A 115343-nucleotide genomic window follows, 5' to 3' on the forward strand; every position below is an offset into this window, starting at 1 on the left:
GGCCAGGCCTCAGCATTTTATTATGGTGATCCCCTGGGCGAAATGCGCCTGGTAAGCAGAGTTTTTGAAATGTAAGGCCTTTGAATAAGACAAAAGGCTGCCTCATCGCTAACTTTGCAACAGTGCCCGCTCAGATCGACACCACGACTGCGTCCGGTCGCATGGTGTTCGGAATCTTCGCCACCTTGGCCGAGTTCGAGCGGGATCTGATCCGAGAGCGCACCATGGCGGGTCTCGCCTCCGCGAGAGCGCGCGGTCGCAAGGGCGGACGAAAATTCGCGCTCACCAAAGCTCAGGTGCGTCTCGCGCAAGCCGCCATGGCCCAGCGCGATACTTCAGTTTCCGATCTCTGCAAGGAACTCGGCATCGAGCGCGTCACTCTCTACCGATATGTCGGTCCCAAAGGCGAGCTCAGAGACCATGGAAAGCATGTTCTCGGACTTACGTAGCAACTCGTTTCTTTTCGCAGGTTGAGCCACCTCCGCGCTTCATCAGAAAACTGAAGGAACCTCCATTGAATCGAACTAATATTTTTTTTGGTGAATCGCATTCTGACTGGTTGCCTGTCAGAGGCGGAGAATCTGGTGATTTTGTTTTTCGACGTGGTGACGGGCATGCCTTCGCGAAAATCGCACCTGCTTCCCGCCGCGGTGAGCTCGCTGGAGAGCGTGACCGCCTCATTTGGCTCAAAGGTCGAGGTGTGGCTTGCCCCGAGGTGATCAACTGGCAGGAGGAACAGGAGGGTGCATGCTTGGTGATAACGGCAATTCCGGGAGTACCGGCGGCTGATCTGTCTGGAGCGGATTTGCTCAAAGCGTGGCCGTCAATGGGGCAGCAACTTGGCGCTGTTCACAGCCTATCGGTTGATCAATGTCCGTTTGAGCGCAGGCTGTCGCGAATGTTCGGACGCGCCGTTGATGTGGTGTCCCGCAATGCCGTCAATCCCGACTTCTTACCGGACGAGGACAAGAGTACGCCGCAGCTCGATCTTTTGGCTCGTGTCGAACGAGAGCTACCGGTGCGGCTCGACCAAGAGCGCACCGATATGGTTGTTTGCCATGGTGATCCCTGCATGCCGAACTTCATGGTGGACCCTAAAACTCTTCAATGCACGGGTCTGATCGACCTTGGGCGGCTCGGAACAGCAGATCGCTATGCCGATTTGGCACTCATGATTGCTAACGCCGAAGAGAACTGGGCAGCGCCAGATGAAGCAGAGCGCGCCTTCGCTGTCCTATTCAATGTATTGGGGATCGAAGCCCCCGACCGCGAACGCCTTGCCTTCTATCTGCGATTGGACCCTCTGACTTGGGGTTGATGTTCATGCCGCCTGTTTTTCCTGCTCATTGGCACGTTTCGCAACCTGTTCTCATTGCGGACACCTTTTCCAGCCTCGTTTGGAAAGTTTCATTGCCAGACGGGACTCCTGCAATCGTCAAGGGATTGAAACCTATAGAAGACATTGCTGATGAACTGCGCGGGGCCGACTATCTGGTATGGCGCAATGGGAGGGGAGCAGTCCGGTTGCTCGGTCGTGAGAACAATCTGATGTTGCTCGAATATGCCGGGGAGCGAATGCTCTCTCACATCGTTGCCGAGCACGGCGACTACCAGGCGACCGAAATTGCAGCGGAACTAATGCGACATGATCCAACTGATAAAAGAGTTTGATGCTCAGGGTGTAGCGGTTCGGTTTATTGACGACGGGATCAGTACCGACGGTGATATGGGGCAAATGGTGGTCACCATCCTGTCGGCTGTGGCACAGGCTGAACGCCGGAGGATCCTAGAGCGCACGAATGAGGGCCGACAGGAAGCAAAGCTGAAAGGAATCAAATTTGGCCGCAGGCGTACCGTGGACAGGAACGTCGTGCTGACGCTTCATCAGAAGGGCACTGGTGCAACGGAAATTGCTCATCAGCTCAGTATTGCCCGCTCCACGGTTTATAAAATTCTTGAAGACGAAAGGGCCTCGTGATACGCCTATTTTTATAGGTTAATGTCATGATAATAATGGTTTCTTAGACGTCAGGTGGCACTTTTCGGGGAAATGTGCGCGGAACCCCTATTTGTTTATTTTTCTAAATACATTCAAATATGTATCCGCTCATGAGACAATAACCCTGATAAATGCTTCAATAATATTGAAAAAGGAAGAGTATGAGTATTCAACATTTCCGTGTCGCCCTTATTCCCTTTTTTGCGGCATTTTGCCTTCCTGTTTTTGCTCACCCAGAAACGCTGGTGAAAGTAAAAGATGCTGAAGATCAGTTGGGTGCACGAGTGGGTTACATCGAACTGGATCTCAACAGCGGTAAGATCCTTGAGAGTTTTCGCCCCGAAGAACGTTTTCCAATGATGAGCACTTTTAAAGTTCTGCTATGTGGCGCGGTATTATCCCGTGTTGACGCCGGGCAAGAGCAACTCGGTCGCCGCATACACTATTCTCAGAATGACTTGGTTGAGTACTCACCAGTCACAGAAAAGCATCTTACGGATGGCATGACAGTAAGAGAATTATGCAGTGCTGCCATAACCATGAGTGATAACACTGCGGCCAACTTACTTCTGACAACGATCGGAGGACCGAAGGAGCTAACCGCTTTTTTGCACAACATGGGGGATCATGTAACTCGCCTTGATCGTTGGGAACCGGAGCTGAATGAAGCCATACCAAACGACGAGCGTGACACCACGATGCCTGCAGCAATGGCAACAACGTTGCGCAAACTATTAACTGGCGAACTACTTACTCTAGCTTCCCGGCAACAATTAATAGACTGGATGGAGGCGGATAAAGTTGCAGGACCACTTCTGCGCTCGGCCCTTCCGGCTGGCTGGTTTATTGCTGATAAATCTGGAGCCGGTGAGCGTGGGTCTCGCGGTATCATTGCAGCACTGGGGCCAGATGGTAAGCCCTCCCGTATCGTAGTTATCTACACGACGGGGAGTCAGGCAACTATGGATGAACGAAATAGACAGATCGCTGAGATAGGTGCCTCACTGATTAAGCATTGGTAACTGTCAGACCAAGTTTACTCATATATACTTTAGATTGATTTAAAACTTCATTTTTAATTTAAAAGGATCTAGGTGAAGATCCTTTTTGATAATCTCATGACCAAAATCCCTTAACGTGAGTTTTCGTTCCACTGAGCGTCAGACCCCTGCTCCAGCCGCCCGCATTGGAGAAATTCTTCAAATTCCCGTTGCACATAGCCCGGCAATTCCTTTCCCTGCTCTGCCATAAGCGCAGCGAATGCCGGGTAATACTCGTCAACGATCTGATAGAGAAGGGTTTGCTCGGGTCGGTGGCTCTGGTAACGACCAGTATCCCGATCCCGGCTGGCCGTCCTGGCCGCCACATGAGGCATGTTCCGCGTCCTTGCAATACTGTGTTTACATACAGTCTATCGCTTAGCGGAAAGTTCTTTTACCCTCAGCCGAAATGCCTGCCGTTGCTAGACATTGCCAGCCAGTGCCCGTCACTCCCGTACTAACTGTCACGAACCCCTGCAATAACTGTCACGCCCCCCTGCAATAACTGTCACGAACCCCTGCAATAACTGTCACGCCCCCAAACCTGCAAACCCAGCAGGGGCGGGGGCTGGCGGGGTGTTGGAAAAATCCATCCATGATTATCTAAGAATAATCCACTAGGCGCGGTTATCAGCGCCCTTGTGGGGCGCTGCTGCCCTTGCCCAATATGCCCGGCCAGAGGCCGGATAGCTGGTCTATTCGCTGCGCTAGGCTACACACCGCCCCACCGCTGCGCGGCAGGGGGAAAGGCGGGCAAAGCCCGCTAAACCCCACACCAAACCCCGCAGAAATACGCTGGAGCGCTTTTAGCCGCTTTAGCGGCCTTTCCCCCTACCCGAAGGGTGGGGGCGCGTGTGCAGCCCCGCAGGGCCTGTCTCGGTCGATCATTCAGCCCGGCTCATCCTTCTGGCGTGGCGGCAGACCGAACAAGGCGCGGTCGTGGTCGCGTTCAAGGTACGCATCCATTGCCGCCATGAGCCGATCCTCCGGCCACTCGCTGCTGTTCACCTTGGCCAAAATCATGGCCCCCACCAGCACCTTGCGCCTTGTTTCGTTCTTGCGCTCTTGCTGCTGTTCCCTTGCCCGCACCCGCTGAATTTCGGCATTGATTCGCGCTCGTTGTTCTTCGAGCTTGGCCAGCCGATCCGCCGCCTTGTTGCTCCCCTTAACCATCTTGACACCCCATTGTTAATGTGCTGTCTCGTAGGCTATCATGGAGGCACAGCGGCGGCAATCCCGACCCTACTTTGTAGGGGGAGGGCGCACTTACCGGTTTCTCTTCGAGAAACTGGCCTAACGGCCACCCTTCGGGCGGTGCGCTCTCCGAGGGCCATTGCATGGAGCCGAAAAGCAAAAGCAACAGCGAGGCAGCATGGCGATTTATCACCTTACGGCGAAAACCGGCAGCAGGTCGGGCGGCCAATCGGCCAGGGCCAAGGCCGACTACATCCAGCGCGAAGGCAAGTATGCCCGCGACATGGATGAAGTCTTGCCCGCCGAAGACCCGCCCACCGCCATTCATCACCGCCTGCACGCCCTTGGGGCGCACCTCAGCGCCGAGGAACGGCAAGCCGTGGCTGACGGCCTGCTGATCCAGCCGCTGATCGGCAGCCTGCCCAACATCATGGCCCCGGAGTGGTTCGACGGCCTCAAGCGCGCCGCCGAGGGCCGCCGCCTGATGGTGCTGGACACGCTGCGCCGGTTCCACATCGAGGAAGAAAACGCCAGCGGCCCCATGGCCCAGGTTATCGGTCGCATGGAGGCCATCGCCGCCGATACCGGGTGCTCTATCGTGTTCCTGCACCATGCCAGCAAGGGCGCGGCCATGATGGGCGCAGGCGACCAGCAGCAGGCCAGCCGGGGCAGCTCGGTACTGGTCGATAACATCCGCTGGCAGTCCTACCTGTCGAGCATGACCAGCGCCGAGGCCGAGGAATGGGGTGTGGACGACGACCAGCGCCGGTTCTTCGTCCGCTTCGGTGTGAGCAAGGCCAACTATGGCGCACCGTTCGCTGATCGGTGGTTCAGGCGGCATGACGGCGGGGTGCTCAAGCCCGCCGTGCTGGAGAGGCAGCGCAAGAGCAAGGGGGTGCCCCGTGGTGAAGCCTAAGAACAAGCACAGCCTCAGCCACGTCCGGCACGACCCGGCGCACTGTCTGGCCCCCGGCCTGTTCCGTGCCCTCAAGCGGGGCGAGCGCAAGCGCAGCAAGCTGGACGTGACGTATGACTACGGCGACGGCAAGCGGATCGAGTTCAGCGGCCCGGAGCCGCTGGGCGCTGATGATCTGCGCATCCTGCAAGGGCTGGTGGCCATGGCTGGGCCTAATGGCCTAGTGCTTGGCCCGGAACCCAAGACCGAAGGCGGACGGCAGCTCCGGCTGTTCCTGGAACCCAAGTGGGAGGCCGTCACCGCTGATGCCATGGTGGTCAAAGGTAGCTATCGGGCGCTGGCAAAGGAAATCGGGGCAGAGGTCGATAGTGGTGGGGCGCTCAAGCACATACAGGACTGCATCGAGCGCCTTTGGAAGGTATCCATCATCGCCCAGAATGGCCGCAAGCGGCAGGGGTTTCGGCTGCTGTCGGAGTACGCCAGCGACGAGGCGGACGGGCGCCTGTACGTGGCCCTGAACCCCTTGATCGCGCAGGCCGTCATGGGTGGCGGCCAGCATGTGCGCATCAGCATGGACGAGGTGCGGGCGCTGGACAGCGAAACCGCCCGCCTGCTGCACCAGCGGCTGTGTGGCTGGATCGACCCCGGCAAAACCGGCAAGGCTTCCATAGATACCTTGTGCGGCTATGTCTGGCCGTCAGAGGCCAGTGGTTCGACCATGCGCAAGCGCCGCCAGCGGGTGCGCGAGGCGTTGCCGGAGCTGGTCGCGCTGGGCTGGACGGTAACCGAGTTCGCGGCGGGCAAGTACGACATCACCCGGCCCAAGGCGGCAGGCTGACCCCCCCACTCTATTGTAAACAAGACATTTTTATCTTTTATATTCAATGGCTTATTTTCCTGCTAATTGGTAATACCATGAAAAATACCATGCTCAGAAAAGGCTTAACAATATTTTGAAAAATTGCCTACTGAGCGCTGCCGCACAGCTCCATAGGCCGCTTTCCTGGCTTTGCTTCCAGATGTATGCTCTTCTGCTCCTGCAGCTAATGGATCACCGCAAACAGGTTACTCGCCTGGGGATTCCCTTTCGACCCGAGCATCCGTATGATACTCATGCTCGATTATTATTATTATAGAAGCCCCCATGAATAAATCGCTCATCATTTTCGGCATCGTCAACATAACCTCGGACAGTTTCTCCGATGGAGGCCGGTATCTGGCGCCAGACGCAGCCATTGCGCAGGCGCGTAAGCTGATGGCCGAGGGGGCAGATGTGATCGACCTCGGTCCGGCATCCAGCAATCCCGACGCCGCGCCTGTTTCGTCCGACACAGAAATCGCGCGTATCGCGCCGGTGCTGGACGCGCTCAAGGCAGATGGCATTCCCGTCTCGCTCGACAGTTATCAACCCGCGACGCAAGCCTATGCCTTGTCGCGTGGTGTGGCCTATCTCAATGATATTCGCGGTTTTCCAGACGCTGCGTTCTATCCGCAATTGGCGAAATCATCTGCCAAACTCGTCGTTATGCATTCGGTGCAAGACGGGCAGGCAGATCGGCGCGAGGCACCCGCTGGCGACATCATGGATCACATTGCGGCGTTCTTTGACGCGCGCATCGCGGCGCTGACGGGTGCCGGTATCAAACGCAACCGCCTTGTCCTTGATCCCGGCATGGGGTTTTTTCTGGGGGCTGCTCCCGAAACCTCGCTCTCGGTGCTGGCGCGGTTCGATGAATTGCGGCTGCGCTTCGATTTGCCGGTGCTTCTGTCTGTTTCGCGCAAATCCTTTCTGCGCGCGCTCACAGGCCGTGGTCCGGGGGATGTCGGGGCCGCGACACTCGCTGCAGAGCTTGCCGCCGCCGCAGGTGGAGCTGACTTCATCCGCACACACGAGCCGCGCCCCTTGCGCGACGGGCTGGCGGTATTGGCGGCGCTGAAAGAAACCGCAAGAATTCGTTAACTGCACATTCGGGATATTTCTCTATATTCGCGCTTCATCAGAAAACTGAAGGAACCTCCATTGAATCGAACTAATATTTTTTTTGGTGAATCGCATTCTGACTGGTTGCCTGTCAGAGGCGGAGAATCTGGTGATTTTGTTTTTCGACGTGGTGACGGGCATGCCTTCGCGAAAATCGCACCTGCTTCCCGCCGCGGTGAGCTCGCTGGAGAGCGTGACCGCCTCATTTGGCTCAAAGGTCGAGGTGTGGCTTGCCCCGAGGTGATCAACTGGCAGGAGGAACAGGAGGGTGCATGCTTGGTGATAACGGCAATTCCGGGAGTACCGGCGGCTGATCTGTCTGGAGCGGATTTGCTCAAAGCGTGGCCGTCAATGGGGCAGCAACTTGGCGCTGTTCACAGCCTATCGGTTGATCAATGTCCGTTTGAGCGCAGGCTGTCGCGAATGTTCGGACGCGCCGTTGATGTGGTGTCCCGCAATGCCGTCAATCCCGACTTCTTACCGGACGAGGACAAGAGTACGCCGCAGCTCGATCTTTTGGCTCGTGTCGAACGAGAGCTACCGGTGCGGCTCGACCAAGAGCGCACCGATATGGTTGTTTGCCATGGTGATCCCTGCATGCCGAACTTCATGGTGGACCCTAAAACTCTTCAATGCACGGGTCTGATCGACCTTGGGCGGCTCGGAACAGCAGATCGCTATGCCGATTTGGCACTCATGATTGCTAACGCCGAAGAGAACTGGGCAGCGCCAGATGAAGCAGAGCGCGCCTTCGCTGTCCTATTCAATGTATTGGGGATCGAAGCCCCCGACCGCGAACGCCTTGCCTTCTATCTGCGATTGGACCCTCTGACTTGGGGTTGATGTTCATGCCGCCTGTTTTTCCTGCTCATTGGCACGTTTCGCAACCTGTTCTCATTGCGGACACCTTTTCCAGCCTCGTTTGGAAAGTTTCATTGCCAGACGGGACTCCTGCAATCGTCAAGGGATTGAAACCTATAGAAGACATTGCTGATGAACTGCGCGGGGCCGACTATCTGGTATGGCGCAATGGGAGGGGAGCAGTCCGGTTGCTCGGTCGTGAGAACAATCTGATGTTGCTCGAATATGCCGGGGAGCGAATGCTCTCTCACATCGTTGCCGAGCACGGCGACTACCAGGCGACCGAAATTGCAGCGGAACTAATGGCGAAGCTGTATGCCGCATCTGAGGAACCCCTGCCTTCTGCCCTTCTCCCGATCCGGGATCGCTTTGCAGCTTTGTTTCAGCGGGCGCGCGATGATCAAAACGCAGGTTGTCAAACTGACTACGTCCACGCGGCGATTATAGCCGATCAAATGATGAGCAATGCCTCGGAACTGCGTGGGCTACATGGCGATCTGCATCATGAAAACATCATGTTCTCCAGTCGCGGCTGGCTGGTGATAGATCCCGTCGGTCTGGTCGGTGAAGTGGGCTTTGGCGCCGCCAATATGTTCTACGATCCGGCTGACAGAGACGACCTTTGTCTCGATCCTAGACGCATTGCACAGATGGCGGACGCATTCTCTCGTGCGCTGGACGTCGATCCGCGTCGCCTGCTCGACCAGGCGTACGCTTATGGGTGCCTTTCCGCAGCTTGGAACGCGGATGGAGAAGAGGAGCAACGCGATCTAGCTATCGCGGCCGCGATCAAGCAGGTGCGACAGACGTCATACTAGATATCAAGCGACTTCTCCTATCCCCTGGGAACACATCAATCTTACCGGAGAATATCGTTGGCCAAAGCCTTAGCGTAGGATTTCGCCCTCTCCCGCAAACGACCCCTGAAAGGGTAGGGATGGCAATCTGCTGTGAATGCGAAAAAGCAGCCTGAAAACCATAGTAGGGGTTTTCAGGCTGCTTTTTGCTTGGGAAATATAACTGGGCATCCGCCGGCCGGACAGTTCGGCAAACGCTATGGCAGGCAGCCTGAAAACGGCTGCCGTCGGTCAGGCAGACAGCACAAACGCCGCATCTGCTTGCGTGCAGATGCGGCATTTGTCGGAGAAACAAGCTATCAGCCGACGATTTCTACCGGGCCGTGGTCGTCGCAATGGTCGCCGTGCTGGTGGTGCAGGCGGCCGTTGACGATGTAGTCCACATGGTCGCCGTGCGGCACGGCTTCGTGGCCGCAGCCTTCGCCATGGGCGTGGCCGGCGCAGGTATCGACCGGATGGCAGCCGTCGGGATTGGTGGCGTTTACTTCCAGGCTGTGCTCGTCGTAATGGCCTTCGTGGGCGTGGTGCAGGTGGCCGTCGTGCAGGTAGTCGATATGGTCGCCGTGTTTGATGGCGGTGTGGCCGCAGCCTGCGCCGTGAACATGGGGATGGTTGGCATGGGTATGGTGGCTCATGGTGTTTTCCTTTTGTCGGTTGCTGGGAGTCGCAATCATAGCGGTTCGAGAGCGAAAGTGCAAGTAATTTGTTGATTTTAAATTATTTTGTTTTGATATAGTGTAAGCGTTTGCGCTATAGAGTAACGGCGGCGGATGCCTGCCCGCCGCCGTACCGTCCGGCGTCAGCCTTTGGCTTCGGACTTGGCGACGCGGCGCCAGTGGTGCAGCAGCGGTTCGGTGTAGCCGTTGGTTTGCTCGCCGCCTTTGAAAATCAGGTCGCAGGCAGCCTGAAAGGCGGGGGAAAGCTCGAAACGGCCGACCATCGGCACATAGGCGGGATCGTGTTGGTTTTGGCTGTCCACCACCGCGGCCATGCGCTCGAGGCTGGCGCGCACTTCGTCGCGGCTGACGATGCCGTGCAGCAGCCAGTTGGCGATGTGCTGGCTGGAAATGCGCAGGGTGGCGCGGTCTTCCATCAGGCCAATGTTGTGGATGTCCGGCACTTTCGAGCAGCCGATGCCCTGTTCGACCCAGCGCACCACATAGCCGAGGATGCCCTGGCAGTTGTTGTCCAACTCCTGGCGCTTGTCTTCGGCGCTCCAAGCGGTGTCGGCGGCCAGCGGAATGGTGAGCAGATCGGCTTTCAGGCTGCCTGCATCGTGGCGGGGCAGCTTTTGCTGTACGTCAAACACATTGGTCTGGTGGTAGTGGATGGCGTGCAGGGTGGCGGCGGTGGGCGAGGGCACCCAGGCGGTGGTGGCACCGGCTTTGGGGTGGCCGCTTTTTTCCGCCAGCATTTTCGCCATCAAATCGGGCATCGCCCACATGCCTTTGCCGATTTGCGCTTTGTGCGCCAAACCGCAGGCTAGGCCGGTTTGCACGTTGCTGGCTTCGTAGGCTTTGATCCAAGCGCTGTTTTTCATATCGTTTTTGCGGATCATCGCGCCGGCATGCATCGAAGTGTGGATTTCGTCGCCGGTGCGGTCGAGAAAACCGGTGTTGATGAACACCACGCGCCGTTTGGCGGCGGCGATGCAGGCGGCCAGATTGAGCGAGGTGCGGCGCTCTTCGTCCATAATCCCCATTTTCAGAGTGTCGGCCGGCAGGCTGGTGAGTTTTTCGACGGCGGCAAACAGGCAGTCGGCAAAGGCGACTTCTTCGGCGCCGTGCATTTTCGGTTTGACGATATAAACCGAACCGCTGCGGCTGTTTTTGTTGCTGTTGCGGGCGAAATCGAAAGGGGCGATCAGTGCGGTCATCACGCAGTCGAGAATGCCTTCGGGGATTTCCTTGCCGTCGGCATCGAGCACCGCCGGCGTGGTCATCAGGTGGCCGACGTTGCGGATAAACAGCAGCGAGCGGCCGGGCAGGCTGAAACGGCTGCCGTCGGGCGCGGTGTATTCGCGGTCGGGATTCAGGCGGCGGGTAAAGGTTTTGCCGTTTTTCTCGACTTCTTCGCTGAGCGTGCCGCGCATCAGGCCGAGCCAGTTGCGGTACACCAGCGCTTTGTCTTCGCCGTCCACCGCGGCCACCGAGTCTTCGCAGTCCATAATCGTTGAGAGCGCGGCTTCGAGCACGATGTCTTTGATGCCGGCCGCATCCTGGCCGCCGATGGGGGAAGTGGGATCGATCAGAATATCGATGTGCAGGCCGTTGTGCAGAAACAGCAGCGAAGAGGGCGCATCGGCGCTGCCGTTGTAGCCGACAAAATTTTCAGGCTGCTTGAGCGTGGTTTCGCTGCCGTCGGCCAAACTCACTTTCAGGCTGCCTGAATCCAAATGGTAGCGCACGGCATCGCGGTGGCTGCCGGCCGCAAGCGGCAGGCTTTCGTCGAGAAAACGGCGGGCAAAGGTGATAACCGCGCGGCCGCGGTCGGGATTGTAAGCGCCGCCGGCTGCCGGCACGCCGGGCTGGTTGATGGCGTCGGTGCCGTAGAGCGCGTCGTACAGGCTGCCCCAGCGCGCATTGGCGGCGTTTAAGGCGTAGCGGGCATTGTTGATCGGCACCACCAGCTGCGGCCCGGCCTGCTCGGCCAGCTCGCGATCGACATTGGCGGTTTCGATTTTAAAGGGCGCAGGCTCATCGGCCAGATAGCCGATTTCGCGCAGAAAAGCCTGATAGGCGGCGGCATCGAAATTGGGATGGCTGCGGTGCCAGCCGTCGATGGCAGCCTGAAGACGGTCGCGCTCGGCCAACAGGGCGCGGTTTTGCGGCGTAAACTCTGCCAAAAGCGCGGCAAAACCCGGCCAAAAGGCGGCAGAGTCAAGTTTCGGATGCGCGGGCAAGATGTCGTCTTCAATCAGGCGGTAGAGATGCTTGTCGATCTGCAGACCGGCGGCGGCGATGTATTGGTAAGGCATAGGGGTTTCTCCAAGTTTGTTTTTCTGATGTGCCGATTACAGGCGGTTACAACCTTATCATTTGTGTAAATTCTGTTCAAGGGATTTGAAATAGAGTAAGGGAAAAACGGCAAAAGTAGGCCGGCTTCCGGATAGCAGGCAGCGCTATGGAGGGTTTCAGGCAGCCTGAAAAAACACGCGCCGGATTTTCCGGCGCGTGTTTGTTTGGAAGATGCGGATTCAGCGCAAACGGCCGCCCACGGCCGCCGCCGCGTCCACCAGCTTGGCCATTACCGGCTCGACGGCTTCGTCGGTGAGCGTGTTTTCCATGTCCTGCAACACTACTTTCACCGCCATGCTCTTCATGCCTTCGGGCAGGCCGGTGCCGCGGTAGACGTCAAACAGCGCGATTTCCTGCACCAGCGGGCTGGAAACGGTTTTCAGGCTGCTTTCTAGTTCGGCGTAGGACACATTTTCCGGCAGCACAAAGGCCAAATCGCGGCGCACGGCCTGGAATTTGGATACCGGCTGGTAACGGGTTTTCTCGCGCAGCAAAACCGCGTCCATATCGATTTCAAACACCAGCGGCGCTTGCGGCAGGTCGTATTTTTGCAACCATTTTGGGTGCAGCTCGCCGACAAAACCAATCACGCGGCCGTCTGAAACGATTTCGGCGGCGCGGCCGGGGTGCAGCGCGGGATGAGCGGTTTTGGCAAACTCGATTTTGCTGTTTTTCAACAGGTTTTCGACATCGGCTTTGATGTCGTAAAAATCGGCGTTGCGCGTTTTTTCGCCCCATTGCTCGGGCATGGCGGCGCCGTACCACAGGCCGCCGATGCGTTCGTTTTGCGCGAAACTGCCGTCGGCATTTTTGGCAAACACGCGGGCGATTTCAAAAATGCGTACGCGGTTTTGCTTGCGGTTTAAGTTGTTTTGCAGGATTTCGACCAAGCCGCCCACCAGCGTCGAGCGCATCACGGCGTATTGCGCCGCCAGCGGGTTTTGCAGGCGGATTGGGTTGGCGTTGGCGGCAAAATCGGTTTCCCACGCTTCATCGACAAAGGCGTAGCTGACCACTTCGCGGTAGCCGCGGGCGGCCATTTCGTTGTACACGGCAAAGCGTGGGCGGCGGGTTTCGGGCAGCGGCAGCATTTTCAGGCTGCCTGAAGTGGCGTCGTCGGGGATGTTTTCGTAGCCGTACACGCGGCCGATTTCTTCGATTAAATCGGCTTCAATTTCGATGTCGAAACGGAAGCTCGGTGAGGCCGTCTGAAAGCCGTCGGCGGTTTTTTCAGGCTGCAAACCGAGTTTGTGCAAAATGGTTTCGACCTGTTCGGCGGCGATGTCCACGCCCAACACTTTGGCCACGCGGCTCAAGCGCACGCCTACGCGTTTTTCAGACGGCAAATCGCCCACGGCTTCCACCATTTCACCCACCTGGCCGCCGCAGATTTGCAATACCAATTCGGTGGCGCGTTCAATCGCATCGGCCTGCAAACGGTAGTCCACGCCGCGCTCGAAGCGGAACGAAGAATCCGAGCCGAAGCCGTATTGGCGCGATTTGCCCGCAATCACGGCCGGCGCAAACCATGCCGCTTCCAGCACGATATTGCGCGTGCCGTCTGAAACCGCGCTGGCCGCGCCGCCCATCAGGCCTGCCAAACTCAACGCGCTTTTTTCATCGGCTACCACCAATGTGTTTTCAGACAAAGAGACGGTTTTCTCATTCAGGCATTCCAGCGTTTCACCTTCACGCGCGCGGCGGATGTGCAGGCTGCCTGAAAGTTTGTCGGCATCGAAAACATGCATCGGCTGACCAATTTCAAGCATCACATAATTGCCAATATCCACCAGCGCGGAAATACTGCGGATACCGCTGCGCTCCAAACGCTGCTTCATCCAATCCGGCGTAGTGGCGCGCGCATTCACGTTTTCAATCACGCGACTGATAAAGCGACCGCAATCGGCAGGCGCATCAATCTGCACGGGCTGTTTGCGGCTGCCCGTGATGGGCGCGGCATGGATTGCAGGCTGCTTGAACGTGCAACCTGTCAGCGCGGACACTTCACGCGCAATGCCTTTGATGCTCAGGCAGTCGGCACGGTTCGGTGTGATTTTCAGCGTGAATACCGTGTCGTCCAAATCCAAATATTCGCGGATGTTTGCGCCGACAGGAGCGTCTTGCGGCAGAACGTGCAAGCCGTTCACGCCGTCGTCGGGCAGACCGAGCTCGTCGGTAGAACACAACATCCCGTTCGACACCACGCCGCGCATCTTGGCCGGCTTGATTTTGAAATTGCCCGGCAACACCGCGCCCGGCAGCGAACACGGCACTTTGATGCCCGCTTTCACATTCGGCGCACCGCACACAATCTGCACCAACTCACCCGTACCCGCATCAACTTGAGTAACGTTCAAACGATCGGCATCAGGATGTTTTTCAACGGATTTCACTTCGGCAATCACCACACCTGCAAACGCAGGCGCGGCAGTCTCGGCTTCTTCCACTTCCAAGCCGGACATGGTTAACAGATGTTCCAGCTTATCGGCAGAAAGTTCGGTATCGGCTTGGGTTTTCAGCCATGAGTAGGAGAATTGCATGTTATGTTCTCAATCAACTAATTAACTTTTTATCAGATTTTGTTTTCAGACGACCTGGTTTATGTTGGTGTGCAATCTGCTTTTTAACTTTGTTGGTGCTGTTGCTTTCAGATAGTCTTTTCAAACCTTAAGCAATCAAATCAATAATATTGTTACGAACCACGCCAGCAAGGTATAGCCTAAGGTGACACTCACTGTAAACGCTACACGCTCCCAGCTTTTAAACCGCGGCATCAACCAACTACCGATCGCGGTGGCAAAACAGGATACGATAAACGAGGCAGATCCATAATTCGACCACCTTATTGCACCTTCCACATCGTCGCCGGTCAGGGTTTTCAAATCGGCCAACGACAAAGAGCGGTTTTCGCAATAGATGGACAGCAACCACAGCGCAACAGCAAGTGCATAGCAGGCAGATGGAGCGATATAGCGTTTCATGACTCGGCTTTCGGGTAAGCAAATTTGATTTTTACTTCGCTGAAGCTGCCGTTTTCAAGTAACCTTTATCGTGCTATTTCAGCGTAATTTCTGCAAAAACGGATTAAAGGCAATTTCCCATAAAAAGCCATCGGGGTCGGCGATATAGCCGCTGTATCCGCCCCAAAATACTTTCTGCGGGGCTTTGACGATATTCACATTTTTTGAGGCGAGCTCAGAAAATAATGCATCCACTTCAGCTTCGCTGCCGACATTATGCGCCAACGTAAAACATGGAAAACCGCTACCCTGCACTAATACCTGAGCGTCTTGCGCTAAGGCTTCCTTACCAAACAGAGCAAACCGCAGCGCGCTTCCTGTTTCAAAAAACGCAATGTTTTCATTACTGTCCACCGTTTCCTGCCAACCGAATATGTCTTGGTAAAAACGGCGGGAAATAGCAAGGTCGCCTACGCCGAGCGTGATGTAGTTAATATGCTGTTCCATAACGTTTTCTATATTGGTTTAGTAAGCCCAGTATTGCTAGGCTACTTGTAATCCGCGTAGATATAACTAGCCAGTTTGAGCAACTAGGCCGTAAAACTACCGAATACAGCATCAATTTCTGCACAGGCGCGTTGAACCGCTACATCCCAGTTGCCCGCCGTGCCTTCGGCATAGATAGTGTCCACTGAAGCAAAACCTAAAAAGCCGCCAAGCAGCGTTTTCAGATAGCTCGAGGCAAAATCCATTTGCGCCATCGGTCCATCAGTATAAACACTACCACTAGCCTGCAACAGTAGTACTTTATGCGCACTCATCAGCCCTCGCGGTGTACCATCCGCTCCGTAGCGGAACGTTTCGCCAGGCACAACTAAATTATCTAACCAGTCTTTCAAACGGGCGGGAATGCCGAAGTTGTACATCGGATAGGCAATGACGAGTCGGCGGGCGGATTTGACTTGATTTACTACCGACATCAGTCGTGCCAGCAAAGCGGTCTGTTCCGCATTCGGCTGCTGCCCTTGGAACACAGTTGCGACAAACATTTCCAGAACCGCCTTGTCCAGCGGCTGTATGTCAGTCTCTGCCAAATTAACAGTTTGTGCACTACCTACGGGCAGTTTGGATAACAGGTGTGCAACCATGCGATTGGTGGCGGAAGCAGAGGAATACGGGTCAGGGTGTGCGTTGATAATCAGAGTATCCATAATTTCGGCATCCTTGTCTTTACAATAGGAAAATAAACAATTGCTGGAAAATCAGGTTTAGGCTTGTAGCCTAGATTAACAAATCCGACATTTTCAAGCTATTTGAAAGGCAAGTAAGGCTACTTTTTAGGTTCAAACCGCCTGAAATAGCAGATGCAATGAAGTTAAAATCGCTTAGCCAAACTGCTTCAAAAAGTTCAAATCGTTATCAAAAAACAGTCGCAAATCATTCACGTTGTAACGCAACATAGCGAAACGGTCGAGGCCGATGCCGAAGGCGAAGCCGGTGTATTTTTCGGGGTCGATGTTGACGTTTTTCAATACGTTGGGATGCACCATGCCGCAACCGCCAACTTCCAGCCATTTGCCGTTTTCGCCCATAATGTCGATTTCGGCGGACGGTTCGGTGAACGGGAAGAAAGACGGACGGAAACGTACTTGCAAATCATCGCGTTCGAAAAAGCGGCGGATGAAATCGGTGAACACGGCTTTCAAATCGGCGAAAGTTACGCCTTCTTCTACCCACAGACCTTCAGCTTGGTGGAACATGGGCGAGTGCGTAGCATCGCTGTCCACGCGATAGACACGGCCGGGGGCGATGATGCGGATGGGCGGCTCTTTTTTGTCGAGCATGTAGCGGATTTGGATGGGCGAGGTGTGGGTGCGCAAAACGTCGCCGTTTTCGACGTAGAACGTGTCCTGCATGGCGCGTGCAGGATGGTCTTGAGGGATGTTGAGCGCTTGGAAGTTGTGGAAATCGTCTTCGATTTCGGGGCCGTCGGCCACGTCGAAGCCGAGTCCGTGGAAGAGTTCGACCACGCGCTGCAGGGTCAGGGTAACGGGATGCAGGCCGCCTTGCTCTTGGCTGCGGCCGGGCAGGGTGATGTCGAGTGCTTCGGCGGCGAGGCGCTGTTGCAGCTTGGCTTCGTTCAGCGCGTCGCGTTTGGCGGTGTAGGCCGTCTGAAAGCGGTTTTTGCATTCGTTGATGTGCGCGCCGACGGTTTTGCGCTCTTCGGGCGACATTTGGCCGAGCTGCTTGAGCAGGGCGTTGAGTTCGCCGGTTTTGCCGAGGTATTGGGCTTTGACAAGTTCAAGCGTCTGCTGGTCGGCAGCCGCTTCAATGGCGGCGATGCCGGCGGCGGTGATTTGGTCGGGTTGGGACATGATGGAAACTTTGGCGGACGACGGTTGGAAAAAAGCGCGCATTTTAACCGAATTTAACGGCGCGTTGTTTTTTCAGGCTGCCGCGGCTTCTCAGGCAGCCTGAAAAGCGAGCGGGCGGTAAAAACCCTTTCAGCCGGTGCTTTCAGGCTGCAGCCAGATAGCGCTGAGCATGCGCCCGGTTTGGCCGTCGCGGCGGTAGGAAAAGAAGTGTTCGCGCTCCAGCACCGTGCAGTGTTTGCCGCCGTAAATGCGGCTGACGCCGGTGCGGCGCAGCACCAGTTTGGCCAGCGCATAGATGTCGGCCAGATATTTGCCGCCGCCGATGGCGTGAAAGGCCGCTTCGGCGGCGCTTAAATTGCGGCAGAAGGCTTCGCGCACGTCTTCGCCCACTTCAAAGGCTTCGGGGCCGATGGCGGGGCCGAGCCAGGCTATGATTTCCAGCGGCGGCACGCCCATGGCGTCGATGGTGTTTTCCAGCACGCCGCCGGTCAGCCCGCGCCAGCCGGCATGGGCGGCGGCAACTACCGTGCCGGCGTGGTCGCAAAACAGCACCGGCAGGCAGTCGGCGGTCATTACTGCGCAGGCGGCTTGGCTGCTGTTGTCGAACGAAGCATCGGCATCGGCCGGCGTTTTCAGGCTGCTTGCGGCGGCAACTGCCGTATTGCCGTGAACTTGGTTGAGATAGGCCACCGGCAGCGCAATTTGAGCCTGCACCAGCGCGCGGTTGGCGGCAACGGCAGCGGGATCGTCGCCAACGTGGGCGCCGACATTCAGGCTGCCATACGCGCCTTTGCTGTGGCCGCCGCGGCGGGTGGTGATCAGGGTGCGGACATTGGCGGGCGCCGGCCAGTCGGCGGCAAAGAAACTGCCGTCCAGCGCGGGCAGCGACAGGGCTTGGTCGAAATTGCGGGTGGGCGGAATCATGGCGGGAGATTGGGGCGGATGTTTTCAGGCTGCTTTGTTGATTTCATGGGATTTAGCAAAGGTTTTTGCCACTGGATTTACAGGACTGTCAATTCATGTTTTCTACTGAAAAAGAGGCTAGCAGCCTCCTTTTTCTTATTCACTAAATCTTAAAAAATAACCATCTGGATCTAAAATCGCAAATTCATGAGGGTAAATAAAGCTATCTCCTACTCGAAATTCTCTTTTTGTCAGGGGACGATGGATAGGATAGTCAGCTTCCAGCAGTTTTTGGTGGAGCTGAGGAACATCCGCAATGCCAAAGGAAATATTGACACCGCGCCCGAAAGGATAGGTCAGCTGAGCTAATTCTTCTGCGCTGCCTTCTTCTAGCATAAGTTGGCAGTCTTCAAGCGAGAGGAAGAGAAATTTCTCCTCTGGACGCTCGTATTCGACAGAGAATCCTAGCAGGTCGCAGTAGAAGTGGCGTGATTTTTTGATGTCAGATACGACAAATTCAGGAATGACAGCTTGATAGTCCATCGGTTTAAGCGGAAAAAGTATGTTCGGCGGCGGGGAAACTGCCGTCTTTTACCGCGCGCACATAAGCTTCGACGGCAGCCTGAACGCTGCTTTGGCCGTCCATAAAATTTTTGACGAAGCGGGCGGTTTTGCCCGGGTAGATGCCGAGCATATCGTGCATTACCAGCACCTGGCCGTCGCAGCCGGCGCCGGCGCCGATGCCGATGGTGGGCGCGGCGACGGTTTGGGTTACGCGGCTGCCGAGTTCGGCGGGCACGGCTTCCATCAGAATCATGGCGGCGCCGGCCGCGTCGTGGGCGCGGGCGTCGGCCAGCAGGCGTTCGGCGGCACCGTCGCCCTTGCCCTGCACTTTGTAGCCGCCCAGTGCGTGTACCGACTGCGGGGTCAGGCCGATGTGGGCGCAGACGGGGATGCCGCGCTGCTGTAAAAAGGCGGTGGTGTCGGCCATAAAGGCGCCGCCTTCGAGTTTGACGACGTGGGCGCCGGAGCGCATCAGCTCGGCGGCGGCGGCAAAGGCCTGCTCGCGGCTTTGCTGGTAGGCGCCGAAAGGCAGGTCGGCCACAATCATCGCGTTGCTGTTGCCGCGGGCGACGGCGGCGGTGTGGTAGCACATCTCGGCCAGGGTAACGGGCAGGGTGGAATCACGCCCCTGTACGGTCATACCCAGCGAGTCGCCCACCAGCAGGGCATCGACGCCGGCGCGGTTCATCAGCGCGGCGAAACTGGCTTCGTAGCAGGTGAGCATGGCGATTTTTTCGCCGGCGGCTTTCATTTTTTGCAGGGTGGGGACGGTAATCATGGGGCGGATTCCTTCATTATTTGTGGCGGAGCGTTTCAGGCTGCCTGAAAACGCAGTTTTTTGTCGTTGTGCGGGTTGGCGGCTTTGATGTCGGCGAGCATGCGGGGGAAATCAAGGCGGTATTGCTCCTGCAGCTTGGCGGCGCGGCGCTTGAGGGTGTCGAGCGCGGTTTCCGCTTCACCCTTGAAGGCCAGCACCGCCACATTGCCGTGGCTCTCGGCAGGCACGGCAATCAGGCGGCCGCCGAAGCTGCGCGCGAGTCGTTCTTTGAACAGTTCGTAGCGCTTATCGCCGCTCCACCAGTTGGCGGCGAACACGCCGTTGGCGGAGAGGGCGCGGCAGCAGTCTTGGAAAAAGTCTTCGCCGACCAAGTCGTCGATAATCTGCTCGCCGTCAAAGCCGTCCACCAGCAGCACGTCGGTGCCGCCGTTGAGGGTTTTGACGTATTCGGCGCCGTCGGCTTCGAGAATCTCGAATTTTTCGCCTTCAAACGGCAGCTCGAACAGCATGCGGGCAATTTGGATCACCTGCGGATTGATTTCGACGGCGGTTTGCGCGGTATCGGGCAAAAAGGCGTCGATCCAGCGGGCGAACGAGCCGCCGCCCAGCCCGATGTGGGTAATGTGGCGCGGCGTCGGCACAAACATCAGCCAGGCCATCATCGCGCGGCTGTAGGAAAGCACCAGCTCGCTGGGATCGTCGAGATTCATCGAGCTTTGCACGGTGGGTGAATCCAGATGCAGCGAGCGGATATTGCCGCTTTCGGAAATGCCGGCTTCAGGCAGCACGCGGCGGATGCGGCGGCGTTGGTGGGGATGGGTCATGGCTATCTTTGCTGGGGTTTTCAGGCTGCTTGGGCGTTTATGCTTTCAGGCAGCCTGAAAGGTTTGGGTGTTTGGTGCGCGGTGCGCACCCTATAGGGGAGGCAGCCTGAAAAAACGGGGGCGGTGGTTTCAGGCTGCTTGGATGCTTGTACTTTTCAGGCAGCCTGAAAAGGTTTGGAGCGTTTCGGTGCCCCCACTTGCGGCGGTTCAGGCAGCCTGAAAACGGTTTGGGCATTCAAACGACCTTTCAGGCTGCCTTATTCTTCCGCCCACGGATCGGCTTTGCGGCGGCGTTTGAGCAGGATGCGCACGGCGCCGTCGTTGCCCGGGCGCGGTTCGGCGTAGGCCAGCACTTCGGGGTGGCGCATCAGCCAGGTGCGCACCAGCGTTTTGAGCACCGGCACATAGCCGCGCGAGCCGAGCCCGCTGCCGTGGATGACTTCGCCGCACACGCCGCGCGCCTGCACAAAGGCGATAAATTCGCTGAGCACCTGCTGCGCTTCGTCCTGGGTGTAGCCGTGCAGATCAACGTCGGCCACCACCGGCCAATGGCCGGACTGCAGGCGCTCGATGTCGCGGCTGCCCTGGCCGTTTTTGCTGAACACCGGCGGCACGTCTTCATTCAGGCTGCTGCCGACGTAAAATACGTCGCTTTCTTCCAGCTCCGGCCGCTCGCGGCGCGGTTTGATGGCTTTGGGCGGCGCGGTTTGGACGCGGCGGCCGCTGCTTTTAAGCGGGGTTACGCCGGCCATCTCGCTGGCAAAATCAACTTCTTCGGCACGGCGGCGCGCAGCTTCGCGTTCGCGCTCCTGGCGCGCTTGCGCTTCCTGCTGCGCCTGCCGGTGCAGATTTTTCAGGCTGTCGTGGAAACTCATGGCTGCTCCGGTTGCGGCAAAGGTTTTCAGGCTGCTTTTTTCACCAGCAGCACGCCGCTTTCGATGTGCGGGGTAAACGGAAACTGGTCGAAAAGGGCGGCGGCGGCAATGTTGTGGCTGGCGCTCAGACGCTCGAGATTGGCGCGCAGGGTTTCGGGATTGCAGGAAACATAAATCACGCGCTCAAACTGCGCCGCCAGCGCCAGCGTGGCTTCGTCCAAGCCGGCGCGCGGCGGATCGACAAACAGGGTGGAAAAGCGGTAGTCGGCCAAATCAATGCCTTTTTCCGCCAGCCGACGGAACCGGCGGCTGCCGGCAAAGGCTTCGGCAAACTCTTCGGCCGACAGGCGGGCAACGGCGATGTTGTTGGCGCCGTTGGCTTCGATATTCCATTGCGCCGCCGCCACCGAGGTTTTCGACAGCTCGGTGGCCAGCGCGCGGCGGAAATAGCGCGCCAGCGGCAGGGTGAAATTGCCGTTGCCGCAGTATAGTTCGAGCAGATCGCCATCCGCGCCCTGTGCTTGGCTGCAGGCCCAGGCGAGCATTTTTTCGCACACGCGGGCGTTGGGCTGGGTAAACGTGCCTTCGTATTGGCGGTAGCGGAACTCGCTGCCCATCACGTCCAGTTTTTCGGTAACAAAGTCTTGCGACAGCACGATTTTCTGCCCGCGGCTGCGCCCGATGAGAAATACGCCCAGTTCGCGCTGCAAATCTTCGGCGGCGCGGCGCCATTCATCGTCGAGCTTTTTGTGGTAAATCAGCGTGAGCAGCACTTCGCCGGTGGAGGCGGACAGAAATTCGCACTGATAAAGGCGGTTTTTCAGCACCGGTACGGCAGAAACCGCCGCCAGCAGCCGCGGCATCAGCGCGTTGATCGCCAGCGAAGCGGCTTCAAACTGCTCGATCAGCAGCAGCGACTCGCGCCCGCCCTTGCCGCCGGGGCGGAACATAGCATAATGCAGCTTTTCGCCTTCGTGCCAGATGCGAAATTCCGCCCGCATCCGGTAATGGGCGGCGGGCGAGGCGAACACTTCAAGCGGTGGCGCACCCAAAGACGAGAGCAGCGCGGTCAGGCGCGCGGTTTTTTCGGCAAGCTGGGCGGCGTAATCGGGAGCGGACATGGCGGGCAGACTGGGGGAAAAGACGCGCATTATATAGGAAGCGGCCGGCGGCGGGGCAGCGGCAAAGGCAGCCTGAAAAGGCGGTTGGCTATGCGGCTGTGTTGTTGGACTTGGCAAATATCGCGTTGTTGCCGGTGTTGGTTTGCCGCGCAGCCTGTCTGCGGCGGCAGGCGCTTAAGCGTTTTGCCGCGCGCAAAAAAGGCTGCCCGCAGGCAGCCTGAAAAAACCCGTGGCGTTTACATGCGCTCGATCATCGCTTTGCCGAAGGCCGAGCAGGAGATTTCGTTGGCGCCGTCCATCAGGCGGGCGAAATCGTAGGTGACCTGTTTGTCGCCGATGGCTTTTTCCATCGCGCTGATCACGAGGTCGGCGGCTTCTTTCCAGCCCAGGTGGCGCAGCATCATTTCGGCGGACAGAATCAGCGAACCGGGGTTTACTTTATCCTGGCCGGCGTATTTGGGTGCGGTGCCGTGGGTGGCTTCGAAGATGGCGTATTGGTCGGAAATGTTGGCGCCGGGGGCGATGCCGATGCCGCCGACTTGCGCGGCCAGTGCGTCGGAGATGTAGTCGCCGTTGAGGTTCAAAGTTGCGATGACGCTGTATTCGGCGGGGCGCAGCAGGATTTGCTGCAGGAAGGCGTCGGCAATCGCGTCTTTGATGATGATTTCTTTGCCGGTTTTCGGGTTTTTAAACGAGCACCACGGGCCGCCGTCGATGGGCTGCGCGCCGAATTCTTTTTGTGCCAGCTCATAGCCCCAGTCGCGGAAACCGCCCTCGGTGAACTTCATGATGTTGCCTTTGTGCACGAGGGTGACGCTGGGTTTGTCGTTGTCGATGGCGTATTGGATGGCGGCGCGCACCAGACGCTGTGTGCCTTGTTTGGAAACGGGTTTGATGCCGATGCCGGAGGTTTCGGGGAAACGGATTTTGTTCACGCCCATTTCGTTTTGCAGGAAGGAAACGACTTTTTTACAGTTCTCGCTTTCGGCTTCCCATTCGATGCCGGCGTAGATGTCTTCGGTGTTTTCACGGAAGATGACCATGTCGGTTTTGCTCGGGTCTTTCAGCGGCGAGGGCACGCCGTTGAAATAGCGCACCGGGCGCACGCATTGGTAGAGGTCGAGCTCTTGGCGCAGGGCGACGTTGAGCGAGCGGATGCCGCCGCCGACGGGGGTGGTCATCGGGCCTTTGATGGATACGGCGTATTCTTTCAGGGCTTCGAGGGTTTCTTCGGGCAGCCAGACGTTGTCGCCGTAGATTTTGGTGGCTTTCTCGCCGGCGTAGACTTCCATCCAGTGGATTTTTCTCTCGCCGCCGTAGGCTTTGGCCACCGCCGCGTCGATCACGTCTTTCATTACCGGCGTGATGTCCGCACCGATGCCGTCGCCCTCGATAAAGGGAATAATTGGATTGTTCGGCACGGCCTGGCCGGCAACGATTTTGGCACCTGCAGCGGGGATTTTGATATGGGTCATTTACGGGTCTCCTAAACAAACAATATTTTTCTGATGTTCGCCGGCGGCGTTTCAGGCTGCCTGAACAACGTGTGTGAACGGGTTGAAGCGGCCGGTGGCGCGTTTCAGCGACGCGCGATTATGCTTGAATCCGCGCTTTTTTTCCAGCCCCAAGCGCGCCAGATGCCGTGAGATTTTCCGATCGGTATGCCGCCGCCCGGATAAAAACGGCGGCGCCTTTTTGCCCGAAAGCAGCCTGAAAACCGCCTATTCGGTTTTCAGGCTGCCTGCAAAGGACAAAATATTGCGCGTGCCGCAACGGATTGCGCCGATTTTGTGGCATGAGTCGCAATTTCATTGGGGGCGGCGGCAAAATTGGGTATGATGCCCGCGTGCTGTCTTTTTCAGGCAGCCTGAAACGGCATCGTTTTTTTACCCGGACTCACTCAAAGGAGCGTTCAATATGTCTGTTATCGATGTGATTAAAAAATTGTTGGGCTTGGCCGGCGTGGACGAGGCCACGACAACGGCGATTGGCGGTGCGGCGCAAATGGCGGCGGGCATGGCGCAGTCTTCTGCCAATGGCGATGCGATGGATACGATGTTCGCACAGGGCTATGTTTACGGCATTGCGCGGCAGGTTAGTGATTTGAATACCGAAGACTTTACCGACGCGCTCAAACGCCGCAGCTTCGACGAAGCCAAGATGCGGCTGGAAGGGCTGGAAGAAGACGTGCGGGACTTTGTGGCGGAGATGCGCGAGGAAGAGCCCAACGATTCGGTAAAAGACGATATGGCGCTGGTACAGGCGGCAACGGCGCATGCCCAGGCGTTTGGAAAGCTCTTGCCTGATTTGGGAAAAATCTTGGAAATGTGCCGCAACCAGCCCGACGAAAACAGCAATACGCCGGAATTGGATGCGGCGTTTAAAGCGTTTAACGACCAACATCTGGCGCTGACCGACGAATGGAACAATGCGCTCAATGCGTTTATGGAAAAACACAAAATTCCGGCGCAGATGGAAGAATAGGCGCAGCAGCCATACATAAAAAGCAGCCTGAAAACGGAAAAACCGCTTTCAGGCTGCTTTGGTTTTGCTTCGGGCAGCCTGAAAACCGACCGCCAGTTTTCAGGCTGCTTTTTATTCCATCCCCTAGCGCGCGTTTTTCATCAGCCGCTGTTTTTCGCGCTTCCAATCGGCTTCTTTGGCCGATTCGCGCTTGTCGTGCTGTTTCTTACCTTTGGCCAGGCCGATTTCGGCTTTGATGAAACCGCGTTGGTAGTGCAGGTTTAGGGGGACGATGGTGTAACCGGCGCGCTCGGTTTTGCCGATGAGTTTGTTCATTTCGCGCCGGTTCAGCAGCAGCTTGCGCTGGCGCACCGGATCGGGCTTCACATGGGTGGATGCTTCGGGCAGCGCGGTAATGTGGCAGCCGACCAGATAAAAGGCGTCGCGCTTCCAATGGATGTAGCTTTCTTTAAGCTGCACGCGGCCGGCGCGGATGGCTTTGACTTCCCAGCCTTCCAGCACCAGGCCGGCTTCGATTTGCTCTTCGATAAAGTAGTCGTGAAAGGCTTTGCGGTTGTTGGCAATGCTCATGGTGGTTCTCGCGGTAATAAAGTGGCGTTTGGCGGCGATTGTATCAGAGCGCTGTACTTTCAGGCTGCCTCGGGCGAATAGGCTTCGAGTATCAGCTCGGGGCGGTTGGCCGAGAGCAGGCTGCTGTCGGACAGCATCCGCCGCCAGCGGCGGGCATTGGGCAGACCGTGCATCAGTCCTAAATAGTGCTTGGCCATGTGGCGCACGGCGGTGCCGCGGCCGGCGGCAATCTGCTCGGCCATATAGCGGTAGAGTTTTTCAACCAGCGCGCCCAATTCGGTTTCAGGCTGCTTGGAGCCGTAAAACAGCCGATCCCACGCCGCCATTATCATCGGATTGTGATAGGCCTCGCGGCCGACCATCACGCCGTCCACGTATTCCAGATGCGCGGCGGCTTCGCCGTTGGTTTTGATGCCGCCGTTGATGATGATTTCCAGCGCGGGAAACTCGCGTTTTAGGCGGTAAACGTATTCGTATTTCAAAGGCGGCACTTCGCGGTTTTCCTTGGGCGACAGGCCGTCGAGCCAGGCATTGCGTGCGTGGACGATAAAGGTTTTGCAGGCGGTTTTTTCCGCCAGCGTGCCGACAAAATCGGCTACGGTCTGATATTCGGTCTGCCTATCCACGCCGATGCGGTGCTTGACGGTAACTTCGCATTCGGGCGCGGCATCCTGCATTGCGTTCAGGCAATCGGCCACCAAATCTACTTCGTTCATCAGGCAGGCGCCGAACGCGCCTTTTTGCACGCGCGGGCTAGGGCAGCCGCAGTTGAGGTTGATTTCGTCGTAACCCCAAGCCGCCACCCGCTTGGATGCCGCCGCCAACAGCGCCGGTTCGCAGCCGCCCAGCTGCAGCGCCACCGGATTTTCGCAGTCGTTTTTGCGCAAAAAACGCGCTTCATCGCCATGCACAATCGCACCGGCATGCACCATCTCGCTGTACAGCCAGGCATGGCGGCTGATCTGGCGGGCAAGATAGCGGAAATGGCGGTCTGTCCAGTCGAGCATCGGCGCAACGGACATTCTGCGGGCGCGGACGGGGGCGGATAAGCTGTTTTCAGGCTGCATCGGATTTTCCTGAGGGATGGCGGATAGCGGGCGGGCGGCGATTGTAGCCGAACGGCTGTGGCAAGTAAAAGTAAGCGCGGCGGGTGGTCAGGCAGCCTGAAAACACCTGACAATAATGAAAGCGATTCTTGACTACAAAAGCGCTTTTGCCGACAATCGCCGCGGTCTGCCGCGCAGGCGGCGGGTACCGACCAACATCAGGAGAGACTTATGATTGCAAGCAAATCTTTTGCCGCGCTGGCTCTGGCCGCGGTATTTTCCGTAGCTGCCGCCGATTCCGGCACCTTGAGCCGCGCCGATGCCAGCGGCAAGATTTTTTCCGGCGGCAATTATCTGGTGGTGAACAAAACGCTCGCCAAAGGCAAGGAAATCGGCCGCCACAACCATCCGGGCTACGAAGTGCTGTTTGTGGCGACCAAAGGCAGCTTCGACGTGGTTTTGGACGACGGTGAAAAACATCTGGTGCGTGACGGCGACACGCTGAAATTCGGCGGCAATGTCTATATCAGCGGCACCGCCCGCGAAAATGCCGCCGCCACGATTATTCTGATTAAGGAAGCGGAACAGCCCAAGCCGGCGGAGCAGCAATAGCCGTTTTGTCCAATTTTTCAGGCTGCTTTGGGTATATCTGCCCGAAGCAGCCTTTTGTTTTCGCCTTCAGGCAGCCTGAAAAACCGATAGACAGGGCGTTGTCAAGATTCTGTCCAATTCATCAACAAATCTTAAGCCAATCATAAAAAACGATAAAAATATTTGCCATATTGTCCAATAAAATTTACAATCCGCGCCATTCACAACAACGATTGGACAAGGAATACCATGCAACTGGACATCGACCGCTTAATCGCCTATTTCGGCGGTGTTACCGCCCTTTCCGAAGCGCTCAAGGCGCAAGACCCCGAGCAGGGCGCCAGCCCCGCCGCCATCTACAAATGGCGCACCCGAGGCTCGCTGCCGCTGGCGCAGCTGCAAAAGCTGACCACGCTGGCCGAATCGCAGGGGCGGCCGCTGGATTTGAACGCCTTTATGCAGCAGCAGGACAATCTGGAAAAGGAAAGCGTGGCCAATCCCAACCGCCGCGTGGTGATTTTCGACACCACCCTGCGCGACGGCGAACAGTCGCCTGGCGCGGCGATGACCAAAGAAGAAAAAATCCGCGTCGCCCGCCAGCTGGAAAAACTGGGCGTCGATGTGATTGAAGCCGGTTTTGCCGCCGCCAGCCCGGGCGATTTTGAGGCCATCAACGAAATCGCCCGCACCATCACAGAATCCACCGTCTGCTCGCTGGCGCGTGCGGTGGAAAACGATGTGCGCAAAGCCGGCGAAGCGGTTGCCCCCGCGCCGAAAAAACGCATCCACACCTTTATCGCCACCAGCCCCATCCACATGGAATACAAGCTGAAAATGAAGCCGCAGCAAGTGATTGACGCGGCGGTGAAGGCGGTGAAAATTGCCAAAGAATACACGGACGACGTGGAATTTTCCGCCGAAGACGCAGTGCGCTCCGATTTGGACTTTTTGGCCAAAATCTTCACGGCGGTGATTGAAGCCGGTGCAACCACCATCAACATTCCCGACACCGTGGGCTATTCCGTTCCCTCCGTGTGGTACGAGCGTATCCGCGCCATTATCGGCAGCGTGCCCAACGGCGATAAAGTGGTTTGGTCCACCCACTGCCACAACGATTTGGGCATGGCGGTGGCCAACTCGCTGGCCGCCGTTCAGGCAGGCGTGCGCCAAGTGGAATGCACCATCAACGGCTTGGGCGAACGCGCGGGCAATGCCAGCTTGGAAGAAATCGTGATGGCGTTGAAAGTGCGGCACGATTTGTTCGGCTTGGAAACCGGCATTGACACCACGCAAATCGTACCCGTGTCCAAGCTGGTGTCCGCCATCACCGGCTATCCCGTGCAGCCGAATAAAGCCGTGGTGGGCGCAAACGCTTTCGCGCACGAAAGCGGCATCCATCAGGACGGCGTGCTGAAACACCCGCAAACCTATGAAATCATGTCCGCCGAATCCGTCGGCTGGTCGGCCAACCGCCTGAGCCTGGGCAAACTCTCCGGCCGCAACGCCTTCAAAACCAAGCTCGCCGAGCTGGGCATCGAGCTGGGCAGCGAAGAAGCGCTCAATGCCGCCTTTGCCCGCTTTAAAGAGCTGGCCGACAAAAAACGCGAAATTTTCGACGAAGACCTGCACGCGCTGGTTTCGGACGAAATGTCCAATCTGTCGTCCGACAGCTACAAATTCATCTCGCAGCGCATCAGCACCGAAACCGGCGAAATGCCGCGTGCCGAAATCGTTTTCAGCATCAACGGCGAAGAGCGCCGCGCCGAAGCCACCGGCTCGGGCCCCGTCGATGCCATCTTCAAAGCCATCGAAAGCGTGGCGCAAAGCGGCGCGGTGTTGCAGATTTATTCGGTCAACGCCATTACCCAGGGCACCGAAAGCCAGGGCGAAACCGGCGTGCGCCTGATGCGCGACGGCCGCATCGTCAACGGCCAGGGCGCCGACACCGACGTGCTGGTCGCCACCACCAAAGCCTATCTTTCCGCCTTGTCTAAGTTGGAAAGGGGGCGGGAAAAAATCAAAGCCCAGGGCACGATTTAAGCCGTTGCCGGCTTAATGCTCGGCAAGCAGGGCAGCCTGAAAAGCGCGTATGCGGTTTTCAGGCTGCCCGAGCTTTCAGGCTGCCTGAAAACCGGCTTGCCGTCGCTATCCGCTGCGTTTACAATGCGCACCCGCTGCAAGGCAGCCTGAAAATTCGGTTTGTAACAAAGGAAAGACCATGAAACACCAACACAATAAAGGCAAAATCAGCGACAACGCGCTCAAAGCGCTGGTGCGCTCCAATCTGTTCCGCCACAAGGTGGAACGCAACAAAAAAGGCAAAGGCAGCTACAACAGGCAGGCAGCCAAAAAATGGCGGGACGGTTTCGACAAACTGTCCCGTTTCGTTTATTCGTTTAAGGGCTGCCTGCCGTCCGTTTAGCTGCCAAAAAGCAGCCTGAAAACTTTTCAGGCTGCCTGCATCTTCACTTTCCCTGTTTTTCCGTTTTTTCACCCATGAACCAGACCCACCACCTGCCTACCGGCATTCTGCATCTGGACATCCGCCGCAGCGAGCTGCCGGTTGGGGATTTGTTTGCCGTCGGCGCGCGGCTCAATCCCAAGCGCGCCTTTTTGTTTGTCAGCAAGCTCTTGGGCAAACACCATCCCTGCACGCCGCAGCAGATGGCGCAGGCCTATGCGCGCTTGGCCACCAAGCTGCCGGCTTTTTCAGGCTGCCCCGTGCTGTTTGTCGGCATGGCCGAAACCGCCACCGCGCTGGCGCAGGGCGTGTTCGAGCAATGGCTCGCGCAGCATCCGCAGGCGCAGGCACTGTATCTGCACAGCAGCCGGCTGCGCGTTGCCGGTGCCGACATCTGCCGCTTTGAAGAGCAGCACAGCCACGCCGCCCGCCAGTTTCTGCATCTGCCGCAGCGCCCCGCATACCGCGATCTGCTGGTGCAAGCACAGGCGCTGGTGCTGATTGACGACGAAATTTCTACCGGCCGCACGTTTGTCAATCTCGCCGCTGCGCTGCGCCCGCATATGCCGCGGCTGCGCGAGGTGCATTGGCTGAGTCTGACCGATTTTGGCGACGATCAAGCCGCTGATCCCGCCGTTTACCGCCACAGCCTGCTGGCCGGCAGCTGGCGCTTCGAAGCACGCGGTGAAATTGCCGCCGATCCGGCCGCGCCCGCCCAAGCCGTCGAAGGGCGCGATCCCGAGATTGCCGACAGCGGCTGGGGGCGGCTCGGCAGCAACCGCATCCTGTGCCTGCCCGATGATTTTGTCCGCCGTTTTTCAGGCAGCCTGAAAGCCGGTGAGCGCGTGCTGGTGCTCGGTACCGGCGAATTTATCCATCCCGCCGCCGTGTTTGCCCGTGCTCTGGCAGAGCTCAGCGGTGCCGAAGTTTATCTGCAGTCGTCCACCCGCTCGCCGGCGCAGGTTTGGGGCGCGCTCGCCCACAAACGCCCGTTTTCCGACCCCTACGACGAAGGCGTGCCCTACTATCTTTACAACCTGCCCGAGCCGCACTCCTACCGCCGCATCTTTATCTGCCACGAACACCCCGCCAATCCCGCCCTAATCGAATGCGCCGCCGGCCTGCAGGCCGAGCTGGTACAGCTGCCCGCGCCGTTGTGAAAATATAGCCCGGACGGCTTTCAGGCTGCCGAAACAGGGCAGGGCGCATGCTACAATCGCCGCACCCGCCGGCCGCGCCGCTGCGGGGTTTTGACCGAACTGTTATCTACCTGACAAAACGGAGCCGAATATGAAAAAAACACTCGCCGCGCTGATGATCGGCGCACTCGCCCTGCCGCTTGCCGCCGCGCCCTACCGCGCGTTGAATCCGGACAGCCTGATCAGCGGCAATCCGAAAAAACCGCCGATCAGCGTGAATCTGGGCGGCGTTGAAACCGCCATCCGCAACCTGTCGGCGGTTGCCGGCGACTACCCGCCGCGTTTTGACAACGAAAACGACCGCCGCCGCGCCATCGCCGATTTGGGCCCCTTGGGCGTGGTACTCGACAGCATGGTGGAAAACACCGCGCCTAAAGGCGGCGCCAAAGCATCCGCCGCTTATCTGGCTTCGCTGGCGATGCGCGCCCGTTTCCATTGGATCGGCCACAATCTCGACCAGCCCGGCCATGCCGCCAAAGCCGATGCCGACTACCGCCGCCGCATCGAGCTGGCCGCCGCCCCGCAGGAAAAAGCCTTTTACCAAGAGCTGCACGGCCGTTTTCTCAGCTCCACCGGCCAGCTTCCCCGCGCCATCAGCCAGCTCGAAGCCGCTCGCAAAGCCGGACGCAAAGAAGCCGCCATGCCGCTGGGCATGGCCTATCTGATGAGCGGCCAGAAAGCCAAATCGCTACCGCTACTGCGCGAACACGTGCGCAACTTCCCGCAGGACAAACAAGCCAAAGAACTGCTCTCCGCCGTGGAAAACGGCCGCGTTGAAATGAAAACCGTGAAGTGAAAAACGTAGGCTGAACGCGGATAAACTTTCAGGCTGCCTTCACAAGTAAAAGGCAGCCTGAAAACTTTTGCGGCTGTGCTGAGGGATAAGGCTTGCAGAGATTTTAAGTTTTCTTGTATTACTTATGCCGGTTCGCCTATATCCCGCAGCGCAAATATCCGTTGTCAATAAGGGCAGTATCGTCGGCGAGGGCTTCGGCGTCTTCGGGGTCGTGGGTGATGAGCAGCAGGGGGATGTCTAGTTCGCGCTGGAGGGCAGCCATGTTGTCGCGCATTTGGGCGCGCAGGCGGGTGTCGAGGGCGGAGAAGGGTTCGTCGAGCAGGAGCCAGTCGGGGCGCACGGCGCAGGTGCGGGCGAGGGCGGTGCGCTGGCGCTGGCCGCCGGAGATTTGGCGCGGGTAGTGGTCGGCGATGGCGGCAAGCTGCATTTTCTCCAGCCATTCTTCCGCTTCGATGCGGGCGCGGCGGCGGCTTGGGGTGCGCAGGCCGCGGTGCAGGCCGAAAGCGATGTTTTGCGCGACGGTCAGGTGCGGAAACAGAGCGTAGTCTTGGAACAATAAGCCTGCGCTGCGCTGTTGCGGCGGCAGCCACAGGTTTTGCGCGGTGTCGCCGTAACTGCGCCCGCCGATGCGTACATGGCCGCTGCCCGGGCGCAACAGGCCGGCCAGAAGCTGGAGGGTGAGGCTTTTGCCCGAGCCTGATGGGCCGAGGATGGCGAGACGGCGGGCGGTGGTTTTGCAGGATACGTCGAGGGTGAAGGTGTGGCTGCCGTGGCGGGGCTGTTGACATTCAGCTTGCGAAGCGGTTTTTTGAGCAAAAAGTGCCCGATTGCAAGGAAAAAAGCGCAGCAAGGTTGGATACCTTGCGAGCATTTTTGACGTGGCAAGCGGGTATTTTTTGCCAAAAACACCGCCGCAAGGCTGATTGTTAACAGCCCCTATGGTCGCCTGAAAGGCGAAATCGAAGGTTGGGTCAGCCACGGTTTTTGTCTCCGTTCAAACGGGTTACGCTCCACAATACGGCAATGCAGACGGCGGAAATCAGCAAAACAAGGCGGTTGGCCAAGTCGTCGTTGCCCGCCTGCACAGCTTCATAGACGGCGATGGACAGGGTTTGGGTTTGGCCGGGGATGCTGCCGGCAATCATCAGTGTGGCGCCAAATTCGCCCAGCGCGCGGGCAAAGGTGAGTAAGAGGCCGGAGAAGATGCCGCGCCAAGCCAGCGGCAGGGTAACGCGCATAAACACGGCGCACTCCGACAATCCGAGCACGCGGGCGGCCTGTTCGAGCTGCGGGCTGACTTCTTCAAAGGCGGCGCGGGCGGGCTTGAGCACCAGCGGAAAGGTAACGGCCATCGCGGCGACCACCGCGCCCTGCCAGGTGAATATCAGGCTGAAGCCGAAATGTTGTTGCAGCCATTGGCCGAGCGTGCCGTTGCGGCCGAACAGCACCAGCAGGTAGTAGCCCATCACGGTGGGCGGCAGCACCATCGGCAGCGTGAGCACGGTGTCGAGAAAATTGCGGCCGATAAAGCGTTTGCGCGCGAGTACCCAGCTCACGGCGATGCCGAACACCAGGTTCAGCAGCGTGGCAAAGCCGGCGACTTTGAGCGAGAGAAACAGCGCGGGGAAAGTGTCTTGGAATGAGGACATTTTTTGGGGACGGGTGGGATGGTTTTTGGGGGGGCGGCTGAAAAAATACCGTCATTCCCGCGCATGCGGGAATCTTTTTGGAATTTAAGTAATGGCTTGTTTATTCAAAAATGATTAAGCATCAAGCAAGATTCCCGCCTACGCGGGAATGACGACGGTTTGGGGGGGTAGACGGCGTTTGGGTTCAATAGGATTTGTTAGGGTTTGACAACCCAAGCTAGCTGCCGTCTTTGAGGCCGTCTGAAAAGCAGCCTGAAAACCGTTTACCCGTTTTCAGGCTGCTTTTTATGCTTAGGCGTTTTTCCCCTTATTTGGCTTTGGAGCCTTTGGCAGAGCTGAAGCCGTATTTTTTCAGGATGGACTGGCCGGCGGGCGACAGAACGAAATCAACATAGCTTTTGGCTTCTTTGCTTTTGGCAGAAGCGGTGGGGGCGATGGCGTAGGAAACCGGAGTCTCGAGCGCTACGGCAAAGGAGATTTTCACTTTCTCTTTGGCCAGTACGGCGTCGGTGCGGTAAACGAAGCCGGCTTCGGTTTCGCCGCGGGCTACGTAGTCAAGCGCTTGGCGTACGTTCTGGGTGGAGACGATTTTAGGCTGCAGGGTGCCGTAGAGACCGGCTTTTTCCAGCGCACCTTTGGTGTAGCGGCCGGCGGGCACGCTTTCGGGATTGCCCACGGCAATGCGGCTGACGGTAGCGGCTTTCAGATCGTTAAGGGTTTTGATTTTGAGACGGCTGTCTTTGGGCTGGACGACGACCAAATCATTCAGCACGAAAGTGCGGCGGCTGGCTTTGTCGATCAGCTGCTGGTCTTGGGCTTTGTCCATGGTGGTTTGGTCGGCGGTGGCCAATACGTCAACCGGTGCGCCTTGGGCAAGCTGCTGCAGCAGTACGCCGGATGCGGCGGTGTTCAGTTTGATATTGGTGCCGGGGTGTTTTTTCTGGTAGGCGGCGTTAATTTCCTGAAAGGCTTCTTTCAGGCTGGCGGCAGCGGAGACGGTAAGGTCGTCGGCAAAGGCGGGGGCGGCGAGAAAAAGGGTGGCGATAAGGGCGCCGGTTTGGATTTTCATGGTAGTTTTCCTTTGGTCTGCAGAGAGAAAGCAGCCTGAAAAAAAGGGCGTCGGCTTTCAGGCTGCCTTTGGGGTTGGCGATGCCCGCCGGTGTGGCGGACAAAATAAAGCGGCCGTCTTGCGTGTTGCAGGACGGCCGTTCGGACTGCCTTCGCGGGCGCGATTATAGGAAATTAAGGCAGCCTGAAAAGCATACCGACGGACTAGTCCGAAAGTGGGATTGCGCTTTCAGGCTGCTTCTGCATGGCTTATCTGGCGCAGCCGGCTTGTTAATCAGCGGGTGCCGTTGCGGCGGCGCACCAGCTGCCACGGGCGCAGCAGGTAGAAGGCGCTGGCAAAGCCGCTCCACACGTGCACCATGCGGGTGAAGGGGAAGATAAAGAAGAAGGTCATGCCCATAAAGATGTGCAGTTTGAACAGGATGTTGGCATCTTCGATATAGCCTGCCGCACCGCCGCGGAAGGTAACGATGTGCTGCGCCCACTGCATCAGTTTGACCATTTCGTGGCCGTCCAGATGCCCCATGCTGACGACGATTGTGGAGAGACCGAGCAGCAGGGTGATCAGTATCCAGATCAGCACCAGTTTGTCGCGCCAGGTGCTGTTGATGCTGATGCGGTCGACCTTGAAGCGGCGGTTAATCAGGATAATCAGGCCGACCAGCGCGGTGGTGCCGAAGATGCCGCCCATGGTCATGGCAAATACCTGCTTGGCGCTGTGGGTTACGCCGATGGCGTCCCAAAACCACAGCGGGGTGAGCAGGCCGAACAGGTGGCCGCCGAATACGGCCAGCACGCCGACGTGAAACAGCACGCTGCCCAGCCGCAGCTGGCCGCGGTAGAGCAGTTCGCTGGAATCGCTTTTCCAGGTGTACTGCTCGCGGTCGAAACGCATCAGGCTGCCGAAGAAAAATACGGCCAGGCAGATATAGGGATAAATGCCGAAGAAAAACTGGTGGAAGGTATTGAGTTCGTTCATGGTCATTCCTTTTCAGGCTGCCTTATGCGGGGCGGCCGTTGGGGTAGAACTGTATGGTTTGGATGTCGCTGGCGGGTTTGAGCAGCGGTTCGATGCCTTGGATGTCGGGGCCGAATGTTTCCATTGCTTCGTCCATATCGCGCACCGGCGGTTCAGTCAGCGGCTTGGGTTCGACCGGGCTTAGGGCAACGGCTGTTTGCAGCAGCGCGGCATAGGGCGAGCCGTAGGTAGTCAGGTTTTTGCCGATGTGGTTGATCACGTGTACCGCGTCGCCCAACAGTTTTTCCGCGTCTTCGGGCGGAATGTGGGCGAAAAATTCCAGCAGCGCCGGCAGGTAGTCGGGCAGCTCGTCGTCGCCCAGCTCGAAGCCGTAGCGGCGGTATTCTTCGAGCAGATCCACCATCGCGCTGCCCCGGTCGCGGTCTTCGCCGTAAACGTGCTCGAAGATGTAGAGCGCGTGCTGGCGGGTTCGGTCGAACACGAGTACGTAGTCTTCCTGCAACTCGCGCAGGCTGCGGCTGCCCAAGTGATCAAGCAACGCCTGCAAATCCGCTTGGTTTGCGGCCAGCTCAGGCCACTCGTTTAAGGCAGCCTGAAACTCGGGCAGCGCATCGAGCAAATCCTGCTCGGGGTAGCACATCAGCGCGGAGAGCCATTTGTACACCAAAGGATTGGCGGCCATCAGCGCACTCCTTCTTCTTTGTTTTTCTCGATGTCTTTGCGCCGTTCGACAAAGATAATCGGTGAAGCCTTGCGTTTGCCGAACAAGCTCTCTTGCGTCAGGCCGTCGGCATCGTCGCCCGAGCAGCCGTTGCCGAAGCTGAAGCCGCAGCTGGCTTTGTCTTCAAAGCTGTTTTCCACCATTTCTTTGTGTGAGGCGGGGATGACAAAGCGGTCTTCGTAGTTGGCGATGGCGAGAATCTGGTACATGTCTTCAACCATGGCGGGGGTCAGGCCGGTGCCGTCCAATGTCTGTTCCAGCGTTTCGCCTTCGACGATCTGGCCGCGCTTGAAGCGGCGCATGGCGATCATGCGCTCAAGGGCGTCGCGTACCGGCTCGATTTTGCCGGCGGTTAAGAGGTTGGCGAGATAACGCAGCGGGATGCGCATTTCATCGACGCTGGGGATGATGCCGTTTTCGCCGACAAAGCCGTTTTCAATGGCCGACTGGATCGGCGACAAGGGCGGGATGTACCATACCATCGGCAGCGTGCGGTATTCGGGGTGCAGCGGGAAGGCGATTTTCCATTCCATCGCCATTTTGTACACCGGCGATTTTTTCGCCGCATCGAGCCAGCTTTGGCTGATGCCCTGTTTCAAGGCTTCGCGCTCGATTTCAGGATCGTGCGGATTAAGGAACACGCCGAGCTGGGCTTCATACAGATCCTGCGGATCTTCTACGCTGGCGGCTTCCTGGATTTTGTCGGCGTCATACAGCAGCACGCCCAAGTAGCGGATGCGGCCGACGCAGGTTTCCGAGCAGATGGTCGGTTCGCCCGCTTCGATGCGCGGGTAGCAGAAGATACATTTTTCGGCTTTGCCGCTGACCCAGTTGTAGTAGATTTTTTTGTAGGGGCAGCCTGAAATGCACATACGCCAGCCGCGGCATTTGTCTTGGTCGATTAACACGATGCCGTCGTCTTCGCGTTTGTAGATGCTGCCGGAGGGGCAGGAGGCGACGCAGGTGGGGTTGAGGCAGTGTTCGCACAGGCGCGGCAGATACATCATGAATGTCTGCTCAAACGCGCCCATCATTTCTTTTTGGATGCCTTCAAACAGGGTGTCTTTGGCGCGTTTTTCAAATTCGCCGGCCAAGTCGTCTTCCCAGTTGGGGCCCCATTCGATTTTGTCCATTTTTTTGCCGGTGAGCACGGAAATCGGCCGCGCGGTGGGCGGGGTTTTCATTTTCGGCGCGTTTTGCAGGTGCTCGTAGTCGTAGGTGAACGGCTCGTAATAGTCGTCGATTTGCGGCAGGTTGGGGTTGGCGAAAATGTTGGACAGGATTTTCAAACGGCCACCCTGCTTGGGCACGAGCTTGCCGTTGGGTTTGCGCACCCAGCCGCCGTTCCATTTTTCCTGGTCTTCCCAGTTTTTCGGGAAGCCGATACCGGGCTTGGTTTCAACATTGTTGAACCAGGCGTATTCCACGCCGTCGCGGCTTGTCCATACGTTTTTGCAGGTAACGGAGCAGGTGTGGCAGCCGATACATTTGTCCAAGTTCAGCACCATGCCGACTTGTGCTCTGATTTTCATGATGTGTTCCTTAAATGATTGGTCTTTTTCAGGTAGCCTTCCTTTTGGCTCTTAAGGCTACCTGAAAAACGGTTATGCCTTTTCGAATCCGGCTTTCGGACTGACAATCGAAACCAAGATGCAGTCTTCCTGGCCGCTGTTGCGGGCGCCGTGGATTTGGTGGTCGCCCACCACTACGCTATCGCCTGCGCGGATGGTGCGGCCGCTTTGCGCGTCGTCCACCAGCTCGGCTTCGCCCTGCAGCACAATCCAAATATCCACGCCGCACGGGTGGCGGTGGGCGGGCAACATGGTTTGCGGCGGAATCTGCCACAGCACCATGTTGTCGTGTTGGTCTTGATACAGCACGGTGCGCACGGCTTCGGAGGGGGTTTCCTTCAAATAATCGGAAAAACGGATAATCTGCGGGAGCTTCATGGTTTTGTTCCTTATCTGGTTTTCAGGTAGCCTTTTGTGCAGCAGGAGGCTACCTGAAAAACCTTATGCCTGATCGGCGGGTTCGTCCATCCAGTCGATGTCCTTCATCTTGCGGACAATTACCCACTCGTCGCGGTTGGAGCCGACCGTGCCGTAATAGTTGAAGCTGTACGCCAGTTGCGCATAGCCGCCTATCATGTGGGTCGGGTTCAATACCGCCTTGGTTACCGAGTTGTGGATGCCGCCGCGTTTCTTGGTGGTTTCCGCCGCAGGCGTGTGCACCAATTTTTCCTGAGCGTGGTACATCAGAATCATGGTTTCAGGAATACGCTGGCTCACAATCACGCGGCAGGCAATCGCGCCGTTGGTGTTGAACACTTCCACCCAGTCGTTGTCAACCAGGCCGGCTTTTTTCGCGTCAATTTCGGAAATCCACACGTGCGGGCCGCCACGCGAGAGCGTGAGCATGCGCAGGTTTTCCGAATAGGTGCTGTGGATGCCCCATTTTTGGTGCGGGGTCAGGAAGTTGAGCGTGATTTCCGGGTTGCCGTTGGGCATTTTGCCCAACAGTTTTTTGGTGGTTTTGGTGTCCACCGCTGGGCGGTAGGCGCAGAAGCTCACGCCGAAATCGCGCATCCATTTGTGGTCTTGGTAAAACTGCTGGCGGCCGGTCAGGGTACGCCACGGAATCAGCTCGTGTACGTTGGTGTAGCCGGCGGTGTAGCACACGGTTTCGCTTTCCACGCCCGACCAGATTGGCGAGGTTACGATTTTGCGCGGCTGGGCGACGATGTCGCGGAAGGCGATGTGGGTGTGCTCGCTGGCGTTGATCAGGTGGGTGTGGTCGCGGCCGGTGATGTTGCCCAGAGCCTGCCATGCTTTTTTGGAAACGTGGCCGTTGGTTTCGGGGGCGAGGGTCAGAATCATCTCGGCCGCGTCGATGGCGGTTTCGAGCTTGGGCTGGCCTTTGCCCACGCCTTCGGCGCGCACGCCGTTGAGTTTGCGCAGGTATTCGACTTCGTGCTTGGTGTCCCAAGCCATGCCTTTGCCGTTGTTGTTGACCTTTTCCAGCAAGGGGCCGATGGAGGTGTATTTTTCATAGATGGCGCCGTAGTCGCGCTCGACTACCGTCATCGCGGGCATGGTTTTGCCGGGAATCGGCTCGCATTCGCCCAGTTTCCAGTCTTTCGGGTCGAAAGGTTGGCCGAGTTCCTGCGGGCTGTCGTGCATCAACGGGGTGAGCACGATGTCTTTGCGCACGCCCAGATAATCTTTGGCCAACTCGCTGAATTTTTTCGCCAAGCCTTTATAAATCTCCCAGTCGGAGCGGCTCTGCCACAGGGGTTGCACGGCTTCGGTAAAGGGGTGGATAAAGGGGTGCATGTCCGAGGTGTTGAGGTCGTTTTTCTCGTACCAGGTGGCGGTGGGGAAAATCACGTCGGCGTAGAGACAAGTAGTGTTCATGCGGAAATCCAACAGCGTGAACAGATCGAGCTTGCCTTCCACCGGTGCGCGTTGTTTGACTTCAGACGGCTTGAGGCAGTCTTCTTCGTCGCTCATCAGGCCGTTTTGCGTGCCCAGCAGGTATTTCAGGAAATATTCGTGGCCTTTGCCGGACGAACCCAAAATATTGGAGCGCCAGATAAACATATTGCGCGGCCAGTTTTTCGGGTTTTCCGGGTCGTCGCACGACATGTTCAGGCTGCCTTCTTTGAGGGATTTCACCACATAATCGGCAGGTGCCATGCCGGCGGCTTCGGCCGCGTCGGTTACGTCCAGCGGGTTGGTTTCCAACTGCGGCGCAGACGGCGTCCAGCCCATGCGCTCGGCTTTGGCGTTGTAGTCAATCATGGTCAGGCGGCGCATGTCGTCGTGCGCATCGGGCGAGAGCAGCTCGTCGGCGGCCAGCGTTTCATGGCGGTATTGGCCGGTGTGGGCGTAGAAGAAGGATGTACCGGCCATCTGGCGGGCAGGGCGGTGCCAGTCGAGCGCGAAAGTCAGCGGCGCCCAGCCGGACTGCGGACGCAGTTTTTCCTGTCCCACATAATGGCACCAGCCGCCGCCGGATTTGCCGATGGTGCCGCACATCATCAGCATGTTGATCAGGCCGCGATAGTTCATATCGAGGTGGTACCAGTGGTTCAGGCCGGCACCGACGATGACCATCGAGCGGCCTTGGGTGTCGTGGGCGTTTTGCGCAAACTCGCGGGCAACGCGGATGACCAGTTCGGGCTTCACGCCGGTGTGTTTTTCCTGCCACAGCGGAGTGTAGGGTTTGTCGTCGAAATAGTCTTTGGCAACGTTTTCATCGTCCAGGCCGTTGTCCACGCCGTATTGGGCGACCAGCATGTCGAACACGGTGGCCACCAGGCGGGTAGAGCCGTCGGCCAGCGTTACCCGTTTTACCGGCACTTTGCGGTAAACCTTGTCGGCATCGTATTCGCCGCCGAAATAATCGAAGCCCACGCGCACCACATCATCGGCATGGTTTTTCAGCGACAGCGCGGCTTTCACGTTGTCCTTGCCTTGCGCTTTGGTTTCCAGATTCCATTTTTGGCTGCCGTCCCAGCGGAAGCCCACCGAGCCGTTGGGCACGGCCAGACTGCCGGCGGTTTCGTCCCATACCAGGACTTTCCATTCGGGGTTTTTCTCTTCGCCGAAATTGTTGTCCAGTTGCGAGGCGCGCAGGGTGTATTCGGGTTTGTAGTGTTCGCCGTCTTCCTGCAGGCACACCAATACCGGCATGTCGGTGAGGCGGCGGCAGTAGTCTTGGAAATAATCAGACGGTTTTTCGATGTGGAATTCTTTGAGAATTACATGACCCATCGCCATCGCCAGCGCGGCATCGGTGCCCTGACGCGGCGCCATCCAGATGTCGCTGAATTTGGCCATTTCACCGAAGTCGGAAGAGATGGCGACGGTTTTGGTGCCTTTGTAACGCACTTCGGTGTAAAAGTGGGCATCAGGCGTACGGGTCATCGGAATGTTGGAGCCCCACACCAAAAGATAGTTGGAGTTGTACCAGTCGGCCGATTCGGCCACGTCGGTCTGCTCGCCCCAAGTCTGCGGGCTGGCGGGCGGCAAGTCGCAATACCAGTCGTAAAACGACAGCGGCACGCCGCCGATCAAGCCCAGATAGCGGGCGCCGGAAGCGTAGCTGATCATCGACATCGCAGGAATCGGCGAGAAGCCGACAATGCGGTCGGGGCCGTATTTTTTGATGGTGTAGCAGTTGGCCGCCGCCACCATTTCATAGGCTTCGTCCCAATTCGAGCGCACAAAGCCGCCCAAACCGCGCTGGGATTTGTAGGATTGGGAGCGCTCGGGATCTTCAACAATCCATTTCCACGCTTCGATCGGGTCTTTGGTTTTGCGCGCTTCACGCCACAATTCGGCCAGCGCGCCGCGCATCATCGGATATTTGATGCGCTGGGCGGAATACACATACCAGCTGTAAGAGGCTCCGCGCGGGCAGCCGCGCGGCTCGTGGTTGGGCAGATCCGGGCGCGTGCGCGGATAGTCGGTCTGCTGGGTTTCCCAAGTGATGATGCCGTTTTTCACGTAAATCTTCCACGAGCACGAACCGGTACAGTTCACGCCGTGGGTGGAGCGGGCGATGCGGTCGTGCGCCCAGCGGCTGCGGTAGGCGTTTTCCCATTTGCGGTCTTCGTCTATCAGCACGCCGTGGCCGTCGGCAAAAGGTTCGCGTTTGCGCTTGAAAAAGGTTAAACGGTCTAAAAAGAGGCTCATTGTGTATTCCTTAGTTTGCTGCGGATTTGTTTGACTATGCTTCAGGCGGCTTCAGGCAGCCTGAAAACACCTTATCCGTTATGGCACGGAATGGTAAGGGAAACACAGGCCGAAAAAAATGCGCCGAAAGGGGCGGTGCGCTAGGGCGTAAGCAGGGGAGGGGGACTTGCTTTGGAAATAGCCCGAACTACTCCTTTAGTATTAATTTGACATAGCGGCGGGCTGGGGTGGGCAGCCTGAAAAGCCGCTCCAGCAGCCATCCGGCAGCAAAAAAAGCAGCCTGAAAGTTTCAGGCTGCCTGTTTGGATTTGTCTTTCGAACTGATAGCGAAAACGAAAAATACTTTTGCAATAACAATGCGCCAAGCCGTTTCACAAGCAGCCTGAAAACCTTTTCAGGCTGCTTTGCCCTTGTTTGGCGAGCAAACCGGACAAGCCGGATTTTTGGTAGCGGCAAAATGCTGCCAGCTGCCGGCAAGGGCGTCGTAGCAGTGCAGTCCCGCCGGCTGGGCGGGCAGGCCGAGCAGGATTTTCAGCGCTTCGACCGCCTGTATCGCGCCGATCACGCCGACCAGCGGCGAGAATACGCCGGTGAGCGCGCAGCTACCGTCGCCGCCTTCGGGTTCGCCAAACAGGCAGGCGTAGCAGGGCTGCTCGGGTAGGTCGTGGCGGAACACCGCCAGCTGGCCGGAAAAGCGCACCGCGGCACCGGAAACCAGCGGCGTGCCGGTCGCGTGGGCAGCGGCATTGACGGCGCGGCGGGTGGCAAAATTGTCGCAGCAGTCGAGCACCACGCCGCATTGCGGCAGCAGAGCGCGCAGGGCGGCTTCGTCGAGACGGCCGAAGGTTTCGATGCGACAGCTTGAATTGATTGCGTGCAGGCGGGCGGCCATTGCTGCGGTTTTCAGGCTGCCGACGTCGCTTTCGCCATAGCTGACCTGGCAATGGTGTCGCTAATCTCCTGAGGCTGCCTGAAATACAGGGTAACGATGCCGATATCCTGCTCTTTGTAGCGGATGGGCAGCACGCGCAAATCGCCAAAGCCCAAGCGGCGGCATTCGTAGCTGTGTTCGTTGTCTGCCGCCGGGCGGCTGTCGTAAAAACGGACGGTGTGCGCTTCGTTGTTCTGCACGGCAATGCCGCACAGGCAGTCGCCGATTTTCGAGCAGGCTTCGGAATGCTTCAATTCTTCAGGCAGCCCGATATGGGCGGCCAAATCCATGCGCTGGCGGCGCGGGTCGATCAGGCGCACGCTGCCGGCATCCGCTTCGGCAACCTGCAACACCCGTTCCAAAAATACCCCGGCCGCTTCGGCGGCGGTTTGCGGCCGGTTCAGCACCGCGGAAAAAGAATAGAGCACGCCAAGAATAAAGTTTTTGCGCTCCAAATCGCGGGTTTTTTCGGCCACTTCCTGCTCCAAGCCGCTGTAAAGCTGGCTCAAACGGCTGCTCATCTGGTTGAAACCGCCGCTTACTTCGGCAAATTCGGACGGCCCTGCCGTCTGCATCTGCAGCCCGAAGCGGCCGTCGCCAATGGCCTGCACGCCGCGCAACAATTCCTGCAGCGGGTCGATAATCCACAGCCGCGTCAGCCAAATCATCACCGCCGAGCTGACCAGCACCAGCGCCAGCAGGCCGCTTTGGAAAAAGCGCAGCCAAGTAATGTAAGTGGCGCTGGTGCGTTCCACTTCGCCGACTACTTCATTGATTGTGTTTAAAAAACCGTCCAATTTAGCGGTGCTGTTTTTTTCATTTTCCGAGGCAGCCTGAAAAAACGGTTTGACCGTTTGCTGCCATTGCCGCTCCAAATCCGCCATTTTCGCCATGACTTTCGGATCATCCGGCAGCGAGAGCGGCCGTCGCGGATCGCCGCGGCGTACCGTTGTCAAAACCTGGTCGAAGCGGCTGATATGGGCGTCGATTTCAGATTGCGGCGCGTTTTCTTCAACCAAGAGTGCCAGCCGGTAGCTTTGAAAACGCAGGCTGCCCAAATCATTGATCGCCGCCGCATTTCCTTCCAGCCACAGCGACAAATACAGCGTAAACACGATTGAAGCAACCGATACGGCAATCCACAGCGCGGTAAAAAATTTTAGACGTAAAGTCAGACTGGCAAATCGGTTCATGGTAAAGCGGTGTTGGGGTTTGTTGTAATAATGATAACATAAATTCGCATAATTTATATTATGTAAAATTATTTTAATATCCGTTTATTTTTGCTAAGTTTGCCGCAGCGTCAGTTTTTTCATTTCCGCCCCCTGCGGTGATACCGCAAGATAGCCGCCTTCGCTGCCGTACCAGTCCGGCAAGACATAGCGTTCGACTGTTTGGCCTTGAACTTGGTGGTGATGGATGTCCGGGCGGTGGGTGTGGCCGTGGATAAGCGCGCTGCAGCCGGGATGGGCGGCAAAAGCAGCCTGAACGCCGCTTTCGGTAACGTCGGCGGCGGGAACGTAGCCGCGGCGGTTTTGGATTTGGCGGCTTTTCTGCCGCATCTTAGCGGCGATTTTGCGCCGCAGCGCCAGCGGCAGCGAGAGCAGCAGTTTTTGCACGATTGGGTAGCGCATCAGCCGGCGGAAACGCTGGTAGCCGGTATCGGCGGTGCACATTTCGTCGCCGTGGCTCAGCAGATAGCATTTGCCGTAGAGCGATACGGCGTATTGCTCGGGCAAAATAGCAAAGCCGGCGCGCTCGGCATAGCGGCGGCCGACCAGAAAATCGCGGTTGCCGCAGATAAAGTAAACCGGTGTTTCGGCGCTGAAGGCTTTGAGCCGCGCGGCGGCGGCCAATGCGGCACCATCGGCAGCATCGTCGCCCAGCCAGGCTTCGAATAAGTCGCCGAGTATATAGAGCGCGTCCACCCTGCCCTGCCAGCTATCCAGCGCCTGGATAAACAGGCGGTTGAGTTCGGGTGTGCTGTCGGACAGGTGCAGATCGGCGATAAACACGGTTTGCGGCATGGCCAATCCGTTTTCAGGCTGCCTGAAACAGGCTTTGGTACAGGGTTTCGTCGAAACCGCAATACAGCTTCCCGTTGTGTTCGAGCAGCGGCCGTTTGATCAGGCTGGGATGGGCGGCCATCAGCGCGATGGCGCCGGCTTCGCTTGCAGCCTGCACCTGCTCGGCGGCGCTGAGTTTGCGCCAGGTGGTGCCGCGTTTGTTTAGTAGCTGCGCCAGTTCGATTTGCTGCAGCCAGCGGCTGATTTGCGCCGCATCGGGCGGCGTTTTTTTGAAATCGCAAAACTGATAATCCGCGCCGGCTTCTTTGAGTTTGGCGCGGGCTTTTTTCACGCTGTCGCAGTTGGTGATACCGTATAGCGTCGTCATGGGTGCGGCTCCTGTTTCCAAACGCGCACATTGTACGGAATCGGCGGTTTTTTGTCTTGTCGCCGCCGGCGAATGGGGCTATCCTTGCCGCCCTTGACCGTCTATCAGAAACCGGAGAATGATGAAATGAAAAAACTGTTGTTGCTGGGTTCCGTATTGGCGCTGTCCGCTTGCGGCGGCGACGGGGTGTCCAAGTCCGATCTGCAGGAAGCCATCAATACGGCCAATGCCGAAAATGCCGTCTGCCTGCCCTACCGTTTGAATGTGGAGCACCGTCTGGAAAACGAAAATCCGGCCGATACCCTGGTGGGTGCGCCGCAAATCCGCCTGCTCAAGCGGCAAGACAGCGGCAAGCACGCCAACGAAGCGGCGATGGCGCAGATGGAAATGCTCAGCGACGCCGGTTTGTACAAAAAAGGCAAAGAGCTGCGTATCGGCGAAGGCGAAGCCGCCATCCGCTATGTGGTGTTTGATCTGACCGACAAAGGCTCGGAGCAGATTCTCGCTTCCATCCACGGCCCGCTGCTGTGCGTCGGTCATGAGAAAGTCGACAGCATCAACTTCTACACCGAACCTTCCCCCGCCAACGGCGTTACCCTGACCCAGGTTTCCTACCAAGCCAAAGTGGTGCCCGAACGTTGGGCGCGCAAGCTGATCAAATCCGACGACAACTTCGCCGAAATCCGCGAAAGCCACGCGAAAACCGCCACGCTGGTGAAAACCAACGACGGCTGGCGCGATATCCGCGATTTGCGCAACTAATATTTCAGGCTGCTTTTTACCCAAAAGCAGCCTGAAAACCGCCGCCGATTCCTTTTCAGGCTGCCTGAACCGCAAGCGCTTAGGCAGCCTGAAAGCTGTTTGACGAAATAAACGATGAAAAACAAAACCGCCACTAAAAAACTGCTGCGCACCCTGCTGGCCGCCCTGCAGCGCTGGGAACAGACCCTGCCGCCGCCACCGGCTCAAACCGACTGGCGCGCCCTCGCCTACCGCTGGCAGGCCGATGGCAGCGGCGGCACGCTCAGCGCCCTGCCCGATCCGCATACTTTCCCGCTGGAGCGGCTGGCCGCCGTCGGCCGCCAAACCGAGCAGCTGGTGCGCAATACCGAACAGTTTTTGCACGGCCGCCCGGCCAACAACGTGCTGCTCAGCGGTGCGCGCGGCACCGGCAAATCCTCGCTGGTCAAAGCCATGCTCCACCGCTACGCCGGCGAAGGGCTGCGGCTGGTGGAAGTCGATAAAAGCGATCTTGCCGCCCTGCCCGCCCTGCTCACAATCCTGCAGCGCCGTCCCGAAAAATTCATTGTGTTTTGCGACGATTTGTCGTTTGAAGAAGGCGAAAGCAGCTACAAAGCGCTGAAAACCGCGCTGGACGGCGGCCTGTCGCAGCGCGCCGCCAATGTGCTGGTGTACGCCACCTCCAACCGCCGCCACCTGATGCCCGAATATCTCGACGAAAACGGCGGCCATACCGGCAGCCGCGGCGAAATCCACCAGGGCGAAGCCGTTGAAGAAAAAATCTCGCTCTCCGACCGCTTCGGCCTATGGTTAAGTTTCTATCCATTTGACCAAGAAGAATATCTGGCCGCCGCCCAAAGCTGGCTGGCCGATTTCGGCATCGGATGGGACGACACCGCCCGCCGCGCCGCGCTCAACTGGGCGCAGCTGCGCGGCAGCCGATCCGGCCGCACCGCCTACCAGTTTGCCTGCGACTGGGCCGGCCGCCTGCCCGAAGAGCGCCGTCTTTAAACCTTTTCAGGCAGCCTGAAAAGCCGTTTTGCCGTTTTCAGGCTGCTTTTGTCCAACCCTTTTACCAATCCGACCAACCATAATGATGAACCCGCAACCCGCTTCCAAACCCCTGATTATCGTCAAACTCGGCTCCGCGCCCGCCAGCGTCAGCGCCCGTTTCGGCGACTACGAACAACACATCGCCGCCCTGCTTGCCGACAGCGGCCTGCCGCTGCAGATTGTCCGCGCCGTCGATGGCGAAGCGCTGCCCGACTACCGCCAAATTGCCGGCGCGGTGCTCACCGGCTCGCCCAGCATGGTCGGCGAGCGCGAAGGTTTCAGCGAAACCGTGCGTGGCTGGCTCCAGCAGGCGGTGCCCGCCGGCCTGCCGGTGTTCGGCATCTGCTACGGCCACCAGCTCTTGGCCGACGCCTTCGGCGGCGAAGTCGGCGCCAACCCCAACGGGCTGGAAATCGGCACCATCCCGCTCGAGCGCCAGCCCGCCTGCGACGGCGACCCGCTGTTTGCGCCGCTGCCGCCGCAGCTGTACGCCAACGCCACCCATTTCCAATCGGTGCTGAAACTGCCCGCCGGCGCCGTCGCCCTGCTGGCCAACCGGCACGACGCTCACCAGGCCTACCGCTACGGCAAAAACGCCTGGGGCGTGCAGTTCCACCCCGAATTCACCGCCCCGCTGATGCAGGCCATGCTCGAATTGCGCCGGCAGGAGCCGGCCGCTGCCGGCCGCGATACCGATGCCGAAATCGCCGCCGTGCGCGACAGCGCCGATGCCGCCGGCATCCTGCGCCGCTTTGCCGCTTTTGTCCGCGAACAGCAGGAACGGCCGCAGGATTTTCAGGCTGCCTGATTGCCGGTTTATGCCATTAAAACACCCCGTTTCAGGCTGCCTGAAACGGGGCGTTTTATATTGCCGTCCAAAGGTTAAAAGCAGCCTGAAAACTTTGGCGGCGGCGCTGCCGGTTTTGCCTGCTGCCATTGGCTGCAGCGGCATGGCGATATTTTTCAGGCTGCCTGTTATCCCGATTATCGGGTTCAGGCAGCCTGAAAAATATCCGCTGCGTTTTATTCGAACAATTCGCCCTGCCCGTGCGGCGGCAGCACCTGTATGCCGCGGCTGCCGTCGGCCAGCGTCAGCTGCAGCTTCTGGCCGGTTTTCAGCGACGCGGTATCGCGCACCACTTTGCCGCGGGCGGTGCGGACGACGGCAAAGCCGCGGGCAAGGATGTTGTCGGGCGACACCGCGTGCAGCAGGGTTTGCTGCCGCTGCAGCCGCTCGGCCGCCTGCCGGAAAAACTGCGCGCCGGCGCGGGCAAAGGCCGCTTGGGCGGCGGTCAGCTCGCGGCGGTGGCGGGTGCCGTCGGGTTTTTGCAGCTGCAGCAGGCGCGCGGCGGCGGCGCTTTGCTGGCGGCGCTGCGCCAAATGCAGCCTGAAAGCCTGCTGCAGCTGCCGCGCCTGCGCCGACAGGCTGTCGCGCTGTTCCTGCAGCTTGCGGCGCGGATGCTGCAGACGGGCGGCCGCAGCGTCGGTGCGCTGGGCGGCGTGCTGGTAGTGGCGGCGCAGCAGTTCGGTGAGCAGACTGCTGCGGTTTGCGAGCAGGCGCAGCGTTTCCGCGCGGTCGGGCGCGGCCAGTTCGGCGGCGGCGGTTGGTGTCGGCGCGCGCAGGTCGGCGGCAAAATCGCACAGGGTGAAATCGGTTTCGTGGCCGACGCCGCTCACCAGCGGAATCGGGCTGGCGGCCACCGCGCGCACCAAGACTTCTTCGTTGAACGCCCAAAGGTCTTCGATGCTGCCGCCGCCGCGGCACACAATCAGCACATCGGCCTGATTGTGTTCGGCGGCAGCCTGAACGGCGGCGGCCAGCGTGCGTTCGCTGCCGGCGCCCTGCACCGCGGCCGGATACACCACCAGCGGGATTTCCGGCGCGCGGCGGCGCAGGGTGCTGACGACATCGCGCAGTGCGGCGGCGGCCAGGCTGGTGACGATGCCGATGCAGCGCGGCCGTGCCGGCAGCGGCCGTTTGCGCGCGGGGTCGAACAGCCCTTCGGCCTGCAAAGCCTGCTTCAGGCGCTCGTAGCGCTCGTAAAGCTGCCCCAGCCCCACCTGCCGCACTTGGGAAACGGTAATCTGAAACTCGCCGCGCGCTTCGTACAGGCTGATTTTTCCCGCCACTTCGATGTGGGCGCCTTCCTGCAGCGGCACAGCCAGACGCTGGGCGGCGAATTTGAACATCACGCAGCGCACCTGCGCGGCGCCGTCTTTGAGCGAAAAATAATAGTGGCCGCTGGCGGCGCGGGTCAGGTTGGACACTTCGCCCGCCACCCACAGGCCGGCAAAACGGCTCTCCAGCAGCTCGCGCGCCAGCGCGTTAAGTTCGGACACCGTCAGCGCGGCGGGGGCAAACAGTTCGGTCACGGCGCTCTCCGCAAAAAAAAGCGCGATTATAGCCCGATGCCTGTTTTTCAGGCAGCCTGAAAGCCGTGGGCGGGCATTTTTCAGGCTGCCTGAAAGATTGGATAGTGGACTGTGGCGGCAGCGCTGCGCCGATTTGTTGCCATCTGTTCCCATCTATCGGATAAATAGGGCTTAAAGGCAAAAAAACGGCGGCTGCCACTATCGGAAAAAGGCCGGATTTTGTAAAATAGCACCCGCTTTGGCGACGTGTTTCGCGCCGCCGGCCGCGATAATAATTTTTCTGCCGCCCGCCGCTTTTTGCCTTGCCTTCAGGCTGGGAAAAAACCTGCTCCGACTGTTTTCAGGCTGCCTGAAAACGGCGCGGGCGCAACCGCCGCAAGGCGGTTTTTTCTCCCACTTCATCTTGCCACGGAACCCGCACCATGACCTACATCCTGCTGTACACCTTTATTTATCTCGCATTTGCCGTCGGGGCGGTATTGATTTCGCAGAAATTGGGTTTGGGTTCGGTATTGGGTTATCTGCTGGCCGGCATCATCATCGGGCCGATGCTCGGTTTTGTCGGCAAAGAAGCGGAAAGCATCCAGCACGTTGCCGAGTTCGGCGTGGTGATGATGATGTTCCTTGTCGGCCTCGAGCTGGCGCCGGCGATGCTCTGGCAGCTGCGGCACAAGCTCTTGGGCTTGGGCGGGCTGCAGGTGCTGCTGACGGTGTCGGCGATTGCCGGCATCGCTGTGGCCTTTCACAAACCGTGGCAGACCGGCGTGGCCATCGGCTGCATTCTGGCAATTTCCTCCACCGCCATCGTGCTGCAAACCTTCTCCGAGAAAAACCTGATCGGCACGCCCGGCGGCCAGGCCGGCTTTGCCGTGCTGCTGTTTCAGGACGTGGCGGCAATCCCAATGATGGCGCTGATGCCGCTGCTGGCGCTTTCGGGCAAAGGCGGTGCCGGCGGCGGGCACGACAGCCACGAGTTTTCCAACTGGCTCGCCACCCAGCCCGGCTGGATCAACGCGCTGGTAAGTGCCGGCGCAATGGCGGTGATTGTGATCGGCGTGCGTTATCTGGTGCCGACCGTGTTCCGCTTTATCAGCAAACACCGGCTGCACGAGATGTTTACCATTTTCACGCTGGCACTGGTGGTCGGCATCGCCACTTTGATGTCGCTGATCGGCCTTTCGCCCGCGCTGGGCGCTTTTTCCGCCGGCGTCGCGCTGGCCAACAGCTCGTTCCGCCACGAAATGGAAAGCCATCTTTCGCCGTTTAAAGGGCTGCTGCTGGGGCTGTTTTTCATCACCGTCGGCGCCGGCATGAACTTCACGCTGCTTGGGCAGGAATTCGGCACCATTGCCGCGATGACCGCCGCCACCCTGCTGATCAAAGGCTTTATCCTGTGGCTTTTGGGCAAGGTTTTCAGGCTGCCTTCGCTGTCGGGCAAACTGTTTGCCCTAAGCCTGGCGCAGGCCGGCGAATTCGGTTTTGTGCTGCTGTCCATCGCCCGCCAAAACCACGTGCTGCAAAAATCGCTGGCCGACCGCACCGCGCTGGTGGTGGCGCTGACCATGGTGCTGACCCCGCTGCTGTTTATCTTCTATGAAAAAGTGCTGGCGCCGCGCGCGATTGCCGGCGAAAACGAAGAGCGCCCGCACGACAGCGTAACCGAAGAAAACCCCGTCATCATTCTCGGCCTCGGCCGCTTCGGCCGCCACATCAACAGTATGCTCACCGCCTGCGGTTTCCACACCACCGTCATCGACCACCACGCCGAGATGGTCGAAGGTCTCGCCAAACACGGCATCAAAACCTATTACGGCGACGCCACCAAACCCGAGCTGCTCAACTCCATCGGCCTGGCGCAGGCCAAACTGCTGGTAATCGCCATCGGCCAGCGCAAAGAAGCCACCGAGATTCTCGAGTTCGTGCGCCGCCACTATCCAAAACTGCCGGTGCTCGCCCGCGCCTACGACAGCCCGCACGCCTATGAGCTGCACCACGCCGGCGCCGACTTCGTGATCCGTGCCACCGCCGATTCCTCCATCCGCAGCGGCCGCATCGCCCTCGAACAACTCGGCCTGTCGCCGGAAAAAGCCCGCGAGCTGAGCAAACTCTACGCCGCCCGCGAGCGCCACCAGCTGGCCAAGCTGTCCAAATACTACGACCCCAACCTGCCGCTGTTTGCCAACGGCAAAATCATCGAAATGGCCAAAGAAAGCGACGCCGAAACCGCCCGCATGATGCAAACCCTGATGCAGGGCGGCACGGTGGAATGGCAGGAAGACCCCGAAGAGTGGACCTGGCTGAAAAAAGGCATCGCCTAAACGGCCGGTGTTCCGACAGCAAAGAGCAGCCTGAAAAACCCAAAGCGGTTTTCAGGCTGCTTTTTTGTGTCTGCCCTGCGTATTCGGCAAGCGGTTTTGCCCCATCAAAAAAAGCAAAGCGGGCAGCTGGATTTATTTGTCCTTTTGCATCAATCATCCCGACGGCTTAGGCTGGACAGGCGGGCTTGGGTTTCTTACCATAAACAATAGTAATTTTTGTTTGTTTTAACCAATTTTGTCGTTCTCTCCATTTTTGCAACCAATCAAGGAATCAGCCTGATGAATCCCAAAACCCTCTCTCATTCTTTCCGCTTCAGCCTGCTTACGCTGGCTCTGGCATCCGGTTTTGCTCATGCCGAAGACGATGGCAGCGGCACCGAGCTGCAGACGGTTACCGTGAAGGGCGCCAACCTTTCCACCCATCGGGTAACCACCAAAAAGCTTGACGAAACCACGTCAACCGATATGAAAGACGTGCTGTTTAACGAGCCTTCCGTCAGCTTCGGCGGCGGCAACGGCACTTCGCAATGGGTAACCGTGCGCGGCATGGGGCAGGATCAGATTGATGTGAAAGTGGACGACACCTACTCCGATACCCAGCTTTTCCACCACAACGGCCGTTTCCTGTTCGATCCTGCGCTGGTTAAAGTAACCGCCGTGCAAAAAGGTACCGGCTCGGCTTCTGCCGGCATTGGTGCCACCAGCGGCGCGATTGTGGCGCAAACCGTCGATGCCCAAGATTTGCTGCGTGAAGGCCGGAATGTCGGCTTTAAAGTCAATGCCGGCGTATCGAGCAATAAGGGCTGGAACCGCGGCCTGTCGGCATACGGCCGCGCCGGCGGCTTCGATGCCCTGTTTTCGGCCAACTGGGTTACTGAAAAAGACTACAAACCGGGTAAAGGCTACTCGCCCGTCGATGCCAGCGACACCGTGCGTAACAGCGCGCTCGGCCAGCGCGGCCTGCTGGCGAAAATTGGCTACAGCTTCAACGACGACCACCGCTTGGTATTAAGCCACCGCCAAGAGAAAACCTACGGCACCCGCGCCCTGCGTGAAGAGTTTGATTTCGGCCAGGCCGGCAATACTGCCAATAACCGTCCGAGCTACCGCATTCTCAAACAAGACACCACCAATCTCGAATATCTCGGCGCCAACCTAGGCTTTATCAGCAAGGCCAAAGCCAATGTTTACTACATGAATATCGACCGCGACGAATTTCATGCCAACCCCGCTTCCGATTTGGATGCGAAATTGCGCACCACCGGTGCCAACATCAATCTCGATAGCCCAATCTTCGGCAAACACACCTTGAAATACGGCATCAACTGGCGCAACCAGAAAGCCTCGCCGGGCTATATGCTGGCCGGCATCGAAAAAGAGAAAAAAACCGACAAAGGGCTTTATCTTGAAGGCATTTGGGATCTTGCCCCCGTAACCCTGACCACCGGCCTGCGCTATGACCACTTTAACGCTACCTTCTCCAGCGGCAAAAAAGTCTCCGGCCACAAACTCAACCCCAGCATCGGCGCGATTTACGACATCACGCCCGATTTGGCGCTCAATGCCAGCCTGAACTACGCCAGCCGCAGCCCGCGCCTGTCTGAAGTTACCCTGGCCGGCGAGCGGGTTTACGGCGCTGCCGACGATTTGAAAGCCGAACGCGCGCGCAATGCCGAAATCGGCGTCAAATACACTTGGAACAACGCCCTATCGGTTAATGCCAGCTATTTCAACCAGCAGATTAAAGACGTCCAAGCCGTTACCAACCGCATCTACCACAACGGCGGCACGCTGAAAAACAGTGGCTACGAAATCAGCACCAGCTACCGCTGGCGCGGCCTGACCGCCCGTGCGGGTGTGGCCTACAATAAACCAAAAATGCACGGCGCCAGCCTGGATTCCATCGTTACCGCCATTCCGATGGGGCGCACCTGGACCACCGGCCTTTCCTACCGCTTCGACAATCCCAATCTGGAAGTCGGCTGGCGCGGCCGCTTCGTGCAAAAATCGGTTTACGACGCCGCCAGCATCAGCCAGCGCGGCTCCGGCGGCACCAGCACCGTGCGCCCGGGTTACGGCGTAAACGACATTTATGTTAACTGGAAGCCCACCGGCAAAGACGATTTGAACGTTAATTTCTCCGTCAACAACATTGGCAACAAACTCTACAAACCACACAGCCAGCGCAGCAGCGCGCGCGACGGTTCGTCCCTGCCCGAAGTCGGCCGCGATGTGCGTTTGGCGGTCAATTACCGCTGGTAGCAATACTCGAGCAGGAACAAAAGCAGCCTGAAAACCCCAAAAGCGGTTTTCAGGCTGCTTTTTTATGCCCGACACGTTTGCCAAGCCGCCGTGCCCAAGTGCTAAAATACGGTCTGCCCGCACCGCGGCGCCGTTTTCAGGCTGCCTGAAGGTTTATCGGGCGCTTTTCCCGCCTGCAACAGGAGACTGCGTTATGAAAAAACTGATTCCCGCCCTGCTCTCGCTTGCCGTATTGGCTGCCTGCCAGCAGCAGCAAACTGAACCTACTGCACCGCCGGCCGCTTCCGAAGTGCCGGCAGCGTCCGCCGCATCGGCGGTGCCGGCGTCCGAAGCCGCATCGACACCCGCCGCTTCTGCCGCAGCCGGCGGCAGCACGAAAAAACTGACCGCTACCGATGTGCGTAAAGACGATATCGGCGGCGACTTCACGCTGACCGACGGCCAGGGCAAACCCTTTGCCCTAAGCAGCCTGAAAGGCAAAGTGGTGCTGCTCTCCTTCGGCTTTACCCACTGCCCCGACGTCTGCCCCACCGAGCTTCTGACTTTCAGCGACGCGCTCAAACAACTTGGCGCCGATGCCAAAGATGTGGCGGTGGTGTTTGTCAGCGTCGATTACGAGCGCGATACGCCGGAATTGATCGGCAAATACGTTTCCCAGTTCAACCCTGATTTTATCGGCTTGACCGACGACAAAGACGGCAAACGGATTCCGCTGATCAAGCAGCAGTACCGCATCGTGTCGGCGAAAACCGAGATCAAGTCCGACACCGTTTACAATATGGACCACACCGCCGGCGCCTATATTTTGGATAAAGACGGCGAAACCGCGCTGTTCGCGCCCTACGGCATGGAAGCGCCGGAGCTGGCGCAGGCCATCCGCACCCTGCTGTAAGCGGGCGTGCCGGCAGTCGGGCTTGGCTGCCGGCGCCCCAGTCCGTTTTCCTTTTCCCGATTTTTCAGGCTGCCTGCGCCGGCTTTTTGGCAGGCAGCCTGAAAAGCATTTTTCCGTTTTCAGGCTGCCCTGCTTTCAGGCTGCTGTTGAACCATGATTCCGAATCCCGATTCCGTCCGCCGTTTTTCCCCGTGGCTTGCCCGTCAGCTCGACGGCGGCCGTTTAAACCGCGAACGTTTGTCGCGCTGGCTGGAGCGGCCGCTCGACGCTGCCGATTTGGCCGCGTTTGCCGACTGGCCGTCTTTTCAGGCTGCCGGCGACGAAGCGGCACTCGGCGCGGCGCTGCGTGTGCTGCGCCGCTATGTGCTGGCGCAGATTATGGTGCGCGATTTGTGCGGCGCGGCGCCTTTGGACGAAGTAACCCGCAGCATCACGCTGCTGGCGGATTTTGCCGTCAATACCGCGCTGGAATTTGCCGAGAGCCGCTGCCGCGCGCTTTACGGCACGCCGATCGGCTGCCACAGCGGCCGGCCGCAGCATTTGAGTGTGGTGGCGATGGGCAAGGCCGGCGGTTTTGAGTTAAACGTCTCTTCCGATCTCGATCTGATTTTCGTCTATCCCGAAGCTGGCGAAACCGACGGCCGCCGCAGCCGCGACAATCAGGAGTTTTTCACCAAGGTCGGCCAGAAGCTGATCGCCCTGCTCGATCATGCCGACGGCGAAGGCTTTGTGTTCCGCACCGATATGCGCCTGCGCCCCGACGGCGACAGCGGCGCGCTGGTGATCAGCGAAACCGCGCTCGAGCAGTATCTGGTCAGCCAGGGGCGCGAGTGGGAGCGCTATGCCTGGTGCAAAGCCCGCGTGGTTACGCCACATGAAAACGGCATCGCCGCGCTGGTGCGCCCGTTTGTCTTCCGCCGCTATCTCGATTACCGCGCTTACGAAGCGATGCGCGGCCTGCACCGCCAGATCCGCGCCGAAGTCTCGCGCAAGGGCCTGCACGACAACATCAAGCTCGGCGCTGGCGGCATCCGCGAAATCGAGTTTGCCGCGCAGATTTTCCAGATGATCCGCGGTGGCCAAAACCGCGCCCTGCAGCTTAAAGGCACGCAGGAAACGCTGGAGAAGCTCGCCGAACACGGCATACTCGATGCCGAAACCGCCCGCGGCCTGCTCGATGCCTACCGCTTTTTGCGCCGCTGCGAGCACCGCCTGCAGTATTGGGACGACCAACAAACCCAAACCCTGCCGGAAAACGAAGAGCAGCGCCAACTCTTGGCAGAGAGCATGGGTTTTGCCGACTATCCGACGTTTTCAGGCTGCCTTGGGCAGCACCGCGCGCGCGTATCGGCGGTGTTTGCCGACGTGCTCGGCGGCAGCGGCGATGCCGCGGAAAACGACGGTGGCGGCAGCCTGTGGCAGCAGCTTGATGCCGCCAATGCCGCCGATACTTTGGGCGCGCTTGGTTTTCAGGCTGCTTCCGCCCGCGCGCTGGCCGAACTCAAGAACAGCAGCTGGTACCGCCGGCTCTCTGCCGCTGCGCTGCCGCTGTTTGACGCGGTGCTGCCGCGCGCCATCGAAGCGGCCGCCGCCAGCAGCCAGCCCGATACCGCCCTGCCGCGGCTGACCGAGTTTCTCAAAACCGTTAGCCGCCGCCCGTCTTATCTGGCCTTTTTACAGCAGCATCCGGCGGCGCTGGCGCAGCTGGCCGAACTCAATGCCCAAAGCGACTGGCTGTCGGACTATCTGCAGCGCCATCCCGCCCTGCTCGACGAATTGCTGTCTGCCCAGCTGATGCAGCCTTTGGACTGGCAGACGCTGGAGCAGAACCTGGCCGCCGCGCTCGACGCCTGCGGCAGCGACACCGAAGCGGCGATGGACGCGCTGCGCCATTTCCAGCACGCGCAGATTTTCCGGCTGGCGGTGCAGGATCTGGCCGGCCGCTGGAGCGTCGAGAGCCTGAGCGACGAATTGTCGCGGCTGGCCGATCTGGTGCTTGCCCAAGCCCTGCGCGGCGCGTGGCGCAGCATCGCCAAGCCCCACCGCCCCGAGCCGCAGTTTGCCGTAATCGGCTACGGCAAGCTCGGCGGCAAAGAGCTGGGTTATTCGTCGGATTTGGATTTGGTCTATCTCTATGAAGACGAGCATCCCGATGCCGCCGACACCTACGCCAAACTCGCCCGCCGTCTCGGCACCTGGCTTTCCGGCAGCACCGGCGCCGGCACGCTGTACGACATCGACCTGCGCCTGCGCCCCAACGGCGACGCCGGCTTTCTGGTGCACAGTCTGGCCGCCTTTGAAAAATACCAGCGCGAAGAAGCGTGGACCTGGGAACACCAGGCCTTGAGCCGCGCCCGCTTTATCTGCGGCAGCCGCGCCATCGGCGGCGCTTTCGAGCGCATCCGCCGCAGCATTCTCGCCGGCGGGCGCGACACCGCCGCGCTGCGGGAAGACATCGCCGCCATGCGGGCGAAAATCGCCGCTTCGCACCCGCCGCAGCCTGAAAACGTCAAATACGCCGCCGGCGGCATTGTTGACGTCGAATTCTGTGTGCAGTATCTGATACTCGCCCACAGCCGCCGCCATCCCGAGCTTTTGGAAAACTACGGCAACATCGCCCTGCTCGAAATGGCCGCCCGCCGCCGGCTGGCCGACCCGCAGCAGGCCGCCGCCGCCGTGGCCGCCTACCGCCGCTTCCGCTACCTGCAGCACCGCACCAGCCTGCACGACCAGCAGCCTGAAGCCGCCGCCGCGTCCGATTACGCCGCCGTCCGCAGCCTGTGGCGCAGCCTGTTTGGCAGCGAAACGCCGGCGGCAGCCTGAAAACCGACAAACACACTGCGACAACACAAACCCCATGACCACCGCCCAAATCATCGACCTGCACCGCATCCGCCTGCCCGACGGCACGCCCGTCAGCCGCGCCCTGCCTTCGCGCCGGCAGCGGCTGGTGGGCAGCCTGAACGGCCTGCAGTCGCCGGTAGCGGTGCACAGCCCGCTGATGGCCGCCGATCTGCGCTGCACCGCCGATGGCGAAGTGCGGCTGCCGCTGAATCCGGCCTTCGAATATGCGCTGGTGGTGCTGGACGGCAGCGCCGAAACCGCCGCCGGTGCCATCGACGACAACCGCTTCTGCGCCCTGGCCGCCGGCGGCAGCGAAAGCGAACTCGTGTTCCGCGCCCGTGCCGGCAGCCGCCTGCTGCTGATCGGCGGCGAGCCTTTCGGCGAAGAAATCGTGATGTGGTGGAACTTCGTCGGCCGCAGCCATCAGGAAATCGCCGACGCCCGCGCCGACTGGGAAAACACCGCGCCCCGCTTTGGCGAAGTCGCCGATTGCCGCGAGCGCATCGCCGCCCCCCGAACTCTCCGGCCGCGTTAAAGCGCAAAGCAGTTCTTAGGGCTGTCTTTTCAGGCTGCCTGAAAACAAAAAACAAGCCCGAACCCGCATTCAGGCAGCCTGAAAACCATCGCCGGCGCGCCCCGCCGTTTCAGGCTGCATTGCCGTAGGTGCGCCCCGCGCACCAAACCGCCCCGCCACAAACCCATACCAAAAAACTTCAGGCTGCCATCGCCACCCAATCGACAACGGCAGCCTGAAAATACCCGCTCGCAAACCATGTCCGAACACATCCTGATTATTTCCCCGTCGTGGATTGGCGACTGCGTGATGACCCAGCCGCTCTACCGCCGCCTGCACGAACTCTCGCCCGGCTGCCGCATCGACGTATTTGCGCCCAAGTGGTCGCAGGCGGTATTCGAGCGCATGCCGGAAGTGGCCGCCGTGCTCGACAATCCTTTCGGCCACGGCGCATTGCGGCTGCGCGAGCGCTGGCGCACCGGCCGCGAGCTCGGCCGCCGCGACTATGACCGCGTGATCGTGCTGCCCGGTTCGCTCAAAGCCGGTCTGATCGCCTTTGCCACCGGCATCAAAAAGCGCACCGGCTATGTCGGCGAAAGCCGCTATCTGCTGCTCAACGACATCCGCAAGCTCGACAAAGCCGCGCTGCCGCTGATGGTGGACCGCTACACCGCGCTGGCGCACCCGACGCAGGCCGATTTCAACGGCATCTCTTCGCGCCCGCTGCTGGCGGTTGATCCCGCATCGCGCGCGGCGGCGCTGGCCAAACACGGCCTGGACGCTGCCGCCGCGCCGGTGGCCTTCTGCCCGGGCGCCGAATACGGCCCCGCCAAACGCTGGCCGGCGCGCCATTTTGCCGCCGCCGCCCGCCATTACGCCGCCGAAGGCCGCGCGGTGTGGCTGTTTGGCTCGCAGAAAGACCATGCCGTTGCCGAAGAAATCCGCCAGCTTAGCGGCGGCGCCTGCACCAATCTGTGCGGCCAAACCACGCTGGGCGAAGCCATCGACCTGCTCTCCTGCGCCCATATCGTTGTCTGCAACGATAGCGGTCTGATGCACGTTGCCGCCGCCGCCGGCAGCCCGCTGGTGGCGGTGTACGGCTCGAGCAGCCCCGAGCATACTCCGCCTTTGAGCGATGCCGCCCGCATCGCCACCCTGAATTTGGACTGCAGCCCCTGTTTCCAGCGCGAATGCCCGCTCGGCCATACCGACTGCCTGAACAAACTGATGCCCGAGCAGGTCATCCGGCTGGCGCAGGAAGTACGGCGGCCGGATTAGGCGTTTGCCCGCGTACCGACAGCGGCAGCCTGAAAGCGCCCAAGCGTTTTCAGGCTGCTTTTGGCTTTCAGGCTGCTTTCGCCCCTGCCAAGGCAGCCTGAAAACACCTGCTTTGTGGCATAATGCCGCCTTTTTCCGGCCGCGCCGCGGCAGTTTTCCGAGACCGAATCCCATGACTTCCCCCCGCAAAATCCTCGTTACCTCCGCGCTGCCCTATGCCAACGGCAGCATCCATCTCGGCCACATGGTCGAGCACATCCAAACCGACATCTGGGTGCGTTTCCAAAAGCTGCGCGGCCACGACTGCCGCTACTGCTGCGCCGACGACACCCACGGCACGCCAGTAATGCTGGCGGCGCAAAAACTGGGCGTGCAGCCCGAAGACATGATTGCCCGCGTGCGCGAAGAGCATCTGGCCGACTTTAGCGGTTTTTTAATCGGCTACGACAATTACTACTCCACCCATTCTACTGAAAACAAAGAATTTTCCGAAAAAATCTATCTCGCCTTGAAAGCAAACGGCAAAATCGAAAGCCGCACCATCGAGCAGCTTTTCGACCCCGAAAAACAAATGTTCCTGCCCGACCGCTTCGTCAAAGGCGAATGCCCCAAATGCCACGCCGCCGACCAATACGGCGACAACTGCGAAGTGTGCGGCACCACTTATTCCCCCACCGAACTCATCAAACCCTACTCCGCCGTATCGGGCGCCACGCCGGTATTGAAAGAGTCCGAACACTTTTTCTTCAAACTCGGCGAGTGCGCCGATTATTTGAAACAATGGACTTCGGGCAGCACTACCCTTTCAGACGGCCGCGTGCAGCCGCATTTGCAGCCTGAAGCCTTAAACAAAATGAACGAGTGGCTGGGCAAAGACGGCGAAACCGCGCTTTCCGACTGGGACATCTCGCGCGACGCGCCCTATTTCGGCTTTGAAATCCCCGGCGCACCAGGCAAATATTTTTATGTGTGGCTCGATGCGCCCGTGGGCTACATGGCTTCGTTTAAAAACCTGTGCAGCCGCACCGGCATCGAGTTTGACAACTACTTCCGCGCCGATTCCGACACCGAGATGTACCACTTTATCGGCAAAGACATCCTGTACTTCCACGCGCTGTTCTGGCCGGCGATGCTGCATTTTTCCGGCCACCGCGCCCCCACCGGCGTATTCGCCCACGGCTTTTTAACCGTGGACGGCCAAAAAATGTCCAAATCGCGCGGCACGTTTATCACCGCCAAATCCTATTTGGAACAAAAACTAAACCCCGAATGGATGCGCTACTACATCGCCGCCAAGCTCAACAGCAAAATCGAAGACATCGACTTAAACCTGCAGGACTTCATCTCGCGCGTCAACAGCGATTTGGTCGGCAAATACGTCAACATCGCCGCCCGCGCATCCGGTTTCATCGCCAAACGCTTTGAAGGCCGTCTGAAAGACGTATCCGGCAGCGCCCTGCTGAAAAAACTCGCAGCCGAGAGCGAAACCATCGCCGCCGCCTACGAAGAGCGCGAATACGCCCGCGCCCTGCGCGACATCATGGCGCTGGCCGATGCGGTGAACGAATACACCGACGCCAACAAACCGTGGGAACTCGCCAAGCAGGCAGGCCAAGAAGCGCGCCTGCACGAAGTGTGCAGCGAGCTGATTAACGCCTTTTCCGTATTGAGCGTGTATCTCGCGCCCGTGTTGCCGCGCGTTGCCGAACAGGCCGCCGCCTTCCTGAATCTCCCTGCGCTTTCGTGGGACGCGGCCGCGCAAACCCTGCCCGCAGGCCATGCTATCAACCAATACAAACATTTAATGCAACGAGTGGAGCAAACCCAAGTGGACAACTTAATCGAAGCCAACAAACAAAGCATTCAGACGGCCGCCGCGCCCGAGCAAACCGAGAGCAAATACGAAAAAGTCGCCGAACAGGCATCGTTTGACGACTTTATGAAAATCGACATGCGCGTCGCCAAAGTCATCAACTGCGAAGCCGTAGAAGGCAGCACCAAGCTTTTGAAATTCGACCTGGATTTCGGCTTTGAAAAACGCGTTATCTTCTCCGGCATCGCCGCCAGCTACCCGAATCCCAGCGAACTCAACGGCCGCATGGTCATCGCCGTCGCCAACTTCGCCCCGCGCAAAATGGCCAAATTCGGCGTATCCGAAGGCATGATTCTCTCCGCCGCCGCCGCCGGAAAATTGAAGCTCTTGGACGTGGACGAGGGTGCACAACCGGGGGATAAAGTGGGTTAAGCCGTTTTCAGGCTGCCTTTTATTTAAACGAAGGCAACCTGAACAAGTTTCCTAATCTCTACGCTTCAAAGCATTATGAACAACGATCATTCCAATCAAAATTCATACGGTACCATCGCCCGCTGGCAAGATGACAAAGGTTTTGGCTTTATTATGAATCGAGCCAATGGCGAAGAAATCTTTTTCCATATTAGCCAATACAAAGGCAGCAGCCGTCCACATGTAGGTGAGCGCGTTATATTCAAAATAGAGCGGGGAAATAACGGCAAACTTCAAGCGGTTCGCGTTCAACAAGAAAGTTTTGTGTTAGAACAGCAGCGCAGACGCCGCCAATATAAACAACAGCAAGAAGCATTCGACAGCAAACGCAAATGGCACAGCTTCATTGCCATACTGCCAGTATTGGCACTTTTGATCGGCTACTTATTGGGTAATGTGCCGCTATCGTTACTCGCATGGTATTTGGTCTTAAGCGTTCTTACTTTCCTTTTCTATTACAAAGACAAATCTGCTGCACAAAACGGCAGTTGGCGCACACCTGAAAATACATTGCATCTGCTTAGCCTTGCTGGAGGCTGGGGAGGCGCAATGCTTGCCCAAACCTGGTTAAGACACAAATCTCAAAAGAAAGAATTTCGTTTCACCTATTGGATTACGGTAGGACTCAATCTGATCGGGTTAGTTTGGCTATTGACTTCATCTAAAGGAAAAATGCTTTTAAATTACTTTAGCAACTTGCTGTAATTCTTAAAGCCGTTTTAAAAAGCAGCCTGAAAGCAGAATCCCGCTTTTCAGGCTGCTTTTGCCGTCTGCCCCGTCAGGCAGCCTGAAAACGCTGCTGCTGCGGTTTCAGGCTGCCTGCGCCGATATGTTAAAATGCCGCCTTTGCAGTTTTGCCACGGATATCCGCCATGACCGACACCATCCCGCTGCCGCCCGAAGGCGACAGCCTGATTCTCGCCCAATATGCCGAGCGCGCCTATCTCGAATACGCGATGAGCGTGGTCAAGGGGCGGGCGCTGCCTGATGTGGGCGACGGCCAGAAGCCGGTGCAGCGGCGGATTTTGTTTGCGATGAAAGAGATGGGCTTGGCGGCCAATGCCAAGCCGGTGAAGTCGGCGCGTGTGGTCGGCGAGATTCTCGGCAAATACCATCCGCACGGCGACAGTTCGGCCTATGAAGCGATGGTGCGCATGGCGCAGGACTTCACGCTGCGCTACCCGCTGATCGACGGTATCGGCAACTTCGGCTCGCGCGACGGCGACGGCGCGGCGGCGATGCGCTACACCGAAGCGCGGCTGACGCCGATTGCCGAATTGCTGCTCTCCGAGCTGCATCAGGGCACGGTCGATTTCGTGCCCAATTACGACGGCGCTTTTGAAGAGCCGGTTTCCCTGCCGGCGCGGCTGCCGATGGTGCTGCTCAACGGCGCGTCAGGCATCGCGGTGGGCATGGCCACCGAAATTCCGCCGCACAATCTGGGCGAAGTAACCCAGGCGGCGGTTGCGCTGTTGAAAAAGCCTTATCTGCAAACGGCGGATCTGATGGAATACATCCCCGCGCCCGATTTTGCCGGCGGCGGCCACATCATCACACCGCACAAGGATTTGCTCGCGCTCTACGAAACCGGCAAGGGCAGCGTGCGGGTGCGGGCGCGCTACGAAGTGGAAAAGCTGGCGCGCGGCCAGTGGCGCGTGATCGTTACCGAGCTGCCGCCCAATACCAACGCCGCCAAAATTCTGGCGGAAATCGAAGAGCAGACCAATCCCAAGCCCAAAGCGGGCAAAAAGCAGCTCAACCAAGACCAGCTCAATACCAAAAAGCTGATGCTGGATCTCATCGAGCGCGTGCGCGACGAATCGGACGGCGAACATCCGGTGCGCCTGGTGTTCGAGCCCAAATCCAGCCGCATCGAGCCGGAAAGTTTCGTCAATACGCTGATGGCGCAAACCGGCCTGGAAGGCAATGTGCCGGTAAATCTGGTGATGATGGGCAACGACAAGCGCCCGGCGCAGAAAAACCTGAAAACCATTTTGCAGGAATGGCTGGACTACCGCACCGCCACCCTGACCCGCCGTTTGGCGCACCGACTGGCGCAGGTGGAAAAACGCATCCACATCCTTGAAGGGCGGATGGTGGTTTTCCTGCATATCGACGAAGTGATTAAAGTTATCCGCGAGTCTGACGAACCCAAGCCCGCCCTAATCTCGGCTTTCGGCCTGAGCGACATCCAGGCCGAAGACATCTTGGAAATCCGCCTGCGCCAGCTTGCCCGTCTCGAAGGCTTCAAGCTGGAAAAAGAACTGGACGAGCTGCGCGAAGAGCAAGGCAGCCTGAAAAACCTGCTTGCCGACGAAAACGAAAAGAAAAAACTCATCATCAAAGAGATGCAGGCCGATGCCAAACAGTTCGGCGATGCACGCCGCACCCTGGTTCAGGCTGCCGAACGCGCCGCGCTCACCCAAACCACCGCCGACGAACCCATCACGCTGGTTCTGTCGCAAAAAGGCTGGATACGCAGCCGGGCGGGGCACGGGCTGGATTTGGCGCAGACCGCGTTTAAAGAAGGCGACGCCCTGCAGCAGGTATTAGAGAGCCGCAGCGTGCAGCCCTTGATTGTGCTCGACACGCTCGGGCGCAGCTATACCGTCGATGCCGCCGCCATCCCCGGCGGGCGCGGCGACGGCGTGCCGCTGGCGTCGCTAATCGAACTGCAGGCCGGCGCCCGCGTGCTGTGCATTTTGGCCGGGCAGCCTGAAAACCACTATCTGCTGGCCAATTCCGGCGGCTACGGCTTTATCGCCAAGCTCGAAGACATGGCTTCGCGCGTCAAAGCCGGCAAGGTGCTGATGACGCTCGACAAGGGCGAAGAAGTGCTGATGCCGGTGCGCGTGTACCAATCCGCCCTGATCAACCCCGACTGCCGCGTGATCGCCGCCAGCGCCGGCAAACGCCTGCTGGCTTTCCCGCTGGCCGAGATGAAAATCATGGCCAAAGGCCGCGGCCTGCAATTGATGTCGCTGGCCGAAGGCGATACGCTCGCGCTCACCGAAATCACCGACGCCGCCGAATACACCGCCGAAATCGCCGGCAAACGCGGCGGCACCAGCCGCGAGCGCCTGCGCGTGGCCGACATCGACGGCAAACGCGGCCGCAAAGGCAGGCTTTTAGATCTTTCAGGCAGCCTGAAAGGCATCCGCGGCGCAGGGCAGCCTGAAAACGGAGAGGCATAAGGATGGGCATTAAAATCGAACTGGCCAAACAGCCGAACTGGCAGGAATGGTACGACTACAGCAAGCGGGTTATCGGCCTGCTCAATATCGCCCGCATCGCCATTCTGTTTTCGCTGCTGATTTTTTCCACCATGCTGGTGCATATGAAATCGGTGCATTATGTGCCGCTGTTGCGCAACCAGTATTGGCTGTCGGTATGGTGCATTGCCTACGGCTTTGTGATTATGGTCAGCATCGCCTATCCGGGCTGGCAGCACCAGGGCACCAATCTGCCCAACGCCAGCTCGGTAGTGGACATCACCATGATGGCGCTTTTGAGCTTTCTGGCCGGCGGCGTCAGCTCCGGCTTCGGCATCCTGATGCTGCCCTTTCTTGCCGCTGCCTGCCTGCTCAGCTACCGCCGCTATCCCTTTCTCTACGGCACCTATGCCGCGCTGCTGGTGGCGTGCAATACCGCTTTTTCGCTGTGGCCGATGAGCGCCGACATCATGCGCAACAACCTGCCGGTGGTGGCCGGCCAGATTCTGCTGATCGCCGCCTGCTACGCCGTGCCCTATATGACTTCGTTTTCCGCCAGCTACCTGAGTAATGCCGGCGATTCCGTGCTCCAGCACCGCCGCGCCTACGAGCGTTTGCGCGCGCTCAACCAAATCGTTTTCAACCGCGTGCAGGAAGCAGCGCTGGTATTGGATGCCGACAGCAAGCTGTGGTCGTGCAACCGCCAGGCGCTGAAATATTTTCCCAATCTAGTGGTCGGCGGCAAAGTGCCCTTTGCCGGCGAGCTGGTGCACCAGTGGATCGGTTCGGGCAAGGCCGGCTTTGAAGTAACCGCCGCACTGGAAGGGCTGCTGATGCACGTGCGCGCGGTGCCGATCGTGCAGAAAAACACCGAGCTGCTGATTCTTTTTATCCGCTCCGACCGCGACCGCCAGGCCGAGGCGCAGAACGTCAAACTTACCTCGCTGGGCATGCTCACCGCCAACCTTGCCCACGAAATCCGCAACCCGCTCTCTGCCATCCGCCAGGCCAACGGCCTGCTTACCGAATCGGCCGAGGGCGATCCCTTAAGCGAAAAACTCACCGGTATCATCGAAAACAACACCGCCCGCATCGACAAAATGATCGAGGAAGTCTCCTCGCTCAACAAACGCGACCGCATCCGCACCGAAAGCATCCGCCTGATTCCCTTTGTCGGCCAGTTTGTGCAGGAGTTTCTGCTGGCGCGCCCCGAGGTGCTCAACGGCTGCCTGACCACCGACATGCCGCCGGAAAAAATCGAAGTCGCCTTCGATGCCATGCATTTGCAGCAGATTTTATGGAATCTCTGCAACAATGCCTGGCGCCACAGCAGCAAAGGCAAAGAGAGCGTCGTTATCAGCGTTAGCTACCAAGACGAGCGCCGCATATCCCTGCGCGTATGGGACGACGGCCCGGGCGTGGCCGTTGAAATGCTGCCCCACCTTTTCGAGCCTTTCCAAACCAACCAGGCGCAAGGCACCGGACTCGGGCTGTACGTCGCCCGCGAACTGGCGCATGCCAATAAGGGCGATCTGAGCTACCTGCCGCGCACCAAATCCTTCGAACTGATCCTACCGAGAGTGAAAATATGAGCAAAAACAGCCTGAACCGCCCCGTATTGGTGGTGGACGACGAAGCCGATATCCGTGATTTGATGGAAATGACCCTGATGAAGATGGGGCTCTCTGTCGAGACCGCCGAGGGTGTTAATGCCGCGCGTAAAAAACTCGACCAGAGCAAATACTCGCTGGTACTCACCGATATGCGCATGCCCGACGGCTCCGGCCTCGAAGTGGTCGAATACATCAACGAAAAAGGCTTGGATGTGCCGGTGGCCGTCATCACCGCGTTCGGCAATGCCGACCAGGCGGTGCAGGCGCTGAAAATCGGTGCTTTCGACTACCTGCAAAAGCCCATCACCCTCGCCCAGCTGCGTACGCTGGTGAAGTCGGCGATCAAAGTCCAAGACGAAGGCTCGGCCAAGCCCGAAACCGCAGCCGCAGACACAGGCAGCCTGAAAGAGCGCGAAGTCCAAAGCGAAGTGCCCGCCGCTGTTGAAGAGACTGTCCAGCCGGCCAAACCGCGCACCGTGCGCAGCAGCAAACCGACCGCCGATGCTGGCGGCGGCAGCGGCGATCTGCCCCGCCTGCTCGGCTCCTCGCCGCAGATCGAACAGGTGCGCCAGCTGATCCGCAAGCTCGCTGGCGCCAACGTGCCGGTGTACATTTCCGGCGAATCCGGTTCCGGTAAAGAGCAGGCCGCCCGCAGCATCCACGAATTATCCGACCGCCGCGACGGCCCCTTTATCGCCGTCAACTGCGGCGCCATCCCCGAAAACCTGATGGAAAGCGAGTTTTTCGGCTACAAAAAAGGCAGCTTCACCGGCGCCGACCAAGACCGCTTAGGCTTCTTCCAGCACGCCCACGGCGGCACGCTGTTTCTCGACGAAGTGGCCGACCTGCCGCTGGCGATGCAGGTCAAACTCTTGCGCGCCATTCAGGAAAAAGCCGTGCGCCGCATCGGCGATGCGCAGGAAGTGCAAGTAGATGTGCGCATTGTTTCCGCTACCCACAAAAACCTCGCCGCACTTGTCGAATCCGGCCAATTCCGCCAAGACTTGTTCTACCGTCTGAACGTCGTTACCCTCAATATGCCCGCCCTGCGCGACATGCGCGAAGACCTCGAAGGCCTGATCGACCGCCTGCTGCAGCGCCACCACGGCAGCGGCGTCAGCATCAGCCCAGCCGCGCGCAAAGCGCTGCTGCAATACAGCTATCCGGGCAACTTCCGCGAGCTGGAAAACATCCTTGAGCGCGCCGTCGCCCTGGCCGCTGGCAACACCATCGAAGTGGACGATCTGCAGCTTAATGCCGACCCGCTGCTGGCCAAAGCCGAGCCGGCCATCGGCCACAGCAACGGCCACAGCGAAGACCATGCCGCCAGCGAGCACCAGATTATCGACGGCCTGCCGGGCTTTCGTTTGGGTTCGACGCAGATTCAGGACTATCTCGACAGCATCGAGCAGCAGATTCTCGAATACGCGCTCAAAATCAGCCAAAACAACCGCACCCAGGCGGCGAAGATGCTCGGCATCAGCTTCCGCTCGATGCGCTACCGGCTCGAGCGGCTCAATATCGAATAAGGTTTTCAGGCTGCCCGCGCTGTGCTGGGCAGCCTGAAAGAAAGCAGCCTGAAAAGTGTCTGTGCCGTCATTTCGCACCGCTAGCAAAGCAGCCTGAAACTCTTAAAGGGTCTCAGGCTGCTTGCTTTTGTGCTGCTGCGTATGGTTTTAAGGCAGCCTGAAAGCGGAAAACGGCTTTTCAGGCTGCCTTTATCAGACGGCAACGGCGGCTTTAATGTGCGGGTGCGGGTCGTAGCCGCTTAATTCAAAGTCTTCGTATTTGAAGTCAAACAGATTATCCACCGCCGGATTCAGGGTCATGCTCGGCAGCGGGCGCGGTTCGCGGGTGAGCTGCAGTTTGGCCTGCTCGAAGTGGTTGCTGTAGAGATGGGCATCGCCCAGGGTGTGGATAAACTCGCCCGCCTGCAGGCCGCAGACTTGGGCGACCATCATGGTCAGCAGGGCATAGCTGGCGATGTTAAACGGCACGCCGAGAAAGATGTCGGCGCTGCGCTGGTAGAGCTGGCAGGAGAGTTTGCCGTCGGCCACGTAAAACTGAAACATAGCGTGGCAGGGCGGCAGCGCCATTTCATCGACCAGCGCGGGATTCCAAGCGGAAACAATCAGGCGGCGGCTGTCGGGGTTGCGCTTGATTTGGTCAATGAGTTTGGCGATTTGGTCGATGCTGCCGCCGTCGGGCGTCGGCCAGCTGCGCCACTGGTAGCCGTAAACCGGGCCGAGATCGCCGTTTTCGTCGGCCCATTCGTCCCAGATGGTTACATTGTTGTCGTGCAGGTATTGGATGTTGGTGTCGCCACGCAGAAACCACAAAAGCTCGTGGATGATGGAGCGCAGGTGCAGTTTTTTGGTGGTCAGGAGCGGGAAGCCGTCTTGCAGCTTAAAGCGCATCTGGTAGCCGAACACCGAACGGGTGCCGGTGCCGGTGCGGTCGGATTTGTCGGTGCCGTGGTCGAGGACGTGGCGCATCAGGTCGAGATATTGTTTCATGGGATAGCGGGGGCGGATGGGCTTTCAGGCAGCCTGAAAGCCGGTTTTTCGGGTTTTCAGGCTGCCTGCTCGATGGCTTGGATAAACTGCGCGGCGACGTCGTAGCCTTTTTGTTTGGCGATTTCCTGAAAGCCGGTGGGGCTGGTTACGTTGACTTCGGTGAGATGGCTGCCGATTACATCAAGGCCGGCGAGCAGGATGCCGCGCCGTTTGAGTTCGGGGGCGAGGCTTTCGGCGATTTCTCGGTCGCGCTCGGAGAGTTCCTGCGCCACGCCACGGCCGCCGGCGGCAAGGTTGCCGCGCGTTTCGCCCTGCTGCGGGATGCGGGCGAGGGCGAAGGGGACGACTTTGCCGTCGATTACCAGAATGCGCTTGTCGCCGTGCACGATTTCGGGGATGTAGCGCTGCGCCATAATGGTGCGGCTTTCCAGCTGCATCAGCATTTCCAGCACGCTGCCGGTGTTGGGGTCGCCTTCGCGCAGCCGGAAAATGCCCATGCCGCCCATGCCGTCGAGCGGTTTGACGATAATGTCGCCGTGCTGGTGCAAAAAGGCGCGGATGTCGGCGGCGCGGGTGGAAACCAGCGTGGGCGCGGTAAACTGGGGGAAGTTGAGAATGGCGAGTTTTTCGTTGAAATCGCGCATGGCCTGGCCGCTGTTGAACACTTTGGCGCCGTGACTTTCGGCCAGCGTCAAGAGCTGGGTGGCGTAAAGGTACTGCATGTCGAACGGCGGGTCGGTGCGCATAATCACGGCATCAAAGGCGGTCAGCGCGGTTTCGACGGCGGGGGCAGCCTGAAACCACTCGTGGTCGTGATCGTGGCGGGCGCCGACAAATTCAAATTCGGCCGCCTGCGCCACCACCTGCCCGTTTTTCACCGACAGCGCACCGCTCAGGGTGTGGAACAGGTGGTGGCCGCAGCGGGCGGCTTCGCGCATCATGGCGTAGGTGGTGTCTTTATAGGTTTTGAAACCGGCCATCGGGTCGGCGATAAACAGAATGTCCATAATCGGCTTTCGGGGAGATAAAGGGGCGGCGGGATTTTCAGGCTGCCTGAAACCGTAAAATCAGATGGCCAGCAGCGGCAGCGGCTTGAGCGTAAGCGTCAGTTTTTCGTCGCGCACTTTAAACAGCAGATCGATATTCGGATGCTTGCCGGGATGCTGCTTGGCATCGGCGACATGTTCGGCAAACCAGTCCAGCCCCTGCGCGGCGGCTTCCGCGTTCAAGCAGCCTGAAAAGCGCTCGGAGAGGGCGTTGTAGAGTTTCAGGCTGCCGAGTTTGCCTTCGACGGCGGGAATGTGGTGGACGGTATGGCCGTTTCCATCCAACACTTCCAAGCCGGAAAGGCGGGAAATATCGGGCATTTGGGCGAGGTTTTCTTGAAAGTTCATGGCGGGTTCCAGTGTTAGGCGGTTAGTTGGATCAGGCGGCGGGCGCTGTCGAAGGCGGCGGAAAGTTTCAGGCTGCCCTGCTGCGCTTCAAGCAGGCTGCCGGCGGCATCGGCGCGCACGGCGGTTTGGTAGCCTTTGGCGCGCAGATAGCATTCGAGCGCATGGAGCTGGTCGTAAACCGGATAGGCGGCGATCAGCTGGGAAAATACCGAGGCGAGCCGTTTTTGCTCGATGGCGGGATTGGGATGGGCGCCGGGGTCTTGGTTGTAGCCGACGTTCAGCAGCAGGGTGAGGTCGCCCAGATTAAGCGGGTAATAGCCCAGCGCGCCGAACAGGCCGACGGCAAACAGCCCCAGCCGGTGCATCTGGTCGCCGCTGTAGGGGTTTTTGTCCATGCAGAAAAACGGCAGCACGAATTTTTCGCCCAGTTGGCGCAGCCGTGCCGACTGCTGCACAAAGGGGCTGTCGCTGCCGACGGTTTGGTTGGCCCAGCCCCACAACCAGGTGTCGGACGTGTGCGCCAGACTGCCGATCAGCTGCACGCCGTATTCGCTGCCGTCGGCAAAACAGAGCCGGCCGCGGCCCAAATCGACTTCGGCTTCGCCGGCATCGGCGGTTTCTTCGAGAAACTGCTGCTGGCGCTCGAAGCCGAGCGCGGCGTATTGCTCGAACCACTGCTCGAAGTTCTCCGGCTTGGCGCTGCGGCCGCCGCCGTCGCTGCCGAACAGCTTGGACAGCCATCCCATAAGGTTTCCTTTTCTGATTGGATTGCAGCGTTTTCAGGCTGCTTTTGGGGTTTCAGGCAGCCTGAAAAGCCGAATATCAAAATATCCTAGCACCTAGCGCGTGCCGAAAATCTTGTCGCCGGCATCGCCCAGGCCGGGAATGATGTAGCCTTTTTCGTTCAGATGGCTGTCGAGCGCGGCGGTATAGATGGCAACGTCCGGATGGGCGGCAGCCACCGCCTGCACGCCTTCGGGCGCGGCCACCAGCACCAGCGCCTTGATGTGGCGGCAGCCTTTTTGTTTCAGAAGATCGATGGTAGCGACCATCGAGCCGCCGGTGGCGAGCATGGGATCGATAATCAGCGCGGGGCGTTGATCCATCTTATCGACCAGTTTTTCAAAATACGGCACCGGCTGCAGGGTGGTTTCGTCGCGCTGCAGGCCGACCACGCTGATTTTGGCGGTAGGAATCAGATCGAGCACACCATCGAGCATGCCCAAGCCGGCACGCAGAATCGGCACTATGGTCAGCGTTTTGCCTTTGATGCGCTCGCCTTCGATTTCGCCGCACCAGCCCTCAAAGCGGTAAGGCTCGGTGGCAAAATCGCGGCTGGCTTCATAGGCCATCAGCCGCGAGAGTTCTTTGGCCAGGGTGCGGAATTTGCTGGTGCTGCAGTCGGCGGCGCGCATCAGCGAGAGCTTATGGCGCACCAGCGGGTGGTCGATGATGTTCAGGGTCATGGCGGCATTGGCTTGAGGACGCTTGAAAACGGCCGGATTCTAACATTTCGCCTGCCCTGCGGCAAAAGGCGCGGGGGCTTTTCAGGCTGCCTGCAGGGGCACTATGGAGCGCCGGCTCGATTCGCTATATACTTTGCACCTTTTCCCCTTTTCTTTCCGCCATGTCCGGCCGCACCTACCGCCCCGCCACCGCCAAACGGCAGCGCTTCTACCTGCCCAACGCCACCCTGCCCGCTCATCAGGCGGACTGCCCGGTGTGCGGCCTGCGGGTGGCGCTGCCGACGCTGTATCAGGGGCAGGAAGCGTCCTGCCCGCGCTGCCACCATCCGCTGGCGCGCATCGAAAGCCGGCCGTATATGATGACGCTGGCCTGCGCGCTGGCCTCGCTGATCGTGCTGCTGTTGGTGTACAGCTTGCCTTTTGTAACGATTGCGATGCCCGGGGTGTATTCGCCGCTGCGGCTGCCTGAAATGCTGTTTACCCTGCTGGGCGGCGACTGGGGTTTTCTCGGCGGCGTGCTGTTTGTGTTTACTTTCGGTGTGCCGCTGTTGTTTGTGCTGCTGTGCCTGTATCTGTATTTTTCGCTGTGGCAGGGCAAAACGCCGCCGGGCATGCTGTGGGCGGCGCGGCTGATTACCCGCCTGCGCCATGCGCTGATGGTGGACGTGTTTTTTATTTCGGTGATGGTGGCCTACATCAAAATCGTAACCGTGGCGCAAGTGGATTTCGGCGCCGCGTTTTGGCTGCTGCCGGTATTGGCGCTGCTCTTGCTGCGCACTTCGCTGGCGGTGTCCGAACACTGGGTGTACCGCCAGATCCGCCGCACCCGCCGGCTGAAAGCCTTTCAGGCTGCCGAAAATACCGTCTGCTGCACCCGCTGTCTGCATTTTCGCCCGCTCTCCGAAGGCTTTTGCGGCGTGTGCGGCACCGAACTCGGATACCGCCGCCCGGGCAGCCTGTCGCTGTCGGCCGCTTTTTTGCTGGCGGCGGCGATTCTTTACCTGCCGGCCAACCTGCTGCCGATTATGATTTCCTCCAACCCGCTCAAAACCGAAATCAGCACCATTATGAGCGGCATCATTTTTATGTGGAACGACGGCGACAAGCTGATTGCCGTCATCATTTTCAGCGCCAGCATCGCGGTGCCGACGCTGAAAATCCTGTCGATGCTGGTACTGCTTTACTGCGCCCGCTTCAAGCCGCTGATGCCGGTGTGGGCGATGTCGCTGCAGTACCGTATCACCGAAGCGGTCGGCCGCTGGTCGATGATCGATGTGTTTGTGATCATTATGATGATGAGCGCTTTTCACACGCCGATCGCCCACGTCAGCCCCGGCCCGGCGTCGGTGTATTTTTGCCTGGTGGTGATACTCACCATGTGCTCGGCCTATTTTTTCGACCCGCGCCTGCTGTGGGACCATGCCGCCGCCGAGCGCCCTTCTTCCGAACCTTGATTTTTTCAGGCTGCCTGAAACATGACTACCCCCGAAACTCCAGCCCCAAAACCCGCGCCGTCGATTGAAGACGCCCGCATCCGCAACAGCCGCACCCTGCGCTCCACCGTGTGGCTGATTCCCCTGCTCGCCGCGCTTACTGGCGTGTGGCTTCTGGTGCAGAACGCCCGCAGCAAAGGCCCCGAAATCACCCTGCTGATGGACAACGCCGAAGGCATCGAAGTCAATACCACTGCCGTTAAGGTGCTGAACGTAGAAGTCGGCCGCGTGGTCAATATCCGCCTGCGCGACGACCAAAGCGGCGTGGAGATCACCGCCCGCATGAATAAAGACGTTGCCCCGCTGATGCGCAAAGACACGCAGTTTTGGGTGGTCAAACCGCGCATCGACCAAAACGGCATCACCGGTCTGGGCACGCTGGTTTCCGGCTCCTACATCGCCTTCACCCCCGGCAAAAGCAACGAAGAAGCCAGCGAGTTCACCGTATCCGACCTACCGCCGGTGGCCGCCATCGGCCAAAGCGGCCTGCGGCTCTTTCTTTCCGGCAAAAACGGCAAAATGGTCAATGTCGGCAGCCCCGTGCTGTATGAAAACCACATCGTCGGCACCGTCGAATCCGCCGATTTCGCCCCCGCCGACCAAACTGTGCGCTACACCGTCTTCATCCACAGCCCCAACGAAAGCCTGCTCTCCGCCGACAGCCGTTTCTGGCTCGACAGCGGCCTGCGCGTGCAAACCGGCGGCGGCGGTTTGAGCATCGACAGCCCGCCGCTCTCCGCCCTGCTCTCCGGTGCCATCTCCTTTTCCACGCCCAGCCACGCCGGCAGTTCCACCCAATCGGTATCCAGCGGCCAGAATTTCAAAATCTACAACAACCGCGCCGAAGTCGAAAACCTGCCCGGCCCGCGCACCCTTTATTACACCGTGTTTTTCCAAGGCTCGGTGCGCGGTTTGGAAAGCGGCGCGCCCGTCGAATACAAAGGACTGCGCATCGGCAGCGTGGCCGCCGTGCCCCATTTTGCCGCCGGCGACAGCCTGAAACTGCTGGAAAACGGCTGGGTTCCGGTGCGCATCCGCATCGACCCCGAACGGCTCGAAGCCGGCGCCGAGCCGCAAAGCCGCGAATACTGGCAGCAGGCTTTTCAGGCTGCCTCCGACCGCGGCCTGGCCGCAACCATCGGCAGCAACAATCTGATTCTGGGTAGCAAAATGATCGAATTGAGCGAAGAGAGCGGCAATCTGCTGCGCCCGCACGCCGAATACGCCGGCGATCCGGTACTCGCCAGCCGCAGCGGCGGCGATTTGCAAGATCAGGTCGGCAAGCTGTTGGCCAAACTCAACGAACTGCCGCTGGAAAAAACCGTTGGCGAGCTGAACGGTAATCTGCGCGAGCTGCGCCAGACCCTGAAAAACGCCCAGCGCATGATGGGCAGCGCCGAAAATACGCTTAATTCCGCCAACCGCCTGATCGGCAGCCCCGCCACCCAGCAGCTGCCGGCCGAGCTCAAGCACACCCTGCAGCAGCTGCGCCAAACCCTCGGCGGTATCTCGCCGCAGTCGCCGCTGTACCAAGACGCCCAGCAAACCCTCGACAGCATCGACCGCACCCTGCGCGACGCCCAGCCGCTGCTCAACACCCTGAAAGAGCAGCCCAACGCCCTGATTTTCAAACGCAGCGCCCAAGACCCCACCCCGAAAGGAAGCCGATGAAACGCCTGCTCCCCCTTGCCGTTGCCCTGCTGCTTGCCGCCTGCGGCAGCACCCCGCCGACGCAGTATTACCAGCTGCCCGACAGCGCTTTCAGGCTGCCTGAAAACCGTGCTGCCACCCGCCACGCCACCGCCGTGCGCGTGCGTCTGGCCGAACCCATCGGCAGCGGCAGCCTGCTTTATCAAACCGACGCCCACCATCTGAACCTTGCCCAAAGCAATCTGTGGGCGGCACCGCTGGCCGACACCCTGGCCGCCGCCTTTGCCAACCGCCTCAACCGCAGCGGCAGTGCCCTGTATCTGCCCGCCAAACTCGCCAACGATAATGCCCCCGTGCTCGACATCCATCTCGACCGCTTTCAGGGCAGCTATCGGGGGCAGACCGAAATCAGCGGCACCGCCCGCCGCCCCGACGGCAGCATCAAGAGCTTCCACGTCCTTACCCCGCAGCAGGGCGATGGCTATCCGGCGATGGTTGACAGCCTCAACCGCGGCTTGGACGGCGCCGCGGAGCAGATTGGCCGTTGAAACCCGTCATAAAAAGCAGCCTGAAAACCGTTTGGCGGTTTTCAGGCTGCTTTGTCTTGGGCGCAAGAGCCGGATAGAGCGGATTTTGGTTTCAGGCTGCTTTTCAGGGTTCAGGCAGCCTGAAAGATCTGGCGCGGCAAACGCTTTTCAGGCTGCTTGGGCGAAATATGGAGAGATGGCATCAGTTTGCCGCCAGCCGGTTGCGCAGCCAGCGGACGGCCAGGGCGATTTCGCCGGCCTGCAGGCCGATGGGGCCGATCTGCTGGCCGGCAAGTATTTCGGCGGCGGCGCCATGCAGCCAAACGGCGGCGGAAACTGCTTCTTCAACCGCAATACCCTGCGCCATCAGGCTACCGATCATGCCGGAAAGGACATCACCGCTGCCGGCCACTGCCAAACCGGCGTTGCCGCTGGGATTAACGTGCAAAAAGCCGCGCGACGACGAAATCACGGTCTGATGGCCTTTAAGCACCACCCACGAACGATAACGGCTGGCCAGCTCGCGCGCCGCCCACGAGCGGTTGGCCTGCACTTGGTTCACACTAATATTGAGCAGGTGTGCGGCTTCGCCCGGATGCGGGGTCAGCACCAAATCGGCGCGTTTGCTCAAGGGGAAAAGCTGCGGGTTTTCAACCAAGATATGCAGAGCATCGGCATCGAGCACCAGCTGGCGGATGCCGCTGTTCCACAGGGCTTGGATCAGGCGCACGGCATTGTCGTCGCGACCGAGGCCGCAGCCGGCCACCCAGGTGTCGATGCCGGGGCGCTTGAGCACTTTGGGCAGGGTGTCGAGAATCAGCTCGGGGCGGACGGGGTCGGCAGCCAGCGGCAAAGTGGCTTGGTTAAAGGCGGCAATCGCTTTGCCGCAGCCGGTGTACAGGGCGGCGGACGCGGCTAGCAGCACCGCGCCGCTCATGCCTTCGGCGCCGCCGATCACGGCCAGCGTGCCGAAAGTGCCTTTGTGGCTGTCTTCCGGCCGCGGCCGGCACAGGCCGGGATAATGTTTTTGCGCGTATTCGCGGTAGGCGCGGACGTCGTAATTGGGGGCAATCAGTGAACCGGACATAGTGTTTCCCGTGGTCTGTCTGTTCTGTGGGATGTTTCAGGCTGCTTTTCCAAGCAGCCTGAAAACGATTTGGATTCTAGCATGAAGTGCTTGGGTATTAAGTTTGGCAGCGCTCCGGCAGCCGGCGTTTGGTCGCAAGCCATACCGGCAAGATTTTCAGGCTGCCTGAAAGGTGTTCTGCAAGAGGTTTTGCCGCAAAATGCGGGTAAGGTAAAGGCACTGCCGGCCTGCGGCAGTGCCTATTCGGGCAAGGCTCAGATTTTCAGAATCCGCTCGCCGCGGCCGATGCCGGCGGCGCCGGTGCGCACGGTTTCCAAAATCAGGCTTTTGGGCAGCGCTTCCAAGAAGCTGTCGAGTTTGTCGGAAGTACCGGTTACTTCGACGGTGTAGATTTTTTCGCTGACATCGACAATCTGGCCGCGGTAGATTTCGGATAGACGGTACAGCTCGTCGCGGTCTTTGCCGACGGCGCGCACTTTTACCAGCATCAGTTCGCGCTCGACGTGGCGGCTGCTGTTCAAATCAACCACTTTCACCACTTCGACCAGCTTGTTGAGCTGCTTGGTAATCTGCTCGATCAGGCCGTCGCCGCCGCGGGTAACGATGGTCATCCGTGATAGGGTGGGATCTTCGGTGGCGGCTACCGAGAGCGAGTCGATGTTGTAGTCGCGTGCGGAAAACAGGCCGACCACGCGGCTCATGGCGCCGGATTCGTTTTCAATCAGAATCGATAAAATGTGTCGCATCATGGCACGCTCCTTTTGTCGTAGGCACGGTCGGTTACTTCGTTCACATCGGAATCTGCCCTGCTCTCGCGCATATGCGGCGGCAGTACCATTTCGCTTAAGCCTTTGCCGTTGCCGACCATCGGGAAGACGTTTTGTTTGGGATCGGTCAAGAAGTCCATGAATACGAAGCGGTCTTTAAGCGCCAGCGCTTCGCGCAGCGCGCCTTCGACATCCTGCGGTTTTTCGATGCGCATGCCGACGTGGCCGTAGGCTTCGGCCAGTTTGACAAAATCGGGTAGCGACTGCAGATAGGTTTCCGATTCGCGGTTGCTGTAATAAAGCTCCTGCCATTGGCGAACCATGCCCAGATAGCCGTTGTTCAGGCAGATGACTTTTACCGGCAGATTGTATTGCAGGCAGGTACTCATTTCCTGAATGTTCATCTGGATCGAACCTTCGCCGGTAATGCAGCAGACATCGCGGCTGGGGTCGGCCAGATAGGCGCCCATGGCAAACGGCAGACCAACCCCCATGGTGCCCAAACCGCCGGAATTGAGCCATTGGCGCGGCTCTTCAAAGGGATAGTACTGGGCGGTGAACATCTGGTGCTGGCCGACGTCGGAAGTGATTACCGCGCGGTTGCCGGTAAGCTCGGCCAGCGTGCGGATAACCTGCTGCGGCAGGATCACGTTTTCTTTCGGCTCGAAATCCAGGCAGTTGCGGCTGCGCCAGCTCTCAACAGTTTGCCACCATTTTTCCAAAGCGGCGGGATTGAACTGCAATTCCTGCTTGCGCCACAGGCCGGCCATTTCCTGCAAAACCTGTTTGACGTCGCCCACAATCGGCACATCGGCCTTCACGCGCTTGGCAATGCTCGAAGGGTCGATATCGATATGGATGATTTTTTTCGGCGTTTCGAGAAATTTTGCTGGCACCGATACCACGCGGTCGTCAAAACGGGCGCCGATGGCCAAAATCACATCGGCATTTTGCATCGCCAGATTGGCTTCATAGGTGCCGTGCATACCGAGCATGCCGAGGAAGCGGCGGTCGGACGAGGGATAAGCGCCCAGCCCCATCAGGGTGGCGGTGCAGGGAATATCCAATAATTGGACAAAATTTGTCAGCTCGGCCGCCGCATTGCCCAAAACCACACCGCCGCCGAAATAAACCAGCGGGCGTTTGGCCGCAGCGAGCATCTGCACCGCTTTTTTAATCTGGCCAACGTGCCCCTGCACCACCGGCTGGTAAGAGCGGATAAACAAATCTTCCTGAGGATAGCTGAACTTGGCTACCGCCTGGGTTACGTCTTTGGCGATGTCCACCACCACCGGGCCGGGGCGGCCGCTACGGGCGATTTGGAAGGCCTTTTTAATCGACGGCGCCAAATCGTCGATATTCGTTACCAAGAAATTGTGCTTCACGCACGGGCGGGAAATTCCCACCATATCAATCTCTTGGAAAGCATCACTGCCGATCATCGCCGAGCTGACCTGGCCGGAAATCACCACCAGCGGCACCGAATCGGTGTAGGCGGTGGCGATGCCGGTAATCGCATTGGTGGCGCCCGGGCCGGACGTTACCAGCGCCACGCCGACTTTGCCGCTTCGGCGCGCATAGGCATCCGCCGCGTGTACCGCCGCCTGCTCGTGACGGGTCAGAATGTGTTCGAATTTATGCAGTTGGTAGATGGCGTCGTAGATTTCGAGAACCGCGCCGCCGGGATAACCGAAAACGTACTCGACGCCCTCGGCCTTAAGGCTTTGCACAACGATTTGTGCACCTGATATTTGCATGACAACCTCTTGTATCTGGCGTGGAAATTTAAGACAGGAAAACGCCTTACCGATGCACCTGTAATGCTGTTCGGGCGGGCAGCGGTTTAGGGTACGCGCACCGTCCGAACGGGGTAACCAGCGTTTTGCCGGCCGTAAAAAACGTCGCCGGGGTTTGGAGAAAAAGGGAGGCCAAAGATAGCGCAAAGCCGTGCCGCTGGCAATAGATTCGGTTAAATTCCGTCTGTTTGTGCAAAGGCATCTTCACAAGGTTTTTCAGGCTGCCTGAAAGCGGATCAGGCAATCTGCACGTGAATTGCTTGAAAGGGTCTAATCATTCAAACATTACTCCGCCATACCTATGAAATACCAAGCCCGCACCCAAGGTTTCACACTTATCGAGCTGATGATCGTGATTGTGGTCATCGCCATTTTGGCCGTGATCGCCTACCCCAGTTTCCAACAGTTTATCGAACGCAGCCGCTTGGAAAACGCCCGCTCGCTGATGAACGACAATATTCGTATGATGGAGCAGCATTATGGCAAACACCGTACTTTTTGTGTCGGTGCCACTAACAATAACGGTGCCTGCGCCAATGTGCCTACTTTGAAAGGCGACCCTGATAGTGGTTATGCCATCTCGCTCCAACAAGCCGAATCCAGCTCCTACCTGATGACTGCGCGCCCGTTAAATGCCAATCCAGGCAGGAAAGTTTATCTTGTTTACTCTTCGGTAAGCGGTAATTTCAGCAAATGCACTTTAGCCGGTTTGCAAGATTCACTTAGCTCAAACTCAGGCACGCCCATGATGACTGATGACGAATGCGAAGTTTTCTAAACTGATTAGCAAATAACAAAAATTAAATCTTAAGAACATCAAACTGCCGCCATTTCATGCCAACCGAAAGGAAGCAAAATGCAGCAGTTTGTTTTTTCGCGCACAAAAACACAGGGGTTTACGCTTATCGAACTGATGACGGTGATTGCCGTGCTGGCGATACTTGCCGTGATTGCCTATCCCAGCTATCAAAGCTACACCCGCAAAAAACGCCTGCACGAAGCGCAAACCGCGATGTTGGAAAACGTCCGCCATCTTGAGCAGCATTACAGCCAGCATAAAAACTTCAAGAAAAACAGCACCACTTGGGCCGACCTGCCCCACCCGCAAACCGAACATTTCTGCATCCGCTTCCAAGGCAATCCGCGCGGGACCAACAGTGAAAACAGCTATGCGCTCAAAGCCGTGGCATTCGATCGCGAAAGCGAGCCGCGGGTTTTGGTGGTCAGCCACGATTTGAGCACCGTGCTGTGCGAGAGCAGCACTTCCAGTTGCGATGAGCCTGACTTTTTCCGCAACCCCGGCCGCGCCGATACAAACTGCGAAGTTTTCCAGTAAGCCCACGATAAAAAGCAGCCTGAAAACCAAAAAACCGGTTTTCAGGCTGCTTTGTTTTGCCGAGAACGTCTTAGGCTTCGGCGGTGAGCACGTCTTTGAGTTCCCCCGCTTCAAACATCTCCATCATAATATCGGCACCACCAACAAACTCGCCGTTTACATACAGCTGCGGAATGGTCGGCCAATTCGAAAACTCTTTGATGCCCTGGCGCACGGCATCGTTGTCCAGCACATTAACGCTGGCGTAGTCGTCAAAACCCACTTCTTTCAAAATCTGCACGGCGCGGGCGGAAAAGCCGCACTGCGGAAATTTCGGCGTGCCTTTCATAAACAGCACGACGCGGTGGTTGGTAACGACTTCTTTGATTTGTTCCTGAATGCTCATAAAAACCTCTTCGGTAACGGTTGGTGAAAGAAAAACGGCGCATTATAGCCCTACTGTCCTTTCTTTGAAACTGCGATTAACCTTAAAGATTTCTTTGGTATAGCTATCCAATATCCGTTCTCAAAAGCATTTTCAGGCAGCCTGAAAATTTGGTTTTGCCACCGCGGCGGCGTAAAATGCGCGCTTTTTTCCGGTACTTTGCCATGCAGCAAGAAATCACCGTGCTGACGCTGTTTTTGCTCGGCTTTTTCGGCGGCACGCACTGCGCGGGCATGTGCGGCGGCTTGAGCAGCGCCTTTGCCCTGCATCTGCCGCCGCATATCGGGCGGGTGTGGCTGATACTGCTGATGAATCTGGGCAGAATCAGCAGCTACACCCTGATCGGCGCACTGATGGGGGCGCTGTCGCAAGCGGGCATGCTGCTCGATCATACGCGCACGCTGCAGCTTGTGCTGTTTGCTGCCGCCAATCTGCTGCTCCTAATGATGGGACTGTATCTGAGCGGCATTTCCGCTGCCGCCGGCAAAATCGAAACGCTGGGCAAACCGGTTTGGCGGCGGCTCAATCCCCTGCTCAACCGCCTGCTGCCGATACGCTCCGTCCCCGCCTGCTTCGGCATCGGCCTGTTGTGGGGCTGGCTGCCCTGCGGTTTGGTTTACAACGCCTCGCTGTATGCCTTGGGCAGCGGCTCGGCGCTCAAAGGCGCGCTGTATCTGGCCGCTTTCGGTCTCGGCACCCTGCCCAATCTTTTGGCAATGGGCATTTTCGCCAGCTGCCTACAGCGTGTGCTGCAAAACCGCCGTATCCGCCTGGCCGCCGGCCTGCTGGTCTGCGCATGGGCGCTGTGGCAGCTGGCGCTTTTGTGGCGCAACCACTTTTCGGCGTAATTCCGACAAAAAAAAGGCAGCCTGAAAACCCAAACCATCTTTCAGGCTGCCTATTGTTCCGCGCCACCAATGCGCCAGTGTTGGGCGGCTTCTCCGGCCTACCACAGGCGGGCGTAGTGGCCGTTTTGCGCGATGAGGCTGGCGTGGTCGCCTTGTTCTACCAACTCGCCGTGGTCGAAGACGAGAATCTGCGCGGCGTGGCGGATGGTAGCGAGGCAGTGGGCAATCATCAGCACGGTTTTGTCCTGCATCAACGCCGCCAACGCGCGCATCAAGAGCGCTTCGTTTTCGGCATCGGCAAAGGCGGTCGCTTCGTCAAGGATGAGGATGGGGCGGTTTTGCAGGATGGCGCGGGCGATGGTGATGCGCTGGCGTTCGCCGCCGGAAAGGGTAGCACCGCGTTCGCTGACCGCGGTTTGGTAGCCGTCCGGCAGCGTCATGATGAAGTCGTGGCATTGTGCGGCACGCGCGGCGGCTTCTACTTCGGCGTCGCTGGCGTCGGGCGTGCAGGAAACCGAGCGAGACTTGCGCGAGGCGTTCGGCAAGCTGGCTACGCAGCAGGGTTTCCAGGCGAAAAGCGGCAAGGTGCGAGACGCGGAAGGCGTAGGCGCGCACGGCAAAGGCGGCAAGGGTGAGAACGAGAAGCAGCGCAGCGAGCCACCAGTCGGCTTGGTCGTTTAGAAGATCTTTGAGAATGCGTGCCATAACGAGCAGCGCAGCGGTGGAAAGAACGGCGGCAGCGGTGGCGATTGCCATCGCGCGGCGGATTTGCGGGCGCACTGGGTTGATGATGCGCCAGGGGGAAGGGGCTTTGGGCTGGGACATGGGCTTCTCTCAATATAATCGGCGGACAAGCGGATGATAGCGGGTTTTATTTGGGAAGCCATGGCGGCAAAGGGAAAGCAGCCTGAAAGTGGGGAGATTAGGCTTTCAGGCTGCTTTGGGGATGTTTGCGGGTGTAGGAAAAGGCAGCCTGAAAACAGGTAAGGGTTTTGGATTCGCAGAAATCCGCTTTGTTTGTTTTCAGGCTGCTTTTGAGTTCGTCTGAAAAAAGCAGCCTGAAAGCTGGGTCCTAGACCCAGCCTACGCTTGCTAGACGAAGCCGAACGTTTCTTCTCGCAACTGCCCGGCGTGGCCGGTGCCAACCGCGACCGGCTCAACTGGCTGCACTGACAGACACTGGGGCGTATTGGATGCCAACACGCCCCAAGGCAGCCTGAAAACGGGATTTGGGTTTTCAGGCTGCTTGTTTACATGATTACATTGAGGCAGCCTGAAAACGAGAAAACGTTTTTTCAGGCTGCCTATTTAGTTTCTATCCAATAGCGTTCCATCTCGTCGCGGATGTCTTCCAGCGTGCCGCCGTTGGCAAGAATGACGCGGCGGCTGGCGGGGTTGCTGCAGCGGCAGGTAACCAGCAGGCGTCCGATGCCGTGGCGGCGGGCTTCGGCGATGGCTTGGCGCAGGGCTTGTTTGGCGTAGCCCTTGCCGCGCTGCGCGGGGTGGACGCAGTAGCCGATATGGCCGCCGATCTCACGCAGAAAGTCGTTTAGTTGCAGGCGCAGGTTTAGAAAGCCGACGGCCTGCCCGCCGCCGTCAAACATCACATATTGGACATACGGCACAAAGCCTTCGGGCAGACCGCGCCCGTGTGCGGCTTCGCGGCAGGCGGCAAGCCAGTCGGCATAAACGAAGGTGTCGGCGCCGTTCCAAAAGCCGTCGGTGTCACTGCCTGCGGCGGTGAGTGCGTTCAGCAGGGCGGTAACGGTGGATGCGTCGTGTTCGGTTGGGGGGCGCAGGGTGATATTCATGGGCTTGCTTTCGTGCGTTGGTTTTTCAGGCTGCCTTTGAGAACGTCTGAAAAGGGTTGTTACACAGGTTGGATGCTTGAATCCGACAAACGGTTGCAATGCCAGATACAAGTACCCAAGCTACGCTTGCTGATATTTGGGTAGGCAGGCGCCCGCCCTGCGTTGGATAAAGGCAGCCTGAAAACGGGATTGGGGTTTCAGGCTGCCTTTGTGTTGTTTGTCTGATAGCTGATTATGTTGGGTCTCTCCCTAAGTTACGCTTGCTGTCTCAACTTAGTTTGCCACGGTGAAACGTTGAAACAGATGCGCTTTTTGCTCCACATCGTCGGCGATGGCCGCCGCCAAGTCGGGCAGCGCGATGTCGGCGGGCGAGCCGTCGGCGTTGAGCAGCACGTCGTCCTGTCCGATGCGGTACGCGCCTGTTTTCTCAAAGCGCACGGGCGCAACGGCAAACATGGCGGCTGGCGACAAAAACGCCCAGTTGATATCGCGGCGAGGGCGCAAATCGTCCAGTAGCACGCGCACGGCATCGGAGGCCGGGTAAGCGCCCGCCGGGAAATCGGGCGTATCCACCAATTGCAAGCCGGGGGCAACATTCAGGCTGCCTGCGCCGCCGATAATCAGGTAATACGGCAGCTGAGCGGCTTTGAATGCGGCAAGCAGGTTGTCGTAGCCCGTTTTTATGTCTTGCACTAGATTGGGACTGTCCCAGCTCACTTTAAACGCGCTGACCACGGCATCAAAGCCTGCGAGCTTGTCAGCAAAATCGGGCGCGTTCACATCGGCGGCAACAGCCTGCACATTGGGATGCTGTGCCACTTTGGCTATGTTGCGCGCAAACGCGGTTACCTGATGGTTTCGCGCAGCGAGTTCCAAAACGACAGCGTTGCCCACCAAACCTGTTGCGCCGATGACTGCGATTTTCATGATTAACTCTCCTTGTTTTTGCTGAAAAAATGGCTTTGGCTTCGCCGAACCTTGTTTCAGGCTGCCTAGGGCGTGTTGACATTCAACTTTTGAAACGGATTTTGCGGCATAAAATGGCAGATGCAAGGCAAAAATGTGAGCCTATGCCGTCCATAGGCGAGCATTTTTAACGCGGCAGATGCCGTTTTAGGACGCAAAAGCCGCCAAAATGTTGATTGTCAACACGCCCTAAGATGTAGTAACCAACCGCGTGTTTACGCCAGCCCTTTCTTCTCCAAATAGCTTTCATAATCCCCCAAATAGTGCTCATACCCGCCCTTGCCGTCGAGCTCAATAATCTGCGTGGCGAGCGAGGAGACGAACTGGCGGTCGTGCGACACGAAAATCAGCGTGCCGTTGTATTTTTCCAGCGCCATGTTGAGCGACTCGATACTTTCCATGTCCATGTGGTTGGTGGGTTCGTCCATCACCAGCACATTGGGTTTCAACAGCAGCAGTTTGCCATAGAGCATGCGGCCTTTTTCGCCGCCGGATAATACTTTCACTTGTTTGACGACATCGTTGCTGCCGAACAATAAGCGACCGAGCGTGCCGCGGATGACTTGCTCGTCGTCGCCTTCCTGACCCCATTGGCGCATCCATTCGGTGAGGTTCATTTCTACGTCGAAGTCGTTTTCGTGGTCTTGCGGGTAGTAGCCGACATGGGCTTTTTCCGCCCATTTGATGCTGCCTGAGTCGGGCGTGAGGCCGTCTGAATACTCGGCGTTGTACGCGCCTGCCAAGAGTTTGAGCAGGGTGGATTTGCCCGCGCCGTTGGGGCCGATGATGGCGAGTCGTTGGCCGGCTTCCAAAATAAATCCCAGTTTTTCAAACAGTTTTTTGTCAAACGATTTGGCCAGGTTTTCCACTTCAACGGCTTGGCGGTGCAGCTTGTTTTTCTCGTCGGTTTCAAAGCGGATATAGGGGTTTTGGCGGGTGGAGGGCTTCACTTCCACCATTTCGGCTTTGATTTTGTCGGCTTGTTTCAGGCGGCTGGTGGCTTGGCGGGCTTTGGATTTGTTGGCGGAGAAACGAGCGACAAACTCTTGCAATTCCTGCAATTTTTCTTTGGCTTTGGCATTGTCTTTCAGGGCGCGTTCGCGCGATTGGGCGGAGGCGAGCATATAGTCGTCGTAGTTGCCGGGGTAAATGGTGATGGTGTTGTAGTCCAAATCCGCCATGTGGGTGCAGACTTCGTTCAGGAAGTGGCGGTCGTGCGAGATGATAATCATGGTGGAGTCGTATTGGTTCAGTACGCCTTCCAGCCAGCGGATGGTGTTGATGTCCAAGTTGTTGGTCGGCTCGTCCAGCAGCAGAACGTCGGGTTTGGAAAACAGGGCTTGGGCGAGCAATACGCGCAGTTTGAAGCCGGGGGCGACTTCGCTCATGGTGGCGTTGTGCAGTTCTTCGGCAATGCCCACGCCGCTCAATAATTCGGCGGCGCGCGCTTCGGCGGTGTAGCCGTCATATTCGGCGAACTTGGCTTCCAGTTCGGCGGCGTGCATATAGTCGTCTTCGGTGGCTTCGGGGTTGGCGTAAATCGCGTCGCGCTCGGTCATCGCCGCCCACATTTCGGTGTGCCCCATCAGCACGACATCCAACACGCGCATATCTTCATAGGCAAACTGGTCTTGGCGCAGCTTGCCCAAGCGCACGCCGTGTTCGATGGCGACTTCGCCTGCGGTCTGCTCCAAATCGCCGCCGAGGATTTTCATAAAGGTGGACTTGCCCGAGCCGTTCGCGCCGATAAGCCCGTAGCGGTTGCCTTCGCCGAATTTGACGGATACGTTTTCAAACAGCGGCTTGGCGCCAAACTGCATGGTGATGCCGTTGGTGGAAATCATGGTGTTTTCGCCCCGAATGTCAGGATTGGTAAAGAAACGGTTAAAAAGGCGCGATTGTACCATAAGCCGCGCCCGCTTCGCCGATAGCGGCACCCTACCCTTTTTACCTTTCAGGCTGCCTTTGCCCAATCTTGCCGCAGCAGCCGTTTCCCTTATAATCGGGGCGTTTTCAGCGCGCCGCCGCAAGGCAACCTGAAAAACCGTTTTGATGTTTTCAGGCTACCTGCCAAGCACCGCCGCGCCGTTTTTTACACGCTCTATAAAGGAAATCCCATGTCCAAACACTCCGTACTCACCGTAATCGGCAAAGACCGCATCGGCATCGTTTACGACGTTGCCAAACTCCTGGCCGAGCACCAAATCAGCATTCTCAACATCAGCCAGCAGCTGATGGACGACTACTTCACCATGATTATCCTGATGGACACCGAAAAATGCCCGCAAAGCCGCGCCGAAATGCTGGATGTATTCGCCGAAGCGGGCAAACGCCTGTCGCTGGATATTCGGATGCAGAACGAAGAATTGTTTAAGGCCATGCACCGGATTTGACGGGGCGGCCAAAGGCAGCCTGAAAGCCTGTTGTGATGTTTTCAGGCTGCTTTTCCAGCAGCCTGAAAAGCAGTTGCGTAGGTTGGGTTGCAAACCCAACAAACTCCCGAAAATGTTGGGTCTCAACCCAAGCTACCCTTGTTTGAAAGAAGCCTGAAAACTTTTCAGGCTGCCTCCCAACCACCCAACCCGAAAGATTGCCATGACTACCCAACTCCAATCCGCCGAAATCCTCGAAACCGTACGCATGGTTGCCGACCAGAATTTCGATGTGCGCACGCTCACCATCGGCATCGACCTGCACGACTGCATCTCGCCCGATCTCGACACGCTCAACCAAAACATCTACAACAAAATCACCAGCGTGGGCAAAGACCTAGTAGCCACCGCACAATTTTTGTCGGCCAAATACGGCGTGCCGATTGTCAACCAGCGCATTTCGGTTACGCCCATCGCCCAAATCGCCGCAGCCACCGGCGCGGACAGCTATGTTTCCGTTGCCCAAACGCTCGACAAAGCCGCCAAAGCCATCGGCGTGTCGTTTATCGGCGGCTTTTCCACGCTTGCGCCCAAAGGGCTTACGCCGTCGGGCGAAACCCTGATCCGCTCGATACCCGAAGCCATGCGCACCACCGACATCGTGTGCAGCTCGGTGGCCATCGGCAGCACCCGCGCCGGCATCAATATGGACGCGGTGCGGCTGATGGGCGAAACCATCAAGCACACCGCCGAGATTACGCCCGAAGGCTTCGGCTGCGCCAAAATCGTGGTGTTTTGCAACGCGGTGGACGACAACCCCTTTATGGCCGGTGCCTTCCACGGCGCGGGTGAAGGCGATGTGATGCTCAACGTGGGCGTATCCGGCCCGGGCGTGGTTCAGGCTGCGTTAGAAAACTGCCCGCCTGATGCCGATTTGACCGCCATCGCCGAAACGGTGAAAAAAACCGCCTTCAAAATCACCCGCGTGGGCGAGTTAATCGGCCAGGAAGCGGCCAAGCGGCTGGGTATTCCCTTCGGCATCTTGGACTTGTCGCTTGCGCCCACGCCCGCCGTCGGCGATTCGGTCGCCCGCATTTTGGAAGCGATGGGCTTGAGCGTGTGCGGCACGCACGGAACCACCGCCGCGCTCGCGCTGTTAAACGACGCGGTGAAAAAAGGCGGCATGATGGCCAGCAGCGCCGTGGGCGGCCTCTCCGGCGCGTTTATCCCCGTGTCCGAAGACGAAGGCATGATTGCCGCCGCCGAATCGGGCGTGCTCACGCTGGACAAACTCGAAGCCATGACCGCCGTCTGCTCCGTCGGCCTCGACATGGTCGCCGTACCCGGCCACACCAGCGCCGCCACCATCAGCGGCATCATCGCCGACGAAGCCGCCATCGGCATGATCAACAGCAAAACCACCGCCGTGCGCATCATCCCCGTACCCGGCAAAGACGTGGGCGGGTCGGTGGAATTTGGCGGCCTCTTGGGCTATGCCCCCATCATGCCGGTGAAAAACGGCTCGTGCGAAGTGTTCGTCAAACGCGGTGGGCGGATTCCCGCGCCGGTACAGAGTTTGAAGAATTGATTTCAGGCTGCCTTATTCAGGAATCAAAATGTCCGCCAAAACCACCATCCTACTCTGCGCCCTTGCGCTGGCCGCCGCCGGCACGCTTGCTTATTTCGCCGGATACGGCAGGCAGCCTGAACACGCCGCGCCGCCTGCACCAACGGCATCACAGCCGCAAGCGCTCTCCGAAGCGGAACGCCGCGAAGTGTGGAATGTGCTGCTGCGCGAAGTTTCCCAAGAATACTGCGATGCCGAAGCGGGCGGCCCCGTCGGCGGCGATAAGCAAGAAAGTGTGTTTGTCTGGCAATATCAGGGCGAGCGCAATTATCTGGTGTGGTGGCAGGCAGCCGGCAGCTACTACCGTGACGAGCAGGCAGACGGCACGGCAGAAATCCACTGCATCAGCGGCTCGGCCAGCAGCAGCAATTTTCTGGCGCGGCTGGTGCGGCGCAACGGCCGCCTGCAACTGCTCGAGCAGGATATGTTGGCCGTGCAGTTAAAAGGCACCGATGTGGACGATCCCTATGTCGTCCACCCGCGCTTTATCGAAAGCATCCGTCTCAACGATGACAACACGCTAAACATCGTTTCCGCCAAGCACGCCTACGGCAAAGAAGGCGAAATGGAAGGGCCGAATTTTCCGTCCAAGCAATGGCGCTACCGCGTGCGCCTGCCCGATATGCAGGTGCTGGAAGCCTGCTATACAGGCCAAACCGCTTATACGAAAGAATAAGCAAAGGCAGCCTGAAAAGCCGTTTTGGTTTTTCAGGCTGCTTCTTTATGCTCTCCAATCCAAGCAGTCTGAAAATTGCACGGTAAAACCGTTTGTAAAACAAAATGCCATACGCAGTTTTAACCTGGCTTAACCTAATGCCCGGCAGATGCCGGTGCGCGGTTTGCCTTGTATTGGCGAATAGATTAGAATCACTAGTCTAAATTTCCGGCTCGGAATCTGCCGAGCCGTTTGTTTACCGCGTTTCCCGCCGCCAGCCGGCCTTTATTTAAGGAACCCCATGACCACCTTCACCCCCCAATCCAGCTACACCAAAGAAGAACTGCTCGCCTGCGGGCGCGGCGAACTGTTTGGCGCGGGCAACGCCCAGCTGCCGCTGCCCGACATGCTGATGATCGACCGCATCGTCGAAATCAACAACACCGGCGGCAAATACGGTAAAGGCGAAATCATCGCCGAACTCGACATCAACCCCGATTTGTGGTTCTTCGGCTGCCATTTCCAGGGCGACCCCGTGATGCCCGGCTGCCTCGGTTTGGACGCCATGTGGCAGCTGGTCGGCTTCTTTCTCGGCTGGACGGGCGCTCCCGGGCGCGGCCGCGCGCTCGGCTGCGGCGAAGTCAAATTCAGCGGCCAGGTGCTGCCCAAACACAAAACCGTGCGCTACCACATCCACATCAAACGCGTGATGAACAGCAAACTGGTGCTGGGCATCGCCGACGCCGAAATGAGCGTGGACGGCCGCACCATCTATGAAGGCAACGGCCTGCGCGTCGGCCTGTTCACCACCACCGACGATTTCTAAAACACTTTCAGGCTGCTCCCAATCCCCAAAAACAGACAGCCTAAAAACACAAAAACCCGCTTTTCAGACGCCCTTTGCGCCAAACCAACCCAAAGCAGCCTGAAAACCGCCCGCAAGCCGCCCACACCAACCCAGGCCGTCTGAAAACTTTTCAGGCTGCCCCATCCACCGGAGTTTGAACCATGAAACGCGTCGTCGTAACCGGCATCGGCATCGTCTCCAGCCTCGGCAACAACTGCCGCGAAGTCCTCGCCGCCCTGCAAAACCTGAAATCCGGCATTTCGTTTGACGAAAGCTACCGCGAAATGGGCATGCGCTCCCACGTGGCCGGCAATATCAAAATCGACCCAAAAGACCACATCGACCGCAAAATCCTGCGCTTTATGGGCAACGCCCCCGCCTATGCCTACATCGCCATGCAGGAAGCCATCGCCAACGCCGGTCTCACCGAAGCGCAGGTTTCCAACATCCGCACCGGCATCGTTGCCGGCAGCGGCGGCGCCTCCTCCGCCAGCCAGGTCGAAGCCGCCGACATCCTGCGCGCCAGCGGCGTCAAACGCGTCGGCCCCTACGGCGTAACCAAAACCATGGCATCCACCGTTGCCGCCTGCCTGGCCACGCCGTTTAAAATCAAAGGCGTAAACTACTCCATCAGCTCCGCCTGCTCCACCTCCGCCCACTGCATCGGCCATGCCGCCGAGCTTATCCAGCTGGGCAAACAAGACATCGTTTTCGCCGGCGGCGGCGAAGAAGTCCATTGGGCGATGAGCAGCCTGTTCGACGCCATGGGCGCGCTCTCCACCAAATACAACGATACCCCCGAGCGCGCCAGCCGCGCCTACGACGCCGCGCGCGACGGCTTCGTGATTTCCGGCGGCGGCAGCATGCTGGTGATGGAAGAATACGAACACGCCAAAGCGCGCGGCGCCAACATCCTGTGCGAACTCACTGGCTACGGCGCCACTTCCGACGGCTGCGACATGGTGCAGCCCTCCGGCGAAGGCGCCGTGCGCTGCATGCAGATGGCGCTGGCGCAACACGGCGGCAGCATCGACTACATCAACGCCCACGGCACCTCCACCCCCGTCGGCGACACCAAAGAACTCGGCGCCATCCGCGAAGCCTTTGCGGGGCAAGCCGTGCCGCCCGTCAGTTCCACCAAATCCCTCTCCGGCCACGCCCTCGGCGCGGCAGGCTCGAACGAAGCGATTTATTCCATCCTGATGATGCAGAACGACTTTATCTGCGCCAGCGCCAACATCGAAACGCTCGACGAACAGGCCGCCGACCTGCCCATCGTCCGCGAAAACCGCCCCGCCAAACTCAACGCCGTCATGTCCAACAGCTTCGGCTTCGGCGGAACAAATGCCACGCTGGTTTTCAGTAGGGTTGAATAAACCGGCCGCACAAAAAGGCAGCCTGAAAAGCGGATTCGGCTTTTCAGGCTGCTTTTTATGTTTTGGCTGACTGCCTTTCAGACGACCCCGAAGGCAGCCTGAAAACCCATTCGTCCGCCAAGCAACGTTATTCCCGCGCAGGCGGAAATCTTGCGTGAGCGGCAGCGTATGGCGGGGAAAGGGGCATTGCCGCAGCTGAAAAAATTCCCGCCTACCCCTCGTCGGCACATAACCACAGGAAGGAATGACTGGATACACAAAGGCAGCCTGAAAAGTTTTCAGGCTGCCTTGTTATATTGGCTTACGCCCGCCGCCCGATATAGCGCACGCGGCCGATGACTTTCAGGCAGTTCAGGTCTTCGCCTTCAATAGTCATGTCTGGGTATTCGGGGTTGTCGCAGGCAAGGATGATTTGGCGCAGCAGCAGTTTTACGCGGCGGACAAGGGAGCGGCTGCCGATTTGCAGGGCATAGATGCCGCCATCGGCAAGTTTGTTATCGGAGAAATCAACCAGCAATTCGCAACGCCCGTCCAGCGTCGGCTTCATGGCTTCGCCGTGCACGCTGAAAATGCCGCAGTGGTTTTTATCAATGCCCAATTCGTCCATCAGCTCGCGGCTGAACAGTAGCGGCGGGGTGGCGGTGCTTTTTTCAGGCTGCAAGGGCTTGCCGGGTGGGGTGTCGGTGAGTAGATGGGCGGGGATGAAATCGGGAGTTTCCATAGGGTTTGGCTTTCGGTGGGAGATGGGGCAGCCTGAAAACTTTTCAGGCTGCCTGAAACTGCTGTTTTACACGGGCTGCGCTGCCTGATCGATTTGCTGCATCAGCCCGGCGGTGCGGGTGAGGGCGAGGATGATTTTTTGGTAGTGTTCGATGTCAGCGGCGGTGAGGGTTTGGCCTTTGCGGTCTTTGAGCCATTTTTGGGCGGGTTGGTAGCCGCCGATATAGAACTGCCATGCGGCGGCGGGAACCTTGCGGATGCAGGTGGTTTTGAGAAATTCGGCGTAGCGGCGGCAGTAGGCGGAGCTGTGCAGTACGGCGTAGATGTAGTCGAGCAGGGTTTTGGAGGTAAAACTGCCGCTTGGTGCCACACTGGAATCTGCGGCACCGGTTTCGGTTTTACCGGTTTTCAAGCTGCTTTGGGGCAGGGTTTGCGCTTCGGTACCGTCATAGGGGAGGTAGGCGAGACCAGTTTGGTTGCAGAAAGTTTGCAGTTGGGTGGAGTCAATATTGGAGCAGCGGCGGAAGCCGTTGTCAAAGTACAAAACCACCACCTGTTCACCGATACAGATCAAAGAGTTGTTGGATCTTAATCTAACCTACGTTTACTGCCATTTCTACCATGCTCTTGGCCTGTTCCAATAATGATTCGCTTTGCTGCTTCATCGCAAAGCTGCGCTGCACAGTATCGGCAATGGCAGCTTGCTCTTCCAAAGACAACAGCGGGATAAGGACGTTTTCGATTTCAGACGGCTTCCAGTGCTGGATAACCGATCCCCCCGCATCCCGTTCGGCTTGCAGGCGGACAATTGGGGAATTAAGCAGCAACGTCAGATAATCGGGCAACACAGTATCGGTTTTGATGTTCAGATGCAGGATAGCACCGGAAGTAACCGCCTGAATGTCCTCTTCTGCCTTGTAAGCAATGCCGACCGTACCGTCTTTCGTGAGCAAAATGGTGTCTTTTTTCGGATGCGGCGCATCGGCGAAAGCATTTTCGTCCAGATATTTGTCAGGTGTTGAAACACCGAATACAGACAAATCGGACACTCGGACAAAAGGCAAGCCTTCGCTGCGGTAGGCTTCCGATCCGGGTTCGACCGATTTGCATATGGATACCAAATTACCCAATTTCTGATGCGGGCGTTTGCGGATTTGCTCAAGCAGACGGTCGTATTTGCTCTGGTAGTATTCGGCATCCAAACGCCCGCTGGATCGAAAAGATTCGCTGAGGTTTTTAACGGCCGTATTCAAATGGGCAAAACGGTTTTCAGGCTGCCTGAACACGCCCAGCCCTTCGAGCAGCACCCATTCGGCCAGGCGCATAAAATGCTGCGCCTGTTCCAAAATTTCCCTATGTTTTCCAAGGCTTACCTCCCCCCCCCCCGCAAGTTTCTGAAATTATTGATTTATTTTCGATTTCTGCTTCAACCGCCGATTTCGCCTGTTGCAGCAGCGCGTCTGCTTCACGGCGCAGCGCGTTGCTTTTTTGGACATAATCGGCAATTTTGGTTTGGGTGGCGGTATCAATAAGTGGGATGGGCAGGTTTAAAACATCTTCGTTTTTGATAACCGGATAGCTGGTGCCAACATTAAATTGCAACAACCAATCTTTATACAACGGGGTACGCAGCAGCACTTTTAAAATTTCCGTCCTAAAATTACTGTCTGCTTTTTGTCGCAATACAGTAAATGCACCGCTAACTACTAGATTATCGTCATTCTCAACAATAGCCACTGCACCGCGATACGGACGGACAGTCGAAACTAACACATCACCCCTACGGGCAGAAATTTTGGCATTGGCAGGCAATTCTTCATGCAAAACTGAATTAGCTTTGTACGAACCGTCTGAAATATCGATATCACCGATTTCAACATAATTGCAGCTTGCTCCTTTCAGTAAGGGCTTATTGGTAATCAGATCGTATTCGCTACGAATAAAAGTATGTGGCTGAGATTGCAAAGTTTTCCAATAATGTTCATACTTGGGTTGGTAATACTCCGCATCCAGCCGCCCCGTTTTCAGGTAGCTTTCTTTAAGGATTTTTAGGTTGAGGCAGGGAGAGATCGTTTGAAAGTCAGTGAAACTTAAAGCATTCAATAATGCATCTTGAGCCTCAACATATTGTTTTTGGGATAATCTAAGATTCTCATATGATTGAAAAACAATATCCTTTATTTCATTTTGAAAAGTAGCAGTAAAATTAGGTATTTTTATCTGATCCATGTCTTCTAAAATCAACCCTTGCTGTACTGCTCCTCTAGTAAACCGTTGAATTTGCATCTGACCATATTTTGACATTAAAAATATAGCCAAAATTTCAGGCTTAATATTTTTCTTCCGCAAAATCGCCAACTTACAACTACATGTGGCTAGCATATCAGAATAAAATAATGATAAATTTCCGATAGTGCCAACAATAGACAACAAAACATCCCCTTTTTTTAAATGAGATCGCTGCATCAACTTAGTATCAAATATCCTTTTGCCAATATACATTGGATTTGAGGTCTCAATAAAAAATGTGCGGACATCTTGTCCCCTATAATACGGAATACCTTTTTCAATGAAATGTTCACTGATACTCATATGATTTCCGTCTGATACAGAAACCAAGTCAGTGATTGGCAATGCCCCCTGTAATATTTTATCTATTAAAAAATACGATTTACTGTAAAACTCAGCATCAATTCTTAAAGTGCGCTCTAACTTAGAATAATGTGTTTCCATAATCTCCAACCCTTCCAACAAAGCCTTATATCTCGCTTCATTGAAAGGGCTTAGGCCTTTCCCACAAACGACAGTCTCTCTTTCTTGGCAAATTCCAAAAAGGCTTCGGCGATACCGTCTTGGGTTTTGCCGTCGTGGTTAAACAAGTCGTGGCGGACAATCAGGTGTCCGTGGTCATCCAACACTGGCAGGCCGTCTGAATTTTTAACGTAGATTTTGTCGCCGCTGTTGTCTTTGCTCGGCTCCTGCATGGTGGCGAAGAAAATCGGATAGTCGTCGCGTTTGGGGCAGAGCTCGTCGTCCCATTTCTGCACAAACAGTACGCTGGTTTTGGTACCGGTATGCGGTTTGAACACGTTGCCGTGCAATCCGACTACGGCAAGGATGCGGCAGCGTTCGGCAATATAGTCGCGGATATATTTGTCACTGCTGTTGTTGAACCGTCCTTGCGGCAACACCACTGCCATGCGCCCGCCCGGTTTGAGAAAATCCAAATTGCGCTCGATAAACAAAATATCGCGCCCGACTTTGTTTTGATATTTGCCGTTGCTTTTCTTGCCTAACTCATAACGGGCAATGATGCGGGTTTCTTTGATTTCTCCGGCAAAAGGGGGATTGGCCATCAGAATATCGAATTGGAAATCGCGGTTTTGTGATTTGTTTTGGCGAAGTTTTTTTAGCTTACGCCAGCCGTTGCCGTATACATCCAGCCAGTTTTCTTCCGTGGTATTGTCGTCCCAGCGTTCGTAGTCGAGCGTGTTGAGATGCAAAACATTGGTCTGCCCGTCGCCTGCAATCAGATTGAGCGTGCGTGCGACACGCACGGCTTTTTCATCAAAGTCGATGGCAAACACTTTTTCTTCAACGTAATCTTTTTGTTCAGGTAGCTTTTCTTCGGCCGTAAACAGATGGCTGCGCTCCATGCCGCGTTCGGCAAGCTGTTTTGCCCACACATGGAAAATGGCGTGCACAGGAAATCCACAGCTACCTGCCGCGGTATCGATTACGGTTTCATGCGCTTTTGGATCAAGCATTTTCACGCACATATCAATCACATAGCGCGGAGTGAAATACTGCCCTTTTTCTCCCTTGCTGGATTTGTTAATCAGGTATTCAAACGCTTCGTCCACCACGTCCAAATTGGAGTTGAACAGTTTTACACCTTCCAGCGAGGAAACGCAGACGGCCAAATGTGAGGGAGAAAGGTTGATTTTCGCGCTCTCGGCAAACACGCCTTCCCATTTCTTTTTGGCGCGGTCGAACAGGTCTTGAATCTTGCTTTTCAGCTCGATGTCGGTATCGCCGTAGTTACGGAACTCAAGGTGGCGAAGCGTGTTGCGTGTGCTTTCCATTTCGTCGTACAGCTTGGTGAAAATCAGTTGGAATAGTTCTTCAAAGACGTCCACGCCTGCGTTTGCCAATACCTCATCTTCCATTTCCACAACCAAATCTTTTAGCGATTTGCGCTCGTGGGCAACTTTGTCGTTGGCGATCAGATCGACTATTGTCCAGCGTTCACCCAATACGTCGGACAGCTTTTCCGATACTTTGGGGATATTTGGAATATCTTTGAAATAGTTGGGATCGCGGCGGTTGTAATAGGAAATACTGTCGCCGTTGGTCCATACGCCGATGGGTGCACCGGTAGCGTTGCAGTAGGATTTGAGTTGTTCTTTGCCGTCTTTAAGCTTGGGTTTTTTCAGTTCGACAATTATGTAAACCACAGTAGGGTTGTCACGCTCGAATATTACGATATCGGCACGTTTCTTTTCGCGCCCGAAAGTTACGGCGTATTCCAGTTCCATGCGCTCGTAGGGATAGTTGTAATCCTGATGCAGTTTCAGCAGGTAAAGCTGGCGAACGGCTTCTTCGGGAGTAAGCCGGATGTCTTTTTTACGCACCAGGCATTTTACATACGGCACATCCCCGTTTTTGCCAGCTTTCATAAAAACAGCCTGTTCGAGTTCGGTGATTTGCTTTTCGTTGAATTGGGAAAGATTGTAGTTGGTGTCTTTCAGTAGGGAGGTAAGTTGCATAATGGGCTTTCAGTTATTAATGGGAATTCAGACGTCCTTACCGCTTCAACTTGGCAAAGGCATCCGCCATCGCGCTGTTGGTCGGTTGTTTCTCGCGTTGGGCTTTGCTGCTTTTCAGGCTGCTTCGGTTGTCGGAACGCGTATTTCGGCTTTCAGACGGCCTTTTGCCTGCTACACCTGATGCGGGGTCGTCTGAAAGGCGCATGGTCAGGGCGATGCGTTTGCGGGCGGCATCGACTTCCAGCACTTTCACTTTGACCACATCACCCGCTTTAACCACTTCGCGCGGGTCTTGTACGAAACGGTCGGCAAGCGCGGAGATGTGTACCAAGCCGTCTTGGTGTACGCCGATATCGACAAACGCACCAAAGTTGGCGACGTTGGAGACCACGCCTTCTAAAATCATGCCAACTTCCAAATCTTTGATTTCGTGGATTCCTTCGGCGAAGGAGGCCGTCTGAAACTCGCCGCGCGGGTCGCGGCCGGGTTTTTCCAGTTCGGCGAGAATGTCCAAAATGGTAGGCAAACCGAAACGCTCGTCGGTGAAATCGGCGGCGCGGATGTGTTTGATTTTTTCGCGGTTGCCGATCAATTCGGCGGCGGTAATGCCTTGTTGAGCCAGCATTTTGGCGACGACGGGATAGGCCTCGGGGTGGACGGCGCTCGCATCCAGCGGCTCTTTGCCGCCGTTAATCCGCAAAAAGCCCGCCGCCTGCTCGAAGGTTTTTTCACCCAAACGCGGTACTTTCAGCAGTTTTTTGCGGCTGTCGAATGCGCCGTTTTCATCGCGGTAGGCGACGATGTTTTGGGCAAGGGTCTGATTCAAACCGGAAATCCGCGCCAAGAGCGGGGCGGAAGCGGTGTTCACGTCCACGCCGACGGCGTTCACGCAGTCTTCGACCACCGCGTCCAGCGATTTGGCGAGCTGGCTTTGGTTCACGTCGTGCTGATACTGGCCCACGCCGATGGATTTGGGGTCGATTTTCACCAACTCGGCGAGCGGGTCTTGCAGCCTGCGGGCGATGGACACCGCGCCGCGCAGGGAAACGTCCAAGTCGGGGAACTCGCGCGCCGCCAGTTCGGACGCGGAATAAATCGACGCGCCGGCTTCGGATACGACGATTTTGTGCAGCCCCATTTTCCCACAGGGACTTCCTTCGGTCGCGGCCAGCCCGCGCACCAACTCGCCCGCGAGTTTGTCGGTTTCGCGGCTGGCGGTGCCGTTGCCGATGGCGATAAGCTTCACGCCGTGGGTTTTAATCAGGCGCGAAAGCGTTGCCAACATATTGTTTTCTTGGTGTAAATAAACAATGGCGGTATCCAACAGCTTGCCCGTGTCGTCCACCACCGCGCATTTCACGCCGTTGCGGTAGCCGGGGTCCAAGCCTAAGGTCGGCAAGCGTCCGGCAGGCGCGGCGAGCAGCAAGTCTTTGAGATTGCGGGCGAATACGGTAATTGCGTCATGATCGGCGGCTTCTTTTAAACGGTTCAACGCTTCCAGTTCCAACGACAGAAAAATCTTCGCCCGCCACGCCAGCCGCACGGTGTCGCGCAGCCATTTATTATTTTCTGATACGCCAAACTGCGCGGCGATGATTTGCTCGTATTCGCTCGCTTGGGTAATCGGCGTGTCGTCGGCTTGATATTTGAGCGCGATGTGCAACACGCCTTCGTTGCGCCCGCGCAAAACCGCCAGCGCGCGGTGGCTGGGCATGGTGCGCACGGCTTCGCGGTGGTCAAAATAGTCTTTGAATTTCTCGCCTTTTTCTTCTTCGTCCGCAACCACTTGCGCGTGGATTTCCGCTTCGTTCCACAGTTTTTCGCGTAGGCGGCCAATCAGCGCGGCATCTTCGGCAAACTGTTCCATCAAAATCGCGCGTGCGCCGTCCAGCGCGGCTTTGGTGTCGGGTACATTGTCATTGACAAACGGCGCGGCGGCGGTTTCCGCGTCTTGCGGCTGCTCGTTCAACAGCAAATCCGCCAGCGGCTGCAAACCGTTTTCGCGCGCGGTTTGCGCTTTGGTGCGGCGTTTGGGTTTGTAGGGCAGATACAAATCTTCCAGCGCGGTTTTGTTGTCGGCGGCTTCGATTTGGGCTTTCAGGTCGTCTGAAAGTTTGCCTTGCTCTTCAATGGATTTGAGCACGGCGGCGCGGCGCTCTTCCAGCTCGCGCAAATACTGCAAACGCTCGGCCAGCGTGCGCAGCTGCGTGTCGTCCAACCCGCCCGTGGCTTCCTTGCGGTAGCGGGCGATAAAGGGCACGGTGGCGCCGTCGTCCAGCAGGGATACGGCGGCTTCGATTTGGGCGGCGGTGGCGGAAAGTTCGGCGGCGAGGGTGGCGGTGATGTTCATGGAGGGAATCTCTTGTTAAATAATGGGTTGGGCAGTTTCAGGCTGCCGAAAAAAGGGGCGATTATATATAAGATTGAAACAGGCATCAGGCAGCCTGAAAGCGGCAAAGCGGTTTTCAGGCTGCCTTTTTTAACGAAGCCACTGGTGCGCAAACACAAACAGCACCATCAGCACGCCGCGCCCGATTTCCAGCCGCAGCAGCACAATGGCTAACTTGCGGACAAGCTGGTAATCGGCATCGGCACAGGCAAGCGGCGCAGGCTTGGCGGGGTGATTTTTCAGAAAACGGGCAAAGCGGTAGCGCAGCCGGTAAATGTCCAACACAAAATAAAGGTCGGACGGCCTGCCTGCCGCTTCGTGCAGCTGCGGGTTGGCGATAAAGGCGTCCAGCACGCTTTGGGCGCGGCGGTTTAGCCATAGGGCGAAGAGAAATTCAAGCGCCATGGCGGCGAAGAACAAATAGATTAGGATGTCGGTCATGGTGGTTTACAAAGGCAGCCTGAAAGCCGGATTTGCGGCTTTCAGGCTGCTTTTTTGCTTTATGCTGCCTTCACAGTTTATTCGACGACGATTTTCGGGAAGGCGCGGCTGAAGTCTTTGCCTTTGTCGGCCACGGCCAGGGCGACGGCAAAAGCGGCGTCGGTATAGACTTGGGCGACGGCGGGATAGTCGGCCAGCAGTTCGCCGGATTGGCCGGCGTCCATCGCTTCGCGCACCGGCAGCGACAGCGGCAGCTGGCCCAAGAGCGGCACTTTGAGTTTTTCCGCCAGCTCTTTGCCGCCGTCGCTGCCGAAAATGGCTTCGCTGTGGCCGCAGTTGGTGCAGACGTGCACCGACATATTCTCCAGTACACCCAAAATCGGGATATTGACTTTATCGAACATATCCACCGCTTTGCGCGCGTCGATCAGGGCGATGTCCTGCGGCGTGGTGACCACCACCGCGCCGGTTACCGGGATTTTCTGCGACAGAGTAAGCTGGATGTCGCCGGTGCCGGGCGGCAGATCGACGAAAAGATAGTCCACGTCGTCCCATTCGCTTTGGAACAAGAGCTGCTGCAGCGCCTGGCTGACCATCGGCCCGCGCCACACCACCGCCTGGCCGGGGTCGATCAGAAAGCCGATGGACATCACTTGGATGCCATCGCGGTTGCGCACGGGGATGAATTTGCGGTTTTGCTGCTCGGGGCGGGTTTCGGCAACGCCGAGCATGGTCGGCTGGCTGGGGCCGTAAAGGTCGGCATCGAGCACGCCGACGCGGGCGCCCATGCGCTGCAGCGCGCTAGCCAGATTGGCGGTGGTGGTCGATTTGCCGACGCCGCCCTTGCCCGAAGCCACGGCGATAATGTTTTTCACGCCTTTGATGGTGGCGACGCCCTGCTGCACTTTGTGGGCGATGATGCGGCTGCCGATTTCCACATCGGCTTCGCGGCCGATGGCATCGCAAACCGCCTGCCGCAGTCCGGCGGCCAGATGCTGCGCGGGAAAACCGAATTCGAGCTTCACATACGGCCGGCCGGCGCGCATTTCGGCGGCGGCCACTGCTTTTTCGCTGCCCAGGGTGCGGCCGGTATCGCCCAGCGGCACCGCGGCCAAGTTTTGTTGCCAAGTATCCATAGTGTTTTCCTGATGTGTGCTTGCAAACCCTGTCGGGCGGGGCGCCAAGCATAGGCAGACGGCGGGGCGAATGCAAGCACAAAAAACCTTAAAAACCGTGTTTGTTTCGCCGTTTCTGCCGCCGGCCGCGCTTTCAGGCTGCTTGGGGCAAACGGCGAATTTCCCGCAGTTTTATGCACATCGGCGCCTTTTTCACAAAGCGGTTTTTGTCAAGAATAAAAAAGCGCTTTCAAATCAATATACCCAAATTAACAACATGATTTAAAACAAATTTAGCCATGCGCGTTTTTTAGGCAAAAACAGGGCAACGCTTATCAGTAAAGAAGTTTTAAGGATTATTCTGCTTTTATCCACATTGTTACCCACAGATTTTGTGGACGAGTTTTCCACCGCAGCAAACGCTGTTTTGCCCCCTTTAGCGCACTACCCCGTTTTCAGGCTGCCAGCCGCCGCCCAAGGCCTTGTAGAGAGCGAGCAGGTTGAGACCGGCGGCCAGGCGGCTGTCGGCCAGTTTTTCGTCGGCATCCGCTGCCGAGAGTTCGGCCTGCAGGGCGACATCAAGCGTTTTGCGGCCGTGGCGGAACAGCAGGCGGTCGTCGCGCACCTGCTTGGCGGCGGTTTGTGCGGCGGCGGCGATGCGCTCCTGCTGCCGCGCCAGCGCTGCCTGCGCCTGATAGGCGTTGTCCACGTCGGCCAGCGCCTGCAGCAGGGTTTGGTCGTAGCGCAGCAGCGCGGTTTTCAGGCGGGCATCGGCGGCATCGATATTGGCGCGGATGCGGCCGCCGGTAAAAATCGGCAGCTGCACGCCCAGGCTGAGCAGGCCCCCGCTGCTGCTGCGCTGGTTGTTGAGCAGCGCCAGATCGCTGCCCAGCTCGATGCGGCCGGTCTGCCACAAAAATTTAATTTCAAAGCGCGGCAGCAGATCGGCTTTGGCGCTGGCGAGCTTGGCGGCATACGCCTGCACTTCGGCGGCGCGGGCGCGGATATCGGGGCGCTGCTCGAGCAGATCGGCCGGCTGCTGCCCCTGCGGTGCGGCGGGCAGATGCTGCAGCAGCGCGGCGCGGCGCATGGCATCGGTGTCGAGACGGAAATCCTGCGGCGTCTGGCCGGTTAAAACGGCGATGCTGCGCCGGTGCAGGTCAAATTCGGCATCCAGCGTTGCCTGCCGCGCCGCCAGCGCCTGCACCGCCGCCGCTGCGGCATCGGTATCGTGGGCGCTGGCCTGGCCGGCGCGGAAACGGCCGGCGGCATAGCGCTGCAACTGGCGCAGGGTGGCGGCACGGCGCTCCAGCAGCGTCTGCTGCTCGAGAATGCGCAGCGCGTGCAGATAATGTTCGGCAATCTCCGCTGCCACCAGCAGGCGGCTGCCGTAAAGCTGCTCCTGCACGCCGAGCGCGGCGGCGCGGGCGGCATCGGCGTCGCTGCGTTTTTTGCCGAAAATATCCGGTTCCCACGAAGCGCGCAGGCCGAAAGAAGTCATGGTGGCATGGTTACCGAAATGCGGGTCGTCGCGCCCGCTGCGGTAGCCGTAGCCGGCAGCCTGCGCGCCCAGCTGCGGATTCAGCTCGGCACCCGCCAGCCGCGCGGTGGCGCGGGCTTCCGCCAAGCGCGATTGCGCGGCGGCAATATCGGGGCTGTGCGCCAAGCCCCGCTCAATCAGGCTTTGCAGCTGCGCATCCGGCCACTGCCGCCACCAGCGGGCGATGTCCGCGCTGCCCTGCGCTGCGCCGGCATGCTCGAAATTCGCCGGCAGGCGCACGGCAGACGGCGCGGTAATCTCGGTGCTGCGGCAGGCAGCCAGCGCCAGCAGCAGCGCGGCGGCGGCAAAACGAAACGGGACGGCGGACATGGCGGATTCCTTTCGTGGTTCGGTTTGGGGCGGCAGGCAGCCTGAAAAGCCGGGCAGACGGTTTTCAGGCTGCCTGAAAGCAGCGCAAAGGGGTTTCAGGCTGCCTTTCTCGTTTCCGGCAGCCTGAAAACGGCTAGCCCTGCCGTGCCAGCATCTGGCGGAAACGGGCAACAGCCAGCGCGGTAAAGGCCAGGCCGGAGAAGGCGGTGGCGGCAACGTGCGACCAGATCACCTGCCAGCCGGCGCCGCGGAACACCACCGCCTGCGAAATGGCGGTGAAATGGGTTAAGGGCGAAAGGCGGGAAATCTGGCGCATCAGCAGCGGCAGGCTCTCCAGCGGCGAGGCCGAGCCGGAAATCAGGTTGATGGCGATGTAGATAATGATGCACAGCAGGCTGAACTGCGGCATGGTCGGCGCGCAGGTGGCCAGAAAGATGCCCAGTCCGGCCATTGCCGACAAAAACACCGCGTTGCAGGCAACAAACAGCGCCAGCGAGCCGTTAATCGGCGCGCCCACCGCCTGATGGACGATGAAATACAGCGACAGCGTGCTGGCGGTGAGAATAATCAGCACATTGGCGGCAATCTTGGCGAGCACAATCTCGCCGGCACCCACCGGCATCACCAGCAGATGCTCGATGGTGCCGCGCTCGCGTTCGCGGATAACCGCGGCTCCGGCAAGAATCATCGCCATCAGCGCAGCATTGCCGACGATTTGCGACACCGGCATAAACCATTCGGTTTTCAGATTGGGATTGAACAGGATATTGATTTGCGGCTCGAAAGGCAGCACCGCCGGCGCATAATCTTTCAGATATTCGGCGTTTTCGCGGCGGATGATTTCCTGCAGATAGCCGGTGCCCTTGCCGGCCTGCGACATAGCGGTGGCATCGACCAGCAGCTGCACCTGCGGCCGGCGGCCGGCAAGCAGGTCGGCAGTATAGTTTGGCGGAAAAGACAGGATAAAGGTGTAGCGTCCGGTATCCATCGCGCGGTCGATCTCCGGCTCGTCGATGTCTTCCACGCTTTTAAACTGCGGCGGCAGCAGCGAATCGCGGATGCGGTAGGTAAGCGTGCTGCGGTCTTGGTCGTGCACGGCAACGGCGGCGTTTTTCATCTCGGTGGTGATGTTTTTCGCCGTGGAATAAATGCTGGAAGAAAACATAAACACCACCAGCGCCAGCAGCGCATAGTCGCGCAGAAAGCTGCGGATTTCCTTGGCGGTGAGGTAGAGAATATTGTGCAGCAGGCGCATGTCAGGACTCCTGTTTTTTCAAGAGCAGCGCAGCCAGGAGCAGATAGCCCAGGAAAAACGCCAGCAGCACGCCGAAAATCGGATAAACGTCGCGCCAGAGCAGCCCTTTGGTAATCACGCCCAGGCCGACCATCTGGAACCAGCTGGCGGGAAAGCCGCGGCCGATCCAGTAGCCCGAACCGCTGAGCGTGGAAAACGGGTAAATCATGCCGGAAAAATTCATCGCCGGAATCATGGCCAGAATCGCCGCCGCGAAAATCGCCGCCACCTGCGAACGCACAAAGGCCGACACCAGCAGGCCGAAAGCGGTGGTTGCAAGCACGAAACACAGCGCGCCGGCCGTCAGCGCCGCCAGCGAACCTTTTACCGGCACATCCAATACCAGCACGATTACCGCCACCAGCATCACATAAGCGCCCATCGAAAGCGCCACATACGGCAGCTGCTTGCCCAGCAGATACTGCAGGCTGGAAGCGGGCGAGGAATACAGATTCATAATCGAACCGATCTCCTTTTCGCGCACCACCCCCAGCGCGGTCATCATCGCCGGAATCATCACCAGCGCCAGCATCAGAAAGCCCGGCGCCAGCGCATTGATGCTTTTAAAGGTCGGGTTGTAGATAAAGCGCATATCGAGATCGGCGCCGGCAGGCTGGATGCCGTAGGTGCGGTACAGCGACAGCGCGTAGCCGGCGGCAATGCCCTGCGCATAGCCGGCGATGTTTTCGCCCTGCTGCGGCATGGCGCCGTCGATATAAAACGCCACTTGCGGCCGCCGCTGCGCCAACAGGTCGCGGCCAAAATGCGGCGGGATTTCGATGACCAGCTCCACACGGGTGGCGGTCAGTTCGGCGGCAATGTCTTCGCGGCGTGACAAATCGGCGGCGCGGCGGAAATAGGCCGAACCTTCAAACTCGCGCACCAGCTCGCGGCTGTAGCGGCTTTGGTCTTGGTCGAGCACGGCAAAATCCAGCTGGTCGGTATCGTAGGAAATGCCCAAGCTGCCGGCAAACAGGTAAATCAGCGGCCCCAGCAGCGCAAACATTAGCCGGATGCGGTCGCCCGCCAGCTCCCGCCCCTCACGCAGGGCGAAAGTCAGCACCATCGCCAGCCAGTAGCGCAAACCGCGCGGGCGCGGTTTTTCAGGCTGCTTACTGCCCTTGGCGCTTTTCAGGCTGCCTGAAAGATTGTTGGCGGTGTTGGGTTTGGGGGTTTCAGGCTGCCTTTGTTCCGCAACTGCTTCAACTGCCCTTGCTAGGTTTTCAGGCTGCTTCTGATCAGCGTTCTGACTTCCGTTCAGGCAGCCTGAAACGTCTTCCGCAGCATTTTCAGGCTGCCTGCCGCCGTCGCTTGGTTTCAGGCTGCCTGAAAGATTACTAGCGGTGCCTGTTTCGGTATTTTCAGGCTGCTTTTGTCCTTTATCTGCGGCAACAGTCTCCACGCTTTCAGGCTGCCCGCTTTCCCGTGCTTCGTCCTGCTCGAGAAAGCGGATAAACGACTCTTCCAGGCTGGCGGCCTGCTGGCGCTGCACCAGTTCGGCGGGGGTGCCGACGGCGAGCACGCGGCCGCGGTGCATCAGCGAGATGCGGTCACAGCGCTCGGCTTCGTTCATAAAGTGGGTGGAAACAAAGATGGTGACGCGCTCTTGGCGCGAGAGCTGCAGCAGATACTGCCAAAACATATCGCGGGCGGCGGGATCGACGCCGGAAGTCGGCTCGTCGAGTATCAGCACTTTGGGGCGGTGCAGGCAGGCGGCGGCCAGCTGCAGGCGCTGGCGCACGCCCAAAGGCAGGGCGGCGGGCAGGCTGTCGGCGTGTTCGGCAAGCTCGAACTGGCGCAGCACGCCGTCGATGGCGGCGGCGGCTTGGGCGATGCGGTAGAGACGGGCGTGCAGCACCAGATTCTGGCGCACGCTGAGCTCTTCATAGAGTGAAAAGGCCTGCGACATATAGCCGGTCTGCATCCGCGTTTCGAGATTGCCGGCGGCCACCGGCTTGCCGAGCAGGCGGGCACTGCCGTCGCTGGCGGCCAGCAGGCCGGTGAGCATTTTCATGGTGGTGGATTTGCCGCAGCCGTTGGAGCCGAGAAAGCCGAAAATCTCGCCCTGGGCGATGCGGAAACTCACATCGTTCACCGCAATAAAGTCGCCAAACCGCTTGCTCAGATGCTCGGCTTCGATGGCGGGCGGCAGCGCGGGATCGGCGGCAAACGGCGTCAGCATTTCGTCGTGCCACGGGCTGCGCCGCTCGGCCGGCAGCATGGCGACATAGGCCGCTTCCAGCGTGATGCCGCCGGAAAGCACTTCGGCCATCGGCCGGCAGGCGAGCACGCGGCCGGCATCCAGCGCCAGCAGGTAGTCGAACTGCTCGGCTTCTTCCATATAGGCGGTGGCGACCAGCACCGTCATGCCCGGGTTTTCCGCCCGCAACTCGGCCACCAGCTGCCAAAACTGGCGGCGCGACAGGGGATCGACGCCGGTGGTCGGCTCGTCCAAGATCAGCAGTTCGGGATCGTGCACCAGCGCGCAGCACAGACTGAGTTTCTGCTTCATGCCGCCGGAGAGCTTGCCGGCGGCACGCTCGGCAAAGGGTGTCAGGCCGGTGGCATCGAGCAGGCGGGCGATGCGCTCTTCGCGCTCGCGCCGGTTTAAGCCGAACAGGCGGGCATGGAAGGCAACGTTGTCATGCACCGACAAAGTGGGATACAGGTTTTTGCCCAAGCCCTGCGGCATAAAGGCGATGCGCGGTAGCAGCGCTTCGCGCTCGCGGCGGCGGGCGGGATCGGCGCCGAGCACGCGCACGCTGCCCTTCTGGATGGTTTTCACGCCGGCTATCAGCGCCAGCAGCGTTGATTTGCCCACACCATCCGGCCCGATCATGCCGATGCTGGCGCCCTGCGGCAGGCTCAGGGTGATATTGTCGAGCGCGGTTTTACCGCGGTAGCTGTGGCTTAAGCCGCGGATTTCGACGGCGTTCACGACCGCGCCCCGGAAGCAGCGTTTTCAGGCTGCCTGCTCGGGTTTTCAGGCTGCTTTTGGACAGCAGATGCGGTCTCAGCACTTTCAGGCTGCCCTGCCGGCGGCAGTTTCACCGCCAGCTGCGCCGGCCAGGATTGGGTTTGGTCGAGCCGCACATAGCCGGTGGCGGTCATGCCGCCTTTGAGCCAGCGGCGGTAGCGGCGGGCGGTGTCGGCGTCGATTTTCAGCCGTACGCGGAACATCAGCCGCGTGCGCTCTTCGGCAGTTTCGACAAATTTGGGCGTGAACTGCGCCTGTGCCGCCACATGCCTTACCCGCGCCGGAAATACCGCGTCCAGCCCGTCGAACACCAGCCGCGCTTCGCTGCCCAGCGGAATGCGGTTGATATCGGGCGCGGCCAGAAAAATATCCATGCCGGCGTCGTCCAAATCCAGCAGGCTCACCACCCGCCCGCCCGCCGGCAGCACGCCGCCGGGCTGCGCCAGCACATATTCCACCCGGCCGGCTTTGGGCGCGCGCACCGCCAAATCGTCCATCACCGACGACGCCCGATCCACCAGCGCCTGCGCCTGCCCCACGCCCGACTGCGCTTCGGCCGCCGCCGAGCGCGCCGCCTGCACAGCCGCCTGCGCCGCATCGCGCTGCGCCAGACGGGCATTGAGTTCGGACTGGGAAATCAGGCCGTCGCGATAGAGCGCGCGGGCATTGTCGGCATCCATCTGCGCGGTTTTGAGCTGCTGGCGCTGCGCTTCCACCTGCGCTTGGGCGCGGCGCACGCTCTGCTCGAGCTGGCCGCGCCGCGCCCGCGCTTCGGCCACCTGGGTTTCGGTGGTGGCCGATTCCAGCCGCGCCAGCACCGCGCCGGACGCCACTTCGTCGCCCTCGTCCACTTCCACGCGCTCGATGCGGCCGGCATACAGCGTCGCCACGTCCAAGCGCTCGAACTCCAAGCGGCCGTTGGCGCGGGCAATGCCGGCCAGCGGGTCTTCGCCGCCGCTGAAACCGAAACGGTAGGCGGCAAACCCGGCCGCCAGTGCCAGCACTAATCCCAGTAACAGCTTTTTAGCCATATCCGCCTCCTCTAATGCGAAACTTTATTGGAATGTAATCGATTGTAAACCCCTGCCGGCAGTCTGAAAAGGCGCTTGGCGCTTTCAGGCTGCTTTTCCGGCTTTGGCGGCACTTTATTGCCCGACTCTGTACCATCTGCAGCCTGAAAAAAAAACGCCGGTTCGCCCGCCGCCGCGCAAACGGCTACAATCCGCCTGCCGCAAAACTTTCAGGCTGCCTGCATCCGCCCAAGCCAGCCCCACCCGTTTAGAAAGAAAAGACCATGACCCGCCCCACCCTTGCCGCTGCCGCCTGCACGCTGATGCTTGCCGCCTGCACCGCCGGCCAGCCCGCGCCGCAGAGCGAGTCCGCACCCACCACCCAGCTTGGCCTGAAACGCCAATGGATGCTCGAACAATGGCCGGGCTTCGGGCGCGAAGAGCTGCAGCGCCTGCAGGCCGGCATCAACCTGACTTCGCTGCCGCAAGCAAGCGGCAGTATGGGCTGCAACCGGCTGATGTTCAGCGTTGAAACCGCCGCGCCGCAGCAGCGTGAAGGCCGCATCCGCTTTGGCAGCGTCGCCGCCACCCGCATGTATTGCGACGGCCGCATGAAGCTGGAAGCCGATTTTTCCAGCCGCATCGGCAGCTTCACCCGCTACCGGCTCGACGGCCATTATCTGATTTTGCAAAACAACCAAGGCCAGAGCGCCCGCTTTGTCGCCCAAGACTGGGATTAAGGCTTAAGGTCGCGCCCGACGGTTTTCAGGCTGCCTGAAGCGTAGAAAAACAGCGCCCAAGCAGCCTGAAACCTTTTTCCCGCTTTTTAAAGCGCAAAAAAGCAGCCTGAAAAACGTGCCAAACGCTTTTCAGGCTGCTTTTTCTTATTCAACGGCGGCGCGGCTATTTCGGCCGACGGTAGCTGCTGTGGCAGCTGGTGCAGCTTTCTTCCACTTTGGCGTAGGCGGCGCGGATGTCGTCGAGTTTCTGGCTTTTGGCGGCGGCGTTGAGTTCGTCCACCGCAGCGAAAAATTTGTCCTGCTCGGCCTTAAACTGCTGCGGCTGCTGCCAGATGCCGGGCAGCGCGTCGCCGTTGCCTTCGGGGTCGCTGGCGAAATACTCGAAAGGCTCGCGCGCTTCGCTGCTGAAGGTCTGCGCCAGTTTTTCAAACTGCTCGGGCACATAGGCTTCGTCGCCCTTGGCCATTTTGCCCATGCGCGAAAAACCGGGCATAAAGGTTTTGAAGGCGATGCTGCGCTCTTCGGACAGCGGCCCTTTGGCGCCACCCGCACCTGCGCCGCCGTCGCAGGCGGCCAGCAGCAGAGCGCTCAGGGCAAAAATCAAAATCGGTTTTTTCATGCGGGTGTTCCTATCGTGTGATGCGGCGTCGGTGTTATTATCGCTGTGTTTTTCAGGCTGCCTGAAGCCGAAAGGCCGGCGCAAAGGCGGCGCATCATACCTTAATTTCACGGAAAGGAAAAAATCATGGCCGTATTGATTACCGGAGCTTCCGCAGGGTTTGGCGCGGCGATGGCGCGCCAGTTTGCCGCCGCGGGCATTGCCGTTATCGGCGCCGCCCGCCGCAGCGAGCGTTTGGACGGACTGAAAGCCGAATTGGGCGAGTTGTTTCATCCTTTGGCGATGGACGTGCGCAGCAAAGAATCGGTTGATGCCGCCTTATCGTCGCTGGCCGAAGCGCCCGAAGCCTTCCGCAGTATTGACTGCCTGATCAACAACGCCGGTCTGGCGCTCGATCTTTCCCCCGCCCACCAGGCCGATTTTGCCGACTGGGAAAACATGATCGCCACCAATATCACCGGCCTGGCCTATCTCACCCGCCAAGTGTTGCCGGAGATGGTGGCGCGCGGCGAAGGCTACGTGATCAATATCGGCTCGATTGCCGGCAGCTACCCCTACCCGGGCAGCAATGTGTACGGCGCCACTAAAGCCTTTGTGCACCAATTCAGCCTGAACCTGCGCGCCGATTTGCACGGCAGCGGCGTGCGCGTGAGCAATATCGAACCCGGCCTGTGCGGCGGCACCGAGTTTTCGCAGGTGCGCTTTAAGGGCGACGAAGCGCGCGCCGCCGCCGTTTACGAAGGCGTGCAGGCGCTCGCGCCCGAAGACGTCGCCGCCGCCGCGCTGTGGCTGTATCAGACGCCCAAGCACGTTAATGTCAATTATCTGGAGATGATGCCGGTGTCGCAGAGTTTCGACCGTCATCCCGTTTACCGCCCCGCACCCGAGCCGGCGGCGACAGAAGATAAGCAAGCTGCCGAGCCGGCACCCAAGCGCGGCTTTTTCAGCCGGTTGTTCGGCGGATAAATACCACCTTAAGCGCAAACAACAGGCAGCCTGAAAGCCGTAAACACGCTTTTCAGGCTGCCTTTTTGACTGCCGCGCTTGCACCCTGCCGCCGCGTCTGTAAAATGCGGCGTTTTTTCAAAACGGCACCCTAGATGAAACAGGTTTTCGTTATCCAACACCCGAACTTGGCCGCTCTGCCGCTGGTGCAGACCGCGCGGCATTTCAGGCTGCCTGAAAGCATAACCGGCAGCAGCCTGCGCCTTGCCGTAGCCGCAGATGCCGCTATTCCCGCGGAAGTGGCCGCCGAATTGGATGCGGCGGGTGCCGAATACGCGCTGCTGGCCGATACCGCCTTTGCCGATTTGGGGCTGATTGTCAGCGATATGGACAGCACGCTGATTACCATCGAGTGCATCGACGAAATCGCCGCCGCAGCCGGTTTGAAAGAACAAGTGGCGGCGGTAACCGAGCGGGCGATGCGCGGCGAGATGGACTTTGAAGACTCGCTGCGCGAGCGCGTCGCCCTGCTGGCCGGCCTGCCCGAAAGCGTGCTGGATGATGTGTACGAACACGCGCTGCGCCTGTCGCCCGGCGCCGAGTATCTGCTGGCCGAATGCAAAAAGCACCAAGTGAAGTTTCTGCTGGTTTCCGGCGGTTTCACCTTTTTTACCGAGCGGCTCAAAGAGCGGCTGGGACTGGACTGGGCGTATGCCAACACCTTGGAAACCGCCGGCGGCAAACTCACCGGCAGGGTCGTCGGCCCGGTTATCGATGCCGCTGCCAAAGCGCGGCTGCTGGAAGAACACCGCCTGGCGCTCGGTCTAAAGCGGCATCAGGTTGCCGCCGTCGGCGACGGTGCCAACGACATCCCGATGCTGCAGGCCGCCGGTTTCGGCATCGCCTACCACGCCAAACCCAAAACCCGCGCCCAAGCCGCGCTCAACATCCGCCACATGGGGCTCGAAGCCCTGCGCGGCTGGTTTGCCTGAGCTTTCAGGCAGCCTGAAACCTTTTACAGATTGCAGATTATGGACATCAAACTGATCGTCGGCCTGGGCAACCCCGGCAGCCAATACGAACACACCCGCCACAACGCCGGCTTCTGGTTTCTCGACGAGCTGGCGCACGCCTGGGGCGTCTCCTTCCAAAGCCAGAAAAAATACCACGGCCAGGCAGCGCGCGCCGAGCGGCCGCAGGGCGACATCTGGCTGCTCAAGCCCGACACCTTTATGAACCTCTCCGGCCAGTCCGTCGCCCCCTTGGCGCAGTTTTACAAAATCCGCCCCGACCAAATCCTCGTCGCCCACGACGAGTTGGACATCCCCTGCGGCCAAACCCGCTTCAAAATCGGCGGCGGCAACGGCGGCCACAACGGCCTCAAAGACATCCAAGCGCGGCTGGGCACCCCCGACTTCTACCGCCTGCGCCTGGGCATCGGCCACCCGGGTGACCGCAATCTGGTAACCAGCTTCGTGCTCGGCAAACCGCCCGCCGCCGAGCGCGAACTGATCGAGCGCGCCGTCGCCAAATCGCTGGCCGCCATGCCGCTGATACTCGAAGGCAGCCGCGACGAAGCCGTGCGCTTTTTGCACGGCAAACAACCCGGTTTCGACTAAGCGCCGCCGAGCCGCACAAAAAGCAGCCTGAAAACCGCAGCAAACGGTTTTCAGGCTGCTTTTTTGGGTCGGGCAAGTTTTTCAGGCTGCCTGCGCCGTCAGAAACGCCGCAATCCGCTCTTCGCTTAACGACGAATCGCACACCGCTTCGCCCTCGGGCAGGCGCAACAGGGCGGGGACGGTGCGGATGGCGTAGGTGGCGCGCAGCTCTGCCCAGGCGGCTTTGTCGCGGCTGTCGGCAAAATGTACCGCCGCGCCCGTCTGCCGGACGGCGCGGGCGAGTTTGGGCAGGAAACGGCGGCAGTAGGAGCAGCTTTCGCGGCCGAAAAACACCACGGCGCTGCGGCCGCCGGCAATCAGCCGCTCTACGTCTTCGGGGCAGACGGCGGTAAAGGCGGCGGTGATGGCGGAGAAATCTTGTTCGGTGGGGGCTGACATCATCGGCTTTCGGTTTGATAAATTCGGTTTGATAAACAGTTAGAAGACTTAAAGACGGCAGGCAGCCTGAAACCTTTTTCAGGCTGCCTCGGCCATTTGCAGCGCCTGTTTGATATCGACGGCGACGATGCGCGAGACGCCTTTTTCCTGCATGGTTACGCCGATCAGCTGTTCGGCCATTTCCATGGTCAGGCGGTTGTGGGAGATGTAGAGAAACTGGGTTTGCGCGCTCATCTCTTTGACCAGATTGCAAAAACGGGTGGTGTTGGCGTCATCGAGCGGGGCATCGACTTCGTCCAAAAGGCAAAACGGTGCGGGGTTCAGGCTGAACAGGGCAAACACCAGACTCATGGCGGTCAGCGCTTTTTCGCCGCCGGAGAGTAGGTGGATGGTGGAATTTTTCTTGCCAGGCGGGCGCGCCATAATCGACACGCCGGCGCTGAGCAGATCGTCGCCGACCATATGCAGCGCCGCTTCGCCGCCGCCAAACAGCGTGGGGAAAAAGCTGCGTACTTTTTCGTTGACGGCATCGAAGGTGGTTTTGAAGCGCTCTTTGGTTTCCCGGTCGATTTGGGCGATGGCTTCTTCCAGCAGGGCGATGGCGGCTTGGACGTCTTCGCTCTGGCTACGGTAGTAATCGTCGCGCTCGCAGGCTTCGGCAAGTTCGTCGAGCGCGGCCAGATTGACGGCGCCGAGCGCGCGGATGCTGTTGTTCAGGCGCTCGATCTGCTGCGGCAAATCTTTCAGGCTGCCTGCGTCTTTCAGGCTGCCTTCGCGCTCGAACTCGGCGGCAAGCTCGTCGAAACCGGCTTCGCGGGCGGTGAGCGCGTCGTGAAAATGCTTGGCGTTGAGCAGGGCTTCCTGCTGTTTGAGCAGGGCGTTTTGCGCGGCGGCCTGCCATTGCGGCTGGCTGGCGGACAAGTCCTGCAAAGCCTGATACTGCGCCTGCCCTTGGGCACGGGTGGCGGCGAGCGCGGCGGTGGCAGCCTGAATCTGCTCATCGAGCGCGGACATCGTCTCGCCCAGCTCTTCCAAACGCAGATACTGCTCGCTCTCGTCCGGCTCTTCGGCGCTGACCAGCTCCAATTCGCTCTGGCGCTCCTGCCAGTCGGCCTTTTGCGCTTCCAGCGCGGCGATGCGCTCGCGTAGGCTTTGCTGCTGCTCGCGGCTGCGGTGGACGGCGATTTCGGCGGCGCCGTGGCGGCGGTTGGCTTCCAGCAAGGCCAGCTGCGCCTGCTTGAGCGCCTGCTGCTGCCCGCGGTAGACGGCTTCGGCTTCGGCATGGCTTTCGTTCAAGCCTGCGGCAGACTCGGTAAGCAGCGCGGCATCGTCTTCCAGCGTGGCGGCGGTGTAGGCCAGCTCTTCGGCTTCCTGCGCCAACTGCGCCAACTCCTGCTCGATGTGCTCGCGGCGCAGCTGGCCCTGGTTGGTGCGCGCCAGCATCTCGCCGGCCTGCTGGCGGGCGCCGTTGAGTTCGGCGGCCAGGCGGCGCTGCTCGGCCTGGGCGCGGCGCTGTTCGGCATCCAGCGCTTCATATTGCTGCGACAGGCTTTGGGCGCGCTCGGCAGCAGCCTGAAAAGCGGGCGCGGCGTCGGCCAGCAGGCTGTCGAGTTCGGCCAGACGGCTTTGCTGGCGCATCAGCCGCGCGGCATCAGCGGCGTGGTGCAGCAGCACGCCGATGCGGTCGATCCGGTGGCCTTCGGGCGTCAGCCAGCATTCGCCCTCGGCCAGCCTGTTGCGGTTGGCCAGCGCGTAATCCAAATCGGGGGCGCACAGCACGCCCGCCAACCAATGGTTTAAGGCAGCCTGAAACGGTTTTTCCGCCTGAATTTGGTTTAACAGCGCCTGCGCGGGGCGGGCGGACTGCGGCGCGGCGGCTTCGCGGTCGAACCAGGCGGCGGGGGCGGCGGCAAGCGGCGCGGCCGGGGCGAAATCCGGCGGCAGCGCCCGCGCGTGCAGGCGCTCGCCCAATACCGCCGCCAGCGCCGCCTGCCACTGCTGCGGCACGCGGATGTGCTGCCACAGCGCGGGAGCGGCGGCTTCTGCCCTGCCCTGCCAAAAGTCGCCCGCCGCCGCTTCTTCGGTCAGGGCGCGTAGGGTTTGTTGCTCGGCCTGTAAGGCCAGCAGGCGGCGTTCGGCTTCTCCCGCAGCAGCTTGGGCAGCCTGAAAATCGGTTTTCAGGCTGCCCGATTGTTGTTCCAACGCCTGCAAAACCTGCTCGGCCGTTTGGTACTGCGCCTGTATTTCAGCGGCGGCCAGCTGGGCGGCGGCCAGCTCGTCGGCAGCGGGCAGATTCAGCGCGGCGGCTTCCTGCTGCAGGCGCGACTGACGCGCTTGGATTTGGGCGATGCCGCTGCGGCTGTACTGCAACTGCTGCTGCTTGACGGCCAGCTCGCGGCGGATGCGGCCGGCTTCGTCCTGCTGGTTTTGCCGGGCGGCGGCACCCTGCTGCTGCGCGGCTTCGAGTTCGGGCAGCCGCTCTTCGCAGGCGGCGGTTTCTTCGGCCAGCAGCGCCAACTGCGCTTCCAGCTCTTGGGCTTCGTCGGCCAGAGCCTGCGCCTGCTCGTGCAAGAGTTTTTGCTCGTGGTCGATTTTCTGCACGGCGGCAGCCATCGCGGTGCGGTCGCGCTCGATGCGCTGGCGCTGGTTTTGGCGCGAGCGGATTTGTTCTTCCAAACGGGCGCTCTGCTCGCGCAGCAGCGCGTGTTCGCGGTTGAGCCGGTTTTGCGCTTCCTGCTGCTCGGCTTCGGCGGCACGCAGGGTCTGCACCGCTTCGTTCAATTCCTGCTGGCGCTCGGCCAGGCTGTCCTGTCCGGCCTGTGCCTGCTCGTGTTCGGCCTCGGCGGCATCGGCATCGGCCAGCGCCTGGCGCCAGCGGGCGAAATCGTAGCGGTTCTGGCTGTGCTGCAATTCGTCGCTCAGCGCCCGATAGCGCTCGGCGGCCTCGGCCTGCTTGTGCAGCTTTTCCACCTGCCGCGCCAGTTCGCCCTGTAAATCGCCCAGCCGCTGCAGGTGCTCGCGGGTGTCTTTGAGCCGGCTTTCGGTTTCGCGGCGGCGCTCTTTGTATTTGGAAACGCCCGCCGCCTCTTCGATATAGGCGCGCAATTCCTCCGGCCGCGCTTCGATAATCCGCGAAATCATGCCCTGCTCGATCACTGCGTAGCCGCGCGCGCCAACGCCGGTGCCCAAAAACAAATCGGTA

General features: G+C 58.8%; 104 protein-coding genes and 3 pseudogenes (1 of these 107 running past the window's edge). 47 read left to right on the plus strand and 60 right to left on the minus strand.

Annotation, left to right across the window (positions count from 1 at the left end; all coding sequences use genetic code 11):
* The 6 genes and pseudogenes from OP500_RS02310 to OP500_RS02335 form a co-directional block, all read left to right on the plus strand.
* Window positions 1-75, plus strand: a pseudogene (locus OP500_RS02310) (IS6 family transposase); the annotation flags it as partial.
* 5 nt (window positions 76-80) lie between these two features.
* Window positions 81-449, plus strand: coding sequence for a recombinase family protein (locus tag OP500_RS02315; protein WP_012360778.1), 369 nt, complete (start codon window positions 81-83; stop codon window positions 447-449).
* Window positions 450-514: 65 nt separating this feature from the next.
* Window positions 515-1318 (plus strand): aminoglycoside O-phosphotransferase APH(3'')-Ib, encoded by an 804-nt coding sequence (gene aph(3'')-Ib / locus OP500_RS02320; protein WP_001082319.1) that lies wholly within the window; start codon window positions 515-517, stop codon window positions 1316-1318.
* A pseudogene (locus OP500_RS02325) lies at window positions 1318-1641 on the plus strand (aminoglycoside phosphotransferase family protein); the annotation flags it as partial. The gene aph(3'')-Ib (OP500_RS02320) and the pseudogene OP500_RS02325, both read left to right, overlap by 1 nt.
* 4 nt (window positions 1642-1645) lie before the next feature.
* Window positions 1646-1978 (plus strand): recombinase family protein, encoded by a 333-nt coding sequence (locus OP500_RS02330; RefSeq protein WP_001396764.1) that lies wholly within the window; start codon window positions 1646-1648, stop codon window positions 1976-1978.
* Window positions 1979-2160: 182 nt separating this feature from the next.
* A complete protein-coding gene (locus tag OP500_RS02335) occupies window positions 2161-3021 on the plus strand; it encodes a broad-spectrum class A beta-lactamase TEM-1 (RefSeq protein ID WP_000027057.1) in 861 nt (286 codons plus the stop codon).
* Between the two features lie 143 nt (window positions 3022-3164).
* Here the strand turns inward: OP500_RS02335 and OP500_RS02340 are convergent.
* Window positions 3165-3374 (minus strand): annotated as a pseudogene (locus OP500_RS02340) (IS91 family transposase); the annotation flags it as partial.
* A 553-nt stretch (window positions 3375-3927) separates the two neighbouring features.
* Window positions 3928-4212 carry a mobilization protein C gene (locus tag OP500_RS02345; protein WP_000238497.1) on the minus strand — a complete coding sequence of 95 codons (285 nt, stop codon included), beginning with the start codon at window positions 4210-4212 and terminating at the stop codon, window positions 3928-3930.
* A 199-nt stretch (window positions 4213-4411) separates the two neighbouring features.
* Between OP500_RS02345 and OP500_RS02350 the strand changes: the two genes are divergently transcribed.
* From OP500_RS02350 to OP500_RS02370, 5 genes are all read left to right on the plus strand, one after another.
* Window positions 4412-5149 carry a helicase RepA family protein gene (locus OP500_RS02350; protein ID WP_159070421.1) on the plus strand — a complete coding sequence of 246 codons (738 nt, stop codon included), beginning with the start codon at window positions 4412-4414 and terminating at the stop codon, window positions 5147-5149.
* Window positions 5136-5987 carry a replication protein C, IncQ-type gene (gene repC, locus OP500_RS02355; protein WP_000240536.1) on the plus strand — a complete coding sequence of 284 codons (852 nt, stop codon included), beginning with the start codon at window positions 5136-5138 and terminating at the stop codon, window positions 5985-5987. Before OP500_RS02350 ends, repC begins: the two co-directional genes overlap by 14 nt.
* Window positions 5988-6293: 306 nt before the next feature.
* Window positions 6294-7109: a sulfonamide-resistant dihydropteroate synthase Sul2 gene (gene sul2, locus OP500_RS02360; protein WP_001043260.1), complete on the plus strand. Its 816-nt coding sequence runs from the start codon at window positions 6294-6296 to the stop codon at window positions 7107-7109.
* A gap of 60 nt (window positions 7110-7169) precedes the next feature.
* Entirely contained in the window at window positions 7170-7973 is an 804-nt protein-coding gene (aph(3'')-Ib, locus tag OP500_RS02365) for an aminoglycoside O-phosphotransferase APH(3'')-Ib (RefSeq protein ID WP_001082319.1), read from the plus strand.
* Window positions 7973-8809: an aminoglycoside O-phosphotransferase APH(6)-Id gene (locus OP500_RS02370; protein ID WP_000480968.1), complete on the plus strand. Its 837-nt coding sequence runs from the start codon at window positions 7973-7975 to the stop codon at window positions 8807-8809. The genes aph(3'')-Ib (OP500_RS02365) and OP500_RS02370 overlap by 1 nt, the downstream gene beginning before the upstream one ends.
* A 338-nt stretch (window positions 8810-9147) precedes the next feature.
* On the opposite strand, the gene OP500_RS02375 is transcribed toward OP500_RS02370, so the two are convergent.
* The 15 genes from OP500_RS02375 to OP500_RS02445 all read right to left on the minus strand — a co-directional run bounded on the left by OP500_RS02375 (window position 9148) and on the right by OP500_RS02445 (window position 24077).
* Complete coding sequence (locus tag OP500_RS02375; RefSeq protein WP_238747916.1) at window positions 9148-9483, minus strand: hypothetical protein; 336 nt, start codon at window positions 9481-9483, stop codon at window positions 9148-9150.
* Between the two features lie 164 nt (window positions 9484-9647).
* Entirely contained in the window at window positions 9648-11825 is a 2178-nt protein-coding gene (locus OP500_RS02380) for a malate synthase G (RefSeq protein ID WP_238747917.1), read from the minus strand.
* A 219-nt stretch (window positions 11826-12044) separates the two neighbouring features.
* Window positions 12045-14405 (minus strand): phenylalanine--tRNA ligase subunit beta, encoded by a 2361-nt coding sequence (pheT, locus tag OP500_RS02385; protein ID WP_238747920.1) that lies wholly within the window; start codon window positions 14403-14405, stop codon window positions 12045-12047.
* A 135-nt stretch (window positions 14406-14540) separates the two neighbouring features.
* On the minus strand, window positions 14541-14846 hold the full coding sequence (locus OP500_RS02390) for a hypothetical protein (protein ID WP_274070059.1): 306 nt from the start codon (window positions 14844-14846) through the stop codon (window positions 14541-14543).
* A gap of 78 nt (window positions 14847-14924) precedes the next feature.
* On the minus strand, window positions 14925-15332 hold the full coding sequence (locus OP500_RS02395; RefSeq protein WP_019270262.1) for a VOC family protein: 408 nt from the start codon (window positions 15330-15332) through the stop codon (window positions 14925-14927).
* Window positions 15333-15415: 83 nt separating this feature from the next.
* Window positions 15416-16036, minus strand: a complete 621-nt coding sequence (locus tag OP500_RS02400) for an FMN-dependent NADH-azoreductase (protein WP_070870133.1) — start codon at window positions 16034-16036, stop codon at window positions 15416-15418.
* Window positions 16037-16210: 174 nt separating this feature from the next.
* On the minus strand, window positions 16211-17200 hold the full coding sequence (gene pheS, locus OP500_RS02405) for a phenylalanine--tRNA ligase subunit alpha (RefSeq protein ID WP_274070060.1): 990 nt from the start codon (window positions 17198-17200) through the stop codon (window positions 16211-16213).
* 129 nt (window positions 17201-17329) lie between these two features.
* Entirely contained in the window at window positions 17330-18124 is a 795-nt protein-coding gene (pgeF, locus tag OP500_RS02410; RefSeq protein WP_274070061.1) for a peptidoglycan editing factor PgeF, read from the minus strand.
* 135 nt (window positions 18125-18259) lie between these two features.
* Window positions 18260-18646 (minus strand): bleomycin resistance protein, encoded by a 387-nt coding sequence (locus tag OP500_RS02415; RefSeq protein WP_011837298.1) that lies wholly within the window; start codon window positions 18644-18646, stop codon window positions 18260-18262.
* A gap of 4 nt (window positions 18647-18650) precedes the next feature.
* A complete protein-coding gene (panB, locus tag OP500_RS02420) occupies window positions 18651-19445 on the minus strand; it encodes a 3-methyl-2-oxobutanoate hydroxymethyltransferase (protein ID WP_274070062.1) in 795 nt (264 codons plus the stop codon).
* A 35-nt stretch (window positions 19446-19480) separates the two neighbouring features.
* On the minus strand, window positions 19481-20269 hold the full coding sequence (locus tag OP500_RS02425) for a polyamine aminopropyltransferase (protein ID WP_274070063.1): 789 nt from the start codon (window positions 20267-20269) through the stop codon (window positions 19481-19483).
* Between the two features lie 257 nt (window positions 20270-20526).
* A complete protein-coding gene (locus tag OP500_RS02430) occupies window positions 20527-21144 on the minus strand; it encodes a Smr/MutS family protein (protein WP_238747938.1) in 618 nt (205 codons plus the stop codon).
* A 26-nt stretch (window positions 21145-21170) separates the two neighbouring features.
* The gene (gene trmA / locus OP500_RS02435) at window positions 21171-22295 is read right to left on the minus strand and encodes a tRNA (uridine(54)-C5)-methyltransferase TrmA (RefSeq protein WP_443135137.1); all 1125 of its coding nucleotides are present in this window, start codon (window positions 22293-22295) and stop codon (window positions 21171-21173) included.
* A 206-nt stretch (window positions 22296-22501) separates the two neighbouring features.
* Window positions 22502-23740: an NADP-dependent isocitrate dehydrogenase gene (gene icd / locus OP500_RS02440; protein ID WP_274070064.1), complete on the minus strand. Its 1239-nt coding sequence runs from the start codon at window positions 23738-23740 to the stop codon at window positions 22502-22504.
* Between the two features lie 118 nt (window positions 23741-23858).
* Window positions 23859-24077: a hypothetical protein gene (locus OP500_RS02445; RefSeq protein ID WP_274070065.1), complete on the minus strand. Its 219-nt coding sequence runs from the start codon at window positions 24075-24077 to the stop codon at window positions 23859-23861.
* Window positions 24078-24182: 105 nt separating this feature from the next.
* Between OP500_RS02445 and OP500_RS02450 the strand changes: the two genes are divergently transcribed.
* The gene (locus tag OP500_RS02450; RefSeq protein ID WP_238747942.1) at window positions 24183-24749 is read left to right on the plus strand and encodes a hypothetical protein; all 567 of its coding nucleotides are present in this window, start codon (window positions 24183-24185) and stop codon (window positions 24747-24749) included.
* 123 nt (window positions 24750-24872) lie between these two features.
* On the opposite strand, the gene smpB is transcribed toward OP500_RS02450, so the two are convergent.
* Together smpB and dusA are read right to left on the minus strand one after the other, a co-directional pair.
* On the minus strand, window positions 24873-25319 hold the full coding sequence (smpB, locus tag OP500_RS02455) for an SsrA-binding protein SmpB (protein ID WP_238747944.1): 447 nt from the start codon (window positions 25317-25319) through the stop codon (window positions 24873-24875).
* Window positions 25320-25378: 59 nt separating this feature from the next.
* Window positions 25379-26386 carry a tRNA dihydrouridine(20/20a) synthase DusA gene (gene dusA, locus OP500_RS02460; RefSeq protein WP_238747946.1) on the minus strand — a complete coding sequence of 336 codons (1008 nt, stop codon included), beginning with the start codon at window positions 26384-26386 and terminating at the stop codon, window positions 25379-25381.
* 210 nt (window positions 26387-26596) lie between these two features.
* Between dusA and OP500_RS02465 the strand changes: the two genes are divergently transcribed.
* From OP500_RS02465 to OP500_RS02485, 5 genes are all read left to right on the plus strand, one after another.
* The gene (locus OP500_RS02465) at window positions 26597-26977 is read left to right on the plus strand and encodes a cupin domain-containing protein (protein WP_274070066.1); all 381 of its coding nucleotides are present in this window, start codon (window positions 26597-26599) and stop codon (window positions 26975-26977) included.
* Between the two features lie 228 nt (window positions 26978-27205).
* The gene (locus tag OP500_RS02470; protein WP_274070067.1) at window positions 27206-28996 is read left to right on the plus strand and encodes a 2-isopropylmalate synthase; all 1791 of its coding nucleotides are present in this window, start codon (window positions 27206-27208) and stop codon (window positions 28994-28996) included.
* A gap of 178 nt (window positions 28997-29174) precedes the next feature.
* Complete coding sequence (locus tag OP500_RS02475) at window positions 29175-29378, plus strand: alternative ribosome-rescue factor A (RefSeq protein WP_238747952.1); 204 nt, start codon at window positions 29175-29177, stop codon at window positions 29376-29378.
* Window positions 29379-29452: 74 nt separating this feature from the next.
* Entirely contained in the window at window positions 29453-30577 is a 1125-nt protein-coding gene (locus OP500_RS02480; protein ID WP_274070068.1) for a phosphoribosyltransferase domain-containing protein, read from the plus strand.
* A 130-nt stretch (window positions 30578-30707) separates the two neighbouring features.
* On the plus strand, window positions 30708-31412 hold the full coding sequence (locus OP500_RS02485; RefSeq protein ID WP_274070069.1) for a tetratricopeptide repeat protein: 705 nt from the start codon (window positions 30708-30710) through the stop codon (window positions 31410-31412).
* 136 nt (window positions 31413-31548) lie between these two features.
* Here the strand turns inward: OP500_RS02485 and OP500_RS02490 are convergent, their stop codons facing one another.
* From OP500_RS02490 to OP500_RS02545, 12 genes are all read right to left on the minus strand, one after another.
* Window positions 31549-32262 carry a sulfate/molybdate ABC transporter ATP-binding protein gene (locus tag OP500_RS02490; protein WP_238747956.1) on the minus strand — a complete coding sequence of 238 codons (714 nt, stop codon included), beginning with the start codon at window positions 32260-32262 and terminating at the stop codon, window positions 31549-31551.
* A 121-nt stretch (window positions 32263-32383) separates the two neighbouring features.
* The gene (modB, locus tag OP500_RS02495; RefSeq protein WP_274070070.1) at window positions 32384-33061 is read right to left on the minus strand and encodes a molybdate ABC transporter permease subunit; all 678 of its coding nucleotides are present in this window, start codon (window positions 33059-33061) and stop codon (window positions 32384-32386) included.
* Window positions 33062-33368: 307 nt separating this feature from the next.
* Window positions 33369-34130: a molybdate ABC transporter substrate-binding protein gene (gene modA / locus OP500_RS02500; protein WP_238747960.1), complete on the minus strand. Its 762-nt coding sequence runs from the start codon at window positions 34128-34130 to the stop codon at window positions 33369-33371.
* A gap of 273 nt (window positions 34131-34403) precedes the next feature.
* The gene (gene narI / locus OP500_RS02505) at window positions 34404-35108 is read right to left on the minus strand and encodes a respiratory nitrate reductase subunit gamma (protein ID WP_274070071.1); all 705 of its coding nucleotides are present in this window, start codon (window positions 35106-35108) and stop codon (window positions 34404-34406) included.
* Window positions 35109-35130: 22 nt separating this feature from the next.
* Window positions 35131-35790 carry a nitrate reductase molybdenum cofactor assembly chaperone gene (gene narJ, locus OP500_RS02510; protein WP_274070072.1) on the minus strand — a complete coding sequence of 220 codons (660 nt, stop codon included), beginning with the start codon at window positions 35788-35790 and terminating at the stop codon, window positions 35131-35133.
* Window positions 35790-37361, minus strand: coding sequence for a nitrate reductase subunit beta (narH, locus tag OP500_RS02515; RefSeq protein WP_274070073.1), 1572 nt, complete (start codon window positions 37359-37361; stop codon window positions 35790-35792). Before narH ends, narJ begins: the two co-directional genes overlap by 1 nt.
* A 72-nt stretch (window positions 37362-37433) precedes the next feature.
* Window positions 37434-37778, minus strand: a complete 345-nt coding sequence (locus tag OP500_RS02520; RefSeq protein ID WP_023888022.1) for a cupin domain-containing protein — start codon at window positions 37776-37778, stop codon at window positions 37434-37436.
* Between the two features lie 63 nt (window positions 37779-37841).
* Window positions 37842-41528 (minus strand): nitrate reductase subunit alpha, encoded by a 3687-nt coding sequence (locus OP500_RS02525; protein WP_274070074.1) that lies wholly within the window; start codon window positions 41526-41528, stop codon window positions 37842-37844.
* 394 nt (window positions 41529-41922) lie between these two features.
* Window positions 41923-42420, minus strand: a complete 498-nt coding sequence (locus OP500_RS02530) for a HesA/MoeB/ThiF family protein (protein WP_274070075.1) — start codon at window positions 42418-42420, stop codon at window positions 41923-41925.
* A gap of 11 nt (window positions 42421-42431) precedes the next feature.
* Complete coding sequence (locus OP500_RS02535; RefSeq protein ID WP_274070076.1) at window positions 42432-43652, minus strand: type IV pili methyl-accepting chemotaxis transducer N-terminal domain-containing protein; 1221 nt, start codon at window positions 43650-43652, stop codon at window positions 42432-42434.
* 93 nt (window positions 43653-43745) lie between these two features.
* A complete protein-coding gene (locus tag OP500_RS02540; protein WP_274070077.1) occupies window positions 43746-44486 on the minus strand; it encodes a UDP-2,3-diacylglucosamine diphosphatase in 741 nt (246 codons plus the stop codon).
* A gap of 13 nt (window positions 44487-44499) precedes the next feature.
* Complete coding sequence (locus OP500_RS02545) at window positions 44500-44853, minus strand: arsenate reductase (protein WP_274070078.1); 354 nt, start codon at window positions 44851-44853, stop codon at window positions 44500-44502.
* Between the two features lie 126 nt (window positions 44854-44979).
* Here OP500_RS02545 and OP500_RS02550 point away from each other — a divergent pair, with 126 nt between their 5' ends.
* The 3 genes from OP500_RS02550 (at window position 44980) to OP500_RS02560 (ending at window position 47455) form a co-directional block, all read left to right on the plus strand.
* On the plus strand, window positions 44980-45615 hold the full coding sequence (locus OP500_RS02550; RefSeq protein ID WP_274070079.1) for a hypothetical protein: 636 nt from the start codon (window positions 44980-44982) through the stop codon (window positions 45613-45615).
* A gap of 114 nt (window positions 45616-45729) precedes the next feature.
* The gene (locus OP500_RS02555) at window positions 45730-46605 is read left to right on the plus strand and encodes an ATP-binding protein (RefSeq protein ID WP_274070080.1); all 876 of its coding nucleotides are present in this window, start codon (window positions 45730-45732) and stop codon (window positions 46603-46605) included.
* An 82-nt stretch (window positions 46606-46687) separates the two neighbouring features.
* A complete protein-coding gene (locus OP500_RS02560; RefSeq protein ID WP_274070081.1) occupies window positions 46688-47455 on the plus strand; it encodes a glutamine amidotransferase in 768 nt (255 codons plus the stop codon).
* A 215-nt stretch (window positions 47456-47670) separates the two neighbouring features.
* Here OP500_RS02560 and xseA read toward each other — a convergent pair whose 3' ends face one another.
* Complete coding sequence (gene xseA, locus OP500_RS02565) at window positions 47671-49020, minus strand: exodeoxyribonuclease VII large subunit (RefSeq protein WP_274070082.1); 1350 nt, start codon at window positions 49018-49020, stop codon at window positions 47671-47673.
* Window positions 49021-49442: 422 nt separating this feature from the next.
* On the opposite strand from xseA, the gene OP500_RS02570 reads away from it, so the two are divergent.
* The 11 genes from OP500_RS02570 to OP500_RS02620 all read left to right on the plus strand — a co-directional run bounded on the left by OP500_RS02570 (window position 49443) and on the right by OP500_RS02620 (window position 67766).
* Entirely contained in the window at window positions 49443-51338 is a 1896-nt protein-coding gene (locus OP500_RS02570) for a cation:proton antiporter domain-containing protein (protein ID WP_274070083.1), read from the plus strand.
* A 279-nt stretch (window positions 51339-51617) separates the two neighbouring features.
* Window positions 51618-53600, plus strand: a complete 1983-nt coding sequence (locus OP500_RS02575) for a TonB-dependent receptor plug domain-containing protein (RefSeq protein ID WP_274070084.1) — start codon at window positions 51618-51620, stop codon at window positions 53598-53600.
* 193 nt (window positions 53601-53793) lie between these two features.
* Window positions 53794-54492 carry an SCO family protein gene (locus OP500_RS02580; RefSeq protein WP_274070085.1) on the plus strand — a complete coding sequence of 233 codons (699 nt, stop codon included), beginning with the start codon at window positions 53794-53796 and terminating at the stop codon, window positions 54490-54492.
* Window positions 54493-54645: 153 nt separating this feature from the next.
* Window positions 54646-57315 carry a bifunctional [glutamate--ammonia ligase]-adenylyl-L-tyrosine phosphorylase/[glutamate--ammonia-ligase] adenylyltransferase gene (gene glnE / locus OP500_RS02585; protein WP_274070086.1) on the plus strand — a complete coding sequence of 890 codons (2670 nt, stop codon included), beginning with the start codon at window positions 54646-54648 and terminating at the stop codon, window positions 57313-57315.
* Between the two features lie 34 nt (window positions 57316-57349).
* Window positions 57350-57871, plus strand: coding sequence for a pirin family protein (locus OP500_RS02590; protein ID WP_274070087.1), 522 nt, complete (start codon window positions 57350-57352; stop codon window positions 57869-57871).
* 237 nt (window positions 57872-58108) lie between these two features.
* On the plus strand, window positions 58109-59128 hold the full coding sequence (waaF, locus tag OP500_RS02595) for a lipopolysaccharide heptosyltransferase II (RefSeq protein ID WP_274070088.1): 1020 nt from the start codon (window positions 58109-58111) through the stop codon (window positions 59126-59128).
* Between the two features lie 172 nt (window positions 59129-59300).
* Window positions 59301-61373, plus strand: coding sequence for a methionine--tRNA ligase (gene metG, locus OP500_RS02600; protein ID WP_274070089.1), 2073 nt, complete (start codon window positions 59301-59303; stop codon window positions 61371-61373).
* A 75-nt stretch (window positions 61374-61448) separates the two neighbouring features.
* Entirely contained in the window at window positions 61449-62117 is a 669-nt protein-coding gene (locus OP500_RS02605) for a cold shock and DUF1294 domain-containing protein (protein ID WP_274070090.1), read from the plus strand.
* A gap of 167 nt (window positions 62118-62284) precedes the next feature.
* Entirely contained in the window at window positions 62285-64606 is a 2322-nt protein-coding gene (parC, locus tag OP500_RS02610) for a DNA topoisomerase IV subunit A (protein WP_274070091.1), read from the plus strand.
* 2 nt (window positions 64607-64608) lie between these two features.
* A complete protein-coding gene (locus tag OP500_RS02615) occupies window positions 64609-66216 on the plus strand; it encodes a two-component system sensor histidine kinase NtrB (protein WP_274070092.1) in 1608 nt (535 codons plus the stop codon).
* The gene (locus tag OP500_RS02620; protein ID WP_274070093.1) at window positions 66213-67766 is read left to right on the plus strand and encodes a sigma-54-dependent transcriptional regulator; all 1554 of its coding nucleotides are present in this window, start codon (window positions 66213-66215) and stop codon (window positions 67764-67766) included. Before OP500_RS02615 ends, OP500_RS02620 begins: the two co-directional genes overlap by 4 nt.
* Window positions 67767-67958: 192 nt before the next feature.
* Here OP500_RS02620 and OP500_RS02625 read toward each other — a convergent pair whose 3' ends face one another.
* The 5 genes from OP500_RS02625 to upp all read right to left on the minus strand — a co-directional run bounded on the left by OP500_RS02625 (window position 67959) and on the right by upp (window position 71613).
* On the minus strand, window positions 67959-68753 hold the full coding sequence (locus OP500_RS02625; protein WP_274070094.1) for a thymidylate synthase: 795 nt from the start codon (window positions 68751-68753) through the stop codon (window positions 67959-67961).
* A gap of 56 nt (window positions 68754-68809) precedes the next feature.
* Complete coding sequence (gene gshB, locus OP500_RS02630; protein WP_274070095.1) at window positions 68810-69760, minus strand: glutathione synthase; 951 nt, start codon at window positions 69758-69760, stop codon at window positions 68810-68812.
* Window positions 69761-69820: 60 nt separating this feature from the next.
* Entirely contained in the window at window positions 69821-70147 is a 327-nt protein-coding gene (locus OP500_RS02635; protein ID WP_274070096.1) for a DUF2322 family protein, read from the minus strand.
* A 14-nt stretch (window positions 70148-70161) separates the two neighbouring features.
* On the minus strand, window positions 70162-70893 hold the full coding sequence (locus tag OP500_RS02640; protein ID WP_274070097.1) for a DUF6882 domain-containing protein: 732 nt from the start codon (window positions 70891-70893) through the stop codon (window positions 70162-70164).
* A gap of 93 nt (window positions 70894-70986) precedes the next feature.
* Window positions 70987-71613, minus strand: a complete 627-nt coding sequence (upp, locus tag OP500_RS02645; protein ID WP_274070098.1) for a uracil phosphoribosyltransferase — start codon at window positions 71611-71613, stop codon at window positions 70987-70989.
* A gap of 161 nt (window positions 71614-71774) precedes the next feature.
* On the opposite strand from upp, the gene OP500_RS02650 reads away from it, so the two are divergent.
* The 3 genes from OP500_RS02650 to OP500_RS02660 are packed head-to-tail and all read left to right on the plus strand — an operon-like array spanning window position 71775 to window position 75304.
* A complete protein-coding gene (locus tag OP500_RS02650) occupies window positions 71775-73067 on the plus strand; it encodes a paraquat-inducible protein A (protein ID WP_238747459.1) in 1293 nt (430 codons plus the stop codon).
* 21 nt (window positions 73068-73088) lie between these two features.
* Window positions 73089-74777: an intermembrane transport protein PqiB gene (gene pqiB / locus OP500_RS02655; protein ID WP_238747457.1), complete on the plus strand. Its 1689-nt coding sequence runs from the start codon at window positions 73089-73091 to the stop codon at window positions 74775-74777.
* Window positions 74774-75304 (plus strand): PqiC family protein, encoded by a 531-nt coding sequence (locus tag OP500_RS02660; protein WP_238747455.1) that lies wholly within the window; start codon window positions 74774-74776, stop codon window positions 75302-75304. The genes pqiB and OP500_RS02660 overlap by 4 nt, the downstream gene beginning before the upstream one ends.
* A gap of 181 nt (window positions 75305-75485) precedes the next feature.
* Here OP500_RS02660 and OP500_RS02665 read toward each other — a convergent pair whose 3' ends face one another.
* The 3 genes from OP500_RS02665 to ilvB form a co-directional block, all read right to left on the minus strand.
* A complete protein-coding gene (locus OP500_RS02665) occupies window positions 75486-76370 on the minus strand; it encodes an NAD(P)H-hydrate dehydratase (protein ID WP_274070099.1) in 885 nt (294 codons plus the stop codon).
* 254 nt (window positions 76371-76624) lie between these two features.
* Complete coding sequence (gene ilvN, locus OP500_RS02670) at window positions 76625-77116, minus strand: acetolactate synthase small subunit (protein ID WP_238747522.1); 492 nt, start codon at window positions 77114-77116, stop codon at window positions 76625-76627.
* On the minus strand, window positions 77116-78894 hold the full coding sequence (ilvB, locus tag OP500_RS02675) for a biosynthetic-type acetolactate synthase large subunit (protein WP_274070100.1): 1779 nt from the start codon (window positions 78892-78894) through the stop codon (window positions 77116-77118). Before ilvB ends, ilvN begins: the two co-directional genes overlap by 1 nt.
* A 340-nt stretch (window positions 78895-79234) precedes the next feature.
* Between ilvB and OP500_RS02680 the strand changes: the two genes are divergently transcribed.
* Window positions 79235-79711, plus strand: a complete 477-nt coding sequence (locus OP500_RS02680; RefSeq protein WP_274070101.1) for a type IV pilin protein — start codon at window positions 79235-79237, stop codon at window positions 79709-79711.
* Window positions 79712-79789: 78 nt separating this feature from the next.
* A complete protein-coding gene (locus OP500_RS02685; protein WP_274070102.1) occupies window positions 79790-80269 on the plus strand; it encodes a type IV pilin protein in 480 nt (159 codons plus the stop codon).
* Between the two features lie 70 nt (window positions 80270-80339).
* Here OP500_RS02685 and grxD read toward each other — a convergent pair whose 3' ends face one another.
* Window positions 80340-80654: a Grx4 family monothiol glutaredoxin gene (gene grxD / locus OP500_RS02690; protein ID WP_238747449.1), complete on the minus strand. Its 315-nt coding sequence runs from the start codon at window positions 80652-80654 to the stop codon at window positions 80340-80342.
* Between the two features lie 203 nt (window positions 80655-80857).
* On the opposite strand from grxD, the gene OP500_RS02695 reads away from it, so the two are divergent.
* The gene (locus OP500_RS02695) at window positions 80858-81541 is read left to right on the plus strand and encodes a sulfite exporter TauE/SafE family protein (protein ID WP_238747447.1); all 684 of its coding nucleotides are present in this window, start codon (window positions 80858-80860) and stop codon (window positions 81539-81541) included.
* A gap of 98 nt (window positions 81542-81639) precedes the next feature.
* Here the strand turns inward: OP500_RS02695 and OP500_RS02700 are convergent, their stop codons facing one another.
* From OP500_RS02700 to OP500_RS02715, 4 genes are all read right to left on the minus strand, one after another.
* The gene (locus tag OP500_RS02700; RefSeq protein WP_274070103.1) at window positions 81640-82086 is read right to left on the minus strand and encodes an ATP-binding cassette domain-containing protein; all 447 of its coding nucleotides are present in this window, start codon (window positions 82084-82086) and stop codon (window positions 81640-81642) included.
* Between the two features lie 759 nt (window positions 82087-82845).
* Window positions 82846-83352 (minus strand): GNAT family N-acetyltransferase, encoded by a 507-nt coding sequence (locus OP500_RS02705; protein WP_238747443.1) that lies wholly within the window; start codon window positions 83350-83352, stop codon window positions 82846-82848.
* 273 nt (window positions 83353-83625) lie between these two features.
* On the minus strand, window positions 83626-84279 hold the full coding sequence (locus OP500_RS02710; protein ID WP_238747440.1) for an NAD(P)-dependent oxidoreductase: 654 nt from the start codon (window positions 84277-84279) through the stop codon (window positions 83626-83628).
* 254 nt (window positions 84280-84533) lie between these two features.
* A complete protein-coding gene (locus tag OP500_RS02715) occupies window positions 84534-86162 on the minus strand; it encodes an ABC-F family ATPase (RefSeq protein WP_274070104.1) in 1629 nt (542 codons plus the stop codon).
* 273 nt (window positions 86163-86435) lie between these two features.
* Between OP500_RS02715 and OP500_RS02720 the strand changes: the two genes are divergently transcribed.
* The 5 genes from OP500_RS02720 (at window position 86436) to fabB (ending at window position 91195) form a co-directional block, all read left to right on the plus strand.
* Complete coding sequence (locus tag OP500_RS02720; RefSeq protein WP_274070105.1) at window positions 86436-86711, plus strand: ACT domain-containing protein; 276 nt, start codon at window positions 86436-86438, stop codon at window positions 86709-86711.
* Window positions 86712-86913: 202 nt separating this feature from the next.
* Window positions 86914-88278, plus strand: coding sequence for a PFL family protein (locus OP500_RS02725; protein WP_274070106.1), 1365 nt, complete (start codon window positions 86914-86916; stop codon window positions 88276-88278).
* Between the two features lie 28 nt (window positions 88279-88306).
* On the plus strand, window positions 88307-88993 hold the full coding sequence (locus tag OP500_RS02730) for a hypothetical protein (RefSeq protein ID WP_274070107.1): 687 nt from the start codon (window positions 88307-88309) through the stop codon (window positions 88991-88993).
* Between the two features lie 280 nt (window positions 88994-89273).
* Window positions 89274-89798 carry a 3-hydroxyacyl-[acyl-carrier-protein] dehydratase FabA gene (gene fabA, locus OP500_RS02735; protein WP_238747427.1) on the plus strand — a complete coding sequence of 175 codons (525 nt, stop codon included), beginning with the start codon at window positions 89274-89276 and terminating at the stop codon, window positions 89796-89798.
* A 182-nt stretch (window positions 89799-89980) separates the two neighbouring features.
* Window positions 89981-91195: a beta-ketoacyl-ACP synthase I gene (gene fabB, locus OP500_RS02740; RefSeq protein WP_274070108.1), complete on the plus strand. Its 1215-nt coding sequence runs from the start codon at window positions 89981-89983 to the stop codon at window positions 91193-91195.
* A gap of 301 nt (window positions 91196-91496) precedes the next feature.
* On the opposite strand, the gene OP500_RS02745 is transcribed toward fabB, so the two are convergent.
* From OP500_RS02745 to apbC, 8 genes are all read right to left on the minus strand, one after another.
* Window positions 91497-91916: a S24 family peptidase gene (locus tag OP500_RS02745; RefSeq protein WP_274070109.1), complete on the minus strand. Its 420-nt coding sequence runs from the start codon at window positions 91914-91916 to the stop codon at window positions 91497-91499.
* Between the two features lie 66 nt (window positions 91917-91982).
* Window positions 91983-92459, minus strand: coding sequence for a type ISP restriction/modification enzyme (locus OP500_RS02750; protein ID WP_238747398.1), 477 nt, complete (start codon window positions 92457-92459; stop codon window positions 91983-91985).
* 49 nt (window positions 92460-92508) lie between these two features.
* Window positions 92509-93240, minus strand: coding sequence for a restriction endonuclease subunit S (locus OP500_RS02755; RefSeq protein WP_274070110.1), 732 nt, complete (start codon window positions 93238-93240; stop codon window positions 92509-92511).
* Between the two features lie 28 nt (window positions 93241-93268).
* Window positions 93269-94648 (minus strand): restriction endonuclease subunit S, encoded by a 1380-nt coding sequence (locus OP500_RS02760; protein WP_274070111.1) that lies wholly within the window; start codon window positions 94646-94648, stop codon window positions 93269-93271.
* 50 nt (window positions 94649-94698) lie between these two features.
* Window positions 94699-96684, minus strand: coding sequence for an N-6 DNA methylase (locus tag OP500_RS02765; RefSeq protein WP_274070112.1), 1986 nt, complete (start codon window positions 96682-96684; stop codon window positions 94699-94701).
* A gap of 37 nt (window positions 96685-96721) precedes the next feature.
* Window positions 96722-99034 carry a Tex family protein gene (locus OP500_RS02770; protein ID WP_274070113.1) on the minus strand — a complete coding sequence of 771 codons (2313 nt, stop codon included), beginning with the start codon at window positions 99032-99034 and terminating at the stop codon, window positions 96722-96724.
* Between the two features lie 129 nt (window positions 99035-99163).
* The gene (locus OP500_RS02775) at window positions 99164-99514 is read right to left on the minus strand and encodes a hypothetical protein (protein WP_274070114.1); all 351 of its coding nucleotides are present in this window, start codon (window positions 99512-99514) and stop codon (window positions 99164-99166) included.
* 77 nt (window positions 99515-99591) lie between these two features.
* Entirely contained in the window at window positions 99592-100650 is a 1059-nt protein-coding gene (gene apbC, locus OP500_RS02780; protein ID WP_274070115.1) for an iron-sulfur cluster carrier protein ApbC, read from the minus strand.
* Window positions 100651-100720: 70 nt separating this feature from the next.
* Between apbC and OP500_RS02785 the strand changes: the two genes are divergently transcribed.
* Window positions 100721-100915, plus strand: coding sequence for a hypothetical protein (locus OP500_RS02785; RefSeq protein ID WP_238747376.1), 195 nt, complete (start codon window positions 100721-100723; stop codon window positions 100913-100915).
* A 150-nt stretch (window positions 100916-101065) separates the two neighbouring features.
* On the opposite strand, the gene OP500_RS02790 is transcribed toward OP500_RS02785, so the two are convergent.
* The 4 genes from OP500_RS02790 to OP500_RS02805 form a co-directional block, all read right to left on the minus strand.
* A complete protein-coding gene (locus tag OP500_RS02790) occupies window positions 101066-102499 on the minus strand; it encodes an efflux transporter outer membrane subunit (protein WP_238747373.1) in 1434 nt (477 codons plus the stop codon).
* A gap of 133 nt (window positions 102500-102632) precedes the next feature.
* Entirely contained in the window at window positions 102633-103754 is a 1122-nt protein-coding gene (locus OP500_RS02795; protein WP_274070116.1) for an ABC transporter permease, read from the minus strand.
* A 1-nt stretch (window position 103755) separates the two neighbouring features.
* Window positions 103756-106731: an ATP-binding cassette domain-containing protein gene (locus OP500_RS02800; RefSeq protein ID WP_238747360.1), complete on the minus strand. Its 2976-nt coding sequence runs from the start codon at window positions 106729-106731 to the stop codon at window positions 103756-103758.
* The gene (locus tag OP500_RS02805; RefSeq protein WP_274070117.1) at window positions 106728-107801 is read right to left on the minus strand and encodes an HlyD family secretion protein; all 1074 of its coding nucleotides are present in this window, start codon (window positions 107799-107801) and stop codon (window positions 106728-106730) included. The genes OP500_RS02800 and OP500_RS02805 overlap by 4 nt, the downstream gene beginning before the upstream one ends.
* Before the next feature lie 263 nt (window positions 107802-108064).
* Between OP500_RS02805 and OP500_RS02810 the strand changes: the two genes are divergently transcribed.
* Window positions 108065-108520: an META domain-containing protein gene (locus OP500_RS02810; protein WP_238747339.1), complete on the plus strand. Its 456-nt coding sequence runs from the start codon at window positions 108065-108067 to the stop codon at window positions 108518-108520.
* Between the two features lie 163 nt (window positions 108521-108683).
* On the opposite strand, the gene OP500_RS02815 is transcribed toward OP500_RS02810, so the two are convergent.
* Entirely contained in the window at window positions 108684-109139 is a 456-nt protein-coding gene (locus tag OP500_RS02815; protein ID WP_238747330.1) for a c-type cytochrome, read from the minus strand.
* 126 nt (window positions 109140-109265) lie between these two features.
* Here OP500_RS02815 and OP500_RS02820 point away from each other — a divergent pair, with 126 nt between their 5' ends.
* The 3 genes from OP500_RS02820 to pth all read left to right on the plus strand — a co-directional run bounded on the left by OP500_RS02820 (window position 109266) and on the right by pth (window position 111703).
* Window positions 109266-110105, plus strand: a complete 840-nt coding sequence (locus OP500_RS02820; RefSeq protein WP_238747322.1) for an SDR family NAD(P)-dependent oxidoreductase — start codon at window positions 109266-109268, stop codon at window positions 110103-110105.
* Window positions 110106-110239: 134 nt separating this feature from the next.
* Window positions 110240-111076, plus strand: a complete 837-nt coding sequence (gene serB, locus OP500_RS02825; protein WP_238747321.1) for a phosphoserine phosphatase SerB — start codon at window positions 110240-110242, stop codon at window positions 111074-111076.
* A gap of 39 nt (window positions 111077-111115) precedes the next feature.
* Window positions 111116-111703 (plus strand): aminoacyl-tRNA hydrolase, encoded by a 588-nt coding sequence (pth, locus tag OP500_RS02830; RefSeq protein ID WP_238747319.1) that lies wholly within the window; start codon window positions 111116-111118, stop codon window positions 111701-111703.
* 81 nt (window positions 111704-111784) lie between these two features.
* On the opposite strand, the gene OP500_RS02835 is transcribed toward pth, so the two are convergent.
* A complete protein-coding gene (locus OP500_RS02835; RefSeq protein WP_238747317.1) occupies window positions 111785-112144 on the minus strand; it encodes a thioredoxin family protein in 360 nt (119 codons plus the stop codon).
* A 75-nt stretch (window positions 112145-112219) separates the two neighbouring features.
* On the minus strand, window positions 112220-115343 hold the 3' portion of the coding sequence (gene smc, locus OP500_RS02840; protein ID WP_238747309.1) for a chromosome segregation protein SMC. Its footprint extends 380 nt past the window's final position; the window shows 3124 of its 3504 coding nt (coding positions 381-3504); its start codon lies beyond the right edge, outside the window — the gene reads right to left on this strand; its stop codon occupies window positions 112220-112222.

The organism is Kingella sp. SNUBH-2017 (assembly GCF_028680565.1).
Classification (GTDB): Bacteria; Pseudomonadota; Gammaproteobacteria; order Burkholderiales; family Neisseriaceae; genus Kingella_D; species Kingella_D pumchi.

Bases quoted from the DNA above. Each gene is read 5' to 3' on its own strand.
- OP500_RS02330 (WP_001396764.1), top strand. From the start codon at position 1,646: ATGATCCAACTGATAAAAGAGTTTGATGCTCAGGGTGTAGCGGTTCGG.
- OP500_RS02335 (WP_000027057.1), top strand. From the start codon at position 2,161: ATGAGTATTCAACATTTCCGTGTCGCCCTTATTCCCTTTTTTGCGGCA.
- OP500_RS02345 (WP_000238497.1), bottom strand. From the start codon at position 4,212: ATGGTTAAGGGGAGCAACAAGGCGGCGGATCGGCTGGCCAAGCTCGAA.
- OP500_RS02350 (WP_159070421.1), top strand. From the start codon at position 4,412: ATGGCGATTTATCACCTTACGGCGAAAACCGGCAGCAGGTCGGGCGGC.
- sul2 (WP_001043260.1), top strand. From the start codon at position 6,294: ATGAATAAATCGCTCATCATTTTCGGCATCGTCAACATAACCTCGGAC.
- OP500_RS02370 (WP_000480968.1), top strand. From the start codon at position 7,973: ATGTTCATGCCGCCTGTTTTTCCTGCTCATTGGCACGTTTCGCAACCT.
- OP500_RS02375 (WP_238747916.1), bottom strand. From the start codon at position 9,483: ATGAGCCACCATACCCATGCCAACCATCCCCATGTTCACGGCGCAGGC.
- OP500_RS02380 (WP_238747917.1), bottom strand. From the start codon at position 11,825: ATGCCTTACCAATACATCGCCGCCGCCGGTCTGCAGATCGACAAGCAT.
- pheT (WP_238747920.1), bottom strand. From the start codon at position 14,405: ATGCAATTCTCCTACTCATGGCTGAAAACCCAAGCCGATACCGAACTT.
- OP500_RS02390 (WP_274070059.1), bottom strand. From the start codon at position 14,846: ATGAAACGCTATATCGCTCCATCTGCCTGCTATGCACTTGCTGTTGCG.
- OP500_RS02395 (WP_019270262.1), bottom strand. From the start codon at position 15,332: ATGGAACAGCATATTAACTACATCACGCTCGGCGTAGGCGACCTTGCT.
- OP500_RS02400 (WP_070870133.1), bottom strand. From the start codon at position 16,036: ATGGATACTCTGATTATCAACGCACACCCTGACCCGTATTCCTCTGCT.
- pheS (WP_274070060.1), bottom strand. From the start codon at position 17,200: ATGTCCCAACCCGACCAAATCACCGCCGCCGGCATCGCCGCCATTGAA.
- pgeF (WP_274070061.1), bottom strand. From the start codon at position 18,124: ATGATTCCGCCCACCCGCAATTTCGACCAAGCCCTGTCGCTGCCCGCG.
- OP500_RS02415 (WP_011837298.1), bottom strand. From the start codon at position 18,646: ATGGACTATCAAGCTGTCATTCCTGAATTTGTCGTATCTGACATCAAA.
- panB (WP_274070062.1), bottom strand. From the start codon at position 19,445: ATGATTACCGTCCCCACCCTGCAAAAAATGAAAGCCGCCGGCGAAAAA.
- OP500_RS02425 (WP_274070063.1), bottom strand. From the start codon at position 20,269: ATGACCCATCCCCACCAACGCCGCCGCATCCGCCGCGTGCTGCCTGAA.
- OP500_RS02430 (WP_238747938.1), bottom strand. From the start codon at position 21,144: ATGAGTTTCCACGACAGCCTGAAAAATCTGCACCGGCAGGCGCAGCAG.
- trmA (WP_443135137.1), bottom strand. From the start codon at position 22,295: ATGCGCGTCTTTTCCCCCAGTCTGCCCGCCATGTCCGCTCCCGATTAC.
- icd (WP_274070064.1), bottom strand. From the start codon at position 23,740: ATGACCCATATCAAAATCCCCGCTGCAGGTGCCAAAATCGTTGCCGGC.
- OP500_RS02445 (WP_274070065.1), bottom strand. From the start codon at position 24,077: ATGAAATTGCGACTCATGCCACAAAATCGGCGCAATCCGTTGCGGCAC.
- OP500_RS02450 (WP_238747942.1), top strand. From the start codon at position 24,183: ATGTCTGTTATCGATGTGATTAAAAAATTGTTGGGCTTGGCCGGCGTG.
- smpB (WP_238747944.1), bottom strand. From the start codon at position 25,319: ATGAGCATTGCCAACAACCGCAAAGCCTTTCACGACTACTTTATCGAA.
- dusA (WP_238747946.1), bottom strand. From the start codon at position 26,386: ATGCAGCCTGAAAACAGCTTATCCGCCCCCGTCCGCGCCCGCAGAATG.
- OP500_RS02465 (WP_274070066.1), top strand. From the start codon at position 26,597: ATGATTGCAAGCAAATCTTTTGCCGCGCTGGCTCTGGCCGCGGTATTT.
- OP500_RS02470 (WP_274070067.1), top strand. From the start codon at position 27,206: ATGCAACTGGACATCGACCGCTTAATCGCCTATTTCGGCGGTGTTACC.
- OP500_RS02475 (WP_238747952.1), top strand. From the start codon at position 29,175: ATGAAACACCAACACAATAAAGGCAAAATCAGCGACAACGCGCTCAAA.
- OP500_RS02480 (WP_274070068.1), top strand. From the start codon at position 29,453: ATGAACCAGACCCACCACCTGCCTACCGGCATTCTGCATCTGGACATC.
- OP500_RS02485 (WP_274070069.1), top strand. From the start codon at position 30,708: ATGAAAAAAACACTCGCCGCGCTGATGATCGGCGCACTCGCCCTGCCG.
- modB (WP_274070070.1), bottom strand. From the start codon at position 33,061: ATGTCCTCATTCCAAGACACTTTCCCCGCGCTGTTTCTCTCGCTCAAA.
- modA (WP_238747960.1), bottom strand. From the start codon at position 34,130: ATGAAAATCCAAACCGGCGCCCTTATCGCCACCCTTTTTCTCGCCGCC.
- narI (WP_274070071.1), bottom strand. From the start codon at position 35,108: ATGAACGAACTCAATACCTTCCACCAGTTTTTCTTCGGCATTTATCCC.
- narJ (WP_274070072.1), bottom strand. From the start codon at position 35,790: ATGGCCGCCAATCCTTTGGTGTACAAATGGCTCTCCGCGCTGATGTGC.
- narH (WP_274070073.1), bottom strand. From the start codon at position 37,361: ATGAAAATCAGAGCACAAGTCGGCATGGTGCTGAACTTGGACAAATGT.
- OP500_RS02520 (WP_023888022.1), bottom strand. From the start codon at position 37,778: ATGAAGCTCCCGCAGATTATCCGTTTTTCCGATTATTTGAAGGAAACC.
- OP500_RS02525 (WP_274070074.1), bottom strand. From the start codon at position 41,528: ATGAGCCTCTTTTTAGACCGTTTAACCTTTTTCAAGCGCAAACGCGAA.
- OP500_RS02530 (WP_274070075.1), bottom strand. From the start codon at position 42,420: ATGGCCGCCCGCCTGCACGCAATCAATTCAAGCTGTCGCATCGAAACC.
- OP500_RS02535 (WP_274070076.1), bottom strand. From the start codon at position 43,652: ATGAACCGATTTGCCAGTCTGACTTTACGTCTAAAATTTTTTACCGCG.
- OP500_RS02540 (WP_274070077.1), bottom strand. From the start codon at position 44,486: ATGCCGCAAACCGTGTTTATCGCCGATCTGCACCTGTCCGACAGCACA.
- OP500_RS02545 (WP_274070078.1), bottom strand. From the start codon at position 44,853: ATGACGACGCTATACGGTATCACCAACTGCGACAGCGTGAAAAAAGCC.
- OP500_RS02550 (WP_274070079.1), top strand. From the start codon at position 44,980: ATGAAAAAACTGTTGTTGCTGGGTTCCGTATTGGCGCTGTCCGCTTGC.
- OP500_RS02555 (WP_274070080.1), top strand. From the start codon at position 45,730: ATGAAAAACAAAACCGCCACTAAAAAACTGCTGCGCACCCTGCTGGCC.
- OP500_RS02560 (WP_274070081.1), top strand. From the start codon at position 46,688: ATGATGAACCCGCAACCCGCTTCCAAACCCCTGATTATCGTCAAACTC.
- OP500_RS02570 (WP_274070083.1), top strand. From the start codon at position 49,443: ATGACCTACATCCTGCTGTACACCTTTATTTATCTCGCATTTGCCGTC.
- OP500_RS02575 (WP_274070084.1), top strand. From the start codon at position 51,618: ATGAATCCCAAAACCCTCTCTCATTCTTTCCGCTTCAGCCTGCTTACG.
- OP500_RS02580 (WP_274070085.1), top strand. From the start codon at position 53,794: ATGAAAAAACTGATTCCCGCCCTGCTCTCGCTTGCCGTATTGGCTGCC.
- glnE (WP_274070086.1), top strand. From the start codon at position 54,646: ATGATTCCGAATCCCGATTCCGTCCGCCGTTTTTCCCCGTGGCTTGCC.
- OP500_RS02590 (WP_274070087.1), top strand. From the start codon at position 57,350: ATGACCACCGCCCAAATCATCGACCTGCACCGCATCCGCCTGCCCGAC.
- waaF (WP_274070088.1), top strand. From the start codon at position 58,109: ATGTCCGAACACATCCTGATTATTTCCCCGTCGTGGATTGGCGACTGC.
- metG (WP_274070089.1), top strand. From the start codon at position 59,301: ATGACTTCCCCCCGCAAAATCCTCGTTACCTCCGCGCTGCCCTATGCC.
- OP500_RS02605 (WP_274070090.1), top strand. From the start codon at position 61,449: ATGAACAACGATCATTCCAATCAAAATTCATACGGTACCATCGCCCGC.
- parC (WP_274070091.1), top strand. From the start codon at position 62,285: ATGACCGACACCATCCCGCTGCCGCCCGAAGGCGACAGCCTGATTCTC.
- OP500_RS02615 (WP_274070092.1), top strand. From the start codon at position 64,609: ATGGGCATTAAAATCGAACTGGCCAAACAGCCGAACTGGCAGGAATGG.
- OP500_RS02620 (WP_274070093.1), top strand. From the start codon at position 66,213: ATGAGCAAAAACAGCCTGAACCGCCCCGTATTGGTGGTGGACGACGAA.
- OP500_RS02625 (WP_274070094.1), bottom strand. From the start codon at position 68,753: ATGAAACAATATCTCGACCTGATGCGCCACGTCCTCGACCACGGCACC.
- gshB (WP_274070095.1), bottom strand. From the start codon at position 69,760: ATGGACATTCTGTTTATCGCCGACCCGATGGCCGGTTTCAAAACCTAT.
- OP500_RS02635 (WP_274070096.1), bottom strand. From the start codon at position 70,147: ATGAACTTTCAAGAAAACCTCGCCCAAATGCCCGATATTTCCCGCCTT.
- OP500_RS02640 (WP_274070097.1), bottom strand. From the start codon at position 70,893: ATGGGATGGCTGTCCAAGCTGTTCGGCAGCGACGGCGGCGGCCGCAGC.
- upp (WP_274070098.1), bottom strand. From the start codon at position 71,613: ATGACCCTGAACATCATCGACCACCCGCTGGTGCGCCATAAGCTCTCG.
- OP500_RS02650 (WP_238747459.1), top strand. From the start codon at position 71,775: ATGTCCGGCCGCACCTACCGCCCCGCCACCGCCAAACGGCAGCGCTTC.
- pqiB (WP_238747457.1), top strand. From the start codon at position 73,089: ATGACTACCCCCGAAACTCCAGCCCCAAAACCCGCGCCGTCGATTGAA.
- OP500_RS02660 (WP_238747455.1), top strand. From the start codon at position 74,774: ATGAAACGCCTGCTCCCCCTTGCCGTTGCCCTGCTGCTTGCCGCCTGC.
- OP500_RS02665 (WP_274070099.1), bottom strand. From the start codon at position 76,370: ATGTCCGGTTCACTGATTGCCCCCAATTACGACGTCCGCGCCTACCGC.
- ilvN (WP_238747522.1), bottom strand. From the start codon at position 77,116: ATGCGACACATTTTATCGATTCTGATTGAAAACGAATCCGGCGCCATG.
- ilvB (WP_274070100.1), bottom strand. From the start codon at position 78,894: ATGCAAATATCAGGTGCACAAATCGTTGTGCAAAGCCTTAAGGCCGAG.
- OP500_RS02680 (WP_274070101.1), top strand. From the start codon at position 79,235: ATGAAATACCAAGCCCGCACCCAAGGTTTCACACTTATCGAGCTGATG.
- OP500_RS02685 (WP_274070102.1), top strand. From the start codon at position 79,790: ATGCAGCAGTTTGTTTTTTCGCGCACAAAAACACAGGGGTTTACGCTT.
- grxD (WP_238747449.1), bottom strand. From the start codon at position 80,654: ATGAGCATTCAGGAACAAATCAAAGAAGTCGTTACCAACCACCGCGTC.
- OP500_RS02695 (WP_238747447.1), top strand. From the start codon at position 80,858: ATGCAGCAAGAAATCACCGTGCTGACGCTGTTTTTGCTCGGCTTTTTC.
- OP500_RS02705 (WP_238747443.1), bottom strand. From the start codon at position 83,352: ATGAATATCACCCTGCGCCCCCCAACCGAACACGACGCATCCACCGTT.
- OP500_RS02710 (WP_238747440.1), bottom strand. From the start codon at position 84,279: ATGAAAATCGCAGTCATCGGCGCAACAGGTTTGGTGGGCAACGCTGTC.
- OP500_RS02715 (WP_274070104.1), bottom strand. From the start codon at position 86,162: ATGATTTCCACCAACGGCATCACCATGCAGTTTGGCGCCAAGCCGCTG.
- OP500_RS02720 (WP_274070105.1), top strand. From the start codon at position 86,436: ATGTCCAAACACTCCGTACTCACCGTAATCGGCAAAGACCGCATCGGC.
- OP500_RS02725 (WP_274070106.1), top strand. From the start codon at position 86,914: ATGACTACCCAACTCCAATCCGCCGAAATCCTCGAAACCGTACGCATG.
- OP500_RS02730 (WP_274070107.1), top strand. From the start codon at position 88,307: ATGTCCGCCAAAACCACCATCCTACTCTGCGCCCTTGCGCTGGCCGCC.
- fabA (WP_238747427.1), top strand. From the start codon at position 89,274: ATGACCACCTTCACCCCCCAATCCAGCTACACCAAAGAAGAACTGCTC.
- fabB (WP_274070108.1), top strand. From the start codon at position 89,981: ATGAAACGCGTCGTCGTAACCGGCATCGGCATCGTCTCCAGCCTCGGC.
- OP500_RS02745 (WP_274070109.1), bottom strand. From the start codon at position 91,916: ATGGAAACTCCCGATTTCATCCCCGCCCATCTACTCACCGACACCCCA.
- OP500_RS02755 (WP_274070110.1), bottom strand. From the start codon at position 93,240: ATGCGCCTGGCCGAATGGGTGCTGCTCGAAGGGCTGGGCGTGTTCAGG.
- OP500_RS02760 (WP_274070111.1), bottom strand. From the start codon at position 94,648: ATGGAAACACATTATTCTAAGTTAGAGCGCACTTTAAGAATTGATGCT.
- OP500_RS02765 (WP_274070112.1), bottom strand. From the start codon at position 96,684: ATGCAACTTACCTCCCTACTGAAAGACACCAACTACAATCTTTCCCAA.
- OP500_RS02770 (WP_274070113.1), bottom strand. From the start codon at position 99,034: ATGAACATCACCGCCACCCTCGCCGCCGAACTTTCCGCCACCGCCGCC.
- OP500_RS02775 (WP_274070114.1), bottom strand. From the start codon at position 99,514: ATGACCGACATCCTAATCTATTTGTTCTTCGCCGCCATGGCGCTTGAA.
- apbC (WP_274070115.1), bottom strand. From the start codon at position 100,650: ATGGATACTTGGCAACAAAACTTGGCCGCGGTGCCGCTGGGCGATACC.
- OP500_RS02785 (WP_238747376.1), top strand. From the start codon at position 100,721: ATGCAAGCACAAAAAACCTTAAAAACCGTGTTTGTTTCGCCGTTTCTG.
- OP500_RS02790 (WP_238747373.1), bottom strand. From the start codon at position 102,499: ATGTCCGCCGTCCCGTTTCGTTTTGCCGCCGCCGCGCTGCTGCTGGCG.
- OP500_RS02795 (WP_274070116.1), bottom strand. From the start codon at position 103,754: ATGCGCCTGCTGCACAATATTCTCTACCTCACCGCCAAGGAAATCCGC.
- OP500_RS02805 (WP_274070117.1), bottom strand. From the start codon at position 107,801: ATGGCTAAAAAGCTGTTACTGGGATTAGTGCTGGCACTGGCGGCCGGG.
- OP500_RS02810 (WP_238747339.1), top strand. From the start codon at position 108,065: ATGACCCGCCCCACCCTTGCCGCTGCCGCCTGCACGCTGATGCTTGCC.
- OP500_RS02815 (WP_238747330.1), bottom strand. From the start codon at position 109,139: ATGAAAAAACCGATTTTGATTTTTGCCCTGAGCGCTCTGCTGCTGGCC.
- OP500_RS02820 (WP_238747322.1), top strand. From the start codon at position 109,266: ATGGCCGTATTGATTACCGGAGCTTCCGCAGGGTTTGGCGCGGCGATG.
- serB (WP_238747321.1), top strand. From the start codon at position 110,240: ATGAAACAGGTTTTCGTTATCCAACACCCGAACTTGGCCGCTCTGCCG.
- pth (WP_238747319.1), top strand. From the start codon at position 111,116: ATGGACATCAAACTGATCGTCGGCCTGGGCAACCCCGGCAGCCAATAC.
- OP500_RS02835 (WP_238747317.1), bottom strand. From the start codon at position 112,144: ATGATGTCAGCCCCCACCGAACAAGATTTCTCCGCCATCACCGCCGCC.